The organism is Catellatospora sp. KI3 (genome assembly GCF_029948125.1).
In the GTDB taxonomy this organism is placed as follows: domain Bacteria; phylum Actinomycetota; class Actinomycetes; order Mycobacteriales; family Micromonosporaceae; genus Catellatospora.
The window spans coordinates 1-112625 of sequence record NZ_JASAMB010000024.1 but is presented as its reverse complement, the minus strand read 5'-3'; the positions used below and the strand labels follow the sequence as shown (position 1 = coordinate 112625).

95 protein-coding genes, 2 tRNA genes and 1 pseudogene are annotated in these 112625 nt (G+C 73.1%); 50 read left to right on the top strand and 48 right to left on the bottom strand.

The window, feature by feature from the left end; genetic code table 11:
- Window positions 1-64: 64 nt before the first annotated feature.
- Window positions 65-697: a histidine phosphatase family protein gene (locus QEZ54_RS30145; RefSeq protein ID WP_281308131.1), complete on the top strand. Its 633-nt coding sequence runs from the start codon at window positions 65-67 to the stop codon at window positions 695-697.
- A gap of 137 nt (window positions 698-834) precedes the next feature.
- Here QEZ54_RS30145 and QEZ54_RS30140 read toward each other — a convergent pair whose 3' ends face one another.
- The 4 genes from QEZ54_RS30140 to QEZ54_RS30125 all read right to left on the bottom strand — a co-directional run bounded on the left by QEZ54_RS30140 (window position 835) and on the right by QEZ54_RS30125 (window position 5507).
- Window positions 835-2400 carry a phospholipase D-like domain-containing protein gene (locus tag QEZ54_RS30140; protein WP_281308130.1) on the bottom strand — a complete coding sequence of 522 codons (1566 nt, stop codon included), beginning with the start codon at window positions 2398-2400 and terminating at the stop codon, window positions 835-837.
- 69 nt (window positions 2401-2469) lie between these two features.
- Window positions 2470-3462 carry a hypothetical protein gene (locus tag QEZ54_RS30135; protein ID WP_281308129.1) on the bottom strand — a complete coding sequence of 331 codons (993 nt, stop codon included), beginning with the start codon at window positions 3460-3462 and terminating at the stop codon, window positions 2470-2472.
- An 89-nt stretch (window positions 3463-3551) separates the two neighbouring features.
- The gene (locus tag QEZ54_RS30130) at window positions 3552-4334 is read right to left on the bottom strand and encodes an SGNH/GDSL hydrolase family protein (protein ID WP_281308128.1); all 783 of its coding nucleotides are present in this window, start codon (window positions 4332-4334) and stop codon (window positions 3552-3554) included.
- 108 nt (window positions 4335-4442) lie between these two features.
- On the bottom strand, window positions 4443-5507 hold the full coding sequence (locus QEZ54_RS30125; protein WP_281308127.1) for a hypothetical protein: 1065 nt from the start codon (window positions 5505-5507) through the stop codon (window positions 4443-4445).
- Between the two features lie 162 nt (window positions 5508-5669).
- Here QEZ54_RS30125 and argG point away from each other — a divergent pair, with 162 nt between their 5' ends.
- Entirely contained in the window at window positions 5670-7124 is a 1455-nt protein-coding gene (argG, locus tag QEZ54_RS30120; protein ID WP_281308126.1) for an argininosuccinate synthase, read from the top strand.
- Window positions 7125-7178: 54 nt separating this feature from the next.
- Here the strand turns inward: argG and QEZ54_RS30115 are convergent, their stop codons facing one another.
- Genes QEZ54_RS30115 through QEZ54_RS30105 form a run of 3 tightly spaced genes read right to left on the bottom strand, consistent with a single transcriptional unit; the run spans window position 7179 to window position 10073 of the window.
- A complete protein-coding gene (locus QEZ54_RS30115) occupies window positions 7179-7781 on the bottom strand; it encodes an HD domain-containing protein (RefSeq protein ID WP_281308125.1) in 603 nt (200 codons plus the stop codon).
- 48 nt (window positions 7782-7829) lie between these two features.
- Complete coding sequence (locus tag QEZ54_RS36410) at window positions 7830-9740, bottom strand: DUF6596 domain-containing protein (protein WP_348650589.1); 1911 nt, start codon at window positions 9738-9740, stop codon at window positions 7830-7832.
- A gap of 9 nt (window positions 9741-9749) precedes the next feature.
- Window positions 9750-10073 (bottom strand): YciI family protein, encoded by a 324-nt coding sequence (locus QEZ54_RS30105; protein WP_281308124.1) that lies wholly within the window; start codon window positions 10071-10073, stop codon window positions 9750-9752.
- A gap of 135 nt (window positions 10074-10208) precedes the next feature.
- Here QEZ54_RS30105 and QEZ54_RS30100 point away from each other — a divergent pair, with 135 nt between their 5' ends.
- Both QEZ54_RS30100 and QEZ54_RS30095 read left to right on the top strand, forming a co-directional pair.
- Entirely contained in the window at window positions 10209-10856 is a 648-nt protein-coding gene (locus tag QEZ54_RS30100) for a DUF998 domain-containing protein (protein ID WP_281308123.1), read from the top strand.
- A 212-nt stretch (window positions 10857-11068) separates the two neighbouring features.
- A complete protein-coding gene (locus tag QEZ54_RS30095; protein ID WP_281308122.1) occupies window positions 11069-12562 on the top strand; it encodes a hypothetical protein in 1494 nt (497 codons plus the stop codon).
- A 58-nt stretch (window positions 12563-12620) separates the two neighbouring features.
- Here QEZ54_RS30095 and QEZ54_RS30090 read toward each other — a convergent pair whose 3' ends face one another.
- Window positions 12621-13463, bottom strand: a complete 843-nt coding sequence (locus QEZ54_RS30090; RefSeq protein ID WP_281308121.1) for an exodeoxyribonuclease III — start codon at window positions 13461-13463, stop codon at window positions 12621-12623.
- Between the two features lie 35 nt (window positions 13464-13498).
- On the bottom strand, window positions 13499-14461 hold the full coding sequence (locus QEZ54_RS30085) for a WYL domain-containing protein (protein ID WP_281308120.1): 963 nt from the start codon (window positions 14459-14461) through the stop codon (window positions 13499-13501).
- Window positions 14462-14532: 71 nt separating this feature from the next.
- Here QEZ54_RS30085 and QEZ54_RS30080 point away from each other — a divergent pair, with 71 nt between their 5' ends.
- The gene (locus tag QEZ54_RS30080; RefSeq protein WP_281308119.1) at window positions 14533-15333 is read left to right on the top strand and encodes a DinB family protein; all 801 of its coding nucleotides are present in this window, start codon (window positions 14533-14535) and stop codon (window positions 15331-15333) included.
- A 2-nt stretch (window positions 15334-15335) separates the two neighbouring features.
- Entirely contained in the window at window positions 15336-16022 is a 687-nt protein-coding gene (locus QEZ54_RS30075) for an alpha/beta hydrolase (protein WP_281308118.1), read from the top strand.
- 48 nt (window positions 16023-16070) lie between these two features.
- On the opposite strand, the gene QEZ54_RS30070 is transcribed toward QEZ54_RS30075, so the two are convergent.
- From QEZ54_RS30070 to QEZ54_RS30055, 4 genes are all read right to left on the bottom strand, one after another.
- Window positions 16071-16865, bottom strand: a complete 795-nt coding sequence (locus QEZ54_RS30070) for an SDR family oxidoreductase (RefSeq protein ID WP_281308117.1) — start codon at window positions 16863-16865, stop codon at window positions 16071-16073.
- Window positions 16866-16973: 108 nt separating this feature from the next.
- Window positions 16974-18311 (bottom strand): MFS transporter, encoded by a 1338-nt coding sequence (locus tag QEZ54_RS30065; RefSeq protein ID WP_281308116.1) that lies wholly within the window; start codon window positions 18309-18311, stop codon window positions 16974-16976.
- On the bottom strand, window positions 18308-20923 hold the full coding sequence (gene lanKC, locus QEZ54_RS30060; protein WP_281308115.1) for a class III lanthionine synthetase LanKC: 2616 nt from the start codon (window positions 20921-20923) through the stop codon (window positions 18308-18310). Before lanKC ends, QEZ54_RS30065 begins: the two co-directional genes overlap by 4 nt.
- A 95-nt stretch (window positions 20924-21018) precedes the next feature.
- Window positions 21019-21162 carry a hypothetical protein gene (locus QEZ54_RS30055; RefSeq protein WP_281308114.1) on the bottom strand — a complete coding sequence of 48 codons (144 nt, stop codon included), beginning with the start codon at window positions 21160-21162 and terminating at the stop codon, window positions 21019-21021.
- A gap of 262 nt (window positions 21163-21424) precedes the next feature.
- Here QEZ54_RS30055 and QEZ54_RS30050 point away from each other — a divergent pair, with 262 nt between their 5' ends.
- From QEZ54_RS30050 to QEZ54_RS30010, 9 genes are read left to right on the top strand one after another with little or no spacing between them, the layout of a single operon-like run.
- Window positions 21425-22270, top strand: a complete 846-nt coding sequence (locus QEZ54_RS30050; RefSeq protein WP_281308113.1) for a S8 family serine peptidase — start codon at window positions 21425-21427, stop codon at window positions 22268-22270.
- Window positions 22270-22848 (top strand): GAF domain-containing protein, encoded by a 579-nt coding sequence (locus QEZ54_RS30045; protein ID WP_281308112.1) that lies wholly within the window; start codon window positions 22270-22272, stop codon window positions 22846-22848. The genes QEZ54_RS30050 and QEZ54_RS30045 overlap by 1 nt, the downstream gene beginning before the upstream one ends.
- 13 nt (window positions 22849-22861) lie before the next feature.
- The gene (locus QEZ54_RS30040) at window positions 22862-23674 is read left to right on the top strand and encodes a S8 family serine peptidase (RefSeq protein ID WP_281308111.1); all 813 of its coding nucleotides are present in this window, start codon (window positions 22862-22864) and stop codon (window positions 23672-23674) included.
- Entirely contained in the window at window positions 23671-24255 is a 585-nt protein-coding gene (locus QEZ54_RS30035) for a GAF domain-containing protein (protein WP_281308110.1), read from the top strand. Before QEZ54_RS30040 ends, QEZ54_RS30035 begins: the two co-directional genes overlap by 4 nt.
- 2 nt (window positions 24256-24257) lie before the next feature.
- A complete protein-coding gene (locus QEZ54_RS30030) occupies window positions 24258-25265 on the top strand; it encodes a radical SAM protein (protein WP_281308109.1) in 1008 nt (335 codons plus the stop codon).
- Window positions 25262-26221, top strand: coding sequence for a radical SAM protein (locus QEZ54_RS30025; protein WP_281308108.1), 960 nt, complete (start codon window positions 25262-25264; stop codon window positions 26219-26221). The genes QEZ54_RS30030 and QEZ54_RS30025 overlap by 4 nt, the downstream gene beginning before the upstream one ends.
- Window positions 26221-26868 carry an iron-containing redox enzyme family protein gene (locus QEZ54_RS30020; protein ID WP_281308107.1) on the top strand — a complete coding sequence of 216 codons (648 nt, stop codon included), beginning with the start codon at window positions 26221-26223 and terminating at the stop codon, window positions 26866-26868. Before QEZ54_RS30025 ends, QEZ54_RS30020 begins: the two co-directional genes overlap by 1 nt.
- A gap of 16 nt (window positions 26869-26884) precedes the next feature.
- Complete coding sequence (locus QEZ54_RS30015) at window positions 26885-27070, top strand: aroma-sacti cluster domain-containing protein (protein ID WP_281308106.1); 186 nt, start codon at window positions 26885-26887, stop codon at window positions 27068-27070.
- Window positions 27067-29874, top strand: coding sequence for an adenylate/guanylate cyclase domain-containing protein (locus tag QEZ54_RS30010; RefSeq protein ID WP_281308105.1), 2808 nt, complete (start codon window positions 27067-27069; stop codon window positions 29872-29874). The genes QEZ54_RS30015 and QEZ54_RS30010 overlap by 4 nt, the downstream gene beginning before the upstream one ends.
- Here QEZ54_RS30010 and QEZ54_RS30005 read toward each other — a convergent pair.
- Complete coding sequence (locus QEZ54_RS30005; protein WP_281308104.1) at window positions 29861-30589, bottom strand: hypothetical protein; 729 nt, start codon at window positions 30587-30589, stop codon at window positions 29861-29863. The two genes, QEZ54_RS30010 and QEZ54_RS30005, sit on opposite strands and share 14 nt — an antisense overlap.
- Before the next feature lie 47 nt (window positions 30590-30636).
- Entirely contained in the window at window positions 30637-32439 is a 1803-nt protein-coding gene (locus tag QEZ54_RS30000) for a BTAD domain-containing putative transcriptional regulator (RefSeq protein WP_281308103.1), read from the bottom strand.
- Window positions 32440-32705: 266 nt separating this feature from the next.
- Between QEZ54_RS30000 and QEZ54_RS29995 the strand changes: the two genes are divergently transcribed.
- From QEZ54_RS29995 to QEZ54_RS29975, 5 genes are all read left to right on the top strand, one after another.
- Entirely contained in the window at window positions 32706-33482 is a 777-nt protein-coding gene (locus QEZ54_RS29995; protein WP_281308102.1) for an AfsR/SARP family transcriptional regulator, read from the top strand.
- A complete protein-coding gene (locus QEZ54_RS29990; RefSeq protein WP_281308101.1) occupies window positions 33479-36346 on the top strand; it encodes a type 2 lanthipeptide synthetase LanM family protein in 2868 nt (955 codons plus the stop codon). Before QEZ54_RS29995 ends, QEZ54_RS29990 begins: the two co-directional genes overlap by 4 nt.
- Window positions 36339-36551, top strand: coding sequence for a hypothetical protein (locus tag QEZ54_RS29985; protein WP_281308100.1), 213 nt, complete (start codon window positions 36339-36341; stop codon window positions 36549-36551). Before QEZ54_RS29990 ends, QEZ54_RS29985 begins: the two co-directional genes overlap by 8 nt.
- A gap of 84 nt (window positions 36552-36635) precedes the next feature.
- Window positions 36636-39545, top strand: coding sequence for a LuxR family transcriptional regulator (locus QEZ54_RS29980; RefSeq protein WP_281308099.1), 2910 nt, complete (start codon window positions 36636-36638; stop codon window positions 39543-39545).
- Window positions 39546-39646: 101 nt separating this feature from the next.
- Window positions 39647-41302 (top strand): pectinesterase family protein, encoded by a 1656-nt coding sequence (locus QEZ54_RS29975; RefSeq protein ID WP_281308098.1) that lies wholly within the window; start codon window positions 39647-39649, stop codon window positions 41300-41302.
- Window positions 41303-41375: 73 nt separating this feature from the next.
- On the opposite strand, the gene dapA is transcribed toward QEZ54_RS29975, so the two are convergent.
- The gene (gene dapA / locus QEZ54_RS29970) at window positions 41376-42284 is read right to left on the bottom strand and encodes a 4-hydroxy-tetrahydrodipicolinate synthase (protein WP_281308097.1); all 909 of its coding nucleotides are present in this window, start codon (window positions 42282-42284) and stop codon (window positions 41376-41378) included.
- Between the two features lie 72 nt (window positions 42285-42356).
- Between dapA and QEZ54_RS29965 the strand changes: the two genes are divergently transcribed.
- The 3 genes from QEZ54_RS29965 (at window position 42357) to QEZ54_RS29955 (ending at window position 45531) form a co-directional block, all read left to right on the top strand.
- Complete coding sequence (locus tag QEZ54_RS29965; RefSeq protein WP_281308096.1) at window positions 42357-43244, top strand: LysR family transcriptional regulator; 888 nt, start codon at window positions 42357-42359, stop codon at window positions 43242-43244.
- A complete protein-coding gene (locus tag QEZ54_RS29960) occupies window positions 43244-43771 on the top strand; it encodes a hypothetical protein (RefSeq protein WP_281308095.1) in 528 nt (175 codons plus the stop codon). Before QEZ54_RS29965 ends, QEZ54_RS29960 begins: the two co-directional genes overlap by 1 nt.
- Before the next feature lie 344 nt (window positions 43772-44115).
- The gene (locus tag QEZ54_RS29955) at window positions 44116-45531 is read left to right on the top strand and encodes a DEAD/DEAH box helicase (RefSeq protein ID WP_281308094.1); all 1416 of its coding nucleotides are present in this window, start codon (window positions 44116-44118) and stop codon (window positions 45529-45531) included.
- A 21-nt stretch (window positions 45532-45552) separates the two neighbouring features.
- Here the strand turns inward: QEZ54_RS29955 and QEZ54_RS29950 are convergent, their stop codons facing one another.
- Window positions 45553-45996, bottom strand: a complete 444-nt coding sequence (locus QEZ54_RS29950; RefSeq protein ID WP_281308093.1) for an STAS domain-containing protein — start codon at window positions 45994-45996, stop codon at window positions 45553-45555.
- Between the two features lie 282 nt (window positions 45997-46278).
- Here QEZ54_RS29950 and QEZ54_RS29945 point away from each other — a divergent pair, with 282 nt between their 5' ends.
- Complete coding sequence (locus QEZ54_RS29945) at window positions 46279-48564, top strand: MMPL family transporter (protein ID WP_281308092.1); 2286 nt, start codon at window positions 46279-46281, stop codon at window positions 48562-48564.
- Window positions 48565-48620: 56 nt separating this feature from the next.
- Here the strand turns inward: QEZ54_RS29945 and QEZ54_RS29940 are convergent, their stop codons facing one another.
- Together QEZ54_RS29940 and QEZ54_RS29935 are read right to left on the bottom strand one after the other, a co-directional pair.
- Window positions 48621-49205 (bottom strand): DUF305 domain-containing protein, encoded by a 585-nt coding sequence (locus QEZ54_RS29940; protein WP_281308091.1) that lies wholly within the window; start codon window positions 49203-49205, stop codon window positions 48621-48623.
- 61 nt (window positions 49206-49266) lie between these two features.
- Window positions 49267-50040: a lytic polysaccharide monooxygenase gene (locus QEZ54_RS29935; protein WP_281308090.1), complete on the bottom strand. Its 774-nt coding sequence runs from the start codon at window positions 50038-50040 to the stop codon at window positions 49267-49269.
- A gap of 166 nt (window positions 50041-50206) precedes the next feature.
- Between QEZ54_RS29935 and QEZ54_RS29930 the strand changes: the two genes are divergently transcribed.
- Together QEZ54_RS29930 and QEZ54_RS29925 are read left to right on the top strand one after the other, a co-directional pair.
- Window positions 50207-50869, top strand: a complete 663-nt coding sequence (locus QEZ54_RS29930; protein ID WP_281308089.1) for a class I SAM-dependent methyltransferase — start codon at window positions 50207-50209, stop codon at window positions 50867-50869.
- A gap of 46 nt (window positions 50870-50915) precedes the next feature.
- Window positions 50916-52016: a crosslink repair DNA glycosylase YcaQ family protein gene (locus tag QEZ54_RS29925; RefSeq protein WP_281308088.1), complete on the top strand. Its 1101-nt coding sequence runs from the start codon at window positions 50916-50918 to the stop codon at window positions 52014-52016.
- Window positions 52017-52031: 15 nt separating this feature from the next.
- On the opposite strand, the pseudogene QEZ54_RS29920 reads toward QEZ54_RS29925, so the two are convergent.
- Window positions 52032-52136, bottom strand: a pseudogene (locus QEZ54_RS29920) (DNA-binding response regulator); the annotation flags it as partial.
- A 103-nt stretch (window positions 52137-52239) separates the two neighbouring features.
- Between QEZ54_RS29920 and QEZ54_RS29915 the strand changes: the two are divergent.
- Window positions 52240-52875, top strand: a complete 636-nt coding sequence (locus tag QEZ54_RS29915; protein WP_281308087.1) for a hypothetical protein — start codon at window positions 52240-52242, stop codon at window positions 52873-52875.
- Window positions 52872-53837: a nucleotidyl transferase AbiEii/AbiGii toxin family protein gene (locus QEZ54_RS29910; protein ID WP_281308086.1), complete on the top strand. Its 966-nt coding sequence runs from the start codon at window positions 52872-52874 to the stop codon at window positions 53835-53837. Before QEZ54_RS29915 ends, QEZ54_RS29910 begins: the two co-directional genes overlap by 4 nt.
- A gap of 52 nt (window positions 53838-53889) precedes the next feature.
- Here the strand turns inward: QEZ54_RS29910 and QEZ54_RS29905 are convergent, their stop codons facing one another.
- The gene (locus QEZ54_RS29905) at window positions 53890-55281 is read right to left on the bottom strand and encodes a DUF1996 domain-containing protein (protein ID WP_281308085.1); all 1392 of its coding nucleotides are present in this window, start codon (window positions 55279-55281) and stop codon (window positions 53890-53892) included.
- 436 nt (window positions 55282-55717) lie between these two features.
- Here QEZ54_RS29905 and QEZ54_RS29900 point away from each other — a divergent pair, with 436 nt between their 5' ends.
- From QEZ54_RS29900 to QEZ54_RS29885, 4 genes are all read left to right on the top strand, one after another.
- Window positions 55718-56155 carry a low affinity iron permease family protein gene (locus QEZ54_RS29900; RefSeq protein WP_281308084.1) on the top strand — a complete coding sequence of 146 codons (438 nt, stop codon included), beginning with the start codon at window positions 55718-55720 and terminating at the stop codon, window positions 56153-56155.
- 345 nt (window positions 56156-56500) lie between these two features.
- Complete coding sequence (locus tag QEZ54_RS29895; RefSeq protein WP_281308083.1) at window positions 56501-58348, top strand: SCO2524 family protein; 1848 nt, start codon at window positions 56501-56503, stop codon at window positions 58346-58348.
- Window positions 58349-58350: 2 nt separating this feature from the next.
- The gene (locus QEZ54_RS29890) at window positions 58351-59283 is read left to right on the top strand and encodes an SCO2523 family variant P-loop protein (protein WP_281308082.1); all 933 of its coding nucleotides are present in this window, start codon (window positions 58351-58353) and stop codon (window positions 59281-59283) included.
- On the top strand, window positions 59268-60341 hold the full coding sequence (locus QEZ54_RS29885; RefSeq protein WP_281308081.1) for an SCO2522 family protein: 1074 nt from the start codon (window positions 59268-59270) through the stop codon (window positions 60339-60341). Before QEZ54_RS29890 ends, QEZ54_RS29885 begins: the two co-directional genes overlap by 16 nt.
- Before the next feature lie 78 nt (window positions 60342-60419).
- Here QEZ54_RS29885 and QEZ54_RS29880 read toward each other — a convergent pair whose 3' ends face one another.
- Window positions 60420-61337 (bottom strand): SCO2521 family protein, encoded by a 918-nt coding sequence (locus QEZ54_RS29880; protein WP_281308080.1) that lies wholly within the window; start codon window positions 61335-61337, stop codon window positions 60420-60422.
- Window positions 61338-61570: 233 nt separating this feature from the next.
- On the opposite strand from QEZ54_RS29880, the gene QEZ54_RS29875 reads away from it, so the two are divergent.
- A complete protein-coding gene (locus tag QEZ54_RS29875; RefSeq protein WP_281308079.1) occupies window positions 61571-62560 on the top strand; it encodes an FAD-dependent oxidoreductase in 990 nt (329 codons plus the stop codon).
- 106 nt (window positions 62561-62666) lie between these two features.
- Here QEZ54_RS29875 and QEZ54_RS29870 read toward each other — a convergent pair whose 3' ends face one another.
- Together QEZ54_RS29870 and QEZ54_RS29865 are read right to left on the bottom strand one after the other, a co-directional pair.
- Window positions 62667-63536, bottom strand: a complete 870-nt coding sequence (locus QEZ54_RS29870) for a methyltransferase domain-containing protein (protein ID WP_281308078.1) — start codon at window positions 63534-63536, stop codon at window positions 62667-62669.
- Complete coding sequence (locus tag QEZ54_RS29865; protein ID WP_281308077.1) at window positions 63533-64339, bottom strand: SCO2525 family SAM-dependent methyltransferase; 807 nt, start codon at window positions 64337-64339, stop codon at window positions 63533-63535. The genes QEZ54_RS29870 and QEZ54_RS29865 overlap by 4 nt, the downstream gene beginning before the upstream one ends.
- 350 nt (window positions 64340-64689) lie before the next feature.
- Between QEZ54_RS29865 and QEZ54_RS29860 the strand changes: the two genes are divergently transcribed.
- Complete coding sequence (locus tag QEZ54_RS29860; protein ID WP_281308076.1) at window positions 64690-65076, top strand: RidA family protein; 387 nt, start codon at window positions 64690-64692, stop codon at window positions 65074-65076.
- A gap of 4 nt (window positions 65077-65080) precedes the next feature.
- Here QEZ54_RS29860 and QEZ54_RS29855 read toward each other — a convergent pair whose 3' ends face one another.
- The 6 genes from QEZ54_RS29855 to QEZ54_RS29830 form a co-directional block, all read right to left on the bottom strand.
- A complete protein-coding gene (locus tag QEZ54_RS29855; RefSeq protein WP_281308075.1) occupies window positions 65081-65650 on the bottom strand; it encodes a DUF664 domain-containing protein in 570 nt (189 codons plus the stop codon).
- A 59-nt stretch (window positions 65651-65709) separates the two neighbouring features.
- Window positions 65710-65898, bottom strand: a complete 189-nt coding sequence (locus QEZ54_RS29850) for a hypothetical protein (RefSeq protein ID WP_281308074.1) — start codon at window positions 65896-65898, stop codon at window positions 65710-65712.
- 102 nt (window positions 65899-66000) lie between these two features.
- Window positions 66001-67179: a PLP-dependent aminotransferase family protein gene (locus QEZ54_RS29845; RefSeq protein ID WP_281308073.1), complete on the bottom strand. Its 1179-nt coding sequence runs from the start codon at window positions 67177-67179 to the stop codon at window positions 66001-66003.
- A 39-nt stretch (window positions 67180-67218) separates the two neighbouring features.
- Complete coding sequence (locus QEZ54_RS29840) at window positions 67219-67944, bottom strand: VOC family protein (RefSeq protein WP_348650588.1); 726 nt, start codon at window positions 67942-67944, stop codon at window positions 67219-67221.
- A gap of 139 nt (window positions 67945-68083) precedes the next feature.
- Entirely contained in the window at window positions 68084-68761 is a 678-nt protein-coding gene (locus tag QEZ54_RS29835) for a response regulator transcription factor (protein WP_281308072.1), read from the bottom strand.
- Window positions 68758-70071 carry a histidine kinase gene (locus tag QEZ54_RS29830; protein WP_281308071.1) on the bottom strand — a complete coding sequence of 438 codons (1314 nt, stop codon included), beginning with the start codon at window positions 70069-70071 and terminating at the stop codon, window positions 68758-68760. The genes QEZ54_RS29835 and QEZ54_RS29830 overlap by 4 nt, the downstream gene beginning before the upstream one ends.
- Window positions 70072-70243: 172 nt before the next feature.
- On the opposite strand from QEZ54_RS29830, the gene QEZ54_RS29825 reads away from it, so the two are divergent.
- From QEZ54_RS29825 to QEZ54_RS29815, 3 genes are all read left to right on the top strand, one after another.
- Entirely contained in the window at window positions 70244-70924 is a 681-nt protein-coding gene (locus QEZ54_RS29825) for an ABC transporter ATP-binding protein (RefSeq protein ID WP_281308070.1), read from the top strand.
- On the top strand, window positions 70921-73257 hold the full coding sequence (locus tag QEZ54_RS29820; RefSeq protein WP_281308069.1) for an ABC transporter permease: 2337 nt from the start codon (window positions 70921-70923) through the stop codon (window positions 73255-73257). The genes QEZ54_RS29825 and QEZ54_RS29820 overlap by 4 nt, the downstream gene beginning before the upstream one ends.
- Window positions 73258-73347: 90 nt before the next feature.
- Window positions 73348-74502 (top strand): acyl-CoA dehydrogenase family protein, encoded by a 1155-nt coding sequence (locus QEZ54_RS29815; RefSeq protein WP_281308068.1) that lies wholly within the window; start codon window positions 73348-73350, stop codon window positions 74500-74502.
- Between the two features lie 24 nt (window positions 74503-74526).
- On the opposite strand, the gene QEZ54_RS29810 is transcribed toward QEZ54_RS29815, so the two are convergent.
- Window positions 74527-74817 carry a DUF4193 family protein gene (locus tag QEZ54_RS29810; RefSeq protein ID WP_281308067.1) on the bottom strand — a complete coding sequence of 97 codons (291 nt, stop codon included), beginning with the start codon at window positions 74815-74817 and terminating at the stop codon, window positions 74527-74529.
- A gap of 239 nt (window positions 74818-75056) precedes the next feature.
- On the opposite strand from QEZ54_RS29810, the gene QEZ54_RS29805 reads away from it, so the two are divergent.
- Window positions 75057-75485 (top strand): Fur family transcriptional regulator, encoded by a 429-nt coding sequence (locus QEZ54_RS29805; protein WP_281308066.1) that lies wholly within the window; start codon window positions 75057-75059, stop codon window positions 75483-75485.
- A 50-nt stretch (window positions 75486-75535) separates the two neighbouring features.
- The gene (gene katG, locus QEZ54_RS29800) at window positions 75536-77812 is read left to right on the top strand and encodes a catalase/peroxidase HPI (protein ID WP_281308065.1); all 2277 of its coding nucleotides are present in this window, start codon (window positions 75536-75538) and stop codon (window positions 77810-77812) included.
- 113 nt (window positions 77813-77925) lie between these two features.
- On the opposite strand, the gene QEZ54_RS29795 is transcribed toward katG, so the two are convergent.
- The 5 genes from QEZ54_RS29795 to QEZ54_RS29775 form a co-directional block, all read right to left on the bottom strand.
- Window positions 77926-79875, bottom strand: a complete 1950-nt coding sequence (locus tag QEZ54_RS29795) for a diguanylate cyclase (RefSeq protein ID WP_281308064.1) — start codon at window positions 79873-79875, stop codon at window positions 77926-77928.
- 140 nt (window positions 79876-80015) lie between these two features.
- Entirely contained in the window at window positions 80016-80441 is a 426-nt protein-coding gene (locus tag QEZ54_RS29790) for a DNA-binding protein (RefSeq protein WP_281308063.1), read from the bottom strand.
- Between the two features lie 57 nt (window positions 80442-80498).
- Window positions 80499-81119, bottom strand: a complete 621-nt coding sequence (locus QEZ54_RS29785; protein ID WP_281308062.1) for a GyrI-like domain-containing protein — start codon at window positions 81117-81119, stop codon at window positions 80499-80501.
- Between the two features lie 3 nt (window positions 81120-81122).
- Entirely contained in the window at window positions 81123-81794 is a 672-nt protein-coding gene (locus QEZ54_RS29780; protein ID WP_281308061.1) for a DNA alkylation repair protein, read from the bottom strand.
- A 131-nt stretch (window positions 81795-81925) separates the two neighbouring features.
- Window positions 81926-84034, bottom strand: a complete 2109-nt coding sequence (locus QEZ54_RS29775) for a cellulase family glycosylhydrolase (RefSeq protein ID WP_281308060.1) — start codon at window positions 84032-84034, stop codon at window positions 81926-81928.
- 347 nt (window positions 84035-84381) lie between these two features.
- Between QEZ54_RS29775 and QEZ54_RS29770 the strand changes: the two genes are divergently transcribed.
- Entirely contained in the window at window positions 84382-85950 is a 1569-nt protein-coding gene (locus QEZ54_RS29770; RefSeq protein ID WP_281308059.1) for a glycoside hydrolase family 43 protein, read from the top strand.
- A 63-nt stretch (window positions 85951-86013) separates the two neighbouring features.
- On the top strand, window positions 86014-87060 hold the full coding sequence (locus tag QEZ54_RS29765; protein ID WP_281308058.1) for a LacI family DNA-binding transcriptional regulator: 1047 nt from the start codon (window positions 86014-86016) through the stop codon (window positions 87058-87060).
- A 2-nt stretch (window positions 87061-87062) separates the two neighbouring features.
- Here the strand turns inward: QEZ54_RS29765 and QEZ54_RS29760 are convergent, their stop codons facing one another.
- Window positions 87063-89225: a DEAD/DEAH box helicase gene (locus QEZ54_RS29760; protein ID WP_281308057.1), complete on the bottom strand. Its 2163-nt coding sequence runs from the start codon at window positions 89223-89225 to the stop codon at window positions 87063-87065.
- A 143-nt stretch (window positions 89226-89368) separates the two neighbouring features.
- Window positions 89369-89881 (bottom strand): RICIN domain-containing protein, encoded by a 513-nt coding sequence (locus QEZ54_RS29755; RefSeq protein WP_281308056.1) that lies wholly within the window; start codon window positions 89879-89881, stop codon window positions 89369-89371.
- Window positions 89882-90017: 136 nt separating this feature from the next.
- Here QEZ54_RS29755 and QEZ54_RS29750 point away from each other — a divergent pair, with 136 nt between their 5' ends.
- Window positions 90018-92654 (top strand): glucosidase, encoded by a 2637-nt coding sequence (locus tag QEZ54_RS29750; RefSeq protein WP_281308055.1) that lies wholly within the window; start codon window positions 90018-90020, stop codon window positions 92652-92654.
- 4 nt (window positions 92655-92658) lie between these two features.
- On the opposite strand, the gene QEZ54_RS29745 is transcribed toward QEZ54_RS29750, so the two are convergent.
- Window positions 92659-93366 (bottom strand): hypothetical protein, encoded by a 708-nt coding sequence (locus QEZ54_RS29745; RefSeq protein ID WP_281308054.1) that lies wholly within the window; start codon window positions 93364-93366, stop codon window positions 92659-92661.
- Window positions 93367-93587: 221 nt separating this feature from the next.
- Between QEZ54_RS29745 and QEZ54_RS29740 the strand changes: the two genes are divergently transcribed.
- A complete protein-coding gene (locus QEZ54_RS29740; protein WP_281308053.1) occupies window positions 93588-93962 on the top strand; it encodes a hypothetical protein in 375 nt (124 codons plus the stop codon).
- 59 nt (window positions 93963-94021) lie between these two features.
- On the opposite strand, the gene QEZ54_RS29735 is transcribed toward QEZ54_RS29740, so the two are convergent.
- The gene (locus QEZ54_RS29735) at window positions 94022-95056 is read right to left on the bottom strand and encodes a LacI family DNA-binding transcriptional regulator (protein WP_281308052.1); all 1035 of its coding nucleotides are present in this window, start codon (window positions 95054-95056) and stop codon (window positions 94022-94024) included.
- Window positions 95057-95315: 259 nt separating this feature from the next.
- Between QEZ54_RS29735 and QEZ54_RS29730 the strand changes: the two genes are divergently transcribed.
- The 5 genes from QEZ54_RS29730 (at window position 95316) to QEZ54_RS29710 (ending at window position 105617) form a co-directional block, all read left to right on the top strand.
- Entirely contained in the window at window positions 95316-97247 is a 1932-nt protein-coding gene (locus QEZ54_RS29730; RefSeq protein ID WP_281308051.1) for a discoidin domain-containing protein, read from the top strand.
- A gap of 86 nt (window positions 97248-97333) precedes the next feature.
- On the top strand, window positions 97334-99631 hold the full coding sequence (locus tag QEZ54_RS29725; RefSeq protein WP_281308050.1) for an RICIN domain-containing protein: 2298 nt from the start codon (window positions 97334-97336) through the stop codon (window positions 99629-99631).
- 90 nt (window positions 99632-99721) lie between these two features.
- The gene (locus QEZ54_RS29720; RefSeq protein ID WP_348650587.1) at window positions 99722-102157 is read left to right on the top strand and encodes an RICIN domain-containing protein; all 2436 of its coding nucleotides are present in this window, start codon (window positions 99722-99724) and stop codon (window positions 102155-102157) included.
- A gap of 71 nt (window positions 102158-102228) precedes the next feature.
- Window positions 102229-104691, top strand: coding sequence for an accessory Sec system translocase SecA2 (gene secA2 / locus QEZ54_RS29715; protein ID WP_281308049.1), 2463 nt, complete (start codon window positions 102229-102231; stop codon window positions 104689-104691).
- Between the two features lie 173 nt (window positions 104692-104864).
- Complete coding sequence (locus QEZ54_RS29710; protein WP_281308048.1) at window positions 104865-105617, top strand: cutinase family protein; 753 nt, start codon at window positions 104865-104867, stop codon at window positions 105615-105617.
- Between the two features lie 64 nt (window positions 105618-105681).
- On the opposite strand, the gene QEZ54_RS29705 is transcribed toward QEZ54_RS29710, so the two are convergent.
- Entirely contained in the window at window positions 105682-106179 is a 498-nt protein-coding gene (locus QEZ54_RS29705; protein ID WP_281308047.1) for an emopamil-binding family protein, read from the bottom strand.
- A gap of 179 nt (window positions 106180-106358) precedes the next feature.
- Here QEZ54_RS29705 and QEZ54_RS29700 point away from each other — a divergent pair, with 179 nt between their 5' ends.
- Entirely contained in the window at window positions 106359-106637 is a 279-nt protein-coding gene (locus tag QEZ54_RS29700; RefSeq protein WP_281308046.1) for a hypothetical protein, read from the top strand.
- A 24-nt stretch (window positions 106638-106661) separates the two neighbouring features.
- On the opposite strand, the gene QEZ54_RS29695 is transcribed toward QEZ54_RS29700, so the two are convergent.
- The 5 genes from QEZ54_RS29695 to QEZ54_RS29675 form a co-directional block, all read right to left on the bottom strand.
- A tRNA-Cys gene (locus tag QEZ54_RS29695) sits at window positions 106662-106734 on the bottom strand.
- A 29-nt stretch (window positions 106735-106763) separates the two neighbouring features.
- The gene (locus QEZ54_RS29690; protein WP_281308045.1) at window positions 106764-107333 is read right to left on the bottom strand and encodes an ankyrin repeat domain-containing protein; all 570 of its coding nucleotides are present in this window, start codon (window positions 107331-107333) and stop codon (window positions 106764-106766) included.
- 48 nt (window positions 107334-107381) lie between these two features.
- Window positions 107382-107454, bottom strand: a tRNA-Glu gene (locus QEZ54_RS29685).
- A gap of 69 nt (window positions 107455-107523) precedes the next feature.
- A complete protein-coding gene (locus QEZ54_RS29680) occupies window positions 107524-108303 on the bottom strand; it encodes a class I SAM-dependent methyltransferase (protein ID WP_281308044.1) in 780 nt (259 codons plus the stop codon).
- A 47-nt stretch (window positions 108304-108350) separates the two neighbouring features.
- On the bottom strand, window positions 108351-108587 hold the full coding sequence (locus tag QEZ54_RS29675) for a hypothetical protein (RefSeq protein ID WP_281308043.1): 237 nt from the start codon (window positions 108585-108587) through the stop codon (window positions 108351-108353).
- Between the two features lie 195 nt (window positions 108588-108782).
- On the opposite strand from QEZ54_RS29675, the gene QEZ54_RS29670 reads away from it, so the two are divergent.
- On the top strand, window positions 108783-110327 hold the full coding sequence (locus tag QEZ54_RS29670) for a M4 family metallopeptidase (protein ID WP_281308042.1): 1545 nt from the start codon (window positions 108783-108785) through the stop codon (window positions 110325-110327).
- A 63-nt stretch (window positions 110328-110390) separates the two neighbouring features.
- Here the strand turns inward: QEZ54_RS29670 and QEZ54_RS29665 are convergent, their stop codons facing one another.
- Both QEZ54_RS29665 and QEZ54_RS29660 read right to left on the bottom strand, forming a co-directional pair.
- A complete protein-coding gene (locus tag QEZ54_RS29665; protein WP_281308041.1) occupies window positions 110391-111392 on the bottom strand; it encodes a MerR family transcriptional regulator in 1002 nt (333 codons plus the stop codon).
- Between the two features lie 6 nt (window positions 111393-111398).
- Window positions 111399-112070: a HEAT repeat domain-containing protein gene (locus QEZ54_RS29660; protein ID WP_281308040.1), complete on the bottom strand. Its 672-nt coding sequence runs from the start codon at window positions 112068-112070 to the stop codon at window positions 111399-111401.
- Window positions 112071-112625 lie beyond the last annotated feature (555 nt).

The window sequence follows — 112625 nt, the reverse complement described above, 5'->3', positions numbered from 1 at the left end:
GACCTGACAGCGCCCGGTGGCCGGGCTCCCCGAACCGGCCACCGGGCACCTAGGATCGGCACCCGTGCGTACACGGATGGTGCTGGTCCGGCACGGTGACTCGGTCCACAAGGCGGACGGCGTGGTCGGCGGCCCGAGCGGCTGCGGCGGACTCACCCCGCTCGGGTTCGAACAGGCCGGTGCGCTGGCGCGGACGCTGCTGGAGCGGGCGGGCGGCGACGGCTGGGACAGGCCCGTCGCGGTGTACTGCTCGACGCGGCTGCGCGCGGTGCAGACGGCCGCCGCGATCGGGGCGGCCTTCGCGGTCGAGCCGGTGCCCGACTGCGGCCTGTGCACCTGGCATGTCCCCGACTACGCCGACGGCATGCCGCTCGAGCAGTTCCTCCACGAGCACGACACGGCCGCGGGCGGGGTGTTCCGGCCGTTCCAGACCGGCAACGAGACCCCGGCCGAGCTGCTCACCCGGATCAGCCGCGCGCTGGTCGAGATCGCCTCCCGGCACCGGGGTTCGACCGTCGTCGTGGCCGCGCACGCCGAGACCGTCGCCGCGTCGTTCACCGCGCTCGGCCTGCTCGGCCACTGGCACCCGTTCGACCTGGCCACGTCCGGCAACGCCGCGGTCACCGAGTGGCTCACCGACGACGACCCGGCCGCGTTCCCGCCCCCACGCTGGTCCCTGGTCCGCTTCAACGCCTGAGCGTGGACGCTGCCGACCGCCGGTCTCGGCCGGGTGCTCACTGCGGCGCGTTACTCCTCATGTGGTGTGGCCACACCGCATGAGGAGTAACGCCGTAGAGGTACGTCGCCCGGGAGGGACCGGCGGACCGCGCCCGGTCAGAAGCGGTTGCGCAGGCGCAGGGCGCCCGGTCGTCCGTCGGGATCGCAGATCAGCTCGTAGATGAGGCGGGCGGGCAGCCGGCGCCACCCCCGCACCTTCGGCGGGACGTAGCGGCGCAGCCTGGTGCGCGGGCGCGGACCGGTGGCGCCCGCCTCGTGCCAGTCGTCCAGCTCCTTGGCGGCGGCCGCGAACAGGTCGAACGCCGTCTTCGGATCGCGCAGGCGGGCGTCGGGCCCGGCGGCGTCGCCGGACAGGTGCTCGCTCATCAGCTCCAGCCGCAGGTCCCGGGCGTACTCGGGGTCCGCCGACTCGTCGACCACGGCGCAGGTCAGCTCCGAGTCGTAGGTCCACGAGCGCAGGTTGAAGTTGTCCGAGCCGACCGTGGCCCAGGCGTCGTCCACGACGCACGACTTCGCGTGCACGTAGATGGGCGTCCCGGCGGCGTTCTCCAGGCCGTACACCGCGACCCGGTCGCCGCCCGCCCGGCCGAGCACCTTCATCGCCTGCTTGCGGCCCCATGACTCGGCCATGGAGATGGTCGGCGACGCGGCGTCCGGAGCGAGCGGAACGACGCAGATCAGCCGCAGCTCGGGGTTGCTCCGCAGCGCCTGCGCGAACGGCCGGATCACCCGGGCCGACCACAGGTACTGGTCCTCGACGTAGATCAGCTGCCGCGCCCTGGCCAGCGACTTCAGGTAGCCGCGGGCGATGCTGCGCTCGCCGCGCGGGGCGAACGGGTAGCGGCCCAGCCGCCGCCGCGGGTACGTGCGCAGCGTCTGCACGCTGTGCGGGCCGCAGGCGGGCGGGTCCGGCAGCTGCCCGGGCAGCACCGGCACCTCGGTACGCAGCCGGGACAGGCGGTCGCGCAGCCGGTCCACCAGGTTGAGCGACAGCGGGCTCGGATCGGTCCACCGCTCGCGGAACACGTGCTCGATGTCGCCGACCGCCGGGCCCCGCAGCGCGAGCTGGATGTCGTGCCAGGGCGGGTTCGGGCCGTAGACCTCGGCCATCGGCGGGGCGAGCGGGTCGCCCCGGTGCTCGGCGTCGTCGTTGCGGCCGCGGCACAGGTCGATGCCGCCGACGAAGGCCACGTCGCGTTCGGGGCGGCCCGGGTGGCGTACCACGAACATCTTCTGGTGGTGCGAGCCGCCGAACCGGACCCGCATGTCGAGCAGGACGTGCGCCCCGGCCGCCTGCAGCTCCTCGGCGAGCTGGCGGTTCTGCGGCGAGCTGAAGTGCAGCCAGTCCGGGTGCGAGCGCCACAGCAGGCCGTACACGAGCACGCCGCGCCGGGCGGCGTCGCCGAGGACCTTGGTCACCTGGGTGCGCGGTCCGTCGAGCCGCTCGTCGGGGTCGCCGCGCCAGTCGGTGAACATCACCACGTCCCCGGCCCGGGTCCCGTTCAGCACCTCGACCAGCTCGTGGAAGTAGGCGGCGCCGTGCACCAGCGGGCGGGCCAGGTTGCCCCGGGTCCAGGCCAGGCCGTCGCCGCGCCGACGGTCGATGGCGGTGGCCGGGTTGCCGCGCTCGTCGGCGGACAGGAACCAGGAGTCGGGGGTCACGCCAGCGACCGTATCTCCCGGGCCGCGCCGACGGCAGGGGCGGTCGGCACGGCCCGGTGTGGCGCCGCGTCAGAAGGCGATGAAGCCGTACAGGGCCTTGTGGTTGGACCTGGTTGACGCGACGGTGTATCCGACCGGCGAGGACTGCACGCTGCCGCGCACGAACAGGTAGTCGATCTTGCTGGAGCCGTTGGTGGCGGCGGTGCCGTAGCCGTTCATCCCGTACCCGCTCAGCGTGCTCGCCGGGATGGCGGTGCGGTTGGCGTCGATGCCGACGATACGGATCGTGGAGGCGTTCATCAGGCTGGTCGCGTCGGCGCCGAGGTGGATGCCGGTGCCGCCGATGCCCTTGTCGCCGTCGCCCGCGCAGGCGTTCTGCCGGTTCTCCTGCGGCAGGTGCATGGTCGCGACGAAGACGCTGGTGCCGGTCTCCTTGATGGTGAACCGGGCGGCGATGGCACTGGTCCGCTTCCACTTGTACTGGTCGGTGCTGTCCGGGTCGGCGTTCGGGGGCTTGTACAGGGTGCACCCGGCGCCGTTGCCGTAGGCGGTCCCCGGCTTGAGCCAGCCCGCACTCCAGTACTTCGACGTGTCGGTGAGGGTCAGCCGCCCGGAGTGGTAGACGATGCCGTTGGTCTGCTTCTTCTTCAGGTCGCCCAGCGACTGGTCGTCGCACTTGTGCGTGCTGCCCCACGGCTCCGGGTCGTCCCAGACCACGATCGCCTTGTAGGTGCCGGCCGGCAGCCCGAACTTGGCCGAGAGCTGGTCGGCGTACGCGGTGGCCTGGCCGGTGCCCCGGACCTGCTGCACGATCAGGATGTCGGGTGCCTTGACGCCGCTGGTGCCGGTGCGGCCCGCGTCGTCGACCAGCATCGAGGTCAGGTGGTCCGGTCCGGAGATGCGGGTGCAGGACCCGTCGGAGTTGTTCACGACGAGGTTCTCGATGTTGTTGTTGTACACCCGCAGCACGCGGTCCGCCGCCCGCGCGGGCACCGGCAGCGCCGTCACCGCCGCCGTCACGGCCAGCACCGCCAGCAGCCTTGATCCGATCCTGGATCGCATGTCACGGCCCTCTCGTAGAGTTGTGCCGCCATCGTGCCGGGCCCCGCTACAGCGGACCTACAGGTCGGCCACAGCGGGACCCGCACGGATCAGGCGCGCAGCGCGGTCTCCACGATGCCCGCGTAGCCGGTGTGGCCGGTCCGGTTCGGATGGTACGACTCCCCCGTGGGCCAGGAGGTGCCGTTGATCCATTCGACGTCGTCGCAGACGGCGTGCCCGGTGAAGGGGCCGCGGGCGTCGACGAAGCCGAAGCCGTGCGCGGCGGCCCGGCCCTTGATCGTGGTCGCGAGCAGATCGGCGGCGGCGTTGAGCTCGGCCTGCTCCCCGGGCGAGATCCGGGCGATGGCGTTGCACTCCTCGCCGTTGAACAGGCGCGGGTAGCCGACCACGGCCACGGTCGCGTTCGGGGCCAGGCTGCGGATGCGGGCGTACAGGCCGTCGAGCTGGCCGGGCAGGGTGTTGCGGATGTAGCTCTCCGCGGTGTCGATCTGGCCCCAGCAGGTGTAGGGCCACGGCTTGGCGCACTGGATGATCACCGAGGACCAGCCGATGTCGTTGCCGCCCGCGCTGACGGTGACGTACCGCGTGTCGGCGTTGAGGCTGCCCAGCTGCTTGTTGAGGACGTCGGGGACCTTCGCACCCGCGCAGGCGGCGAAGGTCAGGGTGGCGCCGAGGCGGGCGGCGTCGAGCACCGGGTAGGCGTACGAGGAGCGCTGGCAGCCGCTGTCGAAGTACTCGCGGGTGCCGGTGCCGGAGGCGTAGGAGTCGCCCAGGGCGGTGTAGGCGGGTGCGGCGGCGTGCGCGGGCGCGCCGATCAGCACGAAGGAGACGGCCGCCAGCAGGGGTAGGGCGGCGCGGAGCGGGAACGGCATGTGGCTCTCCCGGGGGTAGGGGGTGCGCACATGCTGCCAGAAAGATTGACGAACTTAAAGATATCAGAAGCGTCGCCGGGCTCGGCCGGGCCCGGCGACGCTCGACGATCAGGCCTGCGAGGAGTAGCTGCTGATGAACCCGGAGGTGATCGGGACACCGGCATTGTCGAAGCAGTTGACCTGCATCAGGATGTCGGTCCCCGCGGTCGACCAGGGCTTGTGCAGCCCGCAGAACGACGCCGAGTTGCTGTACGCGGTGACCTGGGCGTTGCCGGGCAGGCTGGCCGCGAGCTGGTAGTACTTGATGGACCACACCGGCGCGGCTCCGCCCAGGCCGTTGCTGCCGAAGATCGAGTTGAAGTTGTTGGCCGGGGCCGCGCCGGGCCCGTTCCAGATGTAGCCGAAGCGGTTGGGCGGGAAGGCCGGACCGTACAGCGAACGCTTGAACTGGTAGGTCGAGGTGAACGCGTTGTCGGCCAGCGCGCCGAAGTGGTTGACGCACAGGATGTTGAAGAACTGCCCGTTGGCCGACGACAGCCAGTTGGAGACCTTGCAGCGGGCGGCCGAGCCGGGGTTGACCGCGGTCACCTGGACGCCGCCGTCCTGCGGCCCGGCGGTGCTCAGCCCGGTGAACCCGACCTGGTACTGACCCACGCCGATGTGGCTGCAGGTGGTGCCGAAGCCGAGGGTGGTGTAGTTGGTGATGATGCCGCAGGCGGCGGTGTTGTGCATGTAGCCGTAGAGGCCGCCGCCGATGCCGCCCGAGCTGCGCGAGAACTGGACCGAGAAGCCCGGCGCCGGGTCGAGCACACCGGTGGTTCGGTAGCAGGCGACCCGGACGATCTCGTTCGGTGGGATCGAGGTGTCCGGACCCCAGCTCTCGGCCTGGCAGAAACGACCGTTGGGACTGGTCAGCGCGTCGTGTACGGCCGTGACGTGGACGACGCCGCCGACGATGCCCTGCCCGGGGAACTTGACGATCCACCGGCCGGGAACCCCGGGGCTGACGGAGGTGGTGGACGGGAACGCCTGTGAGACGACGCCGCCGGACCACAGCGCGAAGCCGAACCGGTCGGGCACGGCGGCCTGCGCCGGCGCGCCCGCCGTGACGGCTCCGGCCGCGACGGCCAGCAGCACCGCCGCCGCTCTGGCCGCCCAGGTCTTGACCTTCATGAAGACTCCTACGGTGGGGACGAAGGGCCTTCAGTATCAGGCAGAATATTCAGCTTTATAGATGTCGGATCACGGACGCCACCCCGGCCCGCGCAACCGTCAGGGTGAACACCGGCACCCCCGAGTTGCATAACAATGCTCCGGCATGCATATACTTCCCCCGTGTCCAAGGTACTCACCTCCCTTCCTGTCGGCGAACACGTCGGAATCGCCTTCTCCGGCGGTCTCGACACCTCCGTAGCGGTCGCGTGGATGCGCGAGAAGGGAGCGGTGCCCTGCACATACACCGCAGACATCGGGCAGTACGACGAACCCGACATCGAGTCCGTCCCGGGACGGGCCGCCGCATACGGTGCCGAGCTCGCCCGCCTGGTCGACTGCCGCACCGCCCTCGTCGAGGAGGGCCTGGCCGCCCTGGCCTGCGGCGCGTTCCACATCCGCTCCGGCGGCCGGGCCTACTTCAACACCACCCCGCTGGGCCGGGCCGTCACCGGCACCCTGCTGGTGCGGGCCATGCTCGAGGACGGCGTGCAGATCTGGGGCGACGGCTCCACCTTCAAGGGCAACGACATCGAGCGGTTCTACCGCTACGGTCTGCTGGCCAACCCGTCGCTGCGGATCTACAAGCCGTGGCTGGACGCGCAGTTCGTCGCCGAGCTCGGCGGCCGCAAGGAGATGTCGGAGTGGCTGCTCGCCCACGGGCTGCCCTACCGCGACAGCACCGAGAAGGCGTACTCCACCGACGCCAACATCTGGGGCGCCACCCACGAGGCCAAGTCCCTCGAACTGCTCGACACCGGCATGGAGATCGTCGAGCCGATCATGGGCGTGCGGCACTGGGACCCGGCCGTGGAGATCCTCCCCGAGGACGTCACCGTCGGCTTCGAGCAGGGCCGCCCGGTCAGCATCAACGGCAAGCAGTTCGAGAGTGCAGTGGACCTGGTGCTGGAGGCCAACGCCGTCGGCGGGCGGCACGGCCTGGGCATGTCCGACCAGATCGAGAACCGGATCATCGAGGCCAAGAGCCGGGGCATCTACGAGGCCCCCGGCATGGCCCTGCTGCACGCCGCGTACGAGCGCCTGGTCAACGCGATCCACAACGAGGACACCCTCGCGGCGTACCACGCCGAGGGCCGGCGGCTCGGCCGGCTGCTCTACGAGGGCCGCTGGCTGGACCCGCAGGCGCTGATGCTGCGCGAGTCGCTGCAGCGCTGGGTCGGCTCGGCGATCACGGGCGAGGTGACCCTGCGGCTGCGGCGCGGCGAGGACTACTCGATCCTCGACACCACCGGCCCCGCCCTGAGCTACCACCCGGACAAGCTGTCCATGGAGCGCACCGAGGACGCCGCGTTCGGCCCGGTCGACCGGATCGGCCAGCTGACCATGCGCAACCTCGACATCGCCGACTCCCGCGCCAAGCTCGAGCAGTACGCCCGGATCGGCATCGTCGGCAGCCGCCAGCACGCGGCCCTGACCGCCGACGCCGTCCAGCAGCCCACCACCGTGCTGATCGGCGTACTGCCCGAGGGCGGCGCCGAGGCGATCGCCGAGCGCGACGAGGCCGCCAGCGACGAGGGCATGCTGAGCGTGTCGGCGATGGAGTCCGGCACCGACTGACCCCGCACCACGGCGTAGGCCGCGACCGCACCGGTCGCGGCCTACGCCGTCTCCTCACACGACCAGGTGCCCGTAGCGGTCGGCCAGGCCGGCCAGGTCCGGCTCCCCGAACCGCTCGACCATGGCCGTGAACCTGGCCACCTTGTCCGGCCCGAACCGGCGGACGTACTCGGTGTAGCCGGCCGCGGTGACGAACGCGGGCGGCGTCGTCTTGGTGTGGAACTTGTCGGCGTACATGACCAGCTCCTCCTCGTCCGTCTCGGCCAGGTAGTCGCCGGCGGGCAGCGGCAGCGCGTGGCGGCGTACGTCGTCGGCGGTCAGGCCCACGCCGGTGTGGTGGGCGCAGAACCTCGCCACCTGCTCCGGAAAGCCGAGTTCGCGCAGCAGGTCCCGGCCGAGCACGCCGTGGCGCATGTACTCGCCGTGGTCCAACCGACCCGCCTGGTCGTAGAGCCGGTAGACGCCGATGTCGTGCAGCAGGCAGCCCGCCCGCACCAGGTCGGCGTCCAGCGCCGGGTGGCCTCCGTCGAGCAGCTGCTCCGCCACGGCGCAGACGATCTCGCAGTGGGTGTACACGAGGTCGAACGCCGCCTGATTCGGCGCGTACCGCTCGTGCAGGTCCCGGATCTGTCGGTCGGAGGGGATCGTCACGGGCATGGATACATCGCAGCCACGCGTCCGCGCGGTGTCAAGGGCCCGGCCGGGTCACGGCCTGAGCCGGCGCAACGTATGGCCGGTGGCCTGCTTGAACAGGTACTCGGCGCGCTCGTAGGACAGGCGGCCGCGGCCGGTTTCGGGGCACAGCTCGGCCGCCGCCGGGGTACGGGCGGGCCCGGGGCGGCGGTCGGCCAGGAACACCGGCCCGCGCGTACGCCCCGCCAGCAGCCGCGGCAGCAGCCGCGCGGTCTGCGCGCGCCAGCAGATCCACCCCCGGCCCGACCTCGCCCGGCGGTCGTCCAGATCCAGGTCCTCGACGTTCAGGGCCAGGACCGCCGCCGCGCCCGCCCCCGATTCGTGCAGCAGGCGCCACAGGGTGTGCTCACGTAGCGGCAGCTCACGCGCCCACAGCAGGGCCAGGTCGAAAGCCTGCGGCGACGACGGCGGCGCCACCCGGCGGGCGATCTCGGTGGTCAGGTCGTCGCGGCCGGCCCAGGCGCCGAAGGAGCCGACCGCCGCCCGGTGCCGGTTCCAGGTGCGGGCCGCGGCATCGTCCCAGGCGGTCGCGAACACCGCGGCCACCTGCGCGGCCGACAGCTCGGCCAGGGCGAGGCCGTCGCCGAGGGACAGGCGCAGGCGCCGCAGGGTCTGGCCGTACGACCGGAGCGTCGCGGTGTCCAGGTCGGCCCGGCCGAGGAACTCCTCCGCCGCCTGGCCGAGCGTGCGCACCGGCACGGCCGCGCCGGTGAGCCGGGCCGCGCGGCGCAGCAGGAACTCGCGCTCGGCGGCGTTGCGGGTCAGCGCGGCGGCGCGCTCGAACTCCAGCCGCGCCTCGGCGGGCCGGTCGAGCCGGGCCAGCAGATCCGCGCGTACGGCGGGCAGCAGGTGGTAGTCGCGCAGGGCCGGGTCGCCGGTCAGCGGGTCGACCAGGTCCAGCCCCGCCCCCGGCCCGTCGGCCATGCCGACCGCCACCGCCCGGTTGAGCCGGACCACGGGCGTGGGCAGCACCAGCTCCAGCGCCGCGTAAAGGCCGGCGATCTGCGCCCAGTCGGTGTCCTGGGCCGTACGGGCCTGCGCGTGGCACACCGCGATCGCCGCCTGCAGCACGTACGGGCCAGGCGTCCCGCCGAGGTCACGGGCGCGCAGCAGCGCCGCGAAGCCGCGGTGGATGAGCAGCTGGTCCCAGCGGGCCCGGTTCTGCTCGGCCAGCGGCACCGGCTCGCCCCCGGGGCCGGTCCGCGCCTCGGCACGGGAGGCCTGGATCTCCAGCAGCGCGGCGAGTCCGTGCACCTCGGGCTCGTGCGGGGCCAGTTCGGCCAGCAGCCGGGCCAGGCGCAGGGCCTCCAGGCACAGGTCCGGCCGCAGCAGGTCCTCGCCCGCGCTGGCCGAGTAGCCCTCGTTGAAGACTAGGTAGACCACTTCCAGCACCGAGGCGAGCCGGGTCGACAGCTCGGCGCCGGCCGGCAGTTCGAACGGCAGCCGCCGGGCCGCGATGGTCTGCTTGGCCTCGGTGATCCGTCCGGTGATCCGCGGTTCGGTGGTCAGGAACGCCCGCGCGATCTCGGCCGCCGTCAGGCCGCCGACCAGCCGCAGGGTGAGCGCCACCCGGGCCGGGGTGGGCAGCACCGGGTGGCAGGAGATGAACATCAGCCGCAGCACGTCGTCCGGCTCGCGGTCGGGCTCGCGCTCCAGCTCCCGGGCCAGCTGCTCCTGCTTGCGCGCGAGCAGCTGGGACCGCCTGATCCGGTCGACCGCCCGGCGTCTGGCGACCGCCATCAGCCAGGCGCCCGGGTTGTCGGGCACCCCCGCCTCGGGCCACTGCTCGAGCGCGGCGACGAAGGCGTCCTGGGCCAGCTCCTCGGCCAAGCCGACGTCGCGGACGAGGCGAACCAGCCCGGCGATGATCCGGGCTGATTCGAGCTTCCATACCGCGTCGACGGTGCGGGAGGCGGCGGCCACGGGACGGTCCTACGCCCCGTAGACCTGCTGGATCACGCTCACACCGTCGCCGACGATCCGGCGGAAGCGGCGGCCGAGTTCGATCGCCTCCTCGCGTGACCGGACCTCGACCAGCGCGAAGCCGCCCACGGCCTCCTTGGCTTCGGCGAACGGACCGTCGGTCACCGTGATCTCGTCGCCGACCGAGGTCAGCCGCACGCCGCCGCGCTCCAGCCCGCCCGTGGCGAGCAGGATCCCGGCCGCGCTCATCTCCTCGACGAACTTCGCCATCTCGGTGAACAGCTTCTCGTCCGGGGCGGTGTCGGTGGCCAGGGACGTCATCAGGTATCGCATGGTGCTGCTCCTCGGTTCGCGGTTGCTTGACGTCCGTACGTCGATCCGGCGATGTGACAGGGAACGAGCTTATTCCCTGTCACATCGCCGGATCGACGTGGAGGCGTAACCGACCTCGAAACACAGGAGCCCGGCATGACCGCCACCGCCACCACGTCCATCACCTCCCCCGCCGTCTCCACCCGTGTGCTGCTGGGCTGCGCGGCCGTGGCCGCCCCGCTGTGGGCGGCCGTCAGCCTCGGCCAGGCGGCCGCCCGCGACGGCTTCGACCTGACCCGGCACCCGCTCAGCATGCTGAGCAACGGCTCGCTCGGCTGGCTGCAGATCGCGAACTTCATCGTCGGCGGGCTGCTCACCGTCATCGGCGCGGCCGGTCTCCGCCTGGTGCTGACCAGCAGGTGGGCGCCTCGCCTGATCGCCCTCAACGGGCTCGGCATGATCGCCGCGGGGGTGTTCGTCATGGACGCCGCCGACGGCTTCCCCGCCGGTACGCCGAGCGGGATGCCGGCCGCGCTCAGCTGGCACAGCTACGCCCACTTCGGCTCGGGCACGATCGCCTTCGCCGCCCTGATCGCCGCGTGCTACGTGCTCGGACGCGGCTACCGCCGGGCCGGTGACCGCGGCGGCGCGGTGGCGTCGTACGCCGCCGGCACGGCCGCGCTGGTGGGCAACCTGTGGGCCGTGAGCGGCGGCAGGGCGGGGTCGCTCGCCCTGGCCGTCGGCGTCATCGCGGCGATGCTCTGGATCTCCGTCGTGGCCGCTCGGCTGCTGTCGACCCGCTAGCCTGCGAGACCCGACCCCGACCCGAGCCCGGCCCGCCCACGCGCGGAGCCGGGCCGGTCCGCGTCGACCTGGCCGCGGACCGTGCGCAGGGGCGCTCGCCGGCATACCGACCCGCGTGCTCAAATATGCCCATCTACCGGACACTCTGTACCTGAACCGTTACCGTACGTACAGAATGTCCATTTTGTTCGTGCTCAACCTGTGAGGCGCACATGCTCCTGTCTCGGCTCAGTCCGGTGGTGCTCGCCGGCGTGCTGCTGACCAACGGCTGCACCGCGCTGGCCCTCGACTCCAGCGCCCGACCCGATGCCCGCACGGTCATGCCCGGCGAACCGACCACCGTCGTGGCCGCCGCCGCAGGCGCCGAGCTGGCGTTGCAGACCAGCCGCTCGCTGTTCCGCTCCGCCCCCGCCGTCGTCCTCGTCGCCGAGCAGGACACCGCCAGCATGGCGCAGGCGAGCGCGGCGGCGGTCAAACTCGGCGTACCCGTGCTGCTCACCGCCGCCGGAGACGGGGCGTCGGCCGCCCTGCGCACCGAACTGGACCGGCTCGCGCCCGAGACCCTGCTCCCCGTCGGCGCGGCGGCGAGCAGCTGGGCGCGCGAGCACGCGGTCAAGGACGAGTCGGTGGAGCCGCTGAACGAGGCGAAGCTCCCCAGGGTCCCGGGCGCGGCCAAACTCGACCAGCTGGTCGTGCTGACCCTGAACCAGGCCGACGCGGCGGCGGCGACCGCCACCGCGAAGGCGAGCGGCGCCCGCGTCCTCGAACTGAAGGAGGCCGACCCGCGCGCCGACGACGACGCGATCAAGGCGCTGACGGGCCAGGTACCCGCGCACGTGCTCGCGCTGGGCAGCGCCTTCGGCTCGGCCGAGCGGGTCCGCTACCAGGTCGAGACGGCCGCCACCGGCACCCTGCTGCCCGGCGGCCGCCAGGTGCTGTTCCCGCACCGCCGCCTGGTCGCGCTGTACGGCCACCCCGGCGACGCGGGCCTCGGCTCGCTCGGCGAGCAGGGGGTCGACAAGGCCGTCGAACGCGCGAAGAAGGTCGCCGCCAGTTACCGCGCCGTCGACGACGGCGACACGGTCGTGCCCGCCTTCGAGATCATCGCGACGGTGGCCTCGGCCGATCCGGGACCCGACGGCGACTACTCCAACGAGTCCACGGTCGACCAGCTGCGCCCCTGGGTCGACGCAGCCGGCGCCGCGGGCATCTACGTCGTGCTCGACCTGCAGCCCGGCCGCACCGACTTCCTCACCCAGGCCAAGCTGTACGAGGAGCTGCTGCGGCAGCCGCACGTCGGGCTGGCGCTCGACCCGGAGTGGCGGCTGTCGGCCCACCAGGTCCACATGGTGCAGATCGGCTCGGTCGCCGCGAACGAGATCAACGAGACGGCCGCCTGGCTGGCCGATCTGACCCGGGCGAACCACCTGCCGCAGAAGGTGCTGATGCTGCACCAGTTCCTGACCGAGATGATCAGCAGCCGCGACGACCTCGACACCAGCCGCGACGAGCTGAGCTTCGTCATCCACGCCGACGGCTTCGGCACGGCGGGCGAGAAGATGGCGACCTGGCAGCGGGTACGCGACGAGGCTCCGTCGCGCGTCTGGTGGGGCTGGAAGAACTTCTACGACGAGGACAAGCCGACCTTCTCGCCCCGGCAGACCGTCGAGGTCGACCCGTCACCGGTGTTCGTGTCGTACCAGTAGGCAGTGCTGTCCGCCGCCGCAGGCCCCGCGCCTGCGGCGGCTTTCGCGTTCCGCACCCTCAGCGGGACCGGCGCGACGCCGGGGCCGAAGGCGGGGGCACGACCGGACCGATGTCGCCGTCGGGGGCCTCGTCCAGGTCCACGACGACCGGGGCGTGGTCGCTGGGGCCGGTGCCCTTGCGCGCCTGCCGGTCCACCCAGGCCGCCCGCACCCGCGCCGCCACCGGCGTCGAGGCCAGCATCAGGTCGATGCGCATGCCGAGGTCCTGGTGGAACATCCCGGCCCGGTAGTCCCAGTACGTGAAGACCCGCTGGTCCGGCCAGTGGTCGCGGACCACGTCGTGCAGCCCGGCCGCCTGCAGGTCGGCCAGTGCCGCCCGCTCCGGGGCCGTCACGTGGGTGCTGCCGACGAACGCGGCCGGATCGAACACGTCCGCGTCGGCCGGAGCGATGTTCACGTCCCCGCACACCATCACCGCCGCCGGCCCTGCCGCGACGACCGCGCGCAGCGCCGCCAGCCAGGTCAGCTTGTAGCGGTAGTGGTCGGAGTCGGGCTCGCGGCCGTTCGGGACGTACACCGAGTGCACCCGCACTCCCCCGCAGGTCGCCGCCACCGCCCGCGCCTCGGGGTGCGGGAACCCCGGGCCGTCGGGCAGCCCGGTCACGACGTCGTCGAGGCCCACCCGGGACAGGATCGCCACCCCGTTCCACCGGCTCTCCCCGTGCGCGGCGAACGCGTAGCCGCGGGCGGCGAGCTCGTCGCCGAGCAGGTCGGCGAAGGCGCCGTCGGCGAGCTTGGTCTCCTGCAGGCAGACCACGTCGGGCTTGCGCTGGTCCAGCCAGGGCAGCAGGCGCGGCAGCCGCTGCTTGACCGAGTTCACGTTCCACGTCGTCACCCGCATGCTGGCCACCGTATCCCGCCGAAGATCCGCTGTCGCTAAGCAAGGCCGCTGACGGCGGCGGTGAAGCGGGCGGCGACCTCGGCGACGGCGGCGCGCAGCTGCGGTCCGTCCTCGACCCGGAACGGGAACGGCACGGTGGCCAGCCACTCCTGCGCGTACATCTCAGGATTGTTCGTGCTGCCGATCAGGACGCAGCCGGTCGCGGTCGGTTCCAGGCGCCCCATCGGCGGCCGGATCCACGGCGCCACCTCCGCCAGGGGCGCGTCGAACGCCACCCGGGTCGGGTACGGCCAGCCGATGCCGAGCTTCTCCTCCACGGTCGCCACCGGGTCCAGGTCCTCGGGCGGCACGAAGTCGTGCCCGGTCTGCCGGACGGCCCGGACCCGGTCGACCCGGTACGTGCGGACGGCGTCGGACCGGTGCGAGTGGCACAGCAGGTACCAGCGGCCGTGCCGCACCACCACCGCCCACGGGTCGACCTCGGACTCCGATTCCCGGCCGGCCTGGCTGCGGTAGGTGATACGCACCCGGCGCCGGGCCGCGCCGGCGGCGACCAGGGCGCTGGTGACGGCGGCGTCGGGCTGGGCCGAGCCCCGGTCCGGCGCGGCGGCGGCGTGCTCGCGCAGCACGGCGGCCTGCCGCCCGACGCCCTCGGGCAGCGCCTGGATGACCTTGGCCAGCGCGGTGCCGACGAGGTCGTCGGCACCGGTGGCGGTGGGCTGCCCGTTGAGGACCGCCATCACCAGACCGAGGGCTTCGGCCTGCGAGAACACGATCGGCGGCAGCCGCGTCCCGCGGCGGATCCGGTAGCCGCCGTGCGGTCCGCGGGCCGACTCCACGGGCACCCCGGCCTCGCGCAGGATGCCGACGTAGCGGCGGGCGGCGCGTTCGGTGACCCCGAGCCGCTCGCCGAGTTCCTGGGCCGTGGTGCCGGCGCGGGTCTGCAGGATCTCCATCGCGCGCAGCGCGCGGGCGGTGGGGCTCGGTTCGCTCGACACGCCGAGAAGATTAGGCAGCGTCGGCGCATACCGGAAGCAGATCGTCCGGAATTGGTTCTAGCGTGATCGGCGTGCCTGAGTTTTACGAGCAGGACCTGGCCGGATCGCGCTTCGAACGCGTGAGCCTGCGCGGGTCGTCCTTCGAGAAGGTGTACCTGCAGGGCTCGTCCCTGCGCTCGGTCGACCTGAGCGGGTTGCGGGTCCGCGACGCGGCCCTGTACGGGGTCCGGATGCGCGGAGTCGAGCTGCACGACGTCGACATCTACGGCGAGCTGCGCAACGTGGTGATCAACGGGGTCGACATCGGGCCGCTGGTCGAGGCCGAGCTGGACCGGCGGATGCCGGAGCGGGCGCTGATGCGCCCGGACGACGCCGACGGCTTCCGGCGCGCCTGGCCGGTGCTGGAGCGGCTGTGGGACGGCACCGTGGCGCGGGCCCGGACCTTCCCCGAGGAGCTGCTGCACCAGCCGGTGGGCGACGAGTGGTCGTTCATGCATACGCTGCGGCATCTGAACTTCGCCACCGCGGCCTGGGTCGACCGGATGCTGCTGGGCACCCTGTCGCCCTGGCATCCGCTGGACCTGCCCAACGACGAGGCGCCCGGCTGGGACGGCGTCCCGTGGGACCGCACCGCGCGGCCCACGCTGGACGAGGTGCTCGCGGTCCGCCGCGAACGCCAGGCCACGGTGCGGCGGGTGCTGGCGGCGCTGACCGACGAGCAGCTGGCGGGCACGGTGACGCGGACCGAGCCGGGTTACCCGCAGCACGAGGACTTCCCGGTCCGGGAGTGCCTGCGGATCGTGCTGAACGAGGAGTGGGAGCACCGGCTGTTCGCCGAGCGCGACCTGACCGTACTGGAGAAGGAGAACTGATCATGGATATCGTCCTCGTGGGTGGACTGTGGCTCGACGGGTCCGCGTGGGACCGGGTGGTGCCGGAGCTGGCCGCGCTCGGTCATCGGCCGGTGCCGGTGACGCTGCCGGGCCAGGGTGACGGCGCGGTCGGGGCGACGCTGGCAGACCAGGTGGCGGCGGTGCTGGCCGCCGTGGACGCGGCACCGGAGCCGCCGCTGGTGGTGGGGCACTCCGCGGCCTGCACGCTGGTGTGGCTGGCCGCCGACGCCCGGCCCGACCGGGTGGCCAAGGTGGCGTTCATCGGCGGCATGCCGTCCAGCGACGGCAGGCCGTACGCCGCCTACTTCGAGATCAAGGACGGGGTCATGCCGTTCCCGGGCTGGGGACCGTTCGAGGGCCCGGACTCGGCCGACCTCGACGGGCCGACTCGCGCCGCGATCGGCGCGGCCGCCGTGCCGGTGCCCGAGGGCGTGGCCAACGGCGTGGTGCGGTTGACCGACGAGCGGCGGTTCGACGTACCGGTGGTGTTGGTCTGCCCCGAGTTCTCGCCCGAGCAGGCCCGGGAGTGGATCGCCGCCGGTGAGGTGCCGGAGCTGACCCCGGCCAAGCACGTCGAGTTCGTCGACATCGACTCGGGCCACTGGCCCATGTTCAGCGCCCCCGCCGAGCTGGCCCGGCTGCTGGCCGAGGCGGCCGACGGGAGCTGAACTCCGCCGCGCGACCGCCGCGCTGCGGCGGGCGGTCGCGCGGTGTGGTCAGGGCAGGATGGCGTCGACGTAGCCGCCGTCGACCCGCAGCGCACCTCCGGTGGTGGCCGACGCCTGCTCCGAGCTGAGGTACACCACCATGTCGCCGATCTCGCGCGGTTCGATGAGCCGCTGGAGCAGCGAGTGCGGCCGGTGCTCGCGCATGAACCGGCGCTGTGCCTCGTCCCAGGGCAGCTCGTCCCCCACCAGCTCGGCGACGAAGGTCTCCACCCCGGCCGTGTGCGTCGGCCCGGCGATGACGGAGTTCACGGTGACGCCCGTGCCCGCGGCGGCCTTGGCGAAGCCGCGCGTGACGGCCAGCAGCGCCGTCTTCGTCATCCCGTAGTGGATCATCTCGACCGGTGTCGCCACGGCGGAGTCGCTGGCGATGGCGGTGATCCTGCCCCAGCGGCGCGCCATCATCCCGGGCAGGTACGTGCGGATCAGCCGCACCGCGGACAGGACGTTGACCTCGAAGAAGCGGCTCCACTCGGCGTCGCTGATCTCCAGCGCGGGCCGGACGCCGAAGATGCCGAGGTTGTTGCACAGGATGTCGACGTCCGGGACGGCGGCGGCCATGGCCGCCGCACCCTCGGCGGTGGCCAGATCGGCCGGCACCGCCCTTACCGTCGCGGCGGGCAGCTCCTCGCGCAGGTGCGCGGCCGCGGCCTCGGTCGACTCCGCGGTCCGCCCGTTGACGACGACGGCGGCTCCGGCGCGGGCCAGCTCGGCGGCGATGGCGAACCCGATGCCCTGGGTCGAGCCGGACACCAGGGCGGTTCGTCCGGAAAGGTCTATCTTCACCTGCCCATCATGGCAGGAGAGGCCGCGTTCACCAGGCGGATCACGTGCTGGTGACGAATGCGGGCCCGTCTCGGCGGAGACGGGCCCAGGGCGGACGGCGCCGACCGGTCAGCGTGCCTCGGCGCTCGCCGCGACGGCCGCGCGCGATGCGGGCTCGGCTTCGGGTACGGGTACGGCATCGGCGTCGGCGTCGGCGTCGCGGCGCAGCCGCCGGGCGGCGGCGGAGGCCAGTGGCAGCGACACCGCGACCGCGGCCAGCGCGACGATGTTGACCAGCCAGATCGCCGAGCGGACCCCCAGCTGGTCGCCCAGGGCGCCGCCCGCCAGCGCGCCGATGATGCCCGCCGCGGCGACGAAGACCTGCAGCGTGGCCATCGTGCTGCCGAGCCGGTTGTCGGGCGCGTCCTCGACCAGCACCGGGGTCAGCGCGACGTTGGCGATGGAGCCGAACAGCACCGGCAGGCCGATGCCCAGCCCCGCGAACGCGGCGGCCACCGCCAGCGGGCCGTCGGCCAGCGGCAGCAGCAGCCCGGCGGCCAGGCTCGCCGTGAACCCGACCAGCGTGATCTGCCGGGGGTCGCGGCCGGGGCGCACGACCCGGCCGGCCAGCGCCGAGCCGGCCAGTCCCATCAGGCCGGACAGGGCGAAGATCGCACCGTACGCCTCGGTGGGGATGTGCGCCTCGCGGAGCAGGAACGGCGCGGTCAGGGCGGTGACGGCGGCACCGGCGACCACCGGGGCGATGATGAAGACCAGCAGCGCCCGGTGGAAGGCGTGGCCGAGGAAGAACCGGGTGCCCGCCGCCATGCTGCGCAGCAGGCTCTCCCGCTGGTCGGACGGGGTGAGCGGGATCGGGCGGACCGGGCTCATGCTCAGCAGCGCGGCCGCGCTCAGCAGGTAGCTGACCGCGTCGATGCCCAGCGCGGTGGCGCCGCCGAACGCGACGATCGCCGGTCCGGCCAGCAGCCGCCCGATCAGGCCCGCGCCGTACTGGCCGGCCTGCAGCCGGGCCCGGACCGGGCCGATCGCGGCGGTGTCGACGAGCTGGCGCAGGTGGATGAAGTAGACGACGCTCGACAGGATCGACACGCAGCCCTGGACCAGGCTCAGCGCGATCAGGGTGGCGACCGAGGCGACCTGGTTGGCGACGCTGAGCGCGACCAGCGCGACCGCGACGGCGCTGAACGTGTCCAGCGCGATCAGCAGGCGGCGCGGCGCGGCGACCCGGTCGGCCAGCGCCCCGGCGGGCAGGCCCAGCACCAGCGTCGGCAGGATCGACGCCGCGCTGATCAGGCCGACCTGCCCCGGCGTCGCGCCCAGGTAGACGACGGCGACGACCGGCATCGCGATGGCGGTGAAGACCGAGCCGAAGGCCGTCGTGGTCTGCGCCCACCAGTAGCGGTTGATGTCACGCGAGCTGCTCGCGGTCGGGGACTGCCCGCTCATCCCAGCACCGCCAGGGCGCGCTCGGGCCGGGCGGAGCTGTCCGCGGCGAGCGGCTCCACCGCGAACAGGCCGTCCGGTTTCGGGTCCAGGACCTGGCTCAGTCCGAGGAGGACCCCGGCCGAGCCGCTCCACAGCTCGGCACTGATCCTCAGTTGCGGGTCTCCCATGAAGCGCACCCCTGTCTCATGCGGTATGGCGTACTTGAAAAGCCTTCGCGCGGCCCGGACCGCGGCGTCGCCGGACTCCGGGTCGCCGGTCAGGCGGGCATGGTCGGCCAGCGCGAACGCCAGCCCGGCCGCCCCCCGGTACAGGCCCGGCAGCACCGTGTACGGCAGCCGGGCCGTCTCCAGCAGCCTGGGCTGCGCCGCGGCCAGCCGCTCGTCGGCGAGCACGGCCAGGCAGCGGGTGGCGGCGTACAGCATCCCGGCCGAGCCGCAGTACAGGTACGGCATGGCGCGCCGGTCGGTCCGCGAGACGGGGAACAGCAGCCCGGCGGCGGCGTCGGGGTCGCTGGCCCGGTCCAGTTCGGCGTGCAGCAGCCGCACCGCGCGGCGCGCCAGGCCCGGATCCGAGGTGGCCGTGCCCACCTGGAGCAGCGCGAGGGCGATGCCGCAGCGGCCGTGCAGCAGCCCGGTCGGATCGTCGGGCCCCAGCAGCGCGTCGAGCCGCTCCGGCGACGCCAGTCCGGCGGCGAGTTCGGCAGCCCGGCGCAGGTGCCGGTCGTCGGCGGTGTACCGGTGCAGGGCCAGGTGGGCCAGGGCCACTCCGGCGGCTCCCCCGGCCAGGGTGGCGCACTCGGCGGTCAGCGGGTGCCGGTCGGCGGTGCCGAGCAGCGCCGCGGCCTCGTCCGGCAGGCCGCAGTCGGCCAGCACCCGGGCCACGCCGGCCGCGCCGGTGTGCAGGCCGGGTGCGAGTCCCGGAGCCGCGGCCAGCGCGTCGGCGCGGAACCGGTCCAGCAGGGTCTCCGGCAGCGCGACCCCGGCCTGGCGCAGCGCGTGCACGACCCCGGCGGTGCCGTAGGCGACGCAGACCGTGTTGCTCTGGAAGCCCTCGGGCACCGTGGGGAAGATCCGTCGCGGGTTGCCCAGGTCGCCCATGGTGAGGATCGCGTCGGCGGTCCGGTCGCGCAGGTCGGCCAGGTGGCGCAGCGGGACCTGCGCCACCTGGCCGGGTCCGGGCAGCCGGGGCGCCGGGTTCGCGGGGTGGTACCGCACCGCCCGCGACCACAGCGACGGCGGGATCGGGGCGAGCTCGGTCAGCTCGTGGTGCAGGTGCGTGAGCGCGTCCGGGTTGAGCTGCACGACCTGGTGCAGCGGCGCCACCAGCAGCTGCGCCAGACCGGCCAGGCCGTACCCGTCGAAGACGGTCAGGTCGTCGCCGATGAGCCGGTCCGGCGGGGTGTAGCCCGGGGTCCCGGCCTTGCGGAAGGGGTCGCCGAGGCGGTGCGCCTCGCCGAAGTCGACCAGCCGGACCGAGTCGTCCGCGCCGATCAGGATGTTGCCGGGGCTGACGTCGACGAAGAGGTACCCGGCCGCGTGCAGCCGGTCGAACGCCTGCTCGATCCGGCCGAGGATCACCTCGCACCGCCGGTAGTAGGCGGCGAAGTCGGCGGCGGTGCTCCCGGCGACCAGCACCGGGTGGTTGACGACGAGCCAGCTCGACAGCGCGACGCCCGCGACCCGCTCCACGACCAGGAACTCGTGCTCCCATTTGCGCAGGTGGGCGATCGGTTCGGGGGCCAGCCCCGGCGCGGCGGCGTGCAGGGCGGTGAGCACCTGCCACTCCTCGCGCAGCTGCTCGGGCGCGGCGGTGCCGTCCTCGCGCAGGCCGATGTGGGCGCGGCCCTCCTTGATGAACACCGGGCGGCCGGTCACCGAGTCGTGCCCGAGGTAGGTGCCGCCGGCGCAGCTGAAGCGCACCGCCGACTCGACGGCGTACGGGCCGATCATGCGGTGGGCCCGGCCGGCGGCGGTCGGGGCGGACGCGACGCCGGCCGGGCGGAACGGGTCGGCCATGCCGTCGGGCAGCTGGAACGAGACGCCGCGCCGGTCCGGGACCGGTCGGCCGCCGCCGTCTCGCACCATCGCCTCGCGGGTGCCGTCGGGCCGCAGCCGCAGCAGCGGCGTGAAGGCGCCGTACCGGTAGTGCACCGTGCGGGAGTCGCCGAAGCGCCGGTCGCTGAGGATGTACGGGCCCGCCTCGTCGGCGAGGTCGTCGCTCAGCCGCCGCATGAGCCGCTCGGCCGCCTCGACGCTCGCGGGGTAGGCCGCGATGAACTTGCCGCCCTGCGGTCGCGGCGCGTACTTGTGATGGGTCCACCAGTGGAACAGCCGGGCCGACAGGTGCTTGAAGGCGACGCCGTGCGCGAAGCACGCCGCGGCGACGACGTCGAGCACGTGTTCGAGCCGGTCGGGCCGGGCCGACACGTGCACCTTCCAGCCCGCATCGACCTCGCCGCGCGGGCCCGGCGGGATCCACATGCGCCAGATCCCCGCCTCGACTCCGCGCCAGCCGCCGGGGACGCCGCCGGGCGTGAGCACTCCTCCGTCGACGACCGCGGTCTCCAGCGGAGCGAAGAACTCCCGGCTGGCCACTGTGTAATCGAGGTTCATCCTGTCTCTCCCAACGCGGGGCCGCTGTCTGCCGGCGAGGTAGCGCCGCTGGGCCCGGTCGCACGAGGCGGACCGGGCCCAGCTGTGCGGTGGTCCTAGACCTGGTCGAGCGAGCAGTACTGGATGCTGAGCGTGCTGATGTGGCCCTGGACCTCGTCGTCGCCCTCGGCACCGGGGGTCTCCTGCAGCGCCGCGACCTCTTCGGGGTTCTCGCCGGGGGTCAGCTCGATGTTCGTCATCGCCTTCTCCTCATCTGCGTTCGGCAGTGCGTCTGCCGGGCAGTGCAGAAGCTAGGCAGCCCCGATCCGGAGACGGTTGGACGCGGGTATGGCCCCGGTATACGCCCAGGTGGACGCCGTGGACGGCGGCGGCCGGGCAGGCATCGGCAGCGGGCTGAGCTGCGGACATACCCGGATCGAACCGTTCTTTGCGCGGCGACCAACCCGGCACCGCCAGTCTCGGGCAGGGCCTGGGAGGACCTGCCCCGGAATGGACTTGGTGATGGACGACGTGCGAGCGGCGGAGCGGCCACGGCTCACGTGGCGGCTCTACGGCCGCAGCTGGGACGAGGTCGCGCTGGCGGCCGACGGGGAGCCGGTGACCGCGGACTGGGCCTGGGGCGGCGCCACCGGCAGCAAGGTGCGGGTGTGTGTCGTGGACTCCGGCGTGGAGGCCGGCCATCCGCTGCTGGGCCAGATCGCGGGCGCGTACGGCGTGGTGTCGCGCGACGGCGGGCTGTCCGTCGAGGAGACCGACGCCGGGGACGCCTGCGGGCACGGCACGGCCTGCGCGGGCATCATCCGCCGCACCGCGCCGGACTGCGAGATCTACAGCGTGCGGGTGCTGGGCGAGCGGGCTACGGGCACCGGCGCGATGATGCTGGCCGGCCTGCGCTGGGCCATCGCGCAGAACTTCGACGTGATCAACCTGAGCCTGTCCACGACCCGGGTCCGGTTCACCGACGAGCTGCGCGCCCTGGCCGACGAGGCGTACTTCCGCCGGACCGTGATCGTGGCCTCGGCGCACAACACGCCGGTGGAGAGCTACCCGTGGCGGTTCTCGTCGGTGGTCTCGGTGGGCAGCCACCACGACGAGGAGCAGCCGGAGTCGTTCCTGTACAACCCGGACCCGCCGGTGGAGTTCTTCGCCCTCGGGCAGAACGTGCTGCTGCCGTGGCTGAACGGCGGCACCATCCGGGCCTCGGGCAACAGCTTCGCCACCCCGTACATGGCCGGGGTGTGCGCCCGGATCCTGTCCAAGCATCCGCGGATGACGACGTTCCAGCTCAAGAACGCGCTCTACCTGTCAGCGGCAAACGTGAACGTAGGTATCGGAGGTCCCTCGTGATGGCAGCACCCGGTGGGCTCGCGGTCGACTCCCTGTCGCGCGAACTCCTGCAGTCGGTGGTCGACGTGGCCCGGGCCATCTTCGGCGCCCAGGCCAGCTCGGTGTTCCTGCTGGACGTCGAGGCGTACGAACTGGTCTTCCACGCCGTGTCCGGGCAGGGCCAGCGGACCCTGCTGGGGCAGCGGTTCCCGGCCGGCAGCGGCATCGCCGGGTGGGTCGTGGCGACCGGTGAGCCGATGCTCGTCGACGACCTCACCCACAGCGCCGCGTTCGACCGCGCCCTGGCCGAGTCGACCGGGTACGTCCCGCAGTCGCTGCTGGCCGCGCCGCTGATCCAGGGCGACCGGGTGTTCGGCGTGCTGGAGGTCCTCGACCCGTCGCCGCGCTCGCGGTCCAACCTGGAGTCGGTGGACCTGCTGGCGCTGTTCGCCCGGCAGGCCGCGGCGGCGCTGCGGATCGTCATCGAGCGCCACCAGCTCGACGGCGTCCGCACCTCCGGCGGCCTGGACCCCGACGACCGGGCCAGCGCCCGGCAGCTGATGTACAGCCTGCAGCGGCTGCTCGACACGTCGGTCTGAGGGGGTCGGCCGTATGCGCACCTTCCGGTTCGCCCACACGTCGCTGGGCGCGACGGCCTCGTCGCGCTCGATCGCGACTCCCCGCACGATCGAGCGCGACTGGGTCTGGGGCGACGCCACCGGGCGCGGGGTCCGGGTGTGCGTCATCGACAGCGGCATCGCCGCCGACCATCCGCTGGTCGGCGGCGGCGTGACGGCGTACGTCGCGGAGGAGGCCGACGGGGCCTGGGTGGTACGGCCCGACGACGCCGGTGACGTGGCCGGGCACGGCACGGCCTGCGCCGGGGTGATCAGGTCGCTGGCGCCCGAGTGCGAGCTGGTCAGCGTACGGGTGCTGGCGGGCAACCTGCGGGGCAACGGCGACGCGCTGATCACCGCGCTGGAATGGGCGGTGGCGCAGCGGTTCCCGCTGATCAACGTGAGCCTGTCCTCGCGCAAGGAGGGCCTCAAGGAGCGCCTGCACGACCTGGCCGACACCGCGTTCTTCGCCGGGGTCTCGCTGGTGTCCTCGGCGCACAACAGCCCGGTGGTCAGCTACCCGTGGCGGTTCCCGTCGGTGATCTCGGTCGGCTCGCACAGCCGCACCGACCCGGAGTACTTCGAGCTCAACCCGGACCCGCCGGTGGACTTCTTCGCCTGCGGCATCAACGTGAGCGTGGCCTGGCCCGGCGGGTCGGCCAAGGTGGTCTCCGGCAACAGCTTCGCCACCCCGCACATCACCGGCCTGTGCGCGCGCGTCCTGCAGCGCCATCCGGAGTTCCGCACGCCCCAACTGCGGCACGTGCTGGCCGCGGTCGCCGACAACCTGGTCAGGAGCGCACAGTGACCGTCATCACCCACGACGAGATCCTCCGGTCGACCGTACGGCTGGCCCGGCTGTCCTTCAACGCCGCGGCCGCGTCGGTGTTCCTGTACGACCACGAGCGCGACGCGCTGGTCTTCGAGGCCTCCTCCGGCCAGGGCGAGGACATGCTGATCGGGATGGCGATCCCGTCGGACCGGGGCATCGCCGGCTGGGTCGCCAACACCGGCGAACCGCTGGTCATCCGGGGCGTACGCGACGACGAGCGGTTCGACCGCGCGTTCGCCGCCGAGACCGGCCTCGTCCCCGACACGATCATGGCCGCGCCGATCGAGCACAACGGCGACGTGCTCGGCGTGCTGGAGGTGCTCGACCCGGCCCTGGACGCCTTCGGCGACCTGGTCGCGATCGACCTGCTGACCGAGCTGGCCAACCAGAGCTGCGCGGCGCTGTGCCTGCTGCTGGCCGACCGCCGGGCCCGGGCCCGGCAGGCCGACGCGACCGGGGCGATGGCCGCCCTGGGTTCGCTGCTCGAAGGCGCCGACGCCCGGCGCGAGGTCGCGGTCAACGAGCTGATCACCGCGCTGGCGAAGCTGGTGCGGTAGCCATGCACCTGGCGGATGTGATCAGGCTGCGGACCGTGCCGCAGGCCGGGCTGCTGATGGCGCTGACCCAGCGGTGTCCCCTGTCGTGCGCGCACTGCTCCACCGACTCCTCCCCCACCGCCCCGCAGCACAGCGCCGACCCGCTGCGCCGCCTGGTGTCGACGTTCACCGCCGCGGCCCACCCGGAACTGATCTTCATGTCCGGCGGCGAGCCGCTGCTGCGGCCGGACCTGGTGGCTGAGCTGGCCACCGCGGCCCGCGCCGCCGGGACCCGGTCGGCGCTGCTGTCCGGGATGTTCTTCGCCCGCCGGTCGATGCCCGCGGCCATCCGGCGGGCGGTGTCCACCCTGGACCACTTCTCCGCCAGCCTCGACGTGTTCCACGAGCGGGAGGTCGCCCGGTCCGACGCGCTGCGGGCGCTGGCCGCGGTGCTGGACCTGGTGCCCGCGGTGAGCCTGCACGTCACCAGCTCCGACGAGGAGTACCTGGCCGAGGTCCTGGCCCAGGTGCGGCGGCGGTTCGGCGACCGGGTCCCGGTGCTGGTCGCCCGGGTGCGGCCGACCGGGCGGGCCACCTCGTTCGTCGCCGACCCGACCGAGGTGGTCGACCCGGGCCCGTGCGAGTTCGCCAACTGGCCCCTGGTCGACTACGACGGCACCGTCTACGCGTGCAGCAGGCAGAGCCTGGTCCGGCGGCACCGGCCGGGGCACCTCGTGCTCGGGCACGCGGCCCGCGACTCCTGGGCCGCGCTCAGCGCGGCGGCCCAGGCCCAGCCGGTGCTGCGGTCGGTCCGGGCGCTGGGCGCGCTGGAGACCGCCCGGCGCTCGGGTGCGCCGGCGTGTGACGGGGTCTGCCAGACCTGCGTCGCCCTGCCCGCCGACGCCGCCGTTCCGGAGCGGGTGGCGGACCTGTCCCGGCAGCTGGTCGGCGGGCTGCGGCCGCAGCAGCTGGCCCGCCGCTGGGGTGCCGGGGAGCACTCCGGCCTGGTCGAGCTGGGCTGGGTGCGATGAGCGGGCTGACCATGGCCGAGGCGGAGCGGCTGCGCCGCGTACCGGGGGCGAGCCTGGCGTTCTTCCTCACCGACCGGTGCCCGGTCGGGTGCGGGCACTGCTCCGTGTCAGCCCGGGTCGACGGCCCGACCATCCGCGACTGGGAGCTGTTCGGCGAGGTCGTGGCCGGGGTGGCGGGCCTGCCGGAACTGCGGGTGGTGGCGGTGACCGGGGGTGATCCGTTCGTGGAGCGGCGCGGGCTCATCCACGCGGTCGGCGCCTTCGCCGCCGCGGGCAAGGCGGTGGTGCTGTTCACCAGCGGATACTGGGCCCGCCCGCCTGTTCCGGGGTGGATCCGGCAGGTGCTGGAGCTGACCTCGACGGTGTACCTGAGCACCGACTCGTACCACGCCGCCGCTGCGGCGGGGGTCGGGCCGCAGCGGCTGCGGGCCGCCGCCGAGACGGTGCTGGACGCGGGCTGCCACCTGGTGCTCCAGGTGCTCGACGAGCCCGGTGCGATCGAGGCGGCGCGGGAGCTGTGCCCCACCGCCGACCTCAGCGTGATCGCCCCGCTGCCGGCGGGGCGCGGGTCCGGCCTGTTCGCACCCGCCCCGGCGCGGCCGCTGCGCGACTTCGGCCGCTGCGGCCTGCTCAACTCGCCGACGGTCCGCTACGACGGCCGGGTCAGCGCCTGCTGCAACGAGGCGGTCATCACCGGTGCGGGCCCGGCCGGGCTGCGGCGGCAGGTCCGCACGGCCGCCGACCTGGCGCCGGCGCTGGCCGGGTTCCGGGCCGACCCGGCGCTGACGCTGGTCGGCCGCCACGGCCCGGCCGCGCTGAGCCTCCTCGTCGACGGGCCGGTGCGCACGATCTGCCAGGCCTGCTGGGCCGGGGTCGACCGGGTCGCCACCGACCCGGCCGCGCTGGCCGCGGCGACCGTCCTGGCCGGAGTCGGCGCGCCGGACGGTGCGCGGTGATGCTCCGGGAGACGGTGGCGCTGGCCACGCCGATGCTGCGGCAGGCGGCCGGGCGGCTGTGGGGCCCGCGCCTGGACGCCGACGGCTACCGCGCCTGGCTGCACGTGTGCCACGACCTGGTTCGGGCGACGGCCCCGCTGCTGACCGAGGCACTGGCCGAGTCGGTACGCCGGGACGACGGCCTGCTCGTGGACTACTTCACCGAGCAGCTGGCCGAGGAGTTCGGCCACGACCGCTGGGTGGAGCAGGACCTCGCCGCGGCCGGAGTCGACCCGCGCTCGCTGGCCGACCGGGTGCCCGCGCCGTCCGCCGCCCGCCTCGCCGGAACCCAGTACTACTGGATCCGCCACGCCCACCCGGTGGCGCTGCTGGGCCACATCGCGGTGCTGGAGTGGCTGCCGCCGCGCGCCGACCTGGCCGGTGACCTGGCGGCGCGGACCGGCCTGCCCGCCGCCGCGTTCGGCACCCTGGCCCGGCACGCCGAGCTGGACCTCTCGCACGGCCGCCGCCTCGACGAGCTGCTGGCGGCGCTGCCGGCCGCCGGGCGGCACCGCCGACTGCTCGCGATAAGTGCCCTGACCACGGCCTACGGCCTCGTGGAACTGATGACCGACCTGGTCGCGCGCACCCCCGCGACGCGACCGTGAGAAGGAGGACGACGCCATGAGCCAATCCCGCCTGGACCGGCTGGGGTTCGACACGCAGTACGCCAGCGACGAGCAGCTCGCCGTGGTCGACTCGCTCAGCGACGCGGAGATCGAGCTGCTGGTGAAGATCAAGCGCAAACTGGACGACGCGGCCGGGGACGTCGAGGGCCACAGCCTCGACGCCGGTGGAGTGGTCTGGTGACCAGCACCTGCGGTCAGTGCCTGACCGCCAACCCCGCCGCGGCCCGGTTCTGCATGGGCTGCGGCGGGGGCCTGGCGCAGGCTGCCGCCAAGGCGCCGGGGCTGCGCTTCGTCACGGTCGCGTTCTGCGACATCGCCGGGTCGACCCAGCTGGCGCTGCGGTTCGATCCGCAGGTGTGGCACGGCATCCTGGAGACGTACTTCACCGGGGTCGGCGGGGCGCTGGTGGCGGCGGGCGGGCGGCTGGAGAAGTTCATCGGCGACGCGGTGGTCGGCGTGTTCGGCGCCGACGCGGCCGGGGAGGACGACGCCGTACACGCCGTCCAGGGCGCCCTCGACGCGCTGGCGCAGCTGGAGCTGCGCAACCAGGACACCATCGGCCGGCACGGGATCCGGCTGTCGATCCGGTTCGGCATCGCCTCGGGCCGGGTGGTGCTGGCCGACCGGGACTCCTCGTTCGCGATCGGGTCGGTGATGAACCGGGCGGCCCGGCTCCAGTCGGCCGCGCCCGCCGACGGCACCGTGGTCGACGTGCGGACCTGGCTGCTGGTACGCGACCGGCTCGCCTGCCTGCCGGTGCCGCCGGTGCCCGCCAAGGGCTTCGACAAACCCCTGCAGGCGTGGTCGGTGACCCGCGACGGCACGCCCGGTTCGGCGGAGCCGGTCTTCGTCAACCAGACCGACGTCCTGTCCCGGCTCACCACCGCCCTCGACCGCGCCGCCGCGCAGCCGACGACCAGCACCATCCCGCTGGTCGGCGAGCTGGGCAGCGGCAAGACCAGGATCCTGCGGCGGCTCGCGGCACACGCGGCCGACCGCGGTATGCGTACGGTCTCCGTGGCCTGCCGGGGCAACGACGAGGGCCTGTGGCGCCTCCAGCAGCTCGACCGGGAGCTCGGCGGGCGGAGCCAGGGCGGCGGGACCCCGTCGACGGCCGAACTGCAGTGGCGCGTGCGGGCGCGGCTGCTCGACCTGTCCCGGCAGGGCCCGCTGGTGGTCCTGGTCGACGACTTCCACCGCTGCCCCGACGTGCTGCGGCCGCTGTTCGAGCCGGTGCCGGACCCGCCCGGTCCGATCGTGTTCGTGCTGGCCGACCGGGAGCCGCCGGTGGCGGCGGTCCCGGCGATCGCGGTGCCGCCGCTGTCCGCAGCCCACTCGCGGGACCTGCTCGCGGCCCTGGGCCGGGAGCTGCCGCCGTCGGCGGCCGGGCCGCACCCGCTGCTCGAACGCAGCCGGGGCAATCCGCTGCTGCTGGAGCAGCTGTCGGCGCTGGCCGCGGACGGCATCGACGACGACGTCGCCCCGTCGGCCGAGGCCGCGCTCGGTTCCCGGATCGAGCGGCTGGCCGAACCGACCCGGCAGGTGCTGGCCTGCCTCGGCGCCTGGGGCACCGAGCTGCGGCCCGGCGACCTCGACGCAGCCTGCGAGATCGACGAGTCCGGGCTGGCCGCCGCCCTGGGCGAGCTGCAGAGCCTGGGCCTGGCGGCCAACCGCACCGCCGCCGAGGTCGCGTACGCCCATCTCGGCCTGCGCGACCGGGCCCGGCTGCACGCCGCGATCGCCACCCGGCTGCGGGAGTACGCCCGGACCGAGCCCGCCCTGCTGGAGCTGGCCGCCTCGCACGCCGGCCGGGCGCAGCGGCACTGGCGCGAGTTCGATCCGGGCTCTGTTCAGGACGGGCAGGCCACCCGGCTGGCCGCCGAGTGCCTGGTCGCCGCGGCGCGCCAGGCCGTCGGGCGCTCCGAGGTGCGCGCGGCGGCCGAGTCGGCGGCCCGCGCACGTGAGCTGGGCGTGCCCGACGACGACCTGACGCTGGAGATCGCGGCGCTGGAGAGCTACGCCCTCGGCGCGAGCGGGCAGGTGCCGGAGGCGCTGGAGCGGATCGCCCGGGTACGGTCGCTGCCGGGCAATCCGTCGGCCCGCCTGCACCTGGCCATCAACCAGATCACCTTCGGCACCGGCGACCTGGACCAGGCCCGGGAACTGGCCGGGCAGACCGACGACCCGGGCGCACGGGCCCGGCTGGACACCCTGGAGGGCCAGCTGGCCGCCCGGCGCGGCGACTACCCCACGGCCGAGGCGTTCCTGCGCTCGGCCCACGACGGCATGCGCGCGTTCGGCGGCGGCCTGGGCCTCGCCGAGGTCTACGGCAACCTTTCGCTGTTCCTGATGTACGCCGACCAGCCGCCCGCCGAGGCCGCCGCCGCCTGCCTGGCGCTGCGGCAGGAGGTCGCCGACGCGCCGATCATGCATGCCGTGGTCGGCTGCGCCGCCGCCGTTCTGCTGCAGCGCGGCGGCGACACCCCGGCCGCCGCGGCGATGCTGGACCGGGCGCACGCGGTCTTCGGCGAGATGGGGCACGTGCAGGGGCAGGCCGGTGCGCACGAGTTCAGCAGCGTCGCGGCCGAGCTGCGTGGGGACCTGGCCGCCGCGACGGCGGCGATCCTGCGCGCCCGGGACGTCTACGCCGCGGCGGGTGCCGCCACCGCGGCGGCCCGCTGCGGGGTGCGCGCCTTCGTCCTCGACCCGGACCGGCCCGCCCCGGACCTGTCCGCCCTGGCCGCCGCCGACAGCTGGGACCTGCGGGTGCTGCTGCACCAGCTCGCCGCGCTGCGCGCCGCCGACCGGGCCGAGGCGCTGTCGCGCCTGGACCGGGCGCTGGCGGTGATCGCCGCCATCCGGGGCCGGGGGGCGACGCTGGTGCCGCTGGCCGGGTGCCTGCGCATCGCCGCGAGGCTGGGCGACCAGGCTCGGGTGGCCGAGATCGAGAACCGGATGGGGCGGGTGGCGGTCAGCTCCCGTTGACGTCGTCGACGGCGTACCACCAGGTTTCGCGGTCGTCGTCCAGCACGGCCAGCTCCTCGTCGGTGGGGCGGTAGCCGTCCGGCAGCTCCACCGACAGGGCGCCGCTGCGCAGGGCGATCTCGCGCAGCCGTACCGCCGCCGGGATCTCCCGCAGGTCCTCGGCCGACAGCGTCAGGCGCTCGACGAGCGTGTCGGGGCCCAGCCCGTGCCACATCGCGATCAGGTCGAGGTCGCCGTCGCGCTCGGCCGCGGCGGCCACCTCGGCCACCACGTCGATCAGCGGGGTGCGGGCGGGCTCGGCGGCGTCGCGGCCCCGCAGCCGACCGTCGGCGACCAGGCGCCGCCACAGCGCCGTGCCGGCCTCGCAGTACAGCCAGGGCGGGTCGACGTAGCCGTCCTCCAGCTCACCGCCGTAGCCCTCGAAGTCCTCGGCGTCCGCGTCGAACTCGCGCAGCGGCGTGAAGTCGGCCAGGCCGTCGAGGAACTCGCGGCGCTGCCCGTAGTCCGGGTGCGCCGAGACCGGAAGCCGGTACGTGTGGCCGCGCTTGAGCAGGATGTCCAGCACCCGGCCCTGGGTGTGCGAGCAGTCGTACCCGGCCTGGAACGCGTAGAGCGTGGTGAACCAGCTCCGCAGCCGGTCGTCGTCCTGCGCATGGTGCGCGTCCAGCACCAGGATCGAGTCGCAGACGAGGTCCTCGACGTCGTGCATGGACATGGCGGGCGTCCTCCCGGTCGGTGGCCGACGTGGGCCGCTGACGCATGCTATGCGCCCCACGCGGCGGCGGTACCCGGCGGGCCGCCCGCGCCGGCCAACTCGACGGCGTACCGGTGCAGCAGGTCGGGTAGGGCGAAGACCACCTCATGGGCACTGACCTCGCAGTCGGGCGCGCCGACGATCCCGGCTTCGATGAGCTGTTCGAGGGCGTGGCTGACGGACCGGTCGTCGCGGTCCAGCGCCCGCGCGGCCTGGCCGGGGGTGAACAAGGGCTGGGCCAGCCGCCCCAGCTGGACGAACTGCTGCCGCTGGGCGGCGGACAGGTCGCGCAGGGCGGCCTCCAGCCGCGGCCGCAGGGTCACCGACCCGACCTGGAGTTCGTCGAGCGTACGGTCGGCCTCGGTCAGCCGGTCGGCGAACTCGCGCAGCGGCAGGTGGCGCAGCGCGGCGAGCTTGCCACCGGCGAGCGCGATCGCGAGTGGCAGCAGCCCGGCGGCCCGGACGATCCGCTCCGCCGAGGCCCGGTCGGTCTCGATCCGGTCGACGCCGATGTGCCGGGCGAGCAGATCGTGGGCTTCGGCCGGGTGCAGCGGCTCCAGGAGCAGGCGGTGGGCCTGGGTCAGGCCGGACAGCCGGGCCCGGGAGGTCAGCAGCAGCGCCGACTCCCCCGCCTGCGGGATCAGCGGCCGGACCGCCTCCTCGTCGGCTACGTCGTCGACCACGACCAGCACGCGCCGCCGCGCGAGCCAGGACTGCCAGGCGCTGTGCAGCCGGGCCGTCGACTCGCCCTGGTACAGCACGCCCGCCTCGTGCAGCAGGTCGCGGAGCAGGTCGGCCGGTGGGCGGGGCGCGCCGTCGGCGGCGCGGGCGGCGACGAACAGCCGACCGTCCGGGTACGAGTCGGCGGCGTGGTGCGCGGCCCGGACCGCCAGTGCGGTCTTGCCGATGCCGACCGGTCCGGTGATGATCGCCAGCCGGTCGGTGCGGCCGCGCAGGATCCGCCCCACGGCGTCGAGCTCCTCGGCCCGGCCGCTGAATCCGGTGAGGTCGTGCGGCAGCGAGCACGGGCAGCCCGCCGCTATGGCGGTGGCCGGGGAGTCGGCTTCCAGCAGCAGGCTGTCCCGTAGCCGGGTCAGCGCGGCGCTGGGCGGCAGGCCGAACTCGCGGGCCAGCGCCTGGCGGTAGTCGTCGAAGACCGACAGCGCCTCGGCCTGGCGTCCGGTGTGCTGCAGGGCCGCCATCTGGATCATCCGGAGGCGTTCGCGGAAGGGGTCGGTCCGGATGACCGGCTCGATCTGGTCGAGGACGACGCTCGGGCTGGCGCGCAGGGCCGCCTCGGCCCACGTCTCGAACACGGTGACGTAGCGCCGGGACAGGCGCTGCGCCTCCGCCTCGATCACCGGCACCGCGCTCAGCCCTTCGAAGGCCGCGCCGCGCCACAGGTCCAGGGCCTGGCGCAGGCCGGCGGCGCCGCTGTGCGGTCCGTGCCCGTCGCCGAGGCTGGCGGCCGCGCGCGCGGCTTCCTCGAATGCCAGCGAGTCCAGTTCGGCCGGTGCGACGTCGATGACGTAGCCCTGGTTGCGGTGGGCGATCCGGTCGGGTGCCCCGGCCTGGCTCAGCTGGCGGCGGATGGAACTCACGTACACGTGCAGGTTCTTGCGGGCGGTGCGGGGCGGGCGGTCGCCCCACACGGCCTCGGCCAGGACATCGGTGGGCACGTGCCGGTTCGGGCTGCACAGCAGGGTGGCCAGGACGAGCTGCTGCTTGAACGGGCCCAGTGGCAGGTCGCGGCCCAGGACCTGGATGCGCAGCGGGCCGAGCACCGACAGGCGCAGCGCAGGTGCGGTCACGGCACGGCCCCGTCGCGCGGTCCGGGTAGGTCGGTCATGGCGGGCCTCCGGTTCGGCCGGGGTCGGTGCGGGTCGGCCGGGTCGGCCGACGGCAGTCCGACGGTAGGAAGCGGTGCTCACCGGCTTCTCACCGCGTGCTCACCGCCCGCTGTCGCGACCGCGTCAGCCGAGGGCGTGAATGTGGGGGCCGCGCCCCCATGTGCGCGGGGCGGGCCGGATGGCACATTGGCTGCACCACGGCAGCGGGTCGTCGGTGGGAGGTCGTCATGGAGTTCGGGCTGCTCGGGCCGCTGCTGGTGCGCGACGGCGCCGCCGAGGTCCTCGTTCCGGCGGCGCAGCAGCGGACCCTGCTGGCGGCGCTGCTGCTGCGGCAGCGGCAGGTCGTTCCGGCGCAGGAGCTGAGCGCGTCGATCTGCGCCGGTACGCACGCGCCGGACCGCGACCGGGCCTCGCTGCACTCGGCGGTGAACCGGCTGCGGCACCGCCTGGGCCCGGCGATCCGGGCCCGGATCGTGACCAGGCCGACCGGGTACCTCATCGACATCGCCGACGAGGAGCTGGACCTGCGCCGGTTCGAGATGCTGTACGAGCAGGGCCGCGCCCAGGCCGCCGACGGTGACTGGAGCGCGGCGGCCGACACGTTCCGGCTGGCCCTGAGCCTGTGGCGGGGCGACCCGCTGGCCGACATCGACTCGCCCCGGCTGCGGCGCGAGCACCGCGACCACCCCGCCGAGCTGCGGGTGCAGCTGCTGGAGTGGCGGGTGGAGGCGGATCTGCGGCTGGGCCGCCACGAGCAGCTGTCGGCCGAACTGCCCCGGCTGACCGCCGAGTACGCGCTGCGCGAGCGGTTCCACGCGCAGCTGATGCTGGCGCTGCACCGGTGCGGGCGGCGCGCCGAGGCCCTGGCGGTGTTCCGCTCCGTACGCGACATGCTCGCCGACGAGCTCGGCGTGGACCCGGGCCGAGTGCTGCAGCACCTGCACCGGCAGATCCTGGCGGGCGACCCGGCGATCGACTGGAGTCCGGTCGGAGCGGGCCGATGAGCAGGGTCGAGACGACCGGCTCCGCCACGGCGGACCCGACCCGACCCTGGTGGAGCCGCGGGGTGTCCGCCTCCGACCGGGCTGCGGGGGGCGCCCCGGACTGGGCCGTGTTCGTCGACGAGGCGCTGGCGCGGCCCTGGACGGCGTCGGATGCGGATGAGCTGTCGGCCATCGTGGCGCCGCTGGTACGCCACGCGGGTGGCCTGCTCGGCCGTGCCGCCCGGCCCGAGGTCGACCTGGCGGCGGTGCGGGCCGGGTTCGAGCGGACACTGTCGGCGCGGCTGACCCGGCTGGCGGCGCGGGCCCTCGTCCTGGAGCTGCATGTGCTGCGGGTGTCCGGGCGGCTGGCCGGCGGCAGCCCGCGGCAGCGGTTCGCCGCCTTCGTCACCGAGCTGGGCTCGCCCGCCGGGCTGTCCGCGCTGTTCGGCGAGTACCCGGTGCTGGCCCGGATCCTGGGCCGGTCCTGCCTGCGGGCGGTCGACGCGCTGGAGGAGCTGCTGGACCGGCTGGCCGCGGACCGGGCCGACGTCGTCGCCGCGCTGCTCGGCGCCGACCCCGGTGCGCTGACCTCGGTGGACACCGGTGTGGGCGACGGGCACCGGGGCGGGCGGTCCGTGGCCGTGCTCCGGTTCGCCTCCGGTGCCCGCGTCGTCTACAAGCCCCGGTCGCTGGCCGTGGACAGCCTGTTCGCGTCCGTGCTGGCCTGGTTCGGCGCCGGGATCGGCGACGAACTGCGCGTACCGGCGGTGGTCGGTCGCGACGGGTACGGCTGGACGGCCCACGTCGCGCAGGCGCCCTGCGCCGACCGCGCCGGGCTGCGGCGGTTCTACTTCCGCCTCGGGGCACTGCTGGCGCTGCTGCGGGCCCTGGACGGCACCGACATCCACTACGAGAACCTGATCGCCGACGCGGACCAGCCGGTCCTCATCGACGTGGAGACGCTGTTCCACCCGTCGCTGGCCCCGAGCGGCCAGGATCCGGCCGCACGGGCGCTGGTGGCCTCGGTGTACCGGCTGGCGCTGCTGCCCCGGGTGGTCATCGGCCAGGAGTCGTCGCTGGACTTCTCCGGGCTGGGCGGCGACCGCGGCGGGAACCTGCCCTTCGACGGGGTGGCCTGGCTGGACCCCGGCACCGACGGCATGCGGCTGGTACGCCGCCCGCTGGCCTTCGCCGGGGCGGCCAACCGGCCGACGCTGCACGGCGTCGACGCCGACCCGGCCGAGTTCACGCCGCAGCTGCTGGCCGGGTTCGCCGCCGGGCACACCCGGATCGCGCGCGACGGCCGGGAACTGGCCGACCTGCTCGCGGACGCGGGCGGGTGCGAGGTGCGGGTCGTGCTGCGGGCCACCCGGCTCTACGGTGAGCTGCTCGACGAGTCGACCCATCCGAACCTGCTGCGCGACGCGGCCGACCACGACGCGGTGCTGGCCACGCTGTACGAGCACGGCACCGGCCCCGACCTGCTGGCCCGCGTGGCCGAGGACGAGATCGGCCAGCTGCGCGCCGGCGACATCCCCTTCTTCACCATCCGCCCGGACTCGGTGGACCTGTACAGCGCGACCGGGCGCCGGTTCGACGGTGCGCTGGCCGAGCCCGGTCTGGCCTCGGTGCGGCGCAACATCGCCGGCACCAACGAGGTCGACCTGGCCGACCAGGAGTGGATCATCCGGGCGGCCATGGCCACCCGCGACCCCGCCGACCCGCACACCGTCGACAGCGCCACCACCGCCCCGGCGGGAGCGCTGGTCCCCGACACCGAACTGGTGCTGGCCGCGGCGCGCGGCATCGGCGACCAGATCGTCGCGCGGGCCTACCGCGAGGCGGGCGGGGCGTACTGGCTCGGGCTGGAGCTGCTCGACGACCGGCACTGGCAGCTGGCGCCGCTGGGCGCGAGCCTGGGCACCGGCTACTGCGGCACCGCGCTGTTCCTGGCCGAGCTCGCGCAGGTCACCGGCATCGACCGGTATGCCGACGTGGCCCGCCAGGCGCTGCGCCCCGTGCCCGGCCTGCTCGACTCGCTCGCGGCCCGGCCCGAGCAGCTGGGCATCGTCGGCACCGGCGCGTTCGCGGGCCTCGGCGGGATCGCGTACGCGCTGACCCGCCTGTCGGCGCTGCTGTCCGATGCCGACGTCGGCACCTGGGCCCGCCACGCCGTCGAACTCACCGCCGCCACCGAGGACGCCGACGACGAGACCGGCGTCGTCACCGGGGCGGCGGGCGGGCTGGCGGCGCTGACCGCCGTCTGGGAGCTCACCCGCTCGCCGGCGGCCTGGGGTGCGGCGTTCCGGTTGGCGCACCGGCTGCGGCAGGCGCCGCTGCCCGCCGACCGGGGCTTCGCCCAGGGCGCGGCGGGCATCGGCTGGGCGCTGAGCCGGTACGCCGCCGCCACCGGCGACCCGGCCTGCCGGGCCTCCGGCCTGGCCGCGCTGCGCCGGGCGGCCGCGCTGACCGGCCCGCTGTCGTGGTGCCGGGGCGTCACCGGCATCGCCCTGGCCGTCGTGGACAGCCCCGCGGCGATGGCCGAACCGGACCTCGCCGCGATCGCGGACCGGGTGGTCACCCGGGTGGCGCGCCAGCCGGTGCTGCCCGGACACTGCCTCTGCCACGGCGAGGCGGGGCTGCTGGAGCTGCTCGGCGCCGCCGGTCCGGTGCCGATCGAGCGGGCCGGCGCGCTGCTGGCCGCGATAGACCGTTTCGGGCCGCGCTGCGGCACACCCGACGCCGTGCCGTCCCCCGGCCTGCTCACCGGGCTCGCCGGGGTCGGCCAGGGGTTGCTGCGGCTCGGCTTCCCCACCAGAGTCCCCTCCGGGCTGCTGCTGCACGCCCGGCCGTCCCTCCCATCCGAAGGTGCTGACCATGAGTGACGCAGATCTGATCCGCCAGTGGAAGACCCCCGGTGCCGCCGACGCGCAGCACCCGGCCGGGGAGGTGATGCCGCGCGCGGCCAGGCCGATCGGCGGCCGGGCGCTGCTGCTGGCCGGGCAGTCGATCAGCGGTTCGCAGGCCGCGTACGACTCGTGGACCCTGTCGCCGAGTCCGATCACGATGACGGTGACGGTCGTCTGCTAGGCGCCGTCGGCCGGTGGCGGCGGTGGCGGATCTCCGCCACCGCCGAGAAATCACAGCGTTCGATGGCGTTGCTATTGTGGGCCGATGCCTGCCCGGTCCGCCTTCCTCGTCGGCAGGCGCCGGGAACTCGGCGTCCTGGACACGGCCGTCGACGGTGCCCGGCACGGGCGGGGCAGCGCGGCGTTCCTGCTGGGTGAGGCCGGCATCGGCAAGTCGCGCCTGGTCAACGAGTGCCTGTACCGGGCCAGCGCCGCCGGCCTGCGCACGCTGCGCGGGCGCGGCAGCCCGACCGGCGCCGACGTGGCGTTCCGGCCGCTGACCGAGGCGCTGTCGGCGCTGATGCGCACCGGCGGGCCGCCCGAGACCGCCGACCTCGACCCGTACCGCCCGGCGCTGGCGCGGCTGGTCCCCGAGTGGCGCACCGCCACCACCCACCGCGCCGACAACCTGCTCGAACTGTCCGAGGCGCTGCTGCGGCTGCTGGCGGTGCTCGGCGCCCAGGGCGGCACGCTGCTGGCGCTGGAGGACCTGCACGACGCCGACCCCGACACCGTGACCGTGGTCGAGTACCTGGTCGACAACGTGGCCGACCTGCCGGTCGCGGTCGTGGCGACGCTGCGGCCGGAGCGGGGACCGGCCGCCGACCTGGCCACCGCGGCCGGGCAGCGGCGCGCCGCGGCGGTCTGCCAACTGGCCGCGCTCACCGCCGCCGAGACCGGCCAGATCGCGGCCGCCTGCCTGGACGTGCCCGCCGAGGAGGTGCCCGGCCCGGTCCTGGACCGGCTCGTCCGCGACGGGGCCGGCAACCCGTACCTGATCGAGGAGCTGCTCAGCGACATGGTCGACTCGGGCACGCTGCGCCCGGCGGACGGCCGCTGGCACCTCGACGGCGACCTCGGCCTGGCCGTGCCGCCCTCCATCGTGCAGAACTACCGGCGGCGCCTGGACCGGCTCGGTCCGCAGACCCGCGAGCTGCTGATCACCGCGGCCGTCCTCGGGCAGCGCTTCGCGCTGCCGACCCTGCGGCTGGTCACCGGGCACGAGGAGCGCCAGCTGTTCCACCACCTGCGCGCGGCCGCGGACGGCTACTTCATCACCCCCGACGGTGCGGCGCCGGACTGGTACACCTTCCGCCACGCCCTGACCACCGACGCGATCCTCGCCGCGCTGATGCCGGGTGAGAGCGCCTCGATCGCGCGGGCCGCTGCCGCGACCATCGAGCACGCCGACCCCGAGCCGTCCGACGAGCGCCGCCTGCTGCTGGCCGACCTGTACCTCAAGGCCGGGCAGCCCGCCCCGGCCGCCCGGCACTACGCGCAGGTCGGCTGCCGGGCCCTGGCCAGCGGCGCCACCGGCACCGCCGAGGCGCTGCTGGAGCGCGCGCACCACCTCGCCGCCGCCGCCGAGCGGCCCGTCGTCGCCGAGCAGCTGATCTACGCCACCGCCGGGCAGGGCCGCCTCGACGACGCGCTGACCCTGGTCGAGTCCACGACGGCGGTCGGCGCACCACCGCTGGCCCCGGCCCGGCGGCTGGCCATGCACACGCGCCTGGCCTGGACCGCGGTCGCCGTCGACCGGATCGACGAGGCGACCGCGCAGGTCGAGGCGGCCCGCGCGCTGCTGCCGGCGGCCGCCGGGCCGGAGCACACAGCCGCGCTCACCGTGATCGAAGCCCACCTGGTGTTCCGCTTGCCCGGCGGGTCCACCCCCGACCCGCGCGCCGACGCCGAACGCCTCGCGCGGCTGGCCGCCGAGCAGGCCGAGCAGGGCGCGCTGCCCGAGGTCGCCTGCCAGGCGCTGCAACTGCTGGCACTGCTGGCCCGCGAGCGCGGGTTCGCCACCGCGCAGCAGTACCTCGAGCGCATGCTCGCCCTGGCCGAGCAGCACGACCTGCCGGTATGGCGGGTCGAGGCGCTGCTGCGGCTCGGAGTCAACGACTTCATGCGCACCGCCGACACCGCCCGGCTGCGCCGGGCCCGCCAGGCCGCCTTCGACCTCGGTTCGATCATGCTCGGCCACAACGCCGAGAGCGTGCTGGCGCTCAGCGCGGTCCTCACCGCCGAGCCCGGCGCCGCCCAGGACATCATCGACCGGTGCCTGGACGCCACCGCCCGGCTGCGTACCGCGCACGACCACCGGTACCTGCTGCTGGTCGCGGCGGCGCTGGCCGCCCACCACGGCCGCCGCCCGGAGATGGAGCGGCGGCTGGCGGAGTTCCATCGCGAGGGCGGCGCGGGCTCGCTGCTGTTCCCGCTGTCGCTGGGGCTGTGCCGGGCGGTGTGCGCGCTGCTGGAGGAGGACCGCGACCTGGCCACCGCCGAGCTGGCGGCGATGGTCGCCTGGGAGAACGGCAATCCGCAGGTGTACTACCTGTCCGGCCGGTACGGGCTGCACACGCTGCTGGAGGTGCTGGCCGAGCGGGCCGACGGCGCCGACCGCGCGGCCGCCGCGGCCACCCCGGCCGCCGAGCTGCGCTGGAACCGGCACTTCCTGCTGCTGGCTGACGCGGTCCTGCTGGGCCGGGCCGAGCGGGGCGACGACGCCGCGCGCGCGTTCGAGGCGGCCCAGGCCGCGGCGGCCCCGTTCCCGATGGCGCGGGCGCTGGGCCTGCGGCTGGCGGCCGAGGCGGCGCTCGACGACGGGTGGGGCGAGCCCGCCGCCTGGCTGCGTACCGCCGAGGAGTTCTTCCACGCCGCGCAGGTGCCCGCGGTCGTCGGGGCGTGCCGGTCGCTGCTGCGCCGCAGCGGCGCGCGGGTGGCCCAGCGGCGCGACGGGCGCGACGGCATCCCGGCCGCCCTGCGCCAGCGGGGCGTGACCGTCCGGGAGTACGAGGTGTTCACGCAGCTCGCCGACCGCCTCGGCAACCTGCAGATCGCCCGGCGGCTGTACATCTCGCCGCGCACCGTGGAGAAGCACGTGGCCAGCCTGATCGCCAAGACCGGCTGCCGCGACCGCGCCGAGGTCTGCGACTACGCGGCGACCCTGCCCGCCTGACCGGCCGCGTCGACGCATCGACATTGATTGACGTTCCAACAAACTGGGCGTACCGTCCGACGGAAAGCGCTTTCCATCTCGGATCGAGAGGAGTTTCGCGGATGCACGTCACCACCCTGCTGCGCCGCACGGCCCGGCGGCCCCTCACCGTCGCCGTCGCCTGCCTGGCCGCAGCCGCCACGGTGGCCGCCCTGACCGTCACCGCGGCCTCGGCAGCCACCCTGTTCACCGACGACTTCACCGACGGCGACTCGTCGGGCTGGACCGCCTCCGGCGGCACCTGGTCGGTCGCCGCCGACGGCGGCAACGTCCTGCGCCAGTCCGGGACCAGCTCCGACGCCCGCGCCCGCGCCGGGTCGTCGGCGTGGACGAACTACACGGTCACCGCCCGGGTGAAGCCGATCGCCTTCAACGGGTCGAACCGGTTCGCCGCCCTGCTCGCCCGCGCCCAGTCGAGCACCAGCTACTACTACCTCGCGCTGCGGTCCAACCACACCGTCGAGCTGAAGAAGCTCGTGAACGGCTCGTCCACCACGCTGGCCACCGGCGCGGTGACCGTCACGGCCGGCACCTGGTACACCCTGTCGCTGTCGGTCTCCGGCACCACCCTGCGCGGCACGGTCAACGGCGGGACGGCGCTGACCGCCGCCGACGGCCAGTTCGCCACCGGCGGCATCGGCGTGGCCACCTACTACGCCTCGGCCTCCTTCGACGACGTCACCGTCGCCGACGGCACCGGCCCCTCCCCCAGCCCGTCGGTCTCACCGTCGACGAGTCCGGCCCCGCCCGGCACCGTGATCACGGTGGCCAAGGACGGCAGCGGGAACTACAGCACGGTGCAGGCCGCCGTCAACGCGGTGCCCGCCAACAACACCGGCCGGATCACCATCAGCATCAAGCCCGGCACCTACCGGGAACTGGTGACCGTACCGTCGAACAAGCCCTACGTCTCGTTCGTCGGCACCACCGGCAACGCCGCCGACGTCGTCATCACCTACGACAACGCCAGCGGCACCCCCAAGCCCGACGGCAGCGGCACCTACGGCACCACCGGCAGCTCGACGGTCTTCCTCGACGGCAACGACTTCACCGCCCGGAACCTGACCTTCGCCAACGCCTTCGACGAGGCCGGCCACGACTACAGCGCCGAGCAGGCCGTCGCGATGACCACCCGGGGCGACCGGCTGGTCTTCGACAACGTGCGGTTCCTCGGCAATCAGGACACCCTGCAGCCCAGCTCGCCGAGCACGGCGACGGTGAGCCGGGCCTACTACCGCAACTGCTACATCGAGGGCGACGTCGACTTCATCTTCGGCCGGGGCACCGCCGTCTTCGACCGGTGCGAGATCCGGTCACTGAACCGCGGCTCGACCAGCAACAACGGGTACGTCACCGCCGCCTCGACCAGCATCGCCAACCCGTACGGCTACCTGTTCACCCGGTGCACGCTGACCGCGCAGGCGGGCACGGCGGCCAAGAGCGTCCACCTCGGCCGCCCGTGGCACCCCAGCGGCGACGTCAACGCCATCGCGCAGGTGCTCTACCGCGAGACCACGCTGGGCGCGCACATCCTCGACGCGCCCTGGGCCGACATGTCCGGCTTCTCCTGGCGCGACGCCCGCTTCACCGAGTACCGCGACACGGGTCCGGGCGCTGTGGTCAACGCGGACCGGCCGCAGCTGGCCGACGCCGACGCACCCGCGTACACCGCCCAGCGGTACCTGGCCGGAGCCGACGGCTGGAACCCGGTCTACTGATCGCCCGCCGGCCCGGCTGGTGACCCGCGCAGCGCGCCCACCAGCCGGGTCGGCCCTCAAGGACGCAGTCCCGTCACGCGGCGACGGTCATGGACGCGAGCGCATCCCGCAGCCGCTCCAGGTGCGCAGGTGCGGCTTCGATCAGCGGCAGGCGCACCGACGCCGATGCGATGACGCCGAGTTCGGCCAGGGCCGCCTTGGCCATGACGGCGCCCGGCGCGGTACGCATGACGGCCTCGGTCAACGGCAGCAGCGAGCGCTGCCGCGACCGCGCCTCGTCGAGGTCTCCGCCGCGTACCGCGCCGATGAGCGCCGCGACGCGGTCGGCCACGACGTTGCCCACCACGCTGACCACCCCGGTGGCACCGCAGGCCAGGTAGGGCAGGTTCAGCTCGTCGATGCCGCAGTAGTAGGCCAGCGGCGTACGACTCATGACCGACATCGCCTCGAACAGGTCGCCCTTGGCGTCCTTCACCGCCCGGATCCGCGGATGCGCGGCGAGTTCGACCAGCGTGGCGGCCTCCATCGCGACCCCGGTCCGCGCGGGGATGTCGTAGAGCATCACGGGCAGCGGCGTCGCGTCGGCGACGGCCGTGCCGTGGGCGACCACCCCGGCCTGGGTGGGCCGCGAGTAGTAGGGGCAGACCAGCAGCAGCGCATCGGCCCCGGCGGCTTCGGCGTCGCGGGCGCGGCGGATGCTGGCCGCAGTGTCGTAGGTGCCGACTCCGGCGATCACCCGGGCCCGGCCCTTGGCCTGGCCCGCTACCGCGCGCACGAGTTCGGCCGCCTCGGCGTCGGTGAGGGTCGGCGACTCACCGGTGGTGCCGCCGACGACGATGCCGTCGCACCCGGTGGCCAGCAGGTGCTCGACGAGATCGGTACGCCCGGCGTCGTCGATCGACCCGTCGGGCCGCATCGGGGTCACCATCGCGACGAGGTTGGTGCCGAAGAGAAGCTCGGCCGGGAGCCGTGTGTCAGTCATGCACCGATCCTGTGCCGATCGATTGCCACGGTCCAGCGATGGTTTCTTGGCGGTATTGCGTAGCCTGGCTTCATGATTGACGTCGGCGCGCTGCGGGCGCTGCGGTCGGTGGCCGCGCTCGGGACACTGGCCCGAGCCGCCGAGGAGCTGGGGTTCACCGCGTCGGCGGTGTCGCAGCAGATCAAGAGGCTGGAGCGCCAACTCGGCGTGCCCGTGCTCGCCCCGGCGGGACGCGGGGTGGTGCTCACGCCGGCCGGGCAGGCCCTGATCGACTCGGCCCCGGAGGTTTTCCAGGCACTCGAACGCTGCGCCGAGGCGGCCCAGTCGGTGTCGGCCGGCGCCCCGCGCGGCACCCTGCGCGTGGTCTCCTTCTCGACCGCGATCCGGGGCCTGCTCGCCCCGGCCCTGCCGCGGCTGGCGGCGAGCTGCCCGCAGCTGCGGATCCAGCTCACCGAGCTTGACCCGGACCAGGCGCTGCACGGCATCGACTCGGGCACCGCCGATCTGGCCCTCGTCCACGACGCCGACGGACTGCCCGCCCCACTGCCGCCCACGCTCACCCAGCGACGGGTGCACACCGACGTCGGCGACGTGGTGATGAGCCGCACCCATCCACTCGCCCGCAGGGACGAGCCGCTCACCGCGGCCGACCTGGCGGGCCACCCATGGGTCACCAGCCCGCCCGGCTCGGTGTGCCACCAATGGTTCCGGCGGCTGTTCGCCGACGTGCCCGACGAGCCCGACGTGCGTCACCTGATCGACGACTTCGCCACTCAGCTGTCGCTGGTCGACTCCGGCGGCGTCCTGGCGCTGGTTCCGCGGCTCGCCCGCCCGCCACTGGGTGACGGGCTGGTCGCGCGGGCCCTGCGGCGGCAGCCGAAGCGGGAGGTGTACGCGGCGTGGCGGCGCAGCGCCGACGCCAGCCCGGCGATCCGGGCGGTCGTTGCTAGCCTGCGCTGATGTCACTGTTCGGCTACTTCGTGATCGCCAGACATCCCCGGCCACTGTACGAACTCCCGGCCGTGCAACGGCTGTGCCGCGAGTCCGACGAAGAGTTCATCTCGCCGGGGACGCTGGCCAATCTGCGGGCCGAGGGCGACTGGCAGCTCCTGCAGGTCCTGGGCGGCTGGTCGGCGGAGCTGGCCGACGAGTTGGCGGCCCAGACCGCGGCTCCGGCGATGTCGATCTACGTCGTCGAGAGCGCGTTCGGGATCATCGAGGCGCGGACGGCCGAGGGCGGCAGCTGGCAGGGGTACCTCAACCCCCGTGCGGCCGTGCAGGCCTACGGCGCGCCGCCCCCGCCGGAGCTCGACGCCGTGGTCGCCGCCGCTGTCGCGTGGGCTGCCGACACAGGTCACCCGGCCGATGCCGGGGCGCTCCCGACGGCGTTGCAGGGCCGGGTGGGTCCATTCGGCGAGGGGGTGAACGTCCTGGTCGAGGCCCTCGGATTCCGGTTCGGGGCGGGCGAGGAGCTGCCCGACGACTGACGCGGGCAGGGTCGGGCACGACACACCGCCGGGCACGTACGGCACCCGCGGGGTCGGCCGCCCCCGTGTATGGTGGGCAGACAGTTTCTTGTTCGTGGTTGCTTGCACCCTCCTGGGCCGTCTGCCCGGGATCGGCGGTCCGCTCGGATCGCCGCTGGTTCACCGCTGCTCGAGACGGCCCCCGGGGCCTCGCAGCGAGTGCGGCCCCGGACACCCCCGCCGCACTGGTTCCCGGCATCGTGTCGAGGACCGGATCGGCATCCACCTCGGTCCGTTACCTGTCGACTCTCCCCACCCCGGGTCGAGAGCCTTCGCGCGGCGTGCCGACAGCGAAAGGCTCCACTGTGACCAGCCCCGCAGCACCCCACCCCGTACGCCGTCGCAGGCGCCGTCCGGCCCGCCCCGCCGGTGCGGCCGCTCCGAAGGCGCCGGCCGTCACCACGGCCGCCCCTGCCGCCGCACCGCAGCCCGCCGCCCCGGCCCGTCCGGACGCGACCAGCTTCGGCGAGCTGCCCGTGCACCCGTCGCTGATCAGCCTGCTGACCGCGGACCGCATCCAGGTGCCCTCGCCGATCCAGGCGCGCACCATTCCCGACGCGGTCGCCGGACGCGACGTGCTCGGCCGGGCGCGGACCGGCTCGGGCAAGACGCTGGCGTTCGGGCTGCCGATCCTGACCCGGCTGGCCGGGCGCCGGGCCCGGGCCCGCCAGCCGCTGGCCCTGGTGCTGGTGCCCACCCGCGAACTCGCGGCGCAGGTCGCCACCGCGCTGAACCCGTACGCCAAGGCGCTGAACCTGCGCACCGTCACCGTCGTGGGCGGCCTGTCCCTGGGCCGTCAGAGCGACCAGCTGCGCGCGGGCACCGAGATCGTGATCGCCACCCCGGGTCGCCTCATCGACCTGCTCGACCGCGGCGACTGCAAGCTCGACGAGGTGGCCGTCACCGTGCTCGACGAGGCCGACCAGATGGCCGACATGGGCTTCCTGCCGCAGGTCAGCCAGCTGCTGGCGGCGACCGCGCCGAGCGGGCAGCGGATGCTGTTCTCGGCGACGCTGGACGGTGAGGTCGACCGGCTGGTCCGGCGCTTCCTGACCGACCCGGCCCGGCACTCGGTGGACCCGCCGGCCGGCGCGGTCACCACCATGGAGCACCACCTGCTGCAGGTGACGGCCGCGGACAAGGACACCGCCACGGCGCACATCGCCGCCCGCGACGGCCGGGTGATCATGTTCGTGAAGACCAAGCACCGGGCGGACCGCGTCGCGCGGCGGCTGCTGGCCAGCGGCGTCACCGCGGCGGCGCTGCACGGCGGCAAGTCCCAGCCGCAGCGGACCCGCATTCTCGACCAGTTCAAGTCGGGTGCGGTCAACGCGCTGATCGCCACGGACCTGGCCGCGCGCGGCATCCACATCGACGACCTCGACCTGGTCGTCAACATCGACCCGCCCACTGATCCCAAGGACTACCTGCACCGGGGCGGGCGGACCGCGCGCGCCGGACGCAGCGGCACCGTGGTGACCCTGGTGATGGCCGACGAGCAGCGGGAGACCGCCCGCCTGCTGGCCGCCGCCGGGGTCGCGGCACGGATCACCACCGTACGGCCGCACGACGCCGAGCTGTCCCGCATCACCGGGGCGCGTACCCCGTCGGGAACGCCCGCCGTGCTGCCCGCACCGGCGGCCGCCGAGCGGGAACCGGCCGCGGCCGCCCGGTCGTCGCGCCGCAGCCGCAGCCGGGGTCGCGGGCGCTTCTCCCGCTGAACCCCTCCCGCAGGACGTCGCCTACCGGCGGTGCCGCCGCCCGACCGCTCGGGTGGCGGCCGCCGGGTCGGGGCGGCGTACGCATGCCGGCCGCAGCACGCGGCGCCGACCGGCGGTGCCGGCCACGGCCGGTTGCGCGGTCTCGGCGGCAGGTGGCGTCAGCAGGTCGTCGGCCCGGCACGCGTGCAGCGCGTTGCGCACCGGCCCGGGGGCGTTGACGACGGTCAGCGCGATGCCGCGGCTGCGCGCCTCGGCCTGGTAGCCGCTCAGCGCTCTGATCGCGGCGAGGTCGATGGCGTCGGTGCGCGACAGGTCGATGGACAGCCGGCCGGTGCCCATCTCGTCCAGGGCCGTGCCGACCAGGCTTCCGAGCTGGCCCGCGGTGGTGCCGTCGAGGCGCCCGTACACGGTCAGGTACATGCCGACGGGTGACGGGTACAGGCGCAACTGCAGCGGCTGGGTCATGCGCTCTCCTGCGGACGGCGACGGGTCGGGGTGATGGATGCCCGGTTCGGAGCCATTATCAAACCTCCTCGGTATGGCGGTTGCGCCACATCATGTCCTGCGCCGTGGCCGACGGCACCCTGTTTCAAGCCGTACCTGGCGGGCATCTGCCGAAGGCGTGGCGCCGCGGGCCGGTCGGCCCCGGCGCGCGCGTTCGGCGCAAGGACAGCTCAGGGAGGTAGCGGCGTGGCGCGGGCCGAGGCACCAGATGCAGGGCGGGTCCCCCCGTCCGGGGACGAAGAAGTGGCCGAGGACACCGCGGTGCGGCCGACGAGCCGCTGGCGGCCGAGCGCGCTGCTGGGCGCGTACGGGCGGATCGTGGTCTGGCTGCGCTGGCCGGTGGTGGCGCTGTGGCTGGTCGCGACCGCCGCCGCCGTGGTGTACCTGCCGGCGCTGGGCAGCGGCGGCAGCGACCTGGGCCAGCTGGTCTCGGTCGACAATCCGGCGATCCGCAGCGAGGTCCGCTCGTTCGAGCGGTTCGGCGTGCCGCTGCTGAGCCGGGTCGCCATCGTCCAGCGCGATCCGCGGGGGCTGCCGGCCTCGGCGCAGACCGAGGCGGTGACCCGGGCGCAGGCGGTCAGCAAGGGCGAATACTCCGATGCCGGGCCCATCCTGGCCGCGGTCCCCGTGTCCAACACGCTCGGGCTGCTGCCCGGGTCCCGGGAGAGCAACACCACGATCATCACCTACCTGTTCACCGCCCCCGACGTCACCTTCGCCGACCAGCTGGCCGCGGCCGAGAAGTTCGCCGCCGCGCACTACGACGCCGACGACGCCGTCATCGGCGTCACCGGGTCCGTGCCGGCCCGGGTGGAGCAGGGCGACATCGTGCTCTCGCACCTGCCCTGGCTGGAAGCGGTCACGGTGCTGGCGGTGTTCGTGATCGTGGCGTTCGCGTTCCGGTCGCTGGTGGCGCCGCTGCTGGCCCTCGGGGTCGCGGGCGTCGCGATCGTGCTCACCGTCCACGTCGGCGGCGCGCTGGCGCAGCGGCTCGGCGTCCCGGTGCCCCAGGAGACGCAGCCGCTGCTGGTGGCGCTGCTGCTGGGCGTGGTGACCGACTACGTCGTGTTCTACCTGTCCGCCGTACGGACGCAGCTGGCCGCCGGTGCCGACCGGCTCGACGCCGCCCGGCACGCCACCGCCCGGTTCACCCCGATCATCGCGACCGCCGGCGCGACCGCCGCCGCGGGCACCGGTGCCCTGGTGGTGGCGGGATCGGCGGCGTTCCGCGCGTTCGGTCCCGGCATGGGCGTCGCCGTGCTGATCGGCATGATCGTGTCGATCACGCTGGTGCCCGCACTGCTGGCCATCCTCGGCCCCGCCGCGCTGTGGGCCCCGGGCCGCGCCGCCGGGAACGCGCCCCAGGCCGACCCGGCACCGCCGAGCGGCCGGTGGGCGCGGCTGCTCACCCGGCCGTGGTTCGCCCTGCCGGTGCTGCTGCTGTGCGTGGCGGGCCTGGTCGTGGCCGCGCTGCCGGTACGCCACATGTCGCTGGGCGTGTCCTTCATCGAGGCGCTGCCTACCGACCACCCCGCGCGCAAGGCGGCCATCCAGGCCGAGTCCGGCTTCGCCAAGGGGATCCTGTCGCCGACGGAGCTGCTGCTGGAGGGCCCGGCGATCGCGTCCCACCAGGACCGGCTCGCGAAACTGCAGCAGTCGCTGCGGCAGGTCCCCGGGATCGCCGCGGTCGTGGGGCCGGGCGACGGCGCGATCCCCGAGAACCTGCACCTGTTCCGGTCGCAGGACCAGGCTGCCGCCCGCTACCTGCTGATCCTGTCCGACGAGCCGCTCGGCGCCAGCGCCGTGGGCACGCTGACCCGGCTGCAGGCGGACCTGCCCGGCCTGCTCCGCTCCGCCGGGCTCACCGACGTGCAGACCAGCCTGGGCGGCGACACCGCCATCGCCAAGGTCATCGTCGACCAGACCGTCAGCGACCTGGGTCGCATCGCGCTGGCGGCGCTCGCCGCCAACCTGCTGTTCCTCATGCTCTACCTGCGGGCCTTCGCGGTGCCGGTGGCCCTGCTGGCCTGCAGCGTGCTGGCGATCGGCGCCGCCCTGGGCGCGACGACATGGCTGTTCCAGGACCGGTTGGGCGCCGACGGGCTGACCTTCTACGTCCCGTTCGCCGCCGCGGTGCTGCTGGCCGCGCTCGGTTCGGACTACAACATCTTCGGCATCGGGCCGGCCTGGAACGAGGCGCGACGCCGTCCGCTGCGCGACGCGCTGGCGATCACGCTGCCGCAGTCGGCCCGCGCCATCCGTACCGCCGCGTTCACCCTGGCGGTCAGCTTCGGCCTGCTGGCGCTGGTGCCCCTGCGGCCGTTCCGGGAGCTGGCGTTCGCGCTGGCGGTGGGCATCGTGCTCGACGCGTTCGTGGTGCGGTCGGTGCTGGCACCGGCGCTGCTGTCGGTGATGGACTTCCTCGGCGGGAGCAACGGCCTGCGGCGGGTCCGCACCATGGTCCACGTCCGGCGGGGGCGGCAGGCACCCGCCGAGGAGGCCGACGCACCCGTCGCCGCGGCGCCGTAGGACGTCAGTGCGCCGTGACCGCGCGGTACGCGGTCACGGCGCACCCGCGGTGCGGTCTAGGCGACCAGGCCGAGCATCATGGAGATCTGGGCGGTGCGGGACTGGTCGATCCGGGTGGCCAGGGCGAGCGCGGCGGCGTTGGTGCCCGAGGACAGCTCCATCCGGGCGTACTCGACGGCCTGGTGCTGGCGGCCGATCAGCAGGTTGAGCAGGACCTTGTCGTACTCGCGGTCGGACGCTTTCCGCAGCGCCGCGAGTTCGGCGGCCGGGTCGGCGGGCAGTCCGCCGTGTCCGGCGTGCACTCCGGCGTCTGCGGCCGGGGCGGTCGGCTTGCCCCAGCGGACCAGCCACTGCTCGATCGTCTTCTGCTCGTCGGCCTGGGTGACGGCGATGGCCGCGGCCAGCTGCCGGACCTGCTCGCTGCCGGCGCGGGTACGGGCCGTGTCCAGCAGCGCGGCGGCGGGCCGGTACTGGGCCAGCATCATCTGCGCGAACATCACGTCGGTGTCGTTGAACCCGCCGGTCTCCGACACCGCGGGCGGTGGGCTGCCCGGCGGGGTGGCGGAGGCGGGCGGGGCGGCGTCGGGGGCGCAGCCGGTCAGCAGCAGCACGACGGCGACGAGCAGGGCGGGGTGCTTCATGGGCGGGCTCCTCGGTGGGGCCGGGTCCGCGCCCAGCATCGGCGCGGACCCGGTGGGTTGATCAGACGAGCTGCCAGAGCGCCGGGACGTTGGGCGGCTCCCAACCGGCGATGGCGGTGTGCCCCTGGCGGCAGCGGTAGGTGAGCCCGCCGTAGGTGACGGTGGCGCCGACGGCGTAGGTGGTGCCGGCGGCCCAGGTGCCGCCGGTGGTGGGGCTGGTCGACGGGGACGGCGTGGCCGACCGCGACGGCGACGGCGACGCCGACGGGCTGGCGCTGGGCGACGGCGACGGGCTGGCGCTCGGGGACGGCGACGGGGAGGGCCCGGTGCCGACCTGGACGTCCACGCAGGAGTAGAACGCGTTGATCGTGTCGTAGACGTTCCAGCGGGCCAGCACGGTGAACCGGCCGGTGCGCCCGCCGAGGTTGACGTTGTGCGTCATGGTGGCGCCGGGCTGGGCGCCGCCGTCGTCGAAGACCGCGATGCGGGTGCCGCCGACGAAGTACTCCCACGTGCTGGTGCGGTGGCGCGCGGTGAGGACCCAGGTGAAGGTGACGTTGTCGGTCACCTGGGTGGCGGGCCAGTTCTTGCTGTTGTCGTTGAGTTCGGCGAAGCGGCTGCCACCGCCGTTGCACTGCATGGAGCCCTTGGGCGCCTCGACGCTCTGCGGCTCCCAGACGATGTCACCGCAGCCGGTGACCTTGCCCTGGGCGCACAGCGCCTGGCGGCTGGCCGGCGACGACACGTAGCCGTGTGCGTGCGCCGGGGTCGCCACCAGCATCGATGCGACGACCGCGAGGGTCGACAGCACCGGTGTGAGGATGCTTCTGCGCATTGACTTCTCCTGATCGGATGTTGGATCGGGTCGGTCGGGGTGATGTGTCTGTCGACACACGCTGAACGGAAGATAAGGAGCGCGGACGCAACTGTAAATGTTGTTAACCTATTAATAAGGTTGCCTTCTGGTTTCCGGACGTTCAGCCGTACGAAAGAATCGGTCCATGCCGGACCGGTCAACCCCGACGGACGACACCCGCCGCAGCTACGACGCGGTGGCCGAGCGCTATGCCGCCGAGGTCAGCTACGAACTGGCCGGTAAGCCGCTCGACCGGGCGCTGCTGGACGCCTTCGCCGAACTCGCCGCCGACGGACCCGTCCTCGACGTCGGCTGCGGCCCGGGCCACACCGCCGGGCGGCTCGCCGGTCGCGGGGTCACCGCGTTCGGCCTGGACCTGTCACCGGGGATGTGCGCCGTCGCCCGCGCCGCCACCTCGCTGCCCTACGCCGTGGCGGACATGACCGCGCTGCCCGTGCGCACCGGCGCCGCGGCGGGCGTCCTGTGCCTGTACGCGGTGATCCACCTCGACGAACCGCGCCGCGCCGCGGCCTACGCCGAGTTCGCCCGGGTCCTGCGTCCGGGCGGCCACGCACTGGTCGCGTTCCATAACAGCAGCGCCGAGGTCCGGACCGGGCAGGAGGTGACGGCGAGCGACTGGTGGGGCCACCCGGTCGCCCTCACCTTCCGCTATCTCGACCCGGTGGCGGAGACCACCGCCCTGGCCGGGGCGGGGCTGCAGGTCACCGCCCGGCTGGACCGGGCGCCGCAGCCGGGCGTGGAGCACCAGAGCCGCCGCTCGTACCTGCTGGCCCGTCGCGCCGGGTGAGACCGGCACCGGCTCGCTGTCGGCGGCGCTCTCTAGGCTCAGCCGCATGCCGACGCACGAGCTCACCCAGGTCGAAGCGCGACGCATCGCGGTCCGCGCCCAACTCCTGGACCAGCCGCGCCCGACGTCCCTGCTGGACGTGGTGCGCAGGCTGACCCTGGTCCAGGCCGACCAGACCGCGGCGGTCGCCCCGAGCGCGGACCTGGTGCTGTGGAGCAGACTGGGCGCGGCCTACCGCCCGCAGCACCTGGAGTCCGCGCTGGGCGACCAGGCGCTGCTGGAGGTGCAGGGCATGATCCGGCACGCCGAGGACCTGGCCCTGTACCGTGCCGACATGGCCGACTGGCCCGGCCGCGGCGAGCTGCTCGACTGGCAGCGCCACCGGCGGGACTGGCTGGCGGCCAACCGCGGCTTCCGCCTGGACGTCCTGTCCCGGTTGCGGTCCGACGGCCCGCTGCCGGCGCGCGAGCTGCCCGACACGTGCGACGTCTCCTGGTCCTCCAGCGGCTGGAGCAACGACCGCAACGTGCTGAAGATGCTGGAGCTGCTGGAGGCGAAGGGCGAGGTCGCCATGGCCGGGCGCGACGGCCGCGAACGCCTGTGGGACCTGGCCGAGCGGATCTACCCCGACGACGACGTCGTCGACGCCGAGCAAGCTGCGCTGACCAGGGCCGAACGCCGACTGCGCGCCCTGGGCATCGCCCGGGTGACCAGGCAGGCCGGGCAGTCGCCGAACGGGCCCGAGGTCGGCGAGCCGGCGGTGGTGCAGGGGGTGCGCGGCCGCTGGCGGGTCGACCCGGCCCAGCTGGGGCAGCCCTTCACCGGCCGGGCCGCGCTGCTGTCGCCCCTGGACCGGCTGGTGTTCGACCGCAAGCGGCTGAGCGACCTGTTCGGGTTCGACTACCAGCTGGAGATGTACAAGCCGGCCGCCAAACGCCGCTGGGGCTACTGGGCCATGCCGATCCTGTACGGCGACCAGCTGGTCGGCAAGCTCGACGCCACCGCCGACCGCCGCGCCGGGGTGCTGCGGGTGGACGCGGTGCACCAGGACGTGCCGTTCTCGAAGGCGATGGCGGCCGCGGTCGACCGGGAGATCGCCGACCTCGCCGCGTGGCTCGGGCTCCACCTCGACCTGCCGACCGGCTGACCGGCCCCGAGCCGGTCAGGAACGCAGGTACGCCAGGACGGCCAGGACGCGGCGGTGGTCGTCGGCGTCGGGCGGCAGGTCGAGCTTGGCGAGGATGCCCGCGATGTGCTTGGCCACGGCCGAGATCCTGCCAGGGCGCGGGTGCTGGCGGGCTGTCTCACCCACCGCCTAGTCTCGCGGCCGGGCGCCACGCGCGGTGGCACCGGATCGGGGCAGGGAGCGCATGCGCGAGTTCGCGGGGGACTTCGAGACCCATCTGACCGTGTCACCCGGCGGGGGCCACGAACGGCTGGAGTCGTGGGCCGGGCGGCGCGGGCTCAAGTACGCGCGGATCGTGCTCGACCGCGGCCAGGCCCCCGACCAGCCCATGCTGACCGTGCGCGGCCGCGGCACCCTGACCGCCCAGCGCGACGCGGCACGCGCCTGGGTCGCGGAGATGGCCGAAGCCGGGTTCGCGGTGACCCGGTTGAAGATCGAGGCGTCGCCGTTCAACGCGGACGTGCCGCAGACGGCCGCCGAGGCCGCCGCGCTGCCGCCCGGCTGCTACTTCGAACACCACGTCAAGCTGGTCCTGACCGGACCGGAGCAGGTCGACCGGGCGCGGGCGATCAGCGAGCGGCACGCCGCCCACCTGTCCCGCAACGCCCGCCGGGTGCTGACCGACGGCAGCCACCACCGCTTCGTCACCCAGCGCTGCCGCGATGTCGGCCTGCCCGAGGCCCGCCGTCGCCTCGACGCGCTGCTGGCCGCGCTCACCGCGGACGGCTTCGCTGCGCTGGAGGCCGAGGCCGAGTTCGTCGTCGTCGACGACAACCCAGACCTGGACGCCGGCTGGATCGACGAGCGGGCCGCGGCGTGAGCGGCGCGTGGCGCACGGCCCAGCGCCGCGCGATGGACCATGTCATCGCGCTGGTGGCCGCGTCCCCGGTCGGCGAGAGCCTGCTGCTGCGGGGCAGCATCACGATGGCCGCCTGGGTCGGTGGACAGGCCCGCGAGCCCGGCGACCTGGACTGGGTGGTCCGGCCCCGGGACGGGGTGCCGCTGGACCGCGACTTCCCGTACCCGTATCTGGACCGCCTCGACCACGCCCGGACCTGGGCCGAGGCGGCGCACGGCGCGATCCGCCAGGAGCTGTGGGAGTTCGAGGACTTCGACACCAAAGGTGTACGGGTGCGCCTGCCACCCGAGGGGACCCGCTGGGTCGCCTTCCTCGACTCCGACGCGTCCCAGCCGCACGCGGACGTGCTGGACCTCGTACGCCACCAGCCGCAGGACCCCCACGGCCTGTGGTTCGACACCGAAGGCGCGACCGAGGCGGGCGGCTGGGGGTACGCCTACGCCGATGACTACTACTACGACGACGCGGGCGCCGGCGGGGGCGGAGCGCGCCTGCTCCTGCCGTGGCGGTTCGAGGAGCTGTCCGGAACGCTCCAGCTCGACTTCTCCTACTGCGAAGCGCTCCCGGACGCGCCGGTGCGCATCGAGATCCCCCGCGCCGACGGCGGCCCGCCGACCGCGCTCTGGACGGCCGGTCCCGAACTGTCGCTGGCCTGGAAGCTGCGGTGGCTGGAGCACGACTCACACCGGGGCGCCAAGGGCAAGGACCTGTACGACGCGGTGCTGCTGGCCGAACTCGACGGCATGCGGCTGCCGCGGCCCGTACACGATCAGCTCAGGCGGCGGTCCGGTCTCGACGCACTGCGTCCCGACGCGGTGCGGAGCTGGCAGATCGACTGGCCGGACCACCTGCCCGGCACCGCCGAGCATTGGCTGGCCCGGCTGGCCGCCGCGCTGCCCCGGGTGCTCGACCCGATGCCGTGACGGGTGGCGGCGGTCGTGACCGCCGTCACCCGTCAGTCCGTCGGGGAGCCGGTCAGAAGGTACCGGCGGTGTTGCACTTGGCCTTCTGGACGATGCAGTCCTTCACCCGGTGGCCCATGGCCGCGTTGTCCCAGACCAGGAACGAGTCGCCGTGGATCGACGAGCCCATGCCCGAGGAGAGCGTGTAGCCGTCCGCGCTGCCGTGGGTGGGGTAGTCGATGACGAAGGAGACGTTCGGGATGGCGATGGGGAACGGCGCGACGCACTTGCCGCCGACCGTGTTGTACGAGACGTGCGACTTGTGGTCGGGGCTGTCCAGATGGATGCCGTCCCAGCAGTCCTGGAACACCAGCTGGTAGGTGAGGTTGGCGGTCGGGGCGCAGATCGGCCAGTTGCCGTCGGCGCTGCGGCCGATCTCACCGCCGGGTCCGGCGCACCAGAACTGGTTCGGCGCGCCGGCCGGGGTCGGCGCCTGCTTCTTCGCGTCGCCGGCGATCATCCGGAACCCCTGCGGGAAGGGCACCGTCTTGGTCGGGTCGGGCAGGCGGGAGCTGTAGTACACGGTCATGCCGCGCGGCTCGATCGGCACGCCCCGCTCGTACAGGGTGGGGATCCAGTACGAGGAGGGGTCGCCCACCGGGCCGCAGCTCGACGCGGTGTTGGCACGCAGGGACGCGGTGGTGGAGCTGGCGTTCGTGCTGCGGTTGCCGAAGAAGCTGTGCATGTGCGACGCGCCGGGCAGCCCCGGTGCGACGATCGGGTCGTCCTTGAGGGAGTGGCTGTAGACGCACGCGGCGTTGAACTCCGAGACCCGCACCGCGTTCGGGGGCGCGGGGTTCATCACCATCGCGTTGAACTCGGCGAGCTGGGCGTTCCACGCGGCCTGGTCCATCGTGACCCAGCCGCTGCCGGACGGCGTGCTGGGGCTGGGCTGCGCCCCGCCCGTGCCGAAGACCTGGAACTCCCACAGTGACGCGCCGTACTGCGTGGCGCGGCGGGTGGTGTTCAGGCGCACGTACCGGCCGGAGCCGCTGACGGTGAGCGTCTGGACGCCGCCGGTGCCGTTGACGGTGGTGTGGATCGTCGTCCAGGTGGAGCCGTTGGCCGACGTCTGGACGGTGAAGTCGCGCGCGTACGCGGTCTCCCAGTTGATGACCACGCTGGTGATGGTGGCGGTGGCACCCAGGTCGACCTGGAGCCACTGCGGGTCGCTGAACGCGCTCGACCACCGGGTGCCGGTGTTGCCGTCGACCGCGGCGGACGCGGGTGTGCCGCCGTTCTCGGTCGAGGACGCGGTCGCCGGGCGGCCCTGCGAGAGCGGGGTCTCGGCGGCGGAGGCACGCAGCCCCTGGACGGTGAGCAATGAGCCGATCAGCGCCGTGATGGCGACACCGAGCACGATGGTGCGCGGTCGAAGTCTGCCCGTGCGGGCATTGAGGAGCATGACGGATCCTCCGGTTCTGCGGGGACGGTCGCGGCGGGGGTTCCACGGCGGGACAGGTCCGCCTCGGGGGCACGAGGCGGCGATCTTGCTAGAGAGCGCTCTCTATACCTGCATAGTGGCCCCAACGCCGATGGGTGTCAATAGCCCCTAGTCGATGGAGATCGGGTGGCGAATCTTCGCTTTCTTCGACAAAATGATGACCGATCCGGGTCGGCTGCCCGGTCACCAGCACCGCTGACCTGCGCGCCGGGGAGCGCTCTCCGGCGGGCGCTGAAGCCCCGCTCGTCGCCGAGGGCGAGGCCGAGCAGGTACGTCCGGTGGTCGCATAAGGCAGCTCCAGACCCCGGTGGCGCCGTTTGTCATACTCTGCCGTATCCGACGGTGCGGTCCCGGCGGCGCACGCATGGAACCGGGTCCGGACGGGCATCAACCCGGCATGACACGCAGGAATGCCGCGCCGACGAAGACCGCGCACAAGCCCGACATGCCGTCCTCGGTCACCGGCGAGGACATGACGCTGTTCGACCGCTTCGCGGAGGCGGCCAGCGCGTTCGCGTCGAAGGCGTGGTTCTTCGCCCTGTGCGTACTGCTGATCCTGGTCTGGGCGCCGTCGATCCTGCTCATCGGCGAAGTGGACACCTGGCAGCTGATCATCAACACGGCCACCACGATCGTCACGTTCCTGATGGTGGCGCTGCTGCAGAACAGCCAGACCCGCGCCAACGAGGCCGTCCAGCACAAGCTGAACGCGATCGCCGACGGGCTGGCCGACCTGATGGAAGCCCACAGCGAGGGCAAGACCCGGCTGGCCCAGGACATGGTCGAGCTGCGCGACGCGGTCGGCCTAGAGCACCGCGAGGGAACCCACGGCTGACGTCGACGATTCATGCCGCTGCGTTCGAATGGCGCGGCAGCGGCTGATCCCGTGCGCGTTTCAACACCCGATCCGACCTATCGGCAATGGGTGCGGCGACAGTTCCGGCAACCCCAATCGGCCGACCGGGTATCGGAGCCCCGGTCTCCTTTGACCGCGCCTGTCTCCCCGGCGGTGTGTTTTCGAATGTGCGTCCGACGACATGGTGGCATCCGTGGCATACGATGTGTGCCACGGATCTAATCTAGACCGCCACCCGCTCGCAGCAGGCATGTCGGCCGTGCCGCCGCCTGACCGGGCCCGGGTCGGCGGGCGGCCGCGACCTTGGGGATGGTGTCCTGGCGCATGAGGATCAAGCCGAGACAGGAACTCCTGGACATCTGGAGCGCGACCGCCAAGGTGGCCTTCACCCCGGTCCCCGGCACCAAAGGCAAAGGGGAATGGCACTGGGGCGGCCGGGGCGGCTCCAATTCGATCTCGGATGCGGAGCAGCTGCTCTGCCTGATGCTGCCGGCCACCGAGATCCGCCAGTTCCAACTGGACGAGCCGAACTCCACCGATGAGGATCTGCTCAAGGTGCTGCGCCCGTTCGGCGGCGCGATCGACATCCCGCAGTTCCTCGTCGGGTTGGTGATGGACTACCTCGACCGCTACACCGCGCCCGACGGCACGCCCATCTTCTCGGGCGGCAGCTACTTCTCGGCGTTCCTGCCCGACGAGGAGCCCACCGAGGAGCAGCGGAAGCTGGCGGTGGTCGAGTCGTTCGCCGCATCGATCCCGCTCATGCTGTCCTCGCTGGGCTTCATCAGGGTCTTCAGCCGGTCGGTGACCCGCCCGGAGCTGCGGGCGCGGCTGGACAAAGTCGAGCAGGCCGCCAGCCGCCGACTCTCCGCGGCGATGATCGGGCTGCTGCGCAGCTTCTCCATCTTCGTCTTCGCCGACGACAGCGACTACGCCGAGGCGCTGCTGCGCACCGTGAACCAGAACGGCGAACCGCGCCGCCGGGTGCTCGAAGACCTGCGGGTATCGCTGCGCGAGGTCGCCGCCGGTCTGCGCGACCTCACCTTCGGCCTCACCCAGGTGGAGCAGATCGAACGCGAGGACATGCTGTTCGAATGCGGCTGGTCCTGGGGCGTGCACAGCAACGCCACGCCGGTCGAGTTCCCCGTCGACCTCGGCCAGCAGGTCCCCGGGCTGGCGCTCGACGCGCCCTATCTCTACTTCACCGTGGTCGCCCTGGACGCGATCGCCGACCTCTACAACGACCGCACGCGGCTGCTGCGCCTGCTCGACGACGACCAGCTCAAGCTCGCGAGTGCCCTGCGCCTGCGCTGGGACCTGACCCAGCGGTACTGGTCGACCGTCGCCTCCTTCGGGACCAGGCGCTGGCCGCTGGAGGACATTCCGTGGCGCACGATCGACAAGGCGGAGTCGGACTACTTCAGCCTGCTGGTGACCTCGATCGCGGCCCGCAACCTGTCCGTACGCCCGAACGACTCCGACCTGCAGCGCCTCGGTGAGATCCTGTCCGAGCTGGCCAACCGCAGCCGGATGACCCGCCGGCCGCTCCGTGAGGACCCGGCCCTTCAACTGCACTCCCCCGGCGTCTCCATCGAGGTCGAGGGCGCGACGGATTTCTCCCCCCGGCTCAGCTGGGTCGCGGCCGACTTCGCACCGCTGCTGCTCAAGCGGGCCGCGATGGTCGCCGGCATGGTCGACCGCATCGACCTGCGCGGCCGGGCGCTCAACCTCGCCGACGACCTGTGGGACCACATCGCGCTGCGCCGCAGCGTCGTGGACGACGGACCGGGGCTGTGGGACGACCCGAGCCAGGTCTACCCGGTGTCGCCCGGTGACCAGGGCATCTCCTGGCACCACACGGTCCGGGTGGTGGAGAGCCTGGTCCTGGCCGCACGCCTGGCCGACGACCAGCCGCTGCGCAGCGAGCCGCTGCTGGAGCACGCGTCCAGCCTGCTGGCCGAGGCCGATCACCTCTACTCCCAGGAGCTGCTGGCGGGCACGTCAGAGAGCGGCACCTCAGAACGCAAGCGGCTGGAAGCCGTGCGGCAGCGGATCCGCAGAGCTCGCGAGATCATGTCGGCGCGTCCGGGGACCGCGGTGTCGCTGCTGCTCACGGCGCTCGGCGAGCTGGATTCCCTCGTCGCGTCCCGGGACACGACGGAGGTCTTCTAGCCATGCTGGTCTTTGCCACCTCGGACAAGGGCGGCACCGGCCGGTCGGTGACAAGCAGCAACCTCGCGTACCGGCGGGCACTGAGCGGCAGCAACGTCGCCTACCTCGACTTCGACTTCGGCTCCCCGACCGCGGGGACCATCTTCCACGTCGACGCGGTGCGCCGTGGCGCATCCGGTGGCGGGATCCACTCCTACCTGCAGGGCAAGGCCGATCCACCGCTGCGGCTGGACGTGTGGTCGCACTCGGACCGGTCGAGTCTGCGCGGCCGGCCCAGCCGGGCGGGCAAACTGGTCCTGTTCCCCGGCGACGAGTTCGGCGGTGAGTTCCCCGGCAACAAGGACGTCGTCAAGCGCTGCGCGCGGCTGTTCGCCCGGGTCGACGCCGAGTTCGACATCTGCCTGGTCGACCTCAGCGCCGGTCGCTCGCACGCCACCGACATGGTGCTGGCCGCGACCGCGCTGCCCGAGCTGCGGGCGGTGGAGAGCCGGTGGCTGGTGTTCCACCGCTGGACCCGCCAGCACCTGATCGCCGCCAACGGCCTCGTCTTCGGCAAGCACGGGCTGCTGGAGGCCGGCGCCCCGAAAGCGCCCGGCGAACCCGGGCACGATCCGGCATGGCTGCGGGACCGCATGCGCTTCGTCCGCACGGCGGTGGTCGATCCGGAGTCGGAGGCCCTCGGCGGGCTGCGGCCGGAGCAGGTCGCCTGGCTGCGCAGGTGCGACATCGACCTCAAGGCGCTGGCCACGAAGCTGAGCATCGGCCGCACCACCACCATCGGCTCGATCCCCCTGGATCCGCTGCTGCAGTGGCGCGAGCAGCTGATCACTGACACGGACACGCTGTCGCGGCAGGTGGCCAACGTCGAGACGGTGGAGGCGTTCGTCGAGTTGGCGCACAATCTCGACGACGAGAACGCGTGGGCGACCCTGTGAGCGCCGGGTACAGCGAGGCCGCGGCCCAGGAGCGGGTGGCGGAGCTGCCGCTGGCCCACCTGTCGATCGAGCTCGGGCACCTCTACATGGAGGACTACGTCGCCGGGCCGGGTCGGCTGCGCGAGCTGTTCGATCAGGTGGCGCCGTGGGTCCGTACGGTGTCGGAGGTGTGCCGGGCCGGGGTGGCGCCCCGCACGGCGCGGATCAGCACCTGCTTCCTCGTCGACGACTACTTCACCAAGCCCGATGTGGCGGGCAGGCTGGCCCGCAGCGAGCTGCCCTGGACGCCGCGGGCGGTCATCCCGCAACTGCTGCGCGCGGCGGCCGAGGCGGGCCTGACCATCGACTACCTCGCCCGCGAGTCCGCCTGCGCGGACGCGTCCGGAGTGCCGCTGGCCAGCCTGGTGCAGGCGCAGCTGGTGGCCGATCCGGCGCCGGGCACCAGCGGCGTCGGCGAGCCCGCGCACGAGACCGGCTGGCTCGCCAACGGCACCCGGGAGCAGGAGCGCGACCTGCGCCCGCCCACGGCGGAGTCGGGCTGGCGCGGCAACGGCGCGCCCAGTCCGGTCGCCGACAACGCGGAGGCGATGCGATCCGGCCCGAGGTGGCGCGGGGCGAGCGAGAACGGCGCGGTCAACCATTCGGTCTTCGTCGACGTCGAGCTCTGGCGCGACGGGCCGGGCGGGCGGCTGTGGTCGTGCGCCTTCCTGGCGGCGGTGTGGCAGCTGCTGCGGTTGGGCATGCTGCGCGACCGTGGCGCGGTCGTCGCGGCGCCGCAGCCGTGGGAGGGCGAGTTCCCGGACGACTGGGCGGCGCTGCCGCCGGTGATCCGGCTGCGGCCGGAGGCGGCGGACTTCTCGGCGTACCGGACGTTCTCCGTCCTGGCCGGCCGGTTCCTCCCGGTCGAGCAGGCCGTGCGCACCGTCTTGAGCCAGGTCGCGGTGGAGGGTGCGGTGGCGGCCCAGGTGCGGGAGCGGGTCGTGCGGGAGCGGCTGGTTCTGGCGGACGAGGTCGTCGAGCGGATCGAGTACGCCTTCGTCGGTGCCCGCTGGCGGTGAGGCCTGTGGTCGCCCGGCCGAGGCGGGACGACCCGGCCCGGCGGCCGCAGCGCGGTCGCGGCGGCGGGCGGGCCTGGTTCAGCGGCCCAGGCGTTCGATGGTGGCCAGTGCCAACTGGTCGCGGATGCGGTCGACGTTGACGCGCCACTGGCGGGTGAATCCGGGACGGTGCTCGACGTCGCGCCACAGGCCCTGCAGGGCCGGGTCGGTGCGGGCCCCGGGCATCCACAGGTGGAGCAGGAAGTCGATCGCCGGGCGAATCCGGGCGACCGTGTCCGCGCGGGCCGAGCCGGCCGGGCGGCTCTCCACCATGGTGAGCAGGGTGGTGAGCAGCCAGTCGTGCAGGGCCAGGTCTTCGCAGAACTCCGCGGTGGTGCGGTCGTCGGCGTCGGAGCGGGGCAGCCGGAGGGTGCGGGTGGTCGGATCGTCGAGGCTGAAGCTGAGCCCGGTGGTGCCGCCCGCGGGACCGGCTGCCCAGCGCAGGCGGGTGCCGGCGGTGCGGAACGCGGGACGGCGGTCGAGGCGGTCGCCGAGCTGCACCTGGTCGAGGGTGCGGTTGCCGATCGCGTCGAGGTTGAGCGCCTCGCCGGGCTCACCGCGCAGCACCCCGTCGGTGATCCTGGCGGCGTCGGCCCGGCCGACCGTCTCGATCGTGCCCGGCGCCGCCAGGTAGTGCGACCAGGGCAGGCGGCGCCCCGCCTCGCCGCGGACGACCCGGGCGTAGGCCGAAGCCTGCGCTACGTGGCCGCCGGTGATCGTGGCCCGGGTGCAGACGGTGCCGACGCCGCGCACCCGCGGTCCCGAGGCGGCCAGCGGGCAGTCGACGCCGATATGGCGCTCAGGCGACTGGGCGTGTGCGATCGGACGTTCCGCCCGGCGCACGCGCCGTCCCTGCACCAGGTCGAGCAGCGCCTCGGTATCGGTGGCGGAGACGGCGACGGAGTTGCGGAGCAGGGCGGTGTGGACCTCCCCCAGCGTCACCAGATGTTCGGCCACTCCGCACCCCCGTATGCCTTCGGCCGCCTTCAATTGCACCCCATGGTGGTATGTCGATGCAATGCCCGTGTCCGGCCCCGCCCACAAGGTCACGCTTCCGATGGAACTTCGCATCCGGACGGCGGCATGCGTGACGATTCGGCCCGCCCGAACGTGTTGCCGCACAATCGCTTCGTCACTCATGGCGACGAAGTGACTCCTCCCGACGTGTAGACACACGTTAATGTAATCGAATGGTGATTCCCGTGAAGGCCGACGTGATCATCGTCGGCGCAGGCGTGTCCGGACTTACCACCGGAGTGTGCCTGGCGGAGGCCGGACTGTCCGTGCGCGTCCTGACCCACCAGGCGCTCAGCGACCGGACCTCCTTCGCCGCCGGTGCCAGCTGGGGACCGTACATGCTGGCCGACGCGCGAGCTTTCGAGTGGAGCCGCGTGACCCGCGAGATCCTCGAGAAGCTCGCCACCGCAGCCGACGGCCGCGGCATCCGCATCGTGCCGGGTATCGACGCCGCCGAAGCCGCCGGCGTCGAACCGCCCGACTGGGCCGCGGCCATGCCCGGCTTCCGCCTGTGCCGGCCGGACGAGCTGCCGGACCGGTTCCGCAGCGGCTGGCACTACGAAGTGCCGCTGGTCGACATGCCCACCTACCTCGCCTACCTGCAGGACCGGCTGCTCGCCGCCGGGGCGACCCTGGAGCAGCAGCGGATCGAGTCGTTCGCCGAGGTCGGCGGCCTCTGCCAGGTCGTCGTCAACTGTGCGGGCATAGGTGCGCGGGAGCTCGTGCCCGACCTCAGCCTGCAGGGCGTGCTCGGCCAACTGGTGGTGGTGAAGAACCCGGATCCGCCGGTGGTGCGCTTCTTCCAGGACGACGCCGAACACGGCGACCTGACCTACATCCTGCCCCACGGCGACCTGGTCGTGCTGGGCGGCTGCGCCGTCGCCGAAGGGACCAGCCTGGACCGCGATGCCGTCGCCGAGCAGATCAAGAGCCGCTGCGCGCAGATCGAACCGCAGCTGGCCACCGCCCAGATCGTGGAGGTCCGCACCGGTATGCGGCCCGTACGGCCGCGGATCAGGGTCGAGCGCGTCGACGTCGACGGGCAGGCGATCGTCCACAACTACGGCCATGGCGGCTCCGGCCTGACCGTGTCGTGGGGCTGCGCGCTCGAAGCGGCCCGGCTGGTCCGCGGCGCGCTCGACCGGTCCCGCGTCGAGGGTTGAACCCTCCCCGTCGGCCACGTTGCTCCGCTCGCGGGACGGGACACCAGTCCGTACCGCGAGCGCCCGTCAGAGCAGCTGATCGGCGTATTCCGCGAGTGCCAGAAGTTCAGACCGTTACCGGAGTGATCGCGATGGCCGCCTGCAGCGGGTTGCTGCTCGCGATGTATTCCAGGCTGACGTCGAATTGATCTCCCGCCGCCACGTCGAACGAATTCTCCAGAAAGATGATCTGCGGGTTCAGCAGGAAGTCGGTCGGCTTGTCCCCGGAGACGCCCTCGGCGAAATCGATTCGGTACGCGATCCGAATGGCATTCGCGCGACCGGAGCCGATCGCGGTGAGCCGGGCCCGTCCGCGAATCGCCGGATCCGTCCAGTCACCGAACCGGTTGTCGAGGTATTGCGGACTGTCGGTCAGCGCACGGTCGTCGTCGAGTTCGATGAACCTCGTGTCGAAGTTCATCTTCAGACCGTAGACGTCCTCCTGGGCATACATGAGCTCGACGTGGTTCTGCATGCCCATCGGAATCATGGCGCCGCCCGGCTTGAGGAAGCGGCGGAGGTTGTTGGTGATCTGCAACTGCGGCTCGTAGAAGAAGCCCGCACTGATCACCTCGCTGATGACGACGTCGACCTGCTCGGGAAGATCGTGGCTGGTCGCGTCGGCGTGCACCGCGATGATCCGGTCGGCCAAACCGTTGCGGCGGGCGTTCTCCTCGATGACGGGGATGAAATCGGGATTGAACTCCAGGCAGTAAACCCGCTCGGCGCCCGCCTGGGCGGCGAACAACCCGAGCAGGCCGGTGCCGCTGCCCGCGTCCACCGCGACATCACCCGGTTTGACGGTCCTGCTGATGGCTTCCTGCAGGTACTGGACTCGGCGGGCGTCGTACAGGCATGCCTGGATGTCGTAGGTGGTGAACGCCTTGTCGCTGGCCGCCCTGGGCGCCAGGTTCGCGCCCGCCGTGCTGTCGGTCACGCCGACCATTCCTTCCGCTGATTGGTGCCCGAACCGGATCCGTGCCGGACCCGTTGATCTGCAGTGCCGCTGCGAACACCCGTGACCAGCATCATCCCGTCGTAGCCATGGCGGAAGAGCTGCGGCGACTGGACCGGATACAGGGTCACGTCACTGGCCACGCCGCGGAGGATGCCGAGCACATCCTGGGCGGTGACCTCGACCGCGGGAAACGTCTGGTCGCCGACCACGTAGCCGCGGGATCCCTCCATGAAGGTGGCCACGAACGGCGCACCCGGCCTGAGCGAGCGCACGAACTTCACCGTCGCCGCCGCGCACTCCTCCAGCATCCCGGTGATGGACTCCGCGACGAAGAACATGGTGCCGAGGTCCCACCTGCCTTCTTCGAGGTCGAAGATGCTGCCTTTCTCGATCTCGACGACCCGGGGAAGGAGTTCGGCCGGCCGGATGTCGCGGTATCGGTCGCAGCTGCGCACCAGCGCCTGCCAGAAGTCGTCCCAGGATGGACGGTAACCGCTGATCTCCTGCCGCAGCCAGTCGACGTTGGCCGAGGAGTACTCCCACAGAGTGATGGTCTCGGCGAACGGAAGCATCGCCATCGCCGGGTAGAGGTTGGCACCGGGGCCGACGTCGATCGCCCGCGCGTGCTCGGGCAGCTCCCGCTTGTCGAAGAACTGCGCGAGGAGCGGAATCATGATCTGATCGAGTTCGTGCAGGGTGGCGTAGTTGCTCTGCTGATACGACTCCGAGTCGAACAGGTCCCACTGGTACTCGGCGTTGTTGACGGCCAGCGCACCGGTCATCGAGCTTACCTTCCCTGTCGCGGACACCCTGCTCCCGTTCGGTCGATCATCCTGCGAGGCATTCCCATTGATCCGGAAGGTCCGCCGACGGTGGTGGCGGCACTCTATCAATGGGAGTGACGCAGAGCACAATTTCCAGTCCTGACGCGTCGTGGATTTACCGCTTGTCGCCCGAAAGGCGGGCAAATCATGAATCGCTTCCGCGGCTGCGGCCCGGCCCATTCGAACCGCACTCACGTTAGTCCGCTGCCGCAATCCAATCGATCTTCAATGACCGCCGCGTTTCGCCGGTGTTTCACATTGCGGTCGCTCGATCGGCGACCGAAGGGCGGCCGTGCTAGGTTGGCGCCGTGATCGAGAAGATCCATAGCGACGAGATCGCATCAGGTCCGGTGCCGCTGTCCCACGCGACCCGCGCCGGCGACTACGTCTTCATCTCCGGCCAGGTCGCCGTCCGCCCGGACGGCAGCACCGTGACCGGGGACTTCGACGCCGAGGTGCGGATGGTCCTCGACAACGTCCGGGCGGTCTGCCGCGCCGCTGGCGGCGACCTCAAGGACGTGTGCAAGGTGACCGCGTTCCTGTTGAACGCCGCGCTGTTCGCCCCGTTCAACGCGGTCTACCGCGAGTACTTCGACGAGCCGCTGCCCGCCCGGTCGACCGTGCTGGCATCGCTGGCCAATCCCGACCTGCGGATCGAGATCGAAGCCATCGCCTACATCCCGCGCCAGGCCTGACGAATCACCTGATCTCGAACGGATAGGCGGGACCCGGCGGATCCTCCCCCACCCGGCCGTCGATCGCCTCCCGGATCAGGTCGGCATGGCCGGTGTGCCGGGCGTACTCCTCGATCATGTCGACGACGAGTCGGCGCAGGGTCAGCAGCGTGCCGTCCGGCGCCCGGTACACGCAGTCCACGCCGACGGTCGTCAGCACGTCGGCGACCGCGCGCCGGGACCGGTCGACCGACGACTCCCAGAGCCGGTAGAGGTCCGCGGCGGAGTCGGCGGCCGCGGAGTGCCAGTCCCAGCCCGGCTCGGACGCCCAGTCCACTTCGCGCCACGGCGACGGCAGCGGCGCCGCGGCCAGTCCGCGGGTGAAGTTCAGGTCCTCCAGATAGGCCAGATGCTTCAGCAGCCCGCCGAGGGTCACCGCCGAGGCGCCCACGCCCACCCGCAGGCGATCCTCATCGAGCCCGGCGCACTTCCACGCGAACGTGGCCCGCTGGCGTTCGAGTGAGCCCAGCAGGGTTTCGGCCTCGCCGCCAACCGTCGGCGGCTCCGGATAGCCGACCGTGTCGAACATCGTCATGGTCGGCCCCTACCCAATCGGCGCGGGGACCAAGCAACCAGCCTGCCGCACGTTCGTGTTCAGAGGCCGGAGTAGCTCCTCGCGAAGTCGGCCGCGAACTCCCTCAGGACCGTGTGCGTCACGGTCGTGCAGGGTGACGGCTGGCCGCATCCGTCGCAGAGAGGCTGGCCGCCGTGCGGCGACACCTCGGCCGCCGACGGATCCGACCCGTCGTCGAGCAGCGAAACCCCGGTCGGCACCTGGTCCATGTCGCCTCCTCGGTCGGTTCGACGTCGAATCCGGCCTTCCCGCCGGATGCCCACCCGGGCGCCGTCCAAACCTCAGCGACGGATGCGTGTCCGCACGAGCGTTCATATGTCGTCTCCGGCCGGTCGCAGGCTGCCGATGGCCTGGCCGAGGCGGTCGGCGGCGGTCGCCAGCACGTCGGGCGGCAGCATCGAGAAGGCCAGCCGGATGAAGGACCGGCCGTCGGCGCCGTCGACGAAGAAGTGGGCTCCTTCGACGAACGCCACCCCGTACCCCTCGGCGGCCGGTGCCAGCGATTCGGCCGTGAGCGGCGCGGGCAGCTCGGCCCAGAGGAACCAGCCGCCGGCCGGAGTCGAGAACCGCAGGTCCGGTGCCGCGCGGCGCAGGCCGCCGAGCAGGGCGTCACGCTGGGCGGCGTACCGGCGGCGCACCGATGCCACGTGGCCGCGGTACGCGCCGGAGGCGCCGAACACGGCCATGGTCAGGGCCGTCGTGTGGTTCACCCCGCCGCCGCTGTTGACGTAGCCGAGGCCGGTCAGGCGGCGTACGAATCCGGCCTCGGCGGTGATCCAGCCCAGCCGCAGCCCCGGCGCCACGGACTTGGCGACCGTGCCGAGGCGGACCACCGTCCCGCGCTCGGCCAGGCTCCACAGTGACGGCGGCGCGTCGCCGTCGTAGACGAGCTCGCGGTAGGTGTCGTCCTCCACGATCGTGATACCGGTACGCCGGGCCAGTTCGACCAGCTCCAGCCGGCGCTGATGCGGCAGGGAACGGCCGGTCGGGTTCCCGAACGTCGGGACGAGGTACAGCATGCGCACGCGCCGACCGCCGCGCACGAGCCGTTCGTGCAGCTCCGCCGTGCGGCCGGGATGCACGCCCAGCTCGTCCGTAGGCACCGCGACGATGTCGGCCCGCCGGTCGGCGATGGTGGGCAGCGCGAGATGGTAGGTCGGCGAGTCGACCAGGACGACGTCACCCGGCTCGGTGAGCAGCTGCGTCGCCAGCGCGAGCCCGTGTGAGGCGCCGTTGGTGACGAACACCTCGGACGGTCGGGTGTCGGCGTGGTCGTAGGAGTCGAGGTGCTCGGCGAGCCATTCGATGAAGGGTCGCGGTCCGGCCGCGGCGCCGTAGGTCAGCGCCTGCCAGCCGTGTTCGCGCAGGGCGCTGCGGCTCGCCGCCGACCACGCCTCGGTGGGCAGCAGCTCGGGCAGCGGATGGCCCCAACCCAGATCGAGGACGCCCGATCGGGCCGTGTACTGGATGATCGCGGCGCGATGGTCCATCCGACCACGATACGAGCGCACCGCTCACGTGGCCTGCGGTCAGGGTGCCAGCAGGCGGAACTCGTTGCCGTCGGGGTCGGTCATGGCCGTCGCGTCGGCCCGGCCGGTGCCGAGGCGGGCCGCGCCGAGGGCGGCCAGCCGGTCGACCTCCGCCAGCAGTCCGCCGCCTACGGGTGGGGCGACGTCGAAACGCACCCGGTCGCGGCCGGTACGCGGCATCAGCGGCGGGCCGCCCCAGGTGAGCTTCGGGCCGCCGTGCGGCGAGCGGATCGCGGTCTCCTGATCCTGGTCCCAGACCAGGGGCCAGCCTAACGCGGCGCTCCAGAAGTAGCCGACCTCCTGCGTACCGTCGCAGGCCAGGGCTCCGACGAAGCCGCAGCCGGCGAGGAACCTGTTACCCGGCTGGATGACGCACAGCTCGTTGCCCTCGGGGTCGGCCAGCACCACGTGCGCGGCGTCGGGGCCCTGCCCGACGTCGATGCGGCGGCCGCCGAGGGCAAGCGCCCTCTCCACCGTCTGCCGCTGGTCCTCCAGGGAGGTGCTGGTCAGGTCGAAGTGCATGCGGTTCTGGCCAGCCTTCGGCTCCCGCGTCGGCACGAAGCGGATCCGGAACCCGGTGTCGTCACGGGGCAGGAGCGTCACCTCGCCGGTCGGGTCGTCGACCGCCTCCCACCCCAGCAGCTCCGCCCAGAAACGCCCCTGGTCCTGCGGTCGCAGTGCGTCGAAGCAGACCGCTAACAGTTGACCGGCCATCGTCGTGTCCATCTCCGATCCGCGCCTCACCGTCGTCAGCACGCACCCCGTCAGTGCTACGCCTGGAGCCTAGGCATGATCACCCGCCGGCCGCACCCGAGTATCGGGCGAGCAGTCCCGCGCCTGCGCCGCCACTCGTCGGCGGGTGCGGCTACGAGCCGGGGGTGATCAGGCCGCTTTCGTAGGCGAAGATGACCGCTTGGACGCGGTCGCGGAGTTGGAGTTTGGCGAGGATGCGGGCCACGTGGGTCTTGACGGTGGCTTCGCCCAGTTGCAGGGCGGCGGCCAGTTCGGCGTTGGACAGACCCCGGGCCAGCAGCACCAGCACCTCCCGTTCGCGGGCGGTGAGGGTCGGCAGCGCACCGTGGTCCTCGTGTACGCCGGAGCCCGAGGCGAACCGGTCGACCAGCCGCCGGGTGATGGACGGCGCCAGCAGCGCGTCGCCGTCCTGGACCAGCCGGACCGCGTGCACCAGGTGGTCCGGGGTCACGTCCTTGAGCAGGAAGCCGCTGGCCCCGGCGCGCAGCGCCGCGTAGACGTACTCGTCGAGGTCGAACGTGGTCAGGATGATGACGCGGGTCGCCGTTCCGGCGGTGGTGGTCGGTCCGGTCGCCAGGAGACGGCGGGTGGCCTCCAGGCCGTCCATACCCGGCATGCGGATGTCCATCAGCACGACGTCCGGGCGCAGCCGCCGCACCGCAGCCAGGGCGGCCTCGCCGTCACCGGCCTCCCCGACCACGTCGATCCCGGCCGCGGTCAGGATCATCGCGAAGCCGCTGCGGACCAGCGCCTGGTCGTCGGCGACGACGACGCGCAGCGACTCGGTCATGACGCCGCCGGGATGCGCGCGGTGAGCCGGAAGCCGCCGCCCGGGGCGGCCCCGGCGTGCAGCGTGCCGTGGTGCAGCCGCAGCCGCTCGCGCAGCCCGAGCAGCCCGCGTCCGGCGCCGGGCCCGCCCGGTTCGGCCGTGGGCACCTCGTTGCTCACCTCGACCAGCAGGTCGTCGCCGTCGCGCCGGATGGCCACGGCGGTGGGCGCGCCCGGCGCGTGCCGCAGCGCGTTGGTCAGCCCTTCCTGCACGACGCGGTACGCCGTCAGGTCCACCCCGTCGGGCACCTCGGCGCCGTCGCGGCTCAGCGACACCGGCTGCCCGGCGGCGCGTACCGCGTCGACGAGGGTGTCCAGTTCGCGCAGGCCCGGCTGGGGGTGCAGCCGGTCGTCGACCGGTGCCATCAGCCCCAGCAGGTGGCGCAGCTCGGCCATGGCGGCCCGGCCGCTGTCCTCGATCGCCGTCAGCGCCCCCGCCGCCAGGTCGGGTCGCCGCTCGATGACCTTCCCGGCCGCGCCCGCCTGCACCACCATGACGCTGACGTGGTGGCTGACGACGTCGTGCAGCTCGCGGGCGATGCGTGCCCGCTCCTCGGCCATCGCGGCGCGGGCCGTGGCCGCCTGCTCCTGCTCCAGCGCGGCGGCGCGGCGGGCGGCCGCGTCGGCCCGGCCCCGGGCGCTGCGCAGCGCGGCGGCGAACAGCCCGGCGGGCAGCAGCACCGCGAACGGGCTGGCCCAGCCCGGCATCTGCGGGATGGACTGGGCGAACAGCGTGGCCGAGATCACCGCCGCGACCGCGAGCAGCGCCGCGGCCCGCCGTACGCTGCGGCCGTAGGCCACGGCCGAGTAGGCGCAGATCAGGACGGCCAGGAAGCCCGGCCACAGCAGGCCGTCCTGGATCACGAACACGGCACCGGCGGCGGCGGCGAACCCGGTCAGCGGCCACTTGCGGCGTACCGCCACGGCCAGCGCGGCGATGACGTTGACCAGCAGCATGCCGCCGTCGACGCCGCCCTCGTCCTCCTGCGGTAGGAACCGGTCCGGCAGGACCGGCGCCCGCACCTCCACGTCGGAGGCGCCCGGTTCCGGCGGAACCGGTGGCACCGGCGGCGTTCTCTCCTCCGTGCGGGCACTGGCCTGACCGCCCAGACCGGGGATGTCCAGCTGCACCGGCGCCGGTGCGTCGCCGCGACCGGCGGCGCCGACCACGACGGCCCAGGCGATCCCGAGCAGCACCAGCGCCACCGCCAGGGCGACGTCGGTCCGGGGCAGCCCGAGGCGGTCGGGCAGGCGGCGCAGGTAGGTCGGCACGCCGTTCATTGTGCCCAGGTCAGCGGCGGGTGGCGTCCGCCGTGATGACTACCCGGCTCATCCTCGTGGCGGACACCACCGCGCCAGGTTCGCCCCCGCGCCGGACGCGCCCGCGGCCTGCCTCTTCCTACAGTCGCCAGGACCGAACACCGGACCTGGAAGGGGCACCCGCATGACCGAACTGATCCGCCTGCGCGACGTGGCGAAGGCGTACGAGGCGGCCGGTCCGCCCGCCCTGGCGGGCGTCGACCTGACCGTACGGGCCGGGGAGGCGGTCGCCGTCATGGGCCCGTCGGGCAGCGGCAAGTCGACCCTGCTCAACGTCATCGCCGGGCTGGACCGGCCCACCGGCGGCAGTGTCGAGGTCGCGGGCGTACGCGTGGACAAGCTGTCGGAGACCGCGCTGGCCCGCTTCCGCAGCGCCAACGTCGGCATCATCTTCCAGTTCTTCCACCTGCTGGACGAGATGACCGTCCGCGACAACGTGCTGCTGCCCGCCCGCCTGGCCGGGGTGCGGACCGCCCCGGCCCGCACCCGCGCCGACGAGCTGCTGGCACGGCTCGGCATCGCGGACAAGTGCGACCAGTACCCGGCCCGGCTGTCCGGCGGCCAGCGGCAGCGGGTCGCCATCGCCCGCGCGCTGATGAACCGGCCGCAGCTGCTGCTGGCCGACGAGCCCACCGGCGCGGTCGACCAGGAGGCCGCCGCGGGCGTACGCGACCTGCTGCACGAACTGTCCGCCGACGGCCTGACGCTGCTGCTGGTCACCCACGACCCGCAGCTGGCCACCACGGCCGGGCGCCGCCTGATCACCATGCGCGACGGCCGGGCCACCGAGGCGGTGCCCGCGTGAGCGCCGTGCTCAGCGCGGCCCGGGCCGCGGTCGCGCGGCGCAGGCTGCAGACCGTGATCGTCGGGGTAGTCGTGCTGCTGTCGGCCGCCACCGCGGTGCTCGGCGTCGGCCTGCTCGTCTCCTCGCACGGTCCGTTCGACGCGGCGTTCGCGCAGGCCCGGGGCTCCCAGGTCACCGCGACGGTCCGGGCCGACGTGCCCGCCGACCGGCTCGCCGCGACCGCGAGCGCCGCCGGGGTGGCCGCCGCGGCGGGCCCGTTCGAACTGGTCACGGCTGGCATGTCCGGGATGTTCGGGCCGCCTGGCGCCGAGTTCGTCATCGTCGGGCGGGATGCGCAGGCCGGGCCGGTCGACCGGCTCACCCTCACCGACGGGGCGTGGCTGACCGGGCCGGGGCAGATCGTGCTGACCCGGCGCACCGCCGGGCCAGAGACCAGGATCGGCGCCGAGGTGACGGTCAACGGGGCGAGCCTGCGCGTGGTGGGCATGGCCGCGTCGGTCACCGGCACCGCCGACGCGTGGGTGTGGCCCACCCAGCACGACGTGCTCAGCGGCGAGAACCTGGCCCGGCAGATGCTGTACCGCTTCACCGCCCCCGGCGCCGACGACGCCGCGCTGCGCACGGCGCTGGCCGAGGTGACCGGCGGGCTGCCCACGGACTCGGTCACCGGCGCGGCGACGTACGTGTCGATCCGGCAGGCGCTCAACCGGTCGATCTCGGCCATGGCGCCGTTCGTGATCGCGTTCGCGCTGCTCGGCATCGTGCTGTCGGTGCTGATCACGGTCAACGTGGTGAACGGCGCGGTCGTGTCGGGGTTCCGCACCATCGGCATCCTGAAGACTCTCGGCTTCACCCCTGGGCAGGTCGTCGCCGTGTACGTCGCGCAGGTGCTGGTCCCGGCGCTGGCCGGGACGGTGCTCGGGGTGGCGCTGGGCGCCGGGCTGGCCGTGCCGCTGCTGGCGCAGACCGACGACGCGTACGGGCTGCCCGGCGACGGCTCGGGCGTCCCGCTCTGGGTGCTGGTGGTGGTGGCGGTGGCGGCACCGCTGCTGGTCGTGCTCGCCGCCATCGGTCCGGCGCTGCGGGCCGGGCGGCTGGCCGCCAACCAGGCGATCAGCGTCGGCCGCGCCCCGCGTACGGGCCGGGGTTTCCGCCTGCGCCGCGCGCTGACCGCCTCTCGGCTGCCCCGGCCGGTCGCGCTGGGGCTCGGCATGCCGCTGGCCCGGCCGTCGCGGGCGGTGGCGACGCTGGTCGCGCTGCTGCTCGGGGCGGTGACGCTGGTGTTCTCCAGCGGTCTGTCCGCCTCGATGAGCGAGGTGAACACCGCGTTCACCCGGATCGACGCCGTGCCGGTGACGGTGCAGGTCATGGTCCCCGGCGGGTTCGGGCCGCAGTTCGGCCCGCCCGACGGCGGCCCGGCCGACCCGCCCGACCCGGCCGTGGTCGCCTCGGCGGTCGCCGCGACGACGGGCACGGCGCACTCCTCGCTGATGCGGCTGGCCGAGATCCGCGTCGGCGGCATCGCGCAGGAGGTCGAGTTCAACGGCTACACCGGGGACGCGAGCTGGAACGGGTACCGCCTCGCCTCCGGACGGTGGTACCGGGGCACGGAGGAGGTCGTGGTCACGTCGTACTTCCTGCGGCAGACCGGGTACCGGGTCGGTGACCGGCTGGTGCTGCCGGGCGGGCGGGCGGTGACCGTCGTCGGGGAGGCCATCAACGGCAGCGACCAGCTCACGATGATCGGCGACGTCTCGCTGGTGTCCACGGCGTTGATGGCCGAGATCGAGGTGGCGCTGGCGCCGGGGACCGATCCGGGCGCCTATACGAAGGCACTGCAGGAGAAGCTCCCGGAGGACGAGTCCGGGGTGTTCGTGGAGGACCGCACGGTCGGCGAGGACGGCGAGACGTTCCTCATCATCCAGTCGCTGATCGCCACGCTGACGCTGCTGCTCGGGGTCGTCGCGGCGCTCGGGGTGCTGAACACGGTGGTGCTGACCACCCGGGAGCGCATCCACGAGATCGGGGTGCTGAAGTCGCTCGGCATGACGCCGCGCCAGACCCGGCTCATGGTGATCACGTCGATGGTCGGGCTGGGCCTGCTCGCCGGTGTGGTCGCGGTGCCGCTGGGCATCGCGCTGCACCACGCCGTGGTCCCGGTCATGGGCGACGCGGCGTCGACCGCGCTGCCGCAGTCGGCGATGGACGTGTACCGGCTGGGCCAGCTGCTGCTGCTCGGCGGCGCGGGCATCGCGCTGGCGGTGCTGGGCGCGCTGCTGCCCGCCGGCTGGGCGGCGCGGACCCGGGTTGCCACGGCGCTGCGGGCCGAGTAGGTGGCGGACGTCTGGGCTGTACCGGCCGGTACAGCCCAGACGTCCACTCCGGACCGCGGCCGCCCGGAGGCCGTATCTATGCTGGCGTCCATGTCGCCGACCGCCGAGAACCTGCTGCAGGCTCTGACGAAGCTGGCTCCCGAGATCGCCGAGGCGGCTCCGGACATCGAGCGGGACCGGGCCGTGCCCGAGCGGCTGATCGCCCGGCTGGCCGACACCGGTGTCTTCCGCCTGGCCGCGCCGCGGACGGTCGGCGGCCTGCAGGCCGACCCGACGACCATGCTCGCGGCCTGCGAGCTGCTCGGCCGGGCGGACGGCTCGACCGGCTGGACCGCGATGATCGGCGCCGCGACCAGCGTCGTCCTGGGCTACCTCGACCCGGCGGTGGCGGCGCGGATGCTCGCCGACCCGCGCTGCCTCGTCGCCGGGGTGGCGGCGCCGTCCGGGCGGGCGACGCCGGCGCCCGGCGGCTTCCGGGTCGGCGGCCGGTGGGCGTTCGCGAGCGCCTCGCAGCAGGCCACCTGGCTGGTCGGCGGGTGCCTGGTGCTCGACGGCGGCACGGTCGCGCTCGGCCCGGCCGGGCTGCCGCAGGTGCTGCTGGTGGTCATGCCCCGGGCGGAGGTGACCGTCCACGACACGTGGGACGCGGTCGGGCTGTGCGGCACGGGCAGCCACGACGTGCAGGCCGAGGATGTGTTCGTACCGGCGGAGCGGACGTTCTCGCTCGCTGTGCCGCCCTCGACGCCGCACGGGGCTTTCCCCGTGCTCAGCCTGCTCGCCATGGGCATCGGCGCGGTGGCGCTGGGCATCGCGCAGGCGGCGATCGACGAATTCACGCGGTTGGCCGAGGTCAAGCTCCACCCGCTGACCCGCCAGCCGCTGGCGGCCAAGCCCGCGGCGCAGGCCGTGCTGGCCGAGGCGACCGCGCTGCACGCGGCCGGGCGCGCGTTCCTGCACGACCAGGTGGGCCGCTGCTGGGCGCAGGCGGGTACGGGCGAGGCCGTGCCCCTGGCGGAGCGGGCGCGGCTGCGCCTGGCGATCACCAACGCGACCACGATGGCCGCCGACGCGGTCGGACGGCTCTACCGTGCCGCCGGTGGCACCGCCGCGTACCGGTCGAGCCCGCTGCAGCGCCAGTTCCGCGACGTCAGCACGGCCGCCCAGCACGCCCTGGTGAACGCCGACACTCTCGAGCTCGTCGGCGCGGTGCTGCTCGGTCAGGATGTGAGCACCTTGCGCCTGTGACGGGCCCGGGTGTGCCGGTGCGGTTCAGCTGCAGTCGCGGCAGACGTCGCGCCCCGGCTGGCTGCGCTGGTTGCGGTGGCGGACCAGGAAGCAGCGCTCGCACCGGAACTCGTCGAGCTGCATCGGCACGACCGTGACCGTCAGCTCCTCGTCGAGCTGCTCGGCACCGGCCAGCGTGAACGACTCGGCGATGTCGAGGTCGTCCACGTCCAGCACTGCTGAGCTGGGCGTCTGCCTGCGTGCCTGAAGTTCCTCCAGGCTGTCGTCCTCCACGACGCTGCCGCGTGGCGCGTCGTAGTCGGTAGTGGTGGCCATCGATACCCCTCTCTCGTGTCCATGCTTGACAACGGGGCCGCCCAGGTTATTCCCGCCTGTTCCCGGGTAGGCCCAGCGGGTGGGACGAACTCGGACTTCGGCCTGAAGCGGCGTGTCCGGCAGTGGTCGCGGTCCGCCGGTGCCGTAAAAATGCTGAGAAGTAGCCCCAATCATGCGAGATCGCCAGTAATATCGCGAAAGTAAACTTGAATTGTTCCAGATGAGTGGCATTTGACGGTATGACGTCGGACTTCGAGGCGCAGCTGCGGGCCGTCGGCCTGCACGTGACCCGGCCCCGGTTGGCGGTGCTGGCGGCCCTGCGCGACCACCCGCACGTCGACACCGAGACCGTGATCACCCTGGTGCGCACCGAGCAGCCCGGGGTCTCCCACCAGACGGTGTACGACGTGCTGCGCGCGCTCACCACCGCCGGTCTGGTGCGGCGCATCCATCCGGCCGGGTCGAGCGCCCGCTACGAGTCCCGGGTGGGCGACAACCACCATCACGCCGTATGCCGCGCCTGCGGCGCCATCGCCGACGTCGACTGCGCCGTAGGCGCCACGCCCTGTCTGACCGCCTCGGACGACCACGGCTTCGTGGTCGACGAAGCGGAGGTCGTCTACTGGGGCACCTGCCCCGGCTGCGCGACCGACCGCAGTTCCCGATGATCAGCAGTCCGTGATCACCGGTCCGATGATCCAGCAGTCCGGAGGAAGAGATGAGCAACACCCAGGACAACGCGCCCGCCAGCCCGCAGGGCGTGGACGAGAAGGCGGCGGCCGGCTGCCCGGTCGCGCCCGACTCCGCGACCGCGCACGGCAGCGAGAGTGAGAACCCGGCCATCGCGTCGCCGACGCCGAAGACCGGCGGCCGGCCGCGTACCAACCGGGACTGGTGGCCCAACCAGCTCGACCTGTCGGTGCTGCACGCCCACTCCGCCAAGGGCAACCCGCTGGCCGACGACTTCAGCTACGCCAACGCGTTCGCCAAGCTCGACGTCGCGGCGCTCAAGCAGGACATCATCAGCGTCCTGACCACGTCGCAGGACTGGTGGCCGGCCGACTTCGGCCACTACGGCGGTCTGATGATCCGGATGAGCTGGCACGCCGCGGGCACCTACCGCATCCACGACGGACGCGGCGGCGCCGGCGACGGCGGGCAGCGGTTCGCCCCGCTCAACAGCTGGCCCGACAACGCCAACCTGGACAAGGCGCGGCGGCTGCTGTGGCCGGTGAAGCAGAAGTACGGCCAGCAGGTCTCCTGGGCCGACCTGCTGGTCCTGGCCGGCAACGTGGCGCTGGAGTCGATGGGGTTCAAGACCTTCGGCTTCGGCTTCGGCCGCGAGGACGTGTGGGAGCCCGAGGAGATCTTCTGGGGCCCGGAGGACGCCTGGCTCGGCGACGAGCGCTACGTCTCGGAGAAGGAGATGGTCGCCGGGGTCGGCGCGACCGAGATGGGCCTCATCTACGTCAACCCCGAGGGCCCGAACGGCAACGCCGACCCGGCCGCCGCGGCGCACTTCATCCGCGAGACCTTCGCCCGGATGGCGATGAACGACGAGGAGACCGTGGCGCTCATCGCGGGCGGCCACACCTTCGGCAAGACCCACGGCGCCGCGGTCGCCACCGACCACGTCGGCCCGGAGCCCGAGGCCGCCCCGCTGGAGTCGCAGGGCCTGGGCTGGCTGAGCAGCAACCGCAGCGGCAAGGGCACCGACACGATCACCAGCGGCCTCGAGGTCACCTGGACCGACCGGCCGACGCAGTGGAGCAACCGGTTCTTCGAGATCCTCTTCGGGTACGAGTGGGAGCGCAGCACCAGCCCCGGCGGCGCCAAGCAGTGGGTCGCCAGGGACGCCGAGGAGATCATCCCCGACGCGTACGACCCGTCGCGCAAGCACAAGCCGACGATGCTCACCACCGACCTGTCCCTGCGCGTCGACCCGGCGTACGAGAAGATCTCCCGCCGCTTCCTGGAGAACCCCGACGAGTTCGCCCTCGCCTTCGCCAAGGCCTGGTACAAGCTGCTGCACCGCGACATGGGCCCGGTCAGCCGCTTCCTCGGCCCGTGGGTGCCCGAGGCGCAGCTGTGGCAGGACCCGGTCCCGGCCGTCGACCACGAGCTGGTCGGCGCCGCCGACATCACCGCGCTCAAGGCGAAGGTGCTCGACTCCGGACTCACGATCCCGCAGCTGGTCGGCACCGCCTGGGCTGCCGCGGCGAGCTTCCGGTACACCGACAAGCGCGGCGGCGCCAACGGCGGACGGCTGCGGCTGGAGCCGCAGCGCAGCTGGGAGGTCAACCAGCCGGAGCAGCTGGCGGGCGTCCTGCGTACCCTCGAGGGCATCCAGCGGGAGTTCAACGACGCGGGCGGCGCGAAGATCTCGCTGGCCGACCTGATCGTGCTGGCCGGCTCGGCAGCGGTGGAGAAGGCCGCCCGCGACGGCGGCGTCGAGGTGAACGTGCCGTTCCACCCGGGCCGCACCGACGCCACCCAGGAGCAGACCGACGTCGAGTCCTTCCGGGTGCTCGAACCGCGGGCCGACGGGTTCCGCAACTACCTGCGCCAGGGCGAGAAGACCCAGCCGGAGGTGCTGCTGCTGGACCGGGCGTACATGCTGAACCTGACCGCGCCCGAGATGACGGTGCTCCTCGGCGGCCTGCGCAGCCTCGGGGCCAACGTCGGCGGCGCCCGGCACGGCGTGCTCACCGACCGGCCCGGCGTGCTGACCAACGAGTTCTTCACCAACCTGCTGTCGCCCGGCACCCGCTGGAAGGCGTCGGAGGCCGAGGAGAACGTGTACGAGATCCGCGACGTGGCCACCGACCAGGTGAAGTGGACCGCCACGGCCGTCGACCTCGTCTTCGGCTCGAACTCGCAGCTGCGGGCGCTGGCCGAGGTCTACGCCAGCCAGGACGCCCGCGAGAAGTTCACCAGGGACTTCGTCGCCGCCTGGACCAAGGTCATGGACGCCGACCGCTTCGACCTCCGCTGACCGCACCCGCGCACCCGCGCAGGAAGCACGGAGCAGTTTCGGGGAGAGTGCTGGAATCCCGGCCTGGATTCCCGCACTTTCCCCGAAACCGTCGCTTCAGGTCGCGCGGGGTGTCAGCAGCCGGAGCGGCGGCGTTCGTGGGTGACGCGGGGCAGGCCGTGGATGCGCACCGGCCCCTTCGGCCCCTGCCGGTCGTCCAGCTCCCGGGCCTGGTACATGGCCGCGTCGGCGTGGTCTATCAGCTCCTCGAGCGTGGCCGAGCTGTCGTGGTCGAACACCGACACCCCGACCGTGACGGCGAGCCGGTACGGCTGCCCGGCCGAGTCGTTGTGCCGGTCGACCTGCTCGCGCAGCCGCCGTGCCCACAGTCCGGCGTCGGCGGCGGTGCTCGCCTCGGTCAGCAGGACGCAGAACTCGTCACCGCCGATCCGGCCCAGCACGTCGTGGCGGCGGGTGTTGGCCCGCAGCAGCCGGGCGGTGGTCCGGATGGCGTCGTCACCGGCGCTGTGGCCGTACGTGTCGTTGATCGCCTTGAGCCCGTCGAGGTCGATGAAGAGCAGCACGGCGGGGCGCCGGGCCGACTGGGCGCGGGTGAGCTCGGTGCGGGCGGCGAGCAGGAAGCCGCGCCGGTTGTCGACCCCGGTCAGCTCGTCGACGGAGGACAACCGCCGCAGCTCCTCGGCCATCCGCCGCTCGGTGGTGATGTCGGAGATGGCGACCACGATGTAGCTGATCGTGTCGCCGTCACGGATCGGGGTCGCGACGACCTTCAGCCGGCGGCGCCGGCCGTCGACCTCAACTTCGAGGTCGTCGACGCTGGCGGTGCGGCCCTGCCGGGCCTGGACCAGAGGCAGCCGCTCGGGTGTGTACGGTTCGCCGGTGCCGCTGATGTAGGCGTCGGGCAGTTCTTCCGGCGAGGCGACCTCGCCGGGGTCGTAGCCGAGGATGCGGCCGGCGACCTGGTTGGCGTACACGGGCTCGCCGGTGTCGGCGGTGCGCACGGACACCCCGATCGGCACCGCCTCCAGGAACTGCTGGAGCCGGGCCTGCTCCCGGCGCCCGGTCGAGACGGCCTTGGCCAGCAGGTCGCCCACCCGCAGCATGAGCAGCAGGAACATCAGGGCCGAGGCGCAGGCCAGCACGATCGGTTCGACCAGTTCGGCGTGCCGGACCGAGTCGATCACCAGCGCGGGCACGGCCAGTCCGCACAGGGCCAGCGCGGCGAGCCTGACCCGTCCGGCGGCATGCGCCCGCTCCCGGCGCGTGGTGAGGTCGCGCATCCCCGGCTGGAGGGCGGCCACGCCGACGAACAGGTACGACAGCAGGTAGCCGTAGAAGGGCGCGTCCGCCTCGCTCTCGGTGCCCTGGACCTGCTGCAGTCCGTAGGCCATGTCGGCCAGCAGCAGCACGGCTGCCCACGCGGCCAGGGCGGTCAGCGAGCCGCGGGCGTCCTGCGCGCCGAAGAACAACCTGGCCGCCAGCACCAGGAAGATCATGTCGAGGAACGGGTAGACACCCGCGAGGAGCTGGGCTTTCGGCGCCAGCTCGGTCGTGTTCAGCATGGGCGCGACGACGACGGTGAAGTTCACGGCCGTGAACGCGATCGTGACGATGAGCGCGTCGAGCAGCGCCGACCAGTCCCCTCTGGCCCGCCGCGCCCGGATCAGCTGCAGCAGCGCCAGGGTGTTGAGCAGGTACGACAGGAGGAAGGCCTCGACCGCCGGCGACGGGAAGACGGGTGGGCGGTCGGCCACGGCCGCGGCGACGTACCAGTGCAGGTTGCCGAGCAGGTAGGCCGCCTGCCCGGCCGCCAGCAGGTACCAGGGTGCCCGCCGGGCGGGCCGGTGCAGCCGGATGCCGATGAGGATGGCCAAGACGGCGGCGAGGTTGGCCAGCGCGAAGACGACCGCCTGCGCCAGGCGGTGGCCGTCGGCGGCGGCGTAGCAGGCCAGCAGAGCCGCCGACAGGGCCGCGTAGGCCAGCCAGGCGCGGTGGCGGGCACGTTTGTGCGGTGGCTCATCGCCGGGCACGGCGTCCTCGCCGGTCATGACATCAGCGGACATACGGATACCTCCGACCACCGCAGCTTTCGTCCCAGGATGCTCCGCTCACCGTCATCGGGCAAATGCCGTGTTTACCGAAAGACGGTCATACCTGCCGCTATCGTCGGATACTCCCTGGTCGTGGACTCCGCCTGAGCGGCCTACCCGGTCGCCGGGCGGGTTCGGCCGGTCAGCCGCTCATACCGCTGCCGGGCCGCCTGGGCGGTGCCCAGCCCGAGCCCGAAGGCGATCGCCTGCCAGGTGAGGCCGCGCTGCCTCGCCAGGTCGAGCAGGCCCGCCTCAAGGGCGTCGAGGTCGGCCCGCACCCGGGGCAGCAGCGTGAGCGCTGCGGTCAGGTCCGCCTCGTCGAACGGCTCCTCCCCCGGCTCCGGCAGCGCCGAGCCCGCCGCGAGCGACAGCGACAGCGACACCGCCTCGTACGGGTCCAGCACGTGTGCGTGGGTCCAGCGCCGACGCCGGCTCTCCGTGGCGGCGTGCCGCTCGGCGAGCCGGGTGAGCGCGGCGAAGTCGCGCTGCGCCCGGGCCCGGCCGGAGTCGAAGGGGACGAAGGGGTCCGGTTCAGTCATGTGACCAGTCAAGCGAGTGAACATCACGTTGTCAACGGAATGTTTTAAACGGAACGTTTAATCGCGTGGTCGAACCGGCTGCCTGAGGACCGTCTTCAGCTTGGCCGGCTCGGTGCGCCGCGCGTCGCTGAGGTAGATCTCGTGGTGGTCGCCGTTCCAGGTCAGTCCATGGTCGGGCAGGTAGCGGCGGTGCAGGCGGTCCAGGATCGGCGCCTCGTCGTCGTACGAGCCGACATGCAGGATCTGGACGCACCTCCCCTCGGTCAGGACCAGCGGCCGCAGCGCGCTCAGCGCCGGGTTGTCCTTCTTCGCGCCGGCCTGCGCGACCGCCGACCGGACCAGGTCATCGGTGATCCAGTCCGGCCGGTTGATCAGCATGGTCCAGTCCCAGGCGTCCTTGTCCCGGGTGGCGAACGCGGCCGGGTCGGCCGCGCGCCACAGTCCTTCCAGCGGCCCGACCACGAAGTCCCGGTCGAGGCCCTTTCTGCTCGCGAACTTCAGCGTGTACGCCACCGTGAACAGCGCCTCCACCGCGTCGGCGTACGCCCGGGACGTGTTCGGATCGCCGTGGCCGTCGACCGCCAGGTAGCGCAGCTCGGGCACGTCCACCTCGACGAAGTCCTTCGCGGGCGGCGCGTACAGGGTCCGGTGCGCCTTCTTGGCGTCGTACTTCTCCATGCCTCAGCCGCCTTCCTGGCGGCGCACCATCGCGGTGATCCAGATGGGGGCGAACGGCGAGGTGCAGTTCGGTGGCGTCGGGTAGTCCTTGAGCACCTCCAGGCGCTCACCGATGGCCATCGCGCGGGCGCGGTGCCCCGCGTGCTCGATCCCGATCTGGGCCAGGCAGTGGTTCATCGCCCACTGCAGGCGGTCGGGGGCGTCCCGCAGCCCCGCCTCGATGAGGTCGAGCAGCCCGGCCAGGTCGAGGCCCTCGGGCTCCTTGGCCACGCGGTCGGTGGTCAGGGCCCAGCCGGCACTGGCGACCACCGGGTCGGCGTCGGCGAACCAGCGCAGGCGCAGCTCCTCGGCCTGCGGATGCTTCTTCACCACGTAGTTCACCAGCCAGTCGTGCACCTTCGGGGTGCGCGCCTGGCGCAGCATCGTGTCCAGCTGGTCGCGGTCGAACGCCTTCGGGCGGCAGATCAGCAGCGCCAGCAGCCTGGCCGCAGTGTCGCCGGTCGCCCACAGCTCGCAGGAGAGGTCCTGCTGCGTCTTCAGCCGCTTGGCCACTTCGCGCAGCCTGCCCAGGTTCACCCCGTGGTCGTCGCCGTGCCGCTCGTTCACCTCCCGCGCCCTGGGGTCCTCCAGCGCGGCCAGCTCGGCCAGCACCTCCGCCACGGTCGTCCCGCCCACCTCAGCCTCCTGTCCGGTCGCGCGGGCACCCGGCCCACGAGCTGACGACACTAGACCAGGCGACCAGCGGGCGCACGGCTGCGGGGGCGTCGCCGCGACCGCTCCCCGCGGTCACGGCGACGCCCCCGCTCTCAGGAGGCGCTGCCGGTGATCGCAGTGCCTGACTTCGTGACGCGGTACGTGGCCTGCGTGCCGCTCCAGAAGTGGAAGGTGAGGGTGAGCGTGCCGTCGCGGACCTCGGCGAAGAACTCCGGTTTCAGGGTGATGGTGTTCGCGGCGTAGTCGGGCTGGAAGTGGGTCCAGAACTCCTTGAACGAGGTCCAGTCGGCGGGACCGGCGTTGGTGCCGTCGGCGTACCTGGCCTCCATGGTCGCGAGCTGGTCGCCCCGGAACTGGGTCGGGATGGCGAACCCGCTGGTGGTGCCGGTGGCCGCGGCCTGGGTGGGCGGGTCGTAGGTGATGATGTCGATGCGCCAGGGTTCGCCCTGGGCGAACCGCGCCTCGATGGTGGCGTTGACGCCGTAGGCGCGGCTGCCGACCAGCCTGGTCAGCGCCGTGGCGCTGAGGGTGAGAGTGCTGCCCGACACCGTGTAGTCGGTGCCGCTGACCAGGTCGGTGCTCCCCTGCCGCAGGCCGCGCAGGGTCGTGCCGTTGAGGTTCAGGGTGAGGGCCCTGCTGGTGACGGCTCCGGTGCGGGGGACGTACACCTGGTCGGCGGAGGCGGTGCCCGAGCGGGTGGTCCAGCTCGCCCGCATCATCGCGAACACACCCGGGTCGCGCCAGGTCAGGTCGTTGCGGTTGAGGAACTGGCCCGCGTCCCAGAGCATCGTGGTGAGCGACCTGGTCCGGGCGTGGTAGCCGACCGCCTCCAGGAATTTGAGGAACTCGCCGCGTTCGATGATGCCGGGCCGGTTGTGGTCCCAGTTGAGCAGGGCCCACTCGCCGATGATGACCGGGATGCCGCGGGCGACGAACGTGGCGTGCACGCGGTCGAAGGTGCCGGTCAGGTCCTGCTCCACGGAGGCGTCGTAGCGGGTGCCGCCGGCGATGTTGACGCTGAAGGGCCACCAGCCGTAGAAGTGCACCGTCGCGGCCAGGTTGGGGTCGTGCAGCTGGGTGAAGGTGGCGGTGAGGGCGTCGAGCCGGCCCTGGTCGGCGTTGGTGAACAGGGTGGGCAGCACCAGCAGCCGGTTGGCGTTGCCGCCGCCGGACTGGCGCACGATCCGTACGAACTCGGTGTTCAGTTCGTTCAGCACCTGGTAGTTCTGCTCGTCGCCGGTGGTGCCGGCGAACTGCGGTTCGTTGATGCTCTCGAACACCAGCCGCGCCGAGTGGTCGCGGAACGTGCTGGACAGCTGGGTCCACAGGGCGCTGTAGCGGGCCAGGACGCCGGCCCGGTCGGTGGGGTACGTGTTGATCCACTGCCAGGAGTCGTGGTGCAGGTTGATCATCACGTAGAAGCCTTCGGCCAGCGACCAGTCGACGAGCTGGCGGACGCGGCTCAGCCAGGCGGCGTCGATGGTGTACGCCGGGCCCGGCCCGTGGTGGTTGCTCCAGGTCACCGGAATGCGGATGCTGTTGTAGCCCTGGCCGCGTACGTGGTGCAGCAGCGCCTGGGTCGTGAGCGGGTTGCCCCAGGCGGTCTCGTCCGGGATGGCGTCCAGGGTGTTGCCGAGGTTCCAGCCGGGCTGCATCGCCGCGACGGTCGCCATCGGGTTGCTCGGCTGCGGGGACGTGGACGGTGACGCCGAGGGCGAGGCCGACGCCGAGGGCCGGGGCGACGGACTGACCGTCGGCGACGGCGAGCCGCCCACGGTGCCGGTGCAGGTGACGCCGTTGAGGGCGAACGAGGCCGGGGCGGTGTTGCTACCGGACCATGAGCCGTTGAAGCCGAACGACGCCTTCCCGTTCGTGGCGATCGCGGCGTTGTAGCTGAGGTTGGTCGCCGTCTGCTGGGCGCCGGCCGCGCTGACCGCGGCGTTCCAGGCCTGGGTGACCTGCTGGCCGGACGGGAAGGTCCACTTGACGTTCCAGCCGCTGACGGGGTCGCCGAGGTTGGTGACCTCGACGTTGGCGGTGAAGCCGCCCGGCCACTGGGCCGAAACGGCGTAGACCGCGCGGCAGCCGGCGGCCGCCTGGGCGCTCACCGCTGCCGCCATACCGGCCAGGAGCACGGCGGCGGTGCCGCCCGCGACGACGGCGGCCCGCCATCGGACTCGCCGCAGGTGTTGCAGGGTCATGGAGATCATCCTTTGCGGAGTGGGGTCGTTGACGACGCGGCGTCAGCACCCGGCCCGGTGGGCGCGTGACGCTCGCGTCTTCGATCGCTCGCGGTCAGCTGCCCCTGTTCCCGCGACGCTGCTTGGCTCCACAGCGCACCAACCTTCGCGCCTCGGCCCGAAAGTTTCTGGCCGGACGCTACGCCTTTCCACCACGTACGTCAATGCAACGATGCTCCTCCGAACACTTGAGACTGGCGCCGCCCCGCCTGTATCCACATCGGTCCGTTGACCCTGTCGTCGGCTGTCACTACCCTGCGCCTGGAAAGTGTCGTCGCTAGAACAGAAAGTTTCTTCCCTTGGACACCGTGCCCGCACCGCACTCCGCCACCTCCGACGGTTGGCCGGACGGCGTGTTCCAGAACCCGGTCATCGCCGGGATGCACCCCGATCCGAGCGTCTGCCGGGTCGGCGATGACTACTACCTGGCCTGCTCCAGCTTCGAGTACTTCCCCGGCGTGCCGATCCTGCACAGCCGCGACCTGGTGCACTGGGAGCTGCTCGGCAACGCCCTCGACCGGCCCAGCCAGCTGCACCTGCCCGCCGACACACCGTCCTCCGGCGGCGTCTACGCACCCACCCTGCGCCACCACGACGGCCGCTTCTGGCTCATCACCACCAACGTCGCGCCCGGCGGCGGCACCATGCTGTTCACGGCCACCGACCCGGCCGGGCCGTGGTCGGAGCCGATCCGGACCGGCATCCCCGGCATCGACCCGGATCTGGCCTGGGACGACGAGGGCCAGTGCTGGTGCACCTACGCCGGGATCGAACAGGTCCGCCTGGACCCGCACACCGGCCGGACCTCCGGCACCGCGCGGCGGCTGTGGTCCGGCGGCCCCGACGCGCAGGCGCCGGAGGCTCCCCACCTCTACCGGATCGGCGAGCACTGGTACCTGCTGATCGCCGAGGGCGGCACCGAGCGCGGCCACGCCGTCTCGGTGGCGCGCGGCCCCGGCCCCGGGGGACCGTTCGAGCCCTGCCCCGCCAATCCGATCCTGACCCATCGCGGGCTCAACCATCCGATCCAGAACACCGGGCACGCGGACCTGGTCCAGGCGCCCGACGGGTCGTGGTGGATGGTGCTGCTGGGCGTACGCCCCCGTGGCGGCACCCCGGGCTGGCACGTCCTGGGCCGGGAGACGTTCCTCGCGCCGGTGACCTGGGCCGACGGCTGGCCGGTGGTCGGGCGCGTCGCACCGGAGCCGGCGGCGCCCGCGTGGCCGGCGTACCCGGTGGCGGCACCGGCGCCCCGCGACGACTTCGACACGGCCCGCCTGCATCCGCGCTGGATCTCCGTCCGGTCCCGGCCCGACGAGCTGTGCTCGCTGACCGACCGGCCCGGCTGGCTGACGCTGCGCGCCCGCGGCGCGTCGCTGGACCACCCCGACGTCATGTTCGTCGGCCGCCGCCAGCAGCACCTGTCCTGCACCGTCCGGACCCTGCTCGACGCCGCCGAGGGCCGCGGCGGGCTCGCCGTGCGCCTGGACGAGGACCACCACTACGAGGTCGAAGCCGGCGGCGGGCGGGTGGACGTGGCCGTGCGCGCGTCGTCGCTGCGGGCCACCGCCGCCACCCGTACCGTGCCCTCGGGGCCGGTCCGCCTGCGGATCGACGTGATCGCCTCGGCCCAGCCGGACTGGCATCCGCGCAAGGAGCCGGACCGCGTCCGGCTCGGGGTCGAAGCGGCCGACGGCACGTTCGACGTGCTGGCGGAGCTCGACGGCCGGTACCTGTCGACCGAGGTGGCCGGCGGGTTCACCGGCCGCGTGCTCGGCGTGTACGCCGCCGCCGGCACGGTGCGGTTCGACTGGTTCGACTACGAGCCGATCGAGGCCGCTCCGGACCCGGCGCCCGAGGCTATCCTTGCGCCGTGAGCGGACCCGGGCCACGTCCAGGTCCGACCAGACACCGCGCGAGTCACGACGGAGGAGGCCGGGTTGCCGCACACCGAGCCGGATGAGCCGGTCACGGACACCGCACCCGTACCCGGCGGGCCGGTGACCATCTCGTACATCGCCGAGTCCGCCGGGGTGTCGATCCCGACGGTGTCCAAGGTCCTCAACGGCCGCTCCGGCGTGGCCGCCGACACCCGCGCCCGGGTCGAGGCACTCGTCCACCGGTACGGATACCGCCGACCCACCCCGTCGGTGCGCAGCAACATGATGGAGCTCGTCTTCGACGACCTCGAGCACATGTGGGGCATGGAGATCATCCGCGGGGTGGAGCGTGTGGCGCGGGAGCAGCGCATGGGCGTCGTGCTGACCGCGTTCGGCCCGCAGCGCGGCGCGATCCGCTACTGGATCGACGACACGGTGTCCCGGCGTCCCGCCTGCGTCGTGACCGTGGCCCAGCTGTCGGCGGACCAGCGGGACCAGCTGCGGGCCAGGGACATCCCCTTCGTCGTGGTCGACCCCACCAGCGAACTGCCCGACGGTGTCCCCTTCGTCGGTGCCACGAACTGGGCCGGCGGCCGGTCGGCAGCCCGCCACCTGGTCGAACTCGGACACCGCCGGATCGCGATGGTCGCCGGGCCGGAGCAGCTCCTGTGCTGCCAGGCCCGGGTCGACGGCTACCGCTCAGCGCTGGCTGCCGCCGGGCTGCCGACCGATCCCGGCCTGGTCGCGCGGGCCGAGCTGACCCTGGACGGCGGCCAGGCGGCGGGGCTCGCCCTGCTGAACCGCCCCGACCCGCCGACGGCGATCTTCGCCAGCAACGACCTGCAGGCGCTCGGCGTCTACCAGGCCGCGCGGCGACTGGGCCTGCGGATCCCGGCGGACCTGAGCGTGGTCGGGTTCGACGACCTGCCGCTCGCCGCGCTGGTCGATCCCGCGCTGACCACGGTCCGCCAGCCGCTCACCGAGATGGCGGTGGCCGCCACCGAACTGGCGCTGGCCCTGGGCCGAGGCGAGCAGACACCGCAGATCGGACTGGAGCTGGCGACCACCCTGACCGTGCGGGGCAGCACCGCCCCGCCCCGGCGCTGAGCTCAGTCGTCGCCCGCCTCGCGCAGCCGGGCCCGCTCGCGCTCGATGATCTGCCGCTCGGCGGCGCCGCGCTTGCTGTCGTTGTCGGCCCCGTCGACGGCCTGGGCGTTGGCGTCCTTGGCCGCGCTGGGCCGGGCGTACTCGTCGAACAGCGCGGCCTTGCCCGCGACCAGCTCGCGCATGGCGGTGTCCACGGTGTCCTCGGCGACCAGCCGGAACACCTGCACCGGCCGGACCTGGCCCATCCGGTGGCAGCGCGCGATGGCCTGCTCCTCGGTGCTGGGCTTCCACTGCGGCTCGACCAGGATCACCACCGAGGCGGTCTGCAGGTTCAGCCCGACCCCGCCGACCTCGATCTGGCTGACCAGCACCGCGGGTCGGCGGCTGGCGTTGAACGCGTCCACCACCTGCTGGCGCTGCAGCGCCGGGGTCGTGCCGGTGAGCGGGCCGTGCGCCCGCGCGCCCAGCGCCCCGGTGATCGCGGTCAGCACGTCGCGGAAGTACGAGAACACCAGCACCTTGTGCCCCTCGGCCAGCGCCTCGTCAGCGATCTGCCGGACGTGGTCGAGTTTGGTCGAGGTCCGGGCCGGGTCGCCGAAGGTCGCCCGGCGCATGGTCATGAAGTGCCCCTCCCACACGGCCTTGCGGTAGGCGGCCAGCTCGTCGGGGGCCAGCGACACCGGCTGCACGGTCTCGATCCGGCCGGGCAGCTCGGCGAGCACGTCCGACTGGTTGCGGCGCAGGTAGGCCGGGGCGATGGCCTGCCGGAACGCCTCCGCCGACGGCGCCGCGGCGGCGTCCCGGGCGACGGCGGGGTTGATGTGCTCGGTGAGCACGGCGAACTCCGCCACCCGGTTCTCCAGCGGAGTGCCGGTCAGCAGGGTGACCCGCTCGGCCCGCTCGATGAGACCGCGGCTGTGCCTGGTGCGCTTGGTGGTCGGGTTCTTGATGTAGTGGGCCTCGTCGAAGGCGGCCATGGCGACGTCGGCATCACCGAGGTCCAACCGGTCCAGTGCGGTGTACGTGGTCACGCCCACGCCGCCCTGGGCGCGCCAGGCGGCGAGGTTCTTGGCGGTGTCGGTGCCGTAGAGCAGGCGCGGGGTCAGCTTGCAGTGGCGCCTGATCTCGTGCATCCAGTTCCCGGCCAGGCTCGGCGGGCAGACGACCAGGAAGTGGCGGGCGCCGCCCGCGGCCAGGTGGCACATGGCCGCGAGCGTCTCGACGGTCTTGCCCAGACCCATCTCGTCGCCCAGGATCACCCGCCGCTGCACGAGCATGAACCGGGCGCCGAAGGACTGGTAGCCGCGCAGGGCCGACTTCAGCAGGCTGGTGTCCAGGCGCAGCCGGTCGATGCTGTCGGCGGCGTCGGCTGGCAGGTGTCCGGCCGGGCCCGGCCCGCCGGGCTGGCCTCCGGTCACCTCGGCCAGCAGGGTCAGGTAGGTGGCGGCGTCGGTCTGGTACTTGCGCCACAGCTGCTGGGCGGTCGGCTCCTGCACCAGGGCCGTCGCGGCGGCGAGGACCTTGGTGCGGGCGGCTTCCAGCCGCGGCGAGCGCAGCGCCGTCTCCAGGTCGGCCAGTGCGGCCCGGTCGGCCAGCCTGCCCTGGCGCCCCCGGAACAGGCTGCGCCAGCGGCTGTTGGCCAGCCGCGCGCCGTCGACGTGGGGGGTGACGGCGTCGCGCAGTTCCCGGGCCCGGCCGAGCAGCGGGCGCACCCGCCGGCGGGCGGTCAGCAGCCGGTGCAGTGAGCGCAGCAGGTGGGTGTCCTCCGGCGAGCGCCGGTCGGGGTCGGGCCGCAGGACGGTCTCCGCCTCGACGGACTCGGCCAGGGCCGCGATGGCGGACTCGATCTGGGCGACCGTGGTCGGTCCGACGCCGGGGTACCGGTGCAGCTGCTGGCGCTGGTCCATGAGCTGGCCCACCGTGGTCAACCCGGCGGCCTGCAGCGACCCCAGGCGCAGCCGACCTCCGGCCGCTTCCCGCAGCCGGGCCACGTCGACCTGGTGGAGGCGTTCGTCGAGCAGCCGCCGGCGGTGCGCGTCGGCCAGGTCGCGGATCTCCGTGACGAGGTCCTGCTCGGCGTCGAGCACGGTCCGGGTGGCCCGCAGGGTCTGCTCGGCGTCGGCGACCAGGGCACGTGCCTGCTGGCTGCGGGCGGCGGCGGGCATCGCGACCTCGTTCCACGCTCACTCGTGCCGGGGGTGGCACGGATGACGAATTATGGCGGATCCTGCGGCGCTTCTACCCAGCCGTTCGCCCTGCCATGCCTGTGCGGGGCACGTGCCCTGCGGACCGTGCCCCGGTCTCCCGGTCAGTAGAGCAGCCGCCACTGTGCGTACAGCGTCACGCAGGTGCCCTGGACCAGCGCGGTGCCGGGGTCCTTGCTGGGCCGGGACAGGCACTTGCCGCTGACCACGTTGGTGAACCGCAGCGTGTTGCCGGTGCCGCTGCCGTACCACTGCTGCGCGGTGCCGCCGTCGCAGGTCAGCTGCCGCACCGGTGATCCGGTGGCGGTGCCGACCCCGGCCAGGCACTTGCCGGTGCCGAAGCTGACGATCCGGTACTTCCCGGACGTGATCTCGACGACGTTCCACAGCTGGGTGCTGACGTCGAGGCAGATCTCCTGGGTGGCGGCGGAGCCGTCGACAGCGTCGGGCACGGCGACGCAGGTGCCGGACAGGCTGCTCTCGATGAACACGCCAGACCACGAGTCGGCGTGCGCCGGGGCGGCCGGCAGTGCGGCCGCGGCCGCGGCGACCAGCGCCACCAGCAGGACTTTCGGGATACGCCGCATCAGATGGACCTCCAGTTCGGGACTTGTCAAAGCTTGGATCATAAATCCATGTCTCTCAATTTGATAGCCATGGATGAACTGCCGACCCCGGTCGGCCGGGAGGTGATCATGGTTGGGAAACGCGAATCCGGCTCCGGGTTCGTCCGCCGCTGCCGATGATGGACAAATGACGTCGAAGTGTGACCAGAGTTCCGAGAAGGACAGGCTCGCCCAGGCCGACTCGGGTACCGCGCCGTGGCGGGCGTGGGGCCCCTACCTGTCCGAACGCGCCTGGGGCACGGTGCGCGAGGACTACAGCCCGACCGGCGAGGCGTGGTCGTACTTCCCGCACGACCACGCCCGGTCGCGGACGTACCGCTGGAACGAGGACGGCATGGCCGGGATCTGCGACGACGGCCAGCGCTTCTGCTTCGCGCTGGCGCTGTGGAACGGCCGGGACCCGATCCTCAAGGAGCGCATGTTCGGCCTCACCGGCGCCGAGGGCAACCACGGCGAGGACGTCAAGGACTACTGGTGGTACGAGGACTCCACCCCGACCCACTCCTACATGAGCTGGCGCTACCACTACCCGCAGGCGGAGTTCCCGTACCGGGAGCTGGTCGAGGAGAACCGCCGCAGGGGCAGGGACGAGCCCGAGTTCGAGCTGATCGACACCGGCGTCTTCGCCGACGACCGCTACTGGTCGGTCACCGCCGACTACGCCAAGGCCTCCCCCACCGACATGTGCGTCGTCGTCACCGTCGCCAACCGCGGGCCCGACCCGGCGACGATCCACGTCCTGCCGACGCTGTGGTTCCGCAACACCTGGGCCTGGGGGCGGGCCCGGCACGACGCGGTCCCCTCGATCACCGGCCACGGAGGCCGCCTCACCGCCCGCCACGAGGGCCTGGGCACCCTCGAACTGGTCGGCGACGGCGAGCCCACGGCCCTGTTCTGCGACAACGAGACCAACACCGAGCGCCTGTGGCAGGTGCCGGGCCGCTCGGCGTACCCGAAGGACGGCATCAACGACCATGTCGTGCACGGCGCCGACACGGTCAATCCGGCGCTGACCGGAACCAAGGCGGCGCTGCACTACGTGCTGGAGGTCCCGGCGGGCGGGTCCCGCCGGATCCGTCTCCGGCTGGCGCAGCCCGCTGCGGGCAGCACCGACCTGGGGGACGGATTCGCCCAGGTCATGGCCGATCGGCGGGCCGAAGCGGACGCGTTCTTCGCCGACCTGACCCCGGCGGGGACCACCGACGAGGAGGCCCGGGTCGTGCGCGGCGCCATCGCCGGGCTCATGTGGGGCAAGCAGTACTACCGCTACGACGTCGACCTGTGGCTGGACGGGGACCGGACCACCCTCACCCCGCCGAGCGACCGCCTGAACGGGCGCAACTGCGACTGGCGGCACCTGGCCGCCGCCGACGTCATCTCCATGCCCGACCCCTGGGAGTACCCGTGGTTCGCCGCCTGGGACCTGGCGTTCCACTGCGTCGCGATCGCCCGCGTCGACCCCGCGTTCGCCAAGGAGCAGCTGCTGCTGCTGGTACGGGACTGGTACATGCACCCCACCGGCCAGCTCCCGGCGTACGAGTGGGCGTTCGGTGACGTCAACCCGCCCGTGCACGCGTGGGCGGCGCTGCGCGTGTTCGACCTCGACGGCGCCCGCGACTACGGCTTCCTCGAACGGATCATGCACAAGCTGATGCTGAACTTCAACTGGTGGGTCAACCGCAAGGACTCCGACGGCGACAACGTCTTCGCGGGCGGATTCCTCGGGCTGGACAACATCGGCCCGTTCGACCGCTCCGCGCCGCTGCCCGTCGACGGGCAGCTCGAGCAGTCCGACGGCACCGGCTGGATGGCCATGTACGCGGCGAACCTGCTGGAGATGGCGGCCCGGCTGGCCATGCGCAACCCCAGCTACCAGGACGTCGCGACGAAGTTCTTCGAGCACTTCGCCTACATCGCCTCGTCGGCGCGGACACTGTGGCACGACAAGGACGGCTTCTACTGCGACACGATCCGGATCGGCGGCGGGGCGCCGATCCCGATCCGGGTGTTCTCCATCGTGGGGCTGATCCCGCTGGTGGCCACGGTGACCTGGCGCGAGGGTACGTTCGGCCGGCTGTCGGAGCTGGCGCGCCGGGTCGAATGGTTCATGGACCACAAACCCGCGCACGCGGCGGTCATCGGCGAGAACCGGGCCGACTCCGACGGCCGGCGGCACCGGCTGCTGTCCATGGTCACGATGGACCAGCTCGAACCGATCGTCTCCCGGATGCTCGACGAGACCGAGTTCCTCAGCCCGTACGGCCTGCGCAGCATCTCCCGCGCCCACGCGGCCGAGCCGTTCGTGGTCAGCCTGGGCGGCCAGGACTACACCGTCGACTACGAACCGGCGGAGTCCACGATCGGCACCTTCGGCGGCAACTCCAACTGGCGCGGCCCGATCTGGATGCCGGTGAACTACCTGCTGATCAGCGCGCTCAACCAGTTCGGCGACTTCCTCGGCGACTCGGCGACGTTCGAGTGCCCGACCAGGTCGGGCACCCGGCGCACCCTCAACGAGATCGCCGACGAGCTGTCCGAGCGGCTCATCGGCATCTTCCTGCGGGACCGCGACGGCCGCCGCCCGCTCTACGGCGGCACGGAGCTGCTGCAGACCCACCCGGACTGGCGCGACCGCCTGATCTACCCCGAGTACTTCCACGGTGACGACGGCGCGGCGCTGGGCGCCTCGCACCAGACCGGCTGGACCGCCCTGGTGGCCGAGCTGATCCTCAGCCGCCGTACGAACCGGCCGACGTCAAGCTGACAGCTCACGGCATCCGGCCGTAGACCGCGTTCCAGGCTGTCGACAGCGCCGCGCCCGCGGCGCTGTCGAGCAGGTCGGGGGCGCCGTACGCCACCGCCGCCTCCCGTAGCGCGGCGCCGGCCGACGCCCACGGTTCGGCCACGATCTCCTCGCCGTCGCCGTCGACGACCCACGCGTCCGCACCGCCACGCGACTGGGCTCCGGCCTTTACGAGCTGGTGCAGCAGCCCGAGTCCGGAGCCGACCGGCGATCCCGGACCGTCGGGGCGGCTGCCCTCCTGCCAGCGCCGCCAGGCGCTCCGGTAGCCGTCCGCGGCGCCGGGGTCGCGGGCGGCGGCCAGCCGGTGCGCCGTGGGCTCGTCGAGTGCCCGGGCGGCCTCGACCACTCGCACCACCGCCTCGCCGCCGGGCCCGAACGGCAGCGCCGGGGACAGCTCGGCGACCACGTCGACGGACACGGCATGGGTGTAACCGGCGCCGGGGCGGATCCTGGCCGTCTCGGCGGCCAGCGCCTCCCGCTCCGGGGCCGACTCGGCGGGCGCGATCTCCACCAGCAGCAGCCGCCCCGGCCAGCGGTTCACCAGGATCCGGCCGGGGTGCTCGTACACCACCAGCCACGGCGGGCGCGGCTGCGGCATCCGCACACGGCCGCCGACGCGGGCCGCGCGCTCGTGCTCGGGGGCCGCGTGGTCGACCCACAGATAACCCGACATCGTCCGCCTCCCGGCTGCTGCGCCCGGTCGAGCTTAAGCGCGCCGGGATCCGCCGCGGCACGTCGGCCGCGACGGTCCGAGCAGATCTTTATCAGTCGTATATGCCCTGTTCACAGCGGGGTCGGCGAATAACTTGGGCGCCTTGTCGGTTTCGTTCCCGGACCGGCGGGCATCGAGTGGATGACAACGCCAGCCCAGGGCCGTCATGGAGGAGGAGCCCGATGTACCCGCAGTGCCACGCCGGAATCGCCGTCCCGAACGGCCTGTACGCGTTCCTGGCCGCCGAGCCCGACGGCCAGTATCAGCTGCCCCGGCAGCTCAGTTGCGAACTGCAGTCGGGGCACGGCACCGACCACGCCGGTTTCCTGCAGAGCATCGGCCCGGACGAGCACGCCGCGTGGTGGCTGCTGTGGGACGACACGGCGGGCATGCGGTCGCTGATCCAGCTGCCCTACTGCTGCGACGACTGCACGGCCGCCGACGCGTGCCTGCTGCCCGCCGGGCACGAGGGCCGGCACGGCCCGCAGCTCGCCACCACGCTGGACGTGCCGCCGGGTGTCCGGCTGCTGCTTCCCGCCCGCGACCTCGTCCGGTAGGCCGGGCGGGCACAGATCCGGCGCGCCCCGGTCCCGGGGGTGCGCCGGATCGGCGTATGTCAGCGGACCGGCACGGGGCCGGTGGAGCCGCGTACGACCAGTTCGGTGGAGAGTTCGAGGTGCAGGGCGTCGAGCTGGTGCCGGTCGAGCAGGCGGACCAGCAGGCTGACGGCCATCCGGCCCATCTCGCGCAGCGGCTGGCGGATCGTGGTCAGCGTCGGCGCGGTGGCCTGGGCGAGGTCGATGTCGTCGAAGCCGGTGACGGACAGGTCCTGCGGCACGCGCAGCCCGCGTTCGGCGGCGGCCGCGAGCGCGCCGACCGCCGCCTTGTCGTTGAAGCCGACCAGGGCCGTGGGCGGGTCGGGCAGGTCGAGCAGCTCCCCGGCCGCGCGGTGGCCGAACTCGATGGTCGGTTCGTCGGAGCGGACCAGGGCGGGGTCGGTGAGGAAGCCGACGTCGGCCAGCGCGGAGGTGTGGCCGGCCAGGCGGGCCTGCCCGGCGAGCCAGTTGTCCGGACCGGCCAGCACGCCGATGCGGCGGTGCCCGAGTTCGACGAGGTGGGCGGTCATCGCGCGGGCTCCGGCGAAGTGGGCCGCCGACACGGCCGGGATGTCGCGGGGGGCCGGGGTGCGCGGGTCGACCACGACGAAGGGCAGGCCGGTGGCGCGCAGCGCGACGAGTTCGCGGCTGGGTTCCGGCGGCAGGATCAGGATCGCGCCGTCGATGTCGACCCGGTCGGCGAGGGTGGGCAGCACGTTCTCGTTCTGCGCGCTCTGCCCGGCGTCGAGCATCAGGCGGCGGCCGTGCACCGACAGCGTCTCGGCGATGGACGACACGATCAGGCCGAAGTAGTCGGTGAGCTGGTAGGGGCAGCGTACGTAGACCGGTCGCGGTGACATGTCGCGCGCCCCGGCGGCGCCGTCCGGATCGGTCCCCCGGGTGCGCAGCCGGTCGGCGGTGCGCTGGATCAGGTCGCGGGTCCGGGGCGCGACGTGCGGGTATCCGTTCAGCACCCGGGACACGGTGGCGATCGACAGGCCGGTCTCGGCGGCGATGTCGCGCACCGAGCCCTTACGCGGCGAGCGGCTGGGCATGTGCGTCGGGGTGCCGTTTCATGCCGCCAGCATAGTGGCGCACCGCGCGGCCCGACAGTGCCAAGTGTTTCATAAGGTGTTACATTCGCCGACCCCGGACGGAACCGCGCAGCTCATCACGCCAGCCGCGATCAAGGGCAAACTTCGAGTATTGACAGCCGCAGGAGCCCGGTGCTTCGCTGGCAGACATCGATGTTTCACGAATGTTTCATTCGTTACATGCGCGGCAGTCGTCGCCGCGCCGACTTCGAGGTGAGCGATGAGAAGATCCATACGTGGCGGCGCCGTGGCGGCACTCGCCGTGGTGCTGGCGCTGACCGGTACAGGCTCGGCGGGCGCCACCGCCCCGGGCGCGCGGCACGCGGTGTCGGCCCGGGTCTGGCTGACCACCGTGGACGGCACGGAGCTGCTGCGCGAGCAGTCGGCGGTGCCGTTCCGGGCCGGAGCGTCCGACCTCCCGACGATCGTGCTGGACCCGCTGCGGTCCTACCAGGCCATGGACGGCTTCGGGGCGTCGATCACGGACTCCTCGGCCGCCGTCCTGTCCGGTCTGAGCCCGGCCGCCCGCGAGGACGCGCTGCGGCGGCTGTTCGACCCCGACACGGGCATCGGAGTCAGTTTTCTGCGGCAGCCGATCGGGTCCTCGGACTTCACCGCGGCCGCCGAGCACTACACCTACGACGACGTGCCCGCCGGGGCGACCGACTTCGCGCTGGCCAGGTTCAGCATCGCCCACGACCGGGAGCGGATCCTGCCGCTGCTGCGGCGGGCCAGGCAGCTCAACCCGCGGCTGACGATCCTGGCCACGCCGTGGAGCGCGCCCGCGTGGATGAAGACCACCGGCTCGCTGGTGGGCGGGCAGCTCAAGGACGAACCCGCGATCTACCGCGCGTACGCGCGCTACCTGGTCAAGTTCGTCCAGGCCTACGCCGCGGCCGGGGTGCCGGTGGACTACCTGACGGTGCAGAACGAGCCGCAGAACCGGGCGCCGTCGGCGTACCCGGGCGTGGACATGCCGGTCGCGCAGCAGGCGAAGGTCATCGAGGCGCTCGGGCCGCTGCTGCGCGCGGCCAGCCCGCGCACGAAGATCCTCGGGTACGACCACAACTGGAGCACCCACCCCGGCGACATCGCGTCCACCCCGCCGGGGCGCAGCCCCGAGACCGACTACCCGTACCAGCTGCTGTCCGGTCCGGCGGCGCGCTGGGTCGCCGGGACCGCGTTCCACTGCTACCACGGCGACCCGTCGGCGCAGAGCGCGCTGCACGCGGCGTTCCCCGACAAGGGCATCTGGTTCACCGAGTGCTCCGGTTCGCACGGTCCCGCCGATCCGCCGGCCAAGTTCTTCCGCGACACGCTGGTATGGCACGCCCGCACCATCGCGATCGGCACCACCCGCAACTGGGCGCGATCGGTGGCGAACTGGAACCTCGCCCTCGACCCGACCGGCGGTCCGCACCTGGGCGGCTGCGACACCTGCACCGGCCTGCTCACCGTCGCCGCCGACGGCACCGTCACCGCCAACGCCGAGTACTACACCATCGGGCACCTGTCGAAGTTCGTACGGCCGGGCGCGGTCCGCATCGCCAGCACCTCGTTCGGCACCACCGGCTGGAACGGGCAGGTCATGGACGTGGCGTTCCGCAACCCGGACGGGTCGACCGCGCTGGTGGTGCACAACGAGAACGACGATCCCCGCTCGTTCGCCGTCGCGGTCGGCGACCAGATCTTCGAGTACACCCTGCCCGGCGGCGCGCTGGCCACGTTCACCTGGCCGGCCGACCCGTCGCTGCGCCCGCGCCTGCGCCAGCTCGACCTGACCGGGGCGACCGCCTCGGCCTCGCCTGCGGGCGAGAGCCCGGCCGCGGCGGTCGACGGCGACGCCGCCACCCGGTGGAGCAGCGGCGCGGCCCAGGCCCCGGGGCAGTACCTGCAGGTGGACCTGGGCCGGCTGACCGGGTTCCGGCGGGTCGCCGTCGACAGCGGCGGCAACCTGGGCGACTTCGCCCGGGGCTGGCGGCTGTCGGCCAGCGACGACGGCGCCACCTGGCGCACGCTGGCCGCCGGGACCGGCACCGGCCAGCTGAGCAATGTCGACCTGCCCTACACCCGGGCCCGCCACCTGCGGATCACCGCCACGGCCGGGGCCGGGAACTGGTGGAGCGTCGCCGACGTGCGGCTCTACCTCTGATCTGTGACCCGGCAGTGCCGCCGGACCACGGGAGCCCCGCCCGGGGCTCCGACTGCTCCCCGACCCTGAACCGAAGGAGCATCACGATGTACGACCACCACACCCGGCGGCGGGGCCGCCGGCCGGTGACCCTGCTGGCCGCGACGGCGCTGCTCTCGGCGGCCGCGCTGGCCTCGGCCGCGCCCACCGCCTCGGCCGCCGCGACCGGGCCGACCGTGTCCGCCTGGGTCACCACCCCCGACCGGGCCCAGCTGCTCAACCCGGTCGCCGCCCAGGTCTTCAACTCCGAGGGCCCCCGGCCCGGCCAGCTGATCACCGTCGACCCGGCGCAGACCCTGCAGACCATGGACGGGTTCGGCGCCTCGATCACCGACTCGTCGGCGGCGCTGCTCTACCGGCTGCCCGCCGCCCAGCGCGACCAGGTCATGGTGTCGCTGTTCGATCCGAGCGCCGGGATCGGGCTGAGCATGCTGCGCCAGCCGATCGGCAGCTCGGACTTCGCCGACGAGCCGCACTTCACCTACGACGACCTGCCGACCGGGCAGACCGACTACCAGATGACCCGGTTCAGCATCGCCCACGACGAGGCCCAGGTGCTGCCGCTGCTGCGCCGCGCCCGGCAGCTCAACCCCAGCCTTAAGATCGTCGCCACCCCCTGGGGCCAGCCCGCCTGGATGAAGGCGAACAACTCGATGATCGGCGGGCAGCTGCGAAACGACCCGGCGGTCTTCCGCGCCTACGCGCTGTACCTGGTCAAGTTCGTGCAGGCCTACCAGGCGGCCGGGGTGCCGATCTACGCGCTGACCGTGCAGAACGAGCCGCAGAACCGCACCCCTGACGGCTACCCGGGCACCGACCTGCCCGTGGCGCACCAGGCCGCCGTCATCAACGAGCTGGGTCCGCAGCTGGCGGCCGCGGGCCTGGGCCACGTGAAGATCATCTCGTACGACCACAACTGGGCCGAGCACCCGGACGACATCGCCGACGCCGCCCGGCTGGGCGTGCCCGCCGAACCGAACTACCCGTACGACATCCTGCGCACCTCGGCCGCGCAGTGGATCGCCGGCACCGCCTACCACTGCTACTCCGGCGACGCGGGGGCGCAGACCGCGCTGCACAACGCGTTCCCGGCCAAGGACATCTGGTTCACCGAGTGCTCCGGCTGGCACGGGGTCAACGACCCGGCCGCCCAGGTCTTCTCCGACACCCTCAAGTGGCACGCCCGCAACCTCGAGGTCGGCGTGGTCCGCAACTGGGCCAAGTCGGTGGTCAACTGGAACCTGGCCCTGGACCCGCGCGGCGGGCCGGTCAACGGCGGCTGCGGCAACAACCCGGCCGGCATGTGCTCGGGCGTGGTCACCGTCGACGGCACCACGGTGACCCGCAACGCCGAGTACTACACGCTGGGCCACCTGGCCCGGTTCGTGAAGACCGGCGCGGTGCGGATCGGCTCCAACAACGCCGGCGACCTGGAGAACGTCGCGTTCCGCAACCCCGACGGGTCGTACGCCCTGTTCGTGGCCAACGTCGGCGGCGGCACCCAGACCTTCGGCGTGCAGTTCAACGGCATGACCGTCGCCTACACCGTCGCGCCCGGCGCGATCACCACGCTGACCTGGCCCGCCGGCGGGACGGTCGACACGCAGGCGCCGTCGGTCCCCGGCGGCCTGTCGGCCGGCGGCACCACGTCGACCTCGACCACGCTGAACTGGGCGGCGTCCACTGACAACGTCGGGGTCACCGGCTACCTGGTGTTCCGCAACGGCGTCCAGGTCGGCACGCCCACCGGCACCTCGTTCACCGACACCGGGCTGAGCGCGGCGACCTCGTACGCGTACACGGTCAAGGCCCGCGACGCCGCCGGCAACCAGTCGGCCGCCGCCGCGGCGCTGACCGTCACCACCAGCAGCGGCGGAGGCGGCGGCGGCGGCGGGATCGACCCGAACGCCTGGTACCAGGTGATCAACACCAACAGCGGCAAGTGCCTCGACGACGCGGACTGGAGCACCGGCAACGGCGCGAGCCTGCAGCAGTGGACCTGCTCGGCGCCTGCGGCCGCCAACCAGCTGTGGCAGCTGCGGCCCACCAGCGGCGGCTACTACCAGGTCGTCAACCGCAACGCCGCCACGCTGGTCTGGGACGTCGACGGCGGCACCGGCGCCACCGGCGACGGCACCCAGGTCCACCTGTGGAGCTACGTCGGCGGCACCAACCAGCAGTGGCAGCCGGTCGCGCTCGGCGGCGGGCTGTACCGGTTCGTCGCCCGCCACAGCGGCAAGTGCCTCGACGTACGCGACGTGTCCACCGCCAACGGCGCCCGGCTGCAGCAGTGGACCTGCACCGGCGGCCCCGCCCAGTCGTTCCGCCTGACCGTCCAGCCCTGACCACCCCGTGAACGCGGGGCCCGGTGTTGCCGCACGTGGCGCACCGGGCCCCTGCCCGCACCGCCCATACCGACACAAGAGGAGCACCTGGTGACCGACACCTCCGCCGCGCGACGGCGCGGCGCCCATCCGCTGATGGCCGCCGCCGCGACCGCGGGCATGGTCCTGATCGCCACGACCGCCGCCGCCGTCACCACCGGATCCGCGGCCGCCGCGGCCACCCAGGTCCAGGTGTACTGGAGCTCGGAGTCGCGCGCGGCCGGGTTCGAACCCAAGAGCGGCAACTGGTACGGCAACCCCGCCGCGGGCCTGGCCGCCACCCCCTACCAGCTGACCCGCCAGCCCGACCTCACCGTAGGGGCGGCTGCCGGAACCGCGACGATCACCGTCGACACCACCGTCGGCTACCAGCAGATCCTCGGCGTCGGCTCGTCCCTGGAGGAGTCGACGATCTACAACCTGTCGCGGATGAGCCCGTCCGTGCGCGACGCCGCCCTGCGCAAGCTGCTCGACCCGGTCACCGGCGCCGGGTTCGACATCGCCCGCATCCCGCTGGGCACCAGCGACTTCACCGCCCGCGCCTTCTACACCTACGACGACGGCGCCGCCGACCCGACCCTGTCGCGGTTCTCCATCCAGAAGGACATCGACTACAACATCATCGCGGTGCTCAAGCAGGCCCGGGCCATCAACCCGAACCTGCTGCTGTTCGGCAGCGTATGGAGCCCGCCCGCGTGGATGAAGTCCAACAACAGCCTCATCGGCGGCTCGCTGCCCGACGCCAACATCGGCGTGCTCGCCACCTACCTGCGCAAGTCGGTCCAGGCGTACGCGGCGCAGGGGCTGCCCCTGCACGCGGTCACCCTGCAGAACGAGCCCCTGTTCTCGCCGCCGGACTACCCGGGCATGACGCTGACCGCCGACCAGTCCCGCCGGCTGGCCGTGGCGCTGCGCGGCGAACTCGACGCCAACGGCGTCGGCGCGACCCGCATCTGGGCCTTCGACCACAACTTCGGCGACGGCCCGGCCTACGCCGCCGGGGTGCTGGGCAGCCCCGGCTCCCCCAGCAACGCGTTCGCGGCCGTGGACGCCATCGCGTTCCACGACTACGGCGGTGAGCCGTCGTCGATGGGGGCGGTGAAGGCGAGCTACCCGGCCAAGGACGTCGCGATGACCGAGCGCGCCGTCTGGGGCACCGCGGGCGCCGACCGCATCGTGCAGTACTTCCGCAACCAGTCGACCATGTACCAGAGCTGGGTCACCATGCTCGACCAGAACCGCTCCCCCGAGCAGTGGTCCGGCTCCCCCGACCCGACCATGCTGATCCAGAACCCGGCCGCGCCCGACACGTACTGGGCGCTGCCGGAGTACTACCTGACCGCGCAGTTCGCCAAGTTCGTCGACCGGGGCGCCCGGCGGGTGGCCAGCAACTACGGGTCGACCGGGGCGGTCACCAACGTCGCGTTCGTCAACCCCGACGGCACCCTGGTGACCGTGGTCGTCAACCAGACCGGCGCCGACCAGCCGTTCACCCTGCGGGTCGGCGGCAGCCAGATCAGCTCCACGCTGCCCGCCAAGACCGTCGGCACCTACCTGTGGGCGGGCGCCCGCAGCGACGACGGCAGCGTGCCCGCCGACCTGGCGCTGGGCAGGCCCACCACCGCGTCGTCGGTCGAGAACGCGGGCACCCCGGCCGCCGCGGCCACCGACGGCGATCCGGCCACCCGCTGGTCGAGCGCGTTCGCCGACCCGCAGTGGCTGCAGGTCGACCTCGGGCGGCCGTACGCGATCACGGGGGTGACGCTCACCTGGGAGGCCGCCTACGCCCGCGCGTACCAGATCCAGACCTCACCCGACGCCGCGACCTGGACCACCGTCTACTCCACCGCCACCGGCGACGGCGGCACGGACAGCCTCGCGGTGGCCGGCACCGGCCGCTACCTGCGGGTGTACGGCACCACCCGCGCCACCGCCTACGGCTACTCCCTGTACGGCCTCCAGGTGGCGGGCACCGCGGTCGGCGGCACCCCGTCGCCCAGCCAGTCGCCCAGCCCGGCCGCGAGCCCCAGCGCACCGACCGGGATCAACACCAACGCCTACTACGAGATCACCGCGGTGCACAGCGGCAAGGCCCTGGACGTCAAGGACGTCTCCACCGCCAACGGCGGCACGCTGCAGCAGTGGGACTACAGCGGGGGCGCCAACCAGAAGTGGCGGCTGGTGCCGACCAGCGGCGGCTACTACCGGATCCTGTCCAAGAACACGGGCAAGGCCGTGCAGGTACGCGGCGCCTCCACCGCCGACGGCGCGGTGATCGAGCAGTGGGACTACACCGGCGCCGACAGCCAGCAGTGGCAGCTGGTCAGCACCGGGACGGGCACGTACCGGATCGTGGCCAGGCACAGCGGCAGGGCGCTGGACGTCAAGGACGTCTCCACCGCCAACGGCGCCGGGCTGCAGCAGTGGGCCTACAGCGGCGGCGCCAACCAGCAGTTCGCCCTGACCCTGGTCGAGCTCATCCCCTGACCGCCGCTGCGGCGGGGCGCCTCGGCTGGGGTGCCCCGCCGTTTCGCCGCGGAGGACGTACCTTTGGCGGCATGGGTTTTGGTGGTCGGTTGAAGCAGAAGCTGCGCACGTTCATGCAGCGCCCGGGTACGACGATCAGTCTGGCCGGATTTGAGGCGATACTGCCCAGGATCGCCGACCTGGAGGACGAGCTCGCGGCGTTGACCGACGCGGAGTTCACCGAGCGCGCGGTGGCGCTGCGGGAGATCGTCAGCGGGACCGAGGACGGGCAGCCGCGGGTCACCCTGGCCCAGCCGCAGCCCATCGACGCCGACGACCTAATCGAGATCTGCGCGCTGGGCCGGGAGGCCGGCCGCCGGGCGCTCGGCGAGCGCGCCTTCGACGTGCAGCTGCTCGGGGCGATGGCGATGCTGCAGGGCAACGTCGTGGAGATGGCCACCGGCGAGGGCAAGACGCTGGCCGCGGTCATCGCCGCCTACGGCTACGTGGTGCGCGGCTCGCGGGTGCAGGTGCTCACCGTCAACGACTACCTCGCCGACCGTGACGCGCGCTGGATGGGTCCGGCGTACCGGCTGCTCGGCCTGAGCGTCGGGGCGGTCGGCGAGGGCACCGACCACGACGAGCGCGCGGCGGCGTACCGCTGCGACGTGACGTACGTGTCGGTGAGCGAGGCGGGCTTCGACTTCCTGCGCGACCAGCTGGTGCTGCGGGCCGAGGACGAGGTCATGCCCGGCCTGTACACGGTGATCGTCGACGAGGCGGACTCGATCCTGATCGACGAGGCCAGGGTGCCGCTGGTGCTGGCCGGCAGCGCCGACGACGCCGCCTCGGACGCGAGCGCGGCCGCCCGGCTGGTCGCGGCGATGCGGCCGAAGCGCGACTACGAGGTGGTCGACGACGGCCGCAACGTGCAGCTCACCGACGCCGGAGTGGCGATGGTCGAGCGCACCTGGGGCATCGACCTGTACGCGGCGGAGAACCTGCACCGGCTCACCGCGGTCAACCAGGCCCTGCACGCCCGGGCGCTGCTGGCTGTGGACGTGGACTACATCGTCAAGGACGGCCGCATCGCCCTGGTCGACGAGTTCCGGGGCCGCGTCGCCCAGCGCCGCCGCTGGCCCGACGGGCTGCAGGCGGCGGTCGAGGCGAAGGAGGGCCTCGCGGCGACCGACGAGGGCGAGATCCTGGCGACGATCACCGTGCAGGCGTTCATCGCGCTGTACCCGACGGTGGCCGGGATGACCGGCACCGCGTCCAGCATCGGTGACGAGCTGCGCGAGTTCTACCGCCTCGAGGTCGCCGTCATCCCGCCGAACACGCCCAACGTCCGGCTCGACGAGCCCGACCGGGTGTACGCGACCATCGAGGAGAAGGAAGAGGCGCTGATGGCCGAGGTGGCCGCGGCGCACGAGACCGGGCGGCCGGTGCTGGTCGGCACCCTGGACGTGGCCGAGTCCGAGCGGCTCGCGGCGGCCCTGCGCGAGCAGGGCATCGAATGCGTCGTGCTCAACGCCAAGAACGACGCGCACGAGGCGGCCGTCATCGCCGAGGCGGGCGGGCCGGGGGTGGTCACCGTCTCCACGCAGATGGCCGGCCGGGGCACCGACATCCGGCTGGGCGGCAGCGACGGGCAGCACCGGGCGGCCGTCGCCGAGCTCGGCGGCCTCTACGTCATCGGCTCCGGCCGCCACGACAGCCGCCGGGTCGACAACCAGCTGCGCGGCCGCGCGGGTCGGCAGGGCGACCCCGGCGGCTCGCTGTTCTTCGTCAGCCGCGAGGACGAGATGATCGTGCGGCACGGCGCCGGGATCGGCGGGACGACCGCCGGGGACGGCCTGGTGACCGGCCCGGACGTGCACTGGGCGGTGGGGCACGCCCAGCGCGTCGCCGAAGGCGTCAACTTCGAGATCCACCGCAACACCTGGCGCTACGGTGTGCTGGTCGAGCGGCAGCGGCAGGTCCTCGCCCTGCGCCGCAAAGCGCTGCTGACCACCGACGCCGCGGCGAAGTCGCTGCGTACGGGCACCACGCGGTTCCCGGCCGATCCGGACGCGGTCGCCACCGCCGGGCTGTGGGACGACGCCGACGCCGACGACCTGGCCCACAACGGGCTGGAGATGGTCACCGTCGCGGAGCGGTACGCCGAGGTCGAGGCCGCGGTCGGCGAGGCGGCGGCCGAGGAGGTCGCCCGGCAGATCGCGCTGTACCACCTGGACCGCGGCTGGGCCGACCACCTCGGCATGCTGGCCAACGTGCGCGACGGGGTGCACCTGCGGGCGCTGGGCCGCCAGGATCCGCTGGACGAGTTCCACCGGGCGGCGGTGCCCGCGTTCAACAAGATGCTGGACGGCGTCGAGGCGAGCACGGTGGAGACGTTCATGGCGGCCAGGATCGACAGCCCGGACTGGACGCCCGCGGCGGCCGGGCTGGAGCGCCCGAGCGCGACCTGGACGTACATGGTGCACGACAACCCGTTCGGGACGGAGATCGAGCGCCTGATCTCCGCGATGGCCAAGGCGCTGCTGGGCCGCTGACGACCGGGCCGTGGTCGCCGCACCCCGCCGACGGGGCGCGGCGACCACGGCATCCCGCGAAGCGATGACGTCGAGCGATCGCCGCCTTGTGCCTGCGCTGTATCTCCTGTGTACGGCTGCCGCCGGGTCTGCCTGCCATCATGGGCGCACCCGACAGACATAGGAGATTACTGATGCAGCAGATGTCCGTCCGCAGGCTGCGTCGAGCGGTGGCCGCCACCGTGCTGACGGCGGCCACGCTCACGGCGGCGGCGGCGACCGCCGCCGTGCCCGCGCACGCGGTCAGCTCGACCCTCACCTGCCCCGGCGTCATCGTCATCGGCGTGCGGGGCACCAACGAGGCCGCGGGCAGCGGCGGCGGGTCGTACAACTACGCCAGCGGCGGCTTCGGCGGGCGGCTCAACCTCAGCTCCAGCGTCGTCACCGAGACCGCCGCCAGCGCGCGGCGCATCGCCGTCAAGTACCCGGCGACCGCCGTCGCGCCGATCTACTCGATCAGCCAGTCCACCGGTACGGGCAACATCAAGGCACTGGTGACCTCCCTCGGCGACCAGTGCGGCTACGGCACCCGGTTCGTCCTGCTCGGATACTCCCAGGGCGCGCACGTGATCGGCGACGCGCTGGCCAGCGACTCGGGCAACCGGATCGCTGCGGCCTACCGCAGCCGGATCGCGGCGGTGGTCTTCTTCGGCGACCCGACGTTCCGCTACGGCGAGCCGTTCAACGTCGGCGGGGCGCCGCGCACCGGCACCTGGCCGCGGGCGGCGGGGGTGCTCAGCGAGTTCAACAACCGGCTGCGCTCGTACTGCTACGCCGGTGACCGCTGGTGCCAGAACATCAGCGACCCGAACGACGTGCACGGCACCAGGTACCAGACCTCGACCGTGCAGTCGTCGGCGAAGTCGTTCATCCTCTCCAAGCTCTGACCGGCTCCCGTTCGCAAAGGCCGCCTCGGGCACACCGGGGCGGCCTTCTCCGTTCGGCGGCCGGTCAGAACCGGCGTGTGAACGGCTCCGGCTTGCGCATCCGCACCAGGAGCAGCAGCGGGAGCAGCACGTACGGCAGGTTGAAGGCAAGGAACTTGGCCGGGTTCGGGGTCTGCCACTGCGGCTCGCCGAAGAACTCGACGCCGAACACGATGACGCCCGTGATCGTCGAGATCATGGTCGCGTAGATGACCGCCGGAAGCTGGATCCAGTTGCGACCGCGGATCAGCGCGTACACCAGCACCAGGTAGAACGGCATGTAGACCAGCGCGGACAGGCCGGTGACGATCCGCATCCACACCGGCGGGTGCATGAACAGCGGATCGGTGTCGTGGGCGTACCAGTGGTTCGAGTTGAGGATGAAGTTGTCCGACGGGCTGCTGAAGTCGAAGCCGAGCGTCGGCATCAGGTCGGAGATCAGCGAGGTGATGGTGAAGACGCTGAACACGACCGCGAAGAAGACGTCGATCCGGCGTTCGCGCAGGGGCAGGTTCGCTGGCATGAGGGTGGTCCTAGCTCGATGCTGGGTTGATCGAATTCCGTGCAATGTACTGCCCGGGGCCCCGTCCGGGAACCTCCGTTCAGCGGGTGCGCCGACAGCACGGTAGGACGCCGTCGCCGTGGGTATGACGCGCTCGTTGACAAGCAGAGCGGTTCCAGCGCGGCACGAAAGGCATGACCATGACCCACGTACGGGTGTCCCTCGACCGGGACGAGCTCAACACGGTCGAGCGCAAGCTCCAGGAGCCGCTGGAGGACCAGCTGTCGTCGGCGCTGAAGCTGGCCGCGGCGACGGTGGCGGAGCGCTACACCGGTCAGAGTGAGCAGGAGGTCGCCGACATGCTCCTGACCGAGGCGCGTGCCGCGCTGCACCCCGACATCGCCGAAGGTTTCGAGCCCGACGAGGCGCGGCTGCGCGCGGTGGCGCGCGCCGTCATCAACGGCGAGCAGATCGACTGACCCGCCCCGACCGTCCAGGGCGAGCGGGACCGGCCGGATTCGCACCGGCGTCCTTCCCATTTGCAGTGGGACGCGACGACTTCTGCGCTACGGTCCCGCTCGCGGCGCAGTCTAATCGCCCGGGTCCTACATCCAGTGCGCCGATGGGCGCACCGACAGCGGGCTGCGCTCAGCCGGAACCCGGCCGAGCGAGTCCCTGGCGGAGGTGTCGGCACCCGCCGCGTACAGCGCCGCGACAACGGCGCGGGAACTTGCCGCGTACGCGTGGTGCAGGGGCGTCTCGCCCGCCTTGTCCGGCCCGTTCACCGCCAGTCCGGCCGCGAGCAGCAGCGGCAGCAGGCGTTCATGGTCGAGGTGCGGCAGCACGTGCAGCAGCGTGGCGCCGAGTCCGTCGACGACGGTGGCGTCGAAGCCCGCGTCGATCATCGCCAGGACCGTGTCGGTGTCGCCGTCCCGGGCGGCTCGGAACAGCTCGTTGCGCTGGCGGCGCAGCTGGTTGGGCAGGCGGCCGTAGCCGGTGCGCCAGGTCTTCACGACGGCGGCGCAGCCCCGGATCGGACCGCCCAGTCCGCTGAGCGCCAGCTCCCTGGATATCTCCTGGTCACTGTGCGCGTGGGTGACCAGCCGTCCGCCGCTCACCTGCATCCCGTGCCAGACGCCGAGGCAGCGCACCCGCACCAGCGGCCAGCTCGGCACGGCGGTGTCAGGATGCGCGGGTATGGCTGTCCTCCGTCTGATGGGGAGCGGGACCGGTCGGATTCGCACCGACGTGGTCCCCAGTGAGAGTGAGGCGTGACGACTTCTGCACTACGGTCCCGCTCGGGGCGCAGTCTAAACGCGAGGCGCACCCCGACCTCCGCCGGCCCTGCCACCACGCACGGGCGGCTTACAAGCGGCGGGTGCGCAGCACGCAGGTCAGCATCGGGAGGGTGAACTCGCCGTCGGCGGTCTCCGGCCGCCCGGCCAGGAAGTCGCGGATGCGGGCGAGGCCGGCTGCCCGCTCCGGCTCCGGCATGACCAGCATTCCCGCCCTGGTCGCCAGCGTCTCGGCCAGGGACTGCGCGGTGCGGCGCTGTCCGTGCGGGAACTCGGCCTGCTCGGCGGAGCCGAACCGCGCGGCCGCGCCGTCGCTCGGCAGGTGTGCGCGGGCGGTCGCCGCACGCCAGGCGGCAGGCGTGTCGCGCGGCCCGATCGCGGCGCCGCCGGCCACCCGCGCCAATCCGGCGACCCAGTCGATCCGGTCGTCCACGGTGTTCCACAGTCCGGCCAGGATCCCGCCGGGCGTGAGCACCCGGGCGATCTCGGGTCCCGCGACGGCCATGTCGAACCAGTGCATGGCGTTGCCCGCCAGCACGACGTCGACGGAGGCGTCCGGCAGCGGGATCGCCTCGGCGCTGCCCGCCAGGGCACGGACGTCGGGCAGTCGGCGACGCAGCTCGGCCAGCATCGCCGGGTCGGGCTCCACCGCGGTGACGTCGGCGCTCACCGAAGCCAGCGCGGCGGTGAGCTTGCCGGTCCCGGCACCGAGGTCGAGCACCCGCGCGCCGGGCGCGGGCTCGATCGCCCAGCGCACCGCGGCTGGCGCGTAGTCCGGGCGGTGTTCGGCGTAGGCGGTGGCCGCCGCGCCGAATGAGGAGGCATGCCGGAGTCGTTCGGCGGGTTCCATGCCGACACCCTAGTGCCGCGGGGCGACGTGGACGGCCCGCGAGGTGGTCAGTCGACGTAGAGCGCCCAGTAGCCGTTGCTCTCGCGGATGCAGGAGTACCAGCTCCACATGGCTTCGCCGTCGCCGGTGTCGTACTTGCCCGCCTCACCGGCGGCTATGCAGCCCGCGCGGTCTTGGTAGTAGCCGTACAGCACGCCGGCGGCGTGGGCGGCCGTCGGCAGCGCGACCGCGGTGCCGAGCAGCCCCGCGGCGGCGGCGACGGGAAACGCGAGTCTGAGCTTCACAGGAACTCCGATCACAGCGACGCATACAAGCAAACACATAAGATTATCAATGCCTTACCTAACCGGGCGTGCCAAGTTCACCGCCCCGGCGGCGCACTGGCGGCACATCGCCGGAAACATCTTTCGCCAAGTGACATTCTTCGATATAAACATCGGTCAGTGGCTACACCCCCAGCCACGCCGAGGGAGGAAGACGTGAAGATCCGCAAACGGCACCTGGCCGCGACCAGCTTGGTCGCGGCCTTCGTGCTGGTGTCCGCGGCCACCAGCCCGGCCAACAGCGCCCCGGTCCAGTCGTCCGCGCCGTCGCCGAGCCCGCTGCAGGCGGCCGCCGCCAGCGCGGACGCCCTGGTGACCAGCCGGCCCGACGCCATCCTGGCCAGCGCCGGCGAGACGTACGCCCAGCGCGGCGCGGTCGCCTCGAACGGCCTGACCTACGTTCCCTACGAGCGGACCTACCAGGGCCTGCCCGTGGTCGGCGGCGACTTCGTCGTCGTCACCGACGCGGCCGGCCAGGTCGTGTTCACCTCGCTCGCGCAGCAGAACCGGATCGGCACGGTCGACACCAAGGCCACGATCACGGCGGCGGCCGCCGAGCGTACGGCCCGCAAGCAGCTGACCAAGGTCACCGCCGTGGAGAGCACCCGGCTCGTCGTGTCCGCGCTGACCGGCACGGCCAAGCTGGCCTGGCAGACCACCGTCGTCGGCACCGGCGCCGAGGGCCACAGCCGCCTGACCGTCACCGTCGACGCCAAGACCGGCGCGGTGCTCGACAAGCTCGAGCGCGTCGTCAGCGGCACGGGCAACGGCAACTGGGAGGGCACGGTCACCGTCGCGACCAAGCTCAGCGGCAGCACGTACTCCCTGTCGAGCCCGAACACCACCAACATGCCGTGCCAGAACGCGACCGGCAACGTGACCTTCACCGGGTCCGACGACGTCTGGGGCAACGGCGTGGGCAGCAACCGGGAGACCGGCTGCGTCGACGCGCTCTACGGCGCCGAGAAGGAAGCCGCCATGCTCAGCGCGTGGCTGGGCCGCAACGGCATGAACGGCTCGGGCGGTGCCTGGCCGATCCGGGTGGGCCTGAACCAGCTCAACGCCTACTACGACGGTACGCAGGTGCAGATCGGCAAGAACAGCGCCGGTTCCTGGATCGGCGCCACCGACGTCATCGCGCACGAGATGGGCCACGGCGTGGATGACACCACCCCCGGCGGCATCTCGCGCAGCGGCACCCAGGAGTTCGTCGCCGACGTCTTCGGCGCGGCCACCGAGGCGTACGCGGCCAACCCCAACGACCCGGCCGACTACCTGGTCGGCGAGGAGATCAACCTGTCCGGCAGCGGCCCGATCCGCAACATGTACAACCCGTCGCTGAAGGGCCACCCGAACTGCTACTCCAGCAGCATCCCGAGCACTGAGGTGCACGCGGCGGCCGGTCCGGGCAACCACTGGTTCTACCTGCTCGCCGTCGGCAGCAACGCCTCCGGCCAGCCGGTGAGCCCGACCTGCAACAACACCACCGTCACCGGCATCGGCATCCAGAAGGCCACGAAGATCTTCTACGGCGCGATGCTGATGAAGACCAGCTCCAGCAGCTACCTCAAGTACCGGCTCTGGACGCTGACCGCGGCCAAGAGCCAGTACCCGGGCAGCTGCGTGGAGTTCAACGCCGTCAAGGCGGCGTGGAACGCGGTCAGCGTGCCGGCCCAGGCTGGCGAGCCGACCTGCCCGTAGCCCGTGCACCGCAGGGGCGGGCGGCCACCGCGCCGCCCGCCCCGACACCCCGGTCCGGCGCGGTCAGAGGTCGGACGGGCGGGTGCCGAGCACGAAGCGCGCGGTGAGGGAGACCCGCTTGTCCTGATCGTCGAGCAGGGCGGTGAGGGTCGCCCGGGCGAGCGGCCCGGGTATCTCCGCCAGGGCAACGGTGAGGCGCTGGCGGGCCGAGACCTCGGCGGTGGCGAGTTCGCCCTGGACGGCGCGGGTGACGTCCTCGGCCAGCCCGTACCGGGTGGCGAGCAGTGCCAGCACCTCGGCGGCCTCGACGTCGTCGGGACCGTTCACGACGAGGGCGGCGAGCCCCGGGACGGCATCGGCGGTGCCGCGCCGGCCGCGGGCGAGCGTGGCGCGTGCGCTGACCAGCGGATCAGGATGCCGGTACGCCTCGGCGAGGGCCTCACCCGCGCGCGGTGAGTCGATCTTCGCCAGCGCCGCGAGCGCCCGGTGCCGCCGCGCGGCCTCGGGCGACTGCAGCGCTGCGGCCAGGATCGGGATCGCACCCTCGCCCGTGCGCGCGAGGGCCCACTGCAGCGCACCGGCGACGTTGGCGTCGTCCTCGTTCAGGACCGCCTCGGCCAGCACGGCGGCGTCACCGTCGCCCCGTTCGGGCAGCGACAGCACGAGGCGCTGCCGCGCCGACGGGCTCTGGTCGTCGAGGCCGCGCACGAGGCTGATCGTGCGCAGCACGTCCGACCACGCGTCCGGATCGCTGGCCCGCACCTGCCCCAGCCGGTGCAGCAGCTCCTGCTCCCGGGCGAGGCGGTCGTGCGTACGGGCGATGAGCTGCTCGACCATCGTCGCCGGGCTGAAGGAGAGGTCCGCGAGCACGTCCGCGATCTCCTGGAGGCTCAGCCCCAGTGAGCGCAGCCCTTCGACGTGGAAGAGGCGGCGGACGTCGTCCTGCGAGTACTGCCGGTAGCCGCCGTGGGTGCGCCCGGTCGGTGAGACCAGCCCGATCCGGTCGTAGTGGCGCAGCATCCTCGCGCTGATGCCGGACTGCTCGGAGACCTCCCCGATCAGCATCCCGGCTCAGCCTTCGACCATCGGCGCGCCGAGCAGCGCGACGGTCCGCCGGGCGTGCGCGATCGCACCATCGAATCCCTCCTCGGGGTCCTGCATGATCCGCTCGGTCGCCAGCGCGTGCGCGCGCACGCCCGGGTCGCGAGCGGCCTTCGCCCGTTCGACGACGGGTGCCGCCGCCTCGCCCAGGGCCGCGAAGGCGCGGCTGAGGCTCAGCTGCACGTCCCGGCCGCCCCGGTTGAACTGCGTCGACAGCTGCTCGGCGAGTGCGGCCCGGTGCCCCTGCGGGACGAGCCCGGCCGCGGTCCGCCAGGCGGCGCGGGCGACCTCGTCGTCCGCGTCGCGCAGCAGTTCAGAGGTTATCGCGGGCCAGGCCCGCGGGTCGCCGATCTTGGAGAGCGTGTGCAGCGCCTGGCTGCGGGCCTGCGGTGTCGCGGACCTCAGCTCGACCAGCAGCCGGTCGACCGTGGACGAGGCCTCATGCCGGGTGAGCGCCCACGTCAGCATGTCGCGCACGTAGAAGTCCGGCTCCACCGCACACCGCCGCACCAGCGCCTCGACGTACTGCGCGTCGGGCGCCGTACCGGCGGCCAGCGCCGCGCTCAGCCGTACCGAGGCGGCCGGGGCCTCCAACGCGGCCCGCCACCGGACATCGGGACCGTTCCTGTCTTCCTGCGCCATGCAGATCACCTCCGGCCCCGATTACAGGGCTTGTCACTGTGACAAGGTCAAGCCCGGCCGCCGGGTGCCGTGCCCGAGCACGGCGACGCGTCCCGGCGCACCGCCGCTCCGCCTGATGCATGTTATCGCTCACATTTGCCTGCTGGGACGCAGTGGCCAACGGATCGATAAACCGGTGCAGCAGAAAACCGTTATCCGCACGGTGGCCAAGAAGTCGCACTTCAGTGCAGGAACAGCTGCAGTAAGACATGCCGCCGCATCGCTTGACGGCGCGAATGTTATCGGTCACATTCGACAGGGCGGTCGGTGTATCTCGCGCGTGGGCAGCCTCGGCGCGGGTCCCCCGACCGCCGCCTCTTCGGCGGTCGGCGTCCACGCCCGGGATCCGGCCGCCGCCCCGACCCTCCCCCGCTCCCTAGGAGGACACGCATGCGACCGGCACAGCGAAGGCGCATCATCAGGGCGGCGATCGCCGCCACCATGCTCGCGGCGATGACCGCGCTGGGCAGCACCCTCATGGCCCCGTCCGCCAGTGCGGGCACGACCCTGGGCGCG

Bases quoted from the DNA above. Each gene is read 5' to 3' on its own strand.
- QEZ54_RS29930 (WP_281308089.1), top strand. From the start codon at position 50,207: ATGCCGGACCGGTCAACCCCGACGGACGACACCCGCCGCAGCTACGAC.
- QEZ54_RS29730 (WP_281308051.1), top strand. From the start codon at position 95,316: ATGAGAAGATCCATACGTGGCGGCGCCGTGGCGGCACTCGCCGTGGTG.
- QEZ54_RS29835 (WP_281308072.1), bottom strand. From the start codon at position 68,761: ATGACCGAGTCGCTGCGCGTCGTCGTCGCCGACGACCAGGCGCTGGTC.
- QEZ54_RS30135 (WP_281308129.1), bottom strand. From the start codon at position 3,462: ATGCGATCCAGGATCGGATCAAGGCTGCTGGCGGTGCTGGCCGTGACG.
- QEZ54_RS29840 (WP_348650588.1), bottom strand. From the start codon at position 67,944: ATGGACACGACGATGGCCGGTCAACTGTTAGCGGTCTGCTTCGACGCA.
- QEZ54_RS29960 (WP_281308095.1), top strand. From the start codon at position 43,244: ATGTCACTGTTCGGCTACTTCGTGATCGCCAGACATCCCCGGCCACTG.
- QEZ54_RS29855 (WP_281308075.1), bottom strand. From the start codon at position 65,650: ATGACGATGTTCGACACGGTCGGCTATCCGGAGCCGCCGACGGTTGGC.
- QEZ54_RS30105 (WP_281308124.1), bottom strand. From the start codon at position 10,073: ATGCGATACCTGATGACGTCCCTGGCCACCGACACCGCCCCGGACGAG.
- QEZ54_RS30045 (WP_281308112.1), top strand. From the start codon at position 22,270: ATGGCAGCACCCGGTGGGCTCGCGGTCGACTCCCTGTCGCGCGAACTC.
- QEZ54_RS29845 (WP_281308073.1), bottom strand. From the start codon at position 67,179: ATGGACCATCGCGCCGCGATCATCCAGTACACGGCCCGATCGGGCGTC.
- QEZ54_RS30075 (WP_281308118.1), top strand. From the start codon at position 15,336: ATGGATATCGTCCTCGTGGGTGGACTGTGGCTCGACGGGTCCGCGTGG.
- QEZ54_RS29680 (WP_281308044.1), bottom strand. From the start codon at position 108,303: ATGGAACCCGCCGAACGACTCCGGCATGCCTCCTCATTCGGCGCGGCG.
- QEZ54_RS30125 (WP_281308127.1), bottom strand. From the start codon at position 5,507: ATGAAGGTCAAGACCTGGGCGGCCAGAGCGGCGGCGGTGCTGCTGGCC.
- QEZ54_RS29865 (WP_281308077.1), bottom strand. From the start codon at position 64,339: ATGACCGGTGCGCTGGCCGTCAACAACGCCGAGTACCAGTGGGACCTG.
- QEZ54_RS29735 (WP_281308052.1), bottom strand. From the start codon at position 95,056: ATGCCCAGCCGCTCGCCGCGTAAGGGCTCGGTGCGCGACATCGCCGCC.
- QEZ54_RS29805 (WP_281308066.1), top strand. From the start codon at position 75,057: ATGACGTCGGACTTCGAGGCGCAGCTGCGGGCCGTCGGCCTGCACGTG.
- QEZ54_RS30030 (WP_281308109.1), top strand. From the start codon at position 24,258: ATGCACCTGGCGGATGTGATCAGGCTGCGGACCGTGCCGCAGGCCGGG.
- QEZ54_RS30130 (WP_281308128.1), bottom strand. From the start codon at position 4,334: ATGCCGTTCCCGCTCCGCGCCGCCCTACCCCTGCTGGCGGCCGTCTCC.
- QEZ54_RS29985 (WP_281308100.1), top strand. From the start codon at position 36,339: ATGAGTGACGCAGATCTGATCCGCCAGTGGAAGACCCCCGGTGCCGCC.
- QEZ54_RS29700 (WP_281308046.1), top strand. From the start codon at position 106,359: ATGACCCACGTACGGGTGTCCCTCGACCGGGACGAGCTCAACACGGTC.
- QEZ54_RS29975 (WP_281308098.1), top strand. From the start codon at position 39,647: ATGCACGTCACCACCCTGCTGCGCCGCACGGCCCGGCGGCCCCTCACC.
- QEZ54_RS29850 (WP_281308074.1), bottom strand. From the start codon at position 65,898: ATGGACCAGGTGCCGACCGGGGTTTCGCTGCTCGACGACGGGTCGGAT.
- QEZ54_RS29905 (WP_281308085.1), bottom strand. From the start codon at position 55,281: ATGCTCCTCAATGCCCGCACGGGCAGACTTCGACCGCGCACCATCGTG.
- QEZ54_RS30040 (WP_281308111.1), top strand. From the start codon at position 22,862: ATGCGCACCTTCCGGTTCGCCCACACGTCGCTGGGCGCGACGGCCTCG.
- lanKC (WP_281308115.1), bottom strand. From the start codon at position 20,923: ATGAACCTCGATTACACAGTGGCCAGCCGGGAGTTCTTCGCTCCGCTG.
- QEZ54_RS29935 (WP_281308090.1), bottom strand. From the start codon at position 50,040: ATGCGCAGAAGCATCCTCACACCGGTGCTGTCGACCCTCGCGGTCGTC.
- QEZ54_RS29950 (WP_281308093.1), bottom strand. From the start codon at position 45,996: ATGACCCAGCCGCTGCAGTTGCGCCTGTACCCGTCACCCGTCGGCATG.
- QEZ54_RS30055 (WP_281308114.1), bottom strand. From the start codon at position 21,162: ATGACGAACATCGAGCTGACCCCCGGCGAGAACCCCGAAGAGGTCGCG.
- QEZ54_RS29790 (WP_281308063.1), bottom strand. From the start codon at position 80,441: ATGACTGAACCGGACCCCTTCGTCCCCTTCGACTCCGGCCGGGCCCGG.
- QEZ54_RS29890 (WP_281308082.1), top strand. From the start codon at position 58,351: ATGCTGGTCTTTGCCACCTCGGACAAGGGCGGCACCGGCCGGTCGGTG.
- QEZ54_RS29810 (WP_281308067.1), bottom strand. From the start codon at position 74,817: ATGGCCACCACTACCGACTACGACGCGCCACGCGGCAGCGTCGTGGAG.
- QEZ54_RS29965 (WP_281308096.1), top strand. From the start codon at position 42,357: ATGATTGACGTCGGCGCGCTGCGGGCGCTGCGGTCGGTGGCCGCGCTC.
- QEZ54_RS29900 (WP_281308084.1), top strand. From the start codon at position 55,718: ATGACACGCAGGAATGCCGCGCCGACGAAGACCGCGCACAAGCCCGAC.
- QEZ54_RS29775 (WP_281308060.1), bottom strand. From the start codon at position 84,034: ATGACCCTGCAACACCTGCGGCGAGTCCGATGGCGGGCCGCCGTCGTC.
- QEZ54_RS30050 (WP_281308113.1), top strand. From the start codon at position 21,425: ATGGACGACGTGCGAGCGGCGGAGCGGCCACGGCTCACGTGGCGGCTC.
- QEZ54_RS29745 (WP_281308054.1), bottom strand. From the start codon at position 93,366: ATGTCGGGTTATCTGTGGGTCGACCACGCGGCCCCCGAGCACGAGCGC.
- QEZ54_RS30100 (WP_281308123.1), top strand. From the start codon at position 10,209: ATGACCGCCACCGCCACCACGTCCATCACCTCCCCCGCCGTCTCCACC.
- QEZ54_RS30115 (WP_281308125.1), bottom strand. From the start codon at position 7,781: ATGCCCGTGACGATCCCCTCCGACCGACAGATCCGGGACCTGCACGAG.
- QEZ54_RS29795 (WP_281308064.1), bottom strand. From the start codon at position 79,875: ATGTCCGCTGATGTCATGACCGGCGAGGACGCCGTGCCCGGCGATGAG.
- QEZ54_RS29665 (WP_281308041.1), bottom strand. From the start codon at position 111,392: ATGCTGATCGGGGAGGTCTCCGAGCAGTCCGGCATCAGCGCGAGGATG.
- QEZ54_RS29815 (WP_281308068.1), top strand. From the start codon at position 73,348: ATGTCGCCGACCGCCGAGAACCTGCTGCAGGCTCTGACGAAGCTGGCT.
- QEZ54_RS29980 (WP_281308099.1), top strand. From the start codon at position 36,636: ATGCCTGCCCGGTCCGCCTTCCTCGTCGGCAGGCGCCGGGAACTCGGC.
- QEZ54_RS29825 (WP_281308070.1), top strand. From the start codon at position 70,244: ATGACCGAACTGATCCGCCTGCGCGACGTGGCGAAGGCGTACGAGGCG.
- QEZ54_RS29895 (WP_281308083.1), top strand. From the start codon at position 56,501: ATGAGGATCAAGCCGAGACAGGAACTCCTGGACATCTGGAGCGCGACC.
- QEZ54_RS29710 (WP_281308048.1), top strand. From the start codon at position 104,865: ATGCAGCAGATGTCCGTCCGCAGGCTGCGTCGAGCGGTGGCCGCCACC.
- QEZ54_RS29785 (WP_281308062.1), bottom strand. From the start codon at position 81,119: ATGGAGAAGTACGACGCCAAGAAGGCGCACCGGACCCTGTACGCGCCG.
- QEZ54_RS29990 (WP_281308101.1), top strand. From the start codon at position 33,479: ATGAGCAGGGTCGAGACGACCGGCTCCGCCACGGCGGACCCGACCCGA.
- QEZ54_RS30065 (WP_281308116.1), bottom strand. From the start codon at position 18,311: ATGAGCGGGCAGTCCCCGACCGCGAGCAGCTCGCGTGACATCAACCGC.
- secA2 (WP_281308049.1), top strand. From the start codon at position 102,229: ATGGGTTTTGGTGGTCGGTTGAAGCAGAAGCTGCGCACGTTCATGCAG.
- QEZ54_RS30015 (WP_281308106.1), top strand. From the start codon at position 26,885: ATGAGCCAATCCCGCCTGGACCGGCTGGGGTTCGACACGCAGTACGCC.
- QEZ54_RS29995 (WP_281308102.1), top strand. From the start codon at position 32,706: ATGGAGTTCGGGCTGCTCGGGCCGCTGCTGGTGCGCGACGGCGCCGCC.
- QEZ54_RS30020 (WP_281308107.1), top strand. From the start codon at position 26,221: ATGCTCCGGGAGACGGTGGCGCTGGCCACGCCGATGCTGCGGCAGGCG.
- QEZ54_RS29925 (WP_281308088.1), top strand. From the start codon at position 50,916: ATGCCGACGCACGAGCTCACCCAGGTCGAAGCGCGACGCATCGCGGTC.
- QEZ54_RS30025 (WP_281308108.1), top strand. From the start codon at position 25,262: ATGAGCGGGCTGACCATGGCCGAGGCGGAGCGGCTGCGCCGCGTACCG.
- QEZ54_RS30005 (WP_281308104.1), bottom strand. From the start codon at position 30,589: ATGTCCATGCACGACGTCGAGGACCTCGTCTGCGACTCGATCCTGGTG.
- QEZ54_RS29760 (WP_281308057.1), bottom strand. From the start codon at position 89,225: ATGCCCGCCGCCGCCCGCAGCCAGCAGGCACGTGCCCTGGTCGCCGAC.
- QEZ54_RS30095 (WP_281308122.1), top strand. From the start codon at position 11,069: ATGCTCCTGTCTCGGCTCAGTCCGGTGGTGCTCGCCGGCGTGCTGCTG.
- QEZ54_RS29940 (WP_281308091.1), bottom strand. From the start codon at position 49,205: ATGAAGCACCCCGCCCTGCTCGTCGCCGTCGTGCTGCTGCTGACCGGC.
- QEZ54_RS29915 (WP_281308087.1), top strand. From the start codon at position 52,240: ATGCGCGAGTTCGCGGGGGACTTCGAGACCCATCTGACCGTGTCACCC.
- katG (WP_281308065.1), top strand. From the start codon at position 75,536: ATGAGCAACACCCAGGACAACGCGCCCGCCAGCCCGCAGGGCGTGGAC.
- QEZ54_RS29750 (WP_281308055.1), top strand. From the start codon at position 90,018: ATGACGTCGAAGTGTGACCAGAGTTCCGAGAAGGACAGGCTCGCCCAG.
- QEZ54_RS29705 (WP_281308047.1), bottom strand. From the start codon at position 106,179: ATGCCAGCGAACCTGCCCCTGCGCGAACGCCGGATCGACGTCTTCTTC.
- QEZ54_RS30090 (WP_281308121.1), bottom strand. From the start codon at position 13,463: ATGCGGGTGACGACGTGGAACGTGAACTCGGTCAAGCAGCGGCTGCCG.
- QEZ54_RS29875 (WP_281308079.1), top strand. From the start codon at position 61,571: ATGGTGATTCCCGTGAAGGCCGACGTGATCATCGTCGGCGCAGGCGTG.
- dapA (WP_281308097.1), bottom strand. From the start codon at position 42,284: ATGACTGACACACGGCTCCCGGCCGAGCTTCTCTTCGGCACCAACCTC.
- QEZ54_RS29660 (WP_281308040.1), bottom strand. From the start codon at position 112,070: ATGGCGCAGGAAGACAGGAACGGTCCCGATGTCCGGTGGCGGGCCGCG.
- QEZ54_RS29740 (WP_281308053.1), top strand. From the start codon at position 93,588: ATGTACCCGCAGTGCCACGCCGGAATCGCCGTCCCGAACGGCCTGTAC.
- QEZ54_RS29725 (WP_281308050.1), top strand. From the start codon at position 97,334: ATGTACGACCACCACACCCGGCGGCGGGGCCGCCGGCCGGTGACCCTG.